At 59.9% G+C, this 115343-nt stretch carries 90 protein-coding genes, 2 tRNA genes and 1 pseudogene (2 of these 93 only partly in view); 36 read left to right on the forward strand and 57 right to left on the reverse strand.

Annotated elements, in window-relative coordinates; genetic code table 11:
* Both SBC1_RS09790 and SBC1_RS09795 read left to right on the forward strand, forming a co-directional pair.
* Positions 1 to 677, forward strand: partial view of a transporter substrate-binding domain-containing protein gene (locus SBC1_RS09790; RefSeq protein WP_165091560.1) — the 3' portion only. Its footprint begins 115 nt before the window's first position; only the last 677 of its 792 coding nucleotides appear in the window; the start codon falls outside the window, past its left edge; its stop codon occupies positions 675 to 677.
* A 100-nt stretch (positions 678 to 777) separates the two neighbouring features.
* Positions 778 to 1437, forward strand: a complete 660-nt coding sequence (locus SBC1_RS09795; protein WP_165091563.1) for an amino acid ABC transporter permease — start codon at positions 778 to 780, stop codon at positions 1435 to 1437.
* 82 nt (positions 1438 to 1519) lie between these two features.
* Here SBC1_RS09795 and lepB read toward each other — a convergent pair whose 3' ends face one another.
* The 6 genes from lepB to SBC1_RS09825 all read right to left on the reverse strand — a co-directional run bounded on the left by lepB (position 1520) and on the right by SBC1_RS09825 (position 10135).
* Complete coding sequence (lepB, locus tag SBC1_RS09800) at positions 1520 to 2227, reverse strand: signal peptidase I (protein WP_165091566.1); 708 nt, start codon at positions 2225 to 2227, stop codon at positions 1520 to 1522.
* A gap of 87 nt (positions 2228 to 2314) precedes the next feature.
* Positions 2315 to 3295, reverse strand: a complete 981-nt coding sequence (locus SBC1_RS09805) for a Gfo/Idh/MocA family protein (RefSeq protein WP_241201916.1) — start codon at positions 3293 to 3295, stop codon at positions 2315 to 2317.
* Between the two features lie 344 nt (positions 3296 to 3639).
* Positions 3640 to 4395, reverse strand: coding sequence for a FadR/GntR family transcriptional regulator (locus SBC1_RS09810; protein WP_165091572.1), 756 nt, complete (start codon positions 4393 to 4395; stop codon positions 3640 to 3642).
* 365 nt (positions 4396 to 4760) lie between these two features.
* The gene (locus SBC1_RS09815) at positions 4761 to 6293 is read right to left on the reverse strand and encodes a mannose-1-phosphate guanylyltransferase/mannose-6-phosphate isomerase (RefSeq protein WP_165093227.1); all 1533 of its coding nucleotides are present in this window, start codon (positions 6291 to 6293) and stop codon (positions 4761 to 4763) included.
* A 218-nt stretch (positions 6294 to 6511) separates the two neighbouring features.
* Positions 6512 to 7972 (reverse strand): flippase, encoded by a 1461-nt coding sequence (locus SBC1_RS09820; protein ID WP_165091575.1) that lies wholly within the window; start codon positions 7970 to 7972, stop codon positions 6512 to 6514.
* A 246-nt stretch (positions 7973 to 8218) separates the two neighbouring features.
* Positions 8219 to 10135 carry an alpha/beta fold hydrolase gene (locus tag SBC1_RS09825; protein ID WP_165091577.1) on the reverse strand — a complete coding sequence of 639 codons (1917 nt, stop codon included), beginning with the start codon at positions 10133 to 10135 and terminating at the stop codon, positions 8219 to 8221.
* Between the two features lie 210 nt (positions 10136 to 10345).
* Between SBC1_RS09825 and SBC1_RS09830 the strand changes: the two genes are divergently transcribed.
* Together SBC1_RS09830 and SBC1_RS09835 are read left to right on the forward strand one after the other, a co-directional pair.
* Positions 10346 to 11305: a glycosyltransferase family 2 protein gene (locus SBC1_RS09830; RefSeq protein WP_165091579.1), complete on the forward strand. Its 960-nt coding sequence runs from the start codon at positions 10346 to 10348 to the stop codon at positions 11303 to 11305.
* Positions 11244 to 12221: a glycosyltransferase family 2 protein gene (locus SBC1_RS09835; RefSeq protein ID WP_165091582.1), complete on the forward strand. Its 978-nt coding sequence runs from the start codon at positions 11244 to 11246 to the stop codon at positions 12219 to 12221. Before SBC1_RS09830 ends, SBC1_RS09835 begins: the two co-directional genes overlap by 62 nt.
* A gap of 143 nt (positions 12222 to 12364) precedes the next feature.
* Here the strand turns inward: SBC1_RS09835 and SBC1_RS09840 are convergent, their stop codons facing one another.
* The 5 genes from SBC1_RS09840 to SBC1_RS09860 form a co-directional block, all read right to left on the reverse strand.
* Complete coding sequence (locus SBC1_RS09840; protein ID WP_165091584.1) at positions 12365 to 13471, reverse strand: glycosyltransferase family 4 protein; 1107 nt, start codon at positions 13469 to 13471, stop codon at positions 12365 to 12367.
* A gap of 69 nt (positions 13472 to 13540) precedes the next feature.
* Positions 13541 to 14662: a glycosyltransferase family 4 protein gene (locus SBC1_RS09845; protein WP_241202101.1), complete on the reverse strand. Its 1122-nt coding sequence runs from the start codon at positions 14660 to 14662 to the stop codon at positions 13541 to 13543.
* A gap of 188 nt (positions 14663 to 14850) precedes the next feature.
* On the reverse strand, positions 14851 to 16044 hold the full coding sequence (locus SBC1_RS09850; protein WP_165091586.1) for a glycosyltransferase family 4 protein: 1194 nt from the start codon (positions 16042 to 16044) through the stop codon (positions 14851 to 14853).
* Positions 16045 to 16133: 89 nt separating this feature from the next.
* Positions 16134 to 17834: an O-antigen ligase family protein gene (locus SBC1_RS09855; protein ID WP_165091589.1), complete on the reverse strand. Its 1701-nt coding sequence runs from the start codon at positions 17832 to 17834 to the stop codon at positions 16134 to 16136.
* A 159-nt stretch (positions 17835 to 17993) separates the two neighbouring features.
* Entirely contained in the window at positions 17994 to 18524 is a 531-nt protein-coding gene (locus SBC1_RS09860) for a GNAT family N-acetyltransferase (RefSeq protein ID WP_165091591.1), read from the reverse strand.
* A 358-nt stretch (positions 18525 to 18882) separates the two neighbouring features.
* Here SBC1_RS09860 and SBC1_RS09865 point away from each other — a divergent pair, with 358 nt between their 5' ends.
* The 8 genes from SBC1_RS09865 to SBC1_RS09900 all read left to right on the forward strand — a co-directional run bounded on the left by SBC1_RS09865 (position 18883) and on the right by SBC1_RS09900 (position 31291).
* A complete protein-coding gene (locus tag SBC1_RS09865; RefSeq protein ID WP_165091594.1) occupies positions 18883 to 19134 on the forward strand; it encodes an acyl carrier protein in 252 nt (83 codons plus the stop codon).
* Positions 19131 to 20429 carry an acyl-CoA dehydrogenase family protein gene (locus SBC1_RS09870; protein ID WP_165091596.1) on the forward strand — a complete coding sequence of 433 codons (1299 nt, stop codon included), beginning with the start codon at positions 19131 to 19133 and terminating at the stop codon, positions 20427 to 20429. Before SBC1_RS09865 ends, SBC1_RS09870 begins: the two co-directional genes overlap by 4 nt.
* A gap of 3 nt (positions 20430 to 20432) precedes the next feature.
* A complete protein-coding gene (locus SBC1_RS09875; RefSeq protein ID WP_165091598.1) occupies positions 20433 to 21473 on the forward strand; it encodes an amino acid--[acyl-carrier-protein] ligase in 1041 nt (346 codons plus the stop codon).
* Positions 21474 to 21547: 74 nt separating this feature from the next.
* Positions 21548 to 22507, forward strand: coding sequence for a DUF1839 family protein (locus SBC1_RS09880; protein ID WP_241202102.1), 960 nt, complete (start codon positions 21548 to 21550; stop codon positions 22505 to 22507).
* A gap of 173 nt (positions 22508 to 22680) precedes the next feature.
* Entirely contained in the window at positions 22681 to 25215 is a 2535-nt protein-coding gene (locus tag SBC1_RS09885) for a glycoside hydrolase family 2 protein (RefSeq protein ID WP_165091602.1), read from the forward strand.
* 572 nt (positions 25216 to 25787) lie between these two features.
* Complete coding sequence (locus SBC1_RS09890; RefSeq protein ID WP_062084044.1) at positions 25788 to 26522, forward strand: Crp/Fnr family transcriptional regulator; 735 nt, start codon at positions 25788 to 25790, stop codon at positions 26520 to 26522.
* A 1025-nt stretch (positions 26523 to 27547) separates the two neighbouring features.
* Positions 27548 to 28858 carry a polysaccharide biosynthesis/export family protein gene (locus SBC1_RS09895; protein ID WP_165091606.1) on the forward strand — a complete coding sequence of 437 codons (1311 nt, stop codon included), beginning with the start codon at positions 27548 to 27550 and terminating at the stop codon, positions 28856 to 28858.
* Between the two features lie 33 nt (positions 28859 to 28891).
* On the forward strand, positions 28892 to 31291 hold the full coding sequence (locus SBC1_RS09900) for a polysaccharide biosynthesis tyrosine autokinase (RefSeq protein WP_165091609.1): 2400 nt from the start codon (positions 28892 to 28894) through the stop codon (positions 31289 to 31291).
* Between the two features lie 1274 nt (positions 31292 to 32565).
* Here SBC1_RS09900 and SBC1_RS09905 read toward each other — a convergent pair.
* Positions 32566 to 33738, reverse strand: a complete 1173-nt coding sequence (locus tag SBC1_RS09905; RefSeq protein WP_165091612.1) for a glycosyltransferase family 4 protein — start codon at positions 33736 to 33738, stop codon at positions 32566 to 32568.
* 202 nt (positions 33739 to 33940) lie between these two features.
* On the opposite strand from SBC1_RS09905, the gene SBC1_RS09910 reads away from it, so the two are divergent.
* Complete coding sequence (locus SBC1_RS09910; protein WP_165091615.1) at positions 33941 to 35287, forward strand: glycosyltransferase family 4 protein; 1347 nt, start codon at positions 33941 to 33943, stop codon at positions 35285 to 35287.
* A 136-nt stretch (positions 35288 to 35423) separates the two neighbouring features.
* Here the strand turns inward: SBC1_RS09910 and SBC1_RS09915 are convergent, their stop codons facing one another.
* The 6 genes from SBC1_RS09915 to rnr all read right to left on the reverse strand — a co-directional run bounded on the left by SBC1_RS09915 (position 35424) and on the right by rnr (position 41382).
* On the reverse strand, positions 35424 to 35660 hold the full coding sequence (locus tag SBC1_RS09915) for a hypothetical protein (protein WP_165091617.1): 237 nt from the start codon (positions 35658 to 35660) through the stop codon (positions 35424 to 35426).
* Positions 35661 to 35982: 322 nt separating this feature from the next.
* Positions 35983 to 36678, reverse strand: a complete 696-nt coding sequence (gene rpiA, locus SBC1_RS09920) for a ribose-5-phosphate isomerase RpiA (RefSeq protein WP_165091620.1) — start codon at positions 36676 to 36678, stop codon at positions 35983 to 35985.
* Positions 36679 to 36766: 88 nt separating this feature from the next.
* Positions 36767 to 37159 carry a SirB2 family protein gene (locus SBC1_RS09925; RefSeq protein WP_165091624.1) on the reverse strand — a complete coding sequence of 131 codons (393 nt, stop codon included), beginning with the start codon at positions 37157 to 37159 and terminating at the stop codon, positions 36767 to 36769.
* 15 nt (positions 37160 to 37174) lie between these two features.
* Positions 37175 to 38005 (reverse strand): N-acetylmuramoyl-L-alanine amidase, encoded by an 831-nt coding sequence (locus SBC1_RS09930; RefSeq protein ID WP_165987586.1) that lies wholly within the window; start codon positions 38003 to 38005, stop codon positions 37175 to 37177.
* Positions 38006 to 38014: 9 nt separating this feature from the next.
* Positions 38015 to 38758 carry a 23S rRNA (guanosine(2251)-2'-O)-methyltransferase RlmB gene (gene rlmB / locus SBC1_RS09935; RefSeq protein WP_165091630.1) on the reverse strand — a complete coding sequence of 248 codons (744 nt, stop codon included), beginning with the start codon at positions 38756 to 38758 and terminating at the stop codon, positions 38015 to 38017.
* A gap of 110 nt (positions 38759 to 38868) precedes the next feature.
* Positions 38869 to 41382 (reverse strand): ribonuclease R, encoded by a 2514-nt coding sequence (gene rnr, locus SBC1_RS09940; RefSeq protein WP_165091639.1) that lies wholly within the window; start codon positions 41380 to 41382, stop codon positions 38869 to 38871.
* Positions 41383 to 41705: 323 nt separating this feature from the next.
* Between rnr and SBC1_RS09945 the strand changes: the two genes are divergently transcribed.
* Positions 41706 to 41790, forward strand: a tRNA-Leu gene (locus SBC1_RS09945).
* A gap of 221 nt (positions 41791 to 42011) precedes the next feature.
* Here the strand turns inward: SBC1_RS09945 and SBC1_RS09950 are convergent.
* The 4 genes from SBC1_RS09950 to SBC1_RS09965 all read right to left on the reverse strand — a co-directional run bounded on the left by SBC1_RS09950 (position 42012) and on the right by SBC1_RS09965 (position 46905).
* Positions 42012 to 42428, reverse strand: a complete 417-nt coding sequence (locus SBC1_RS09950; protein WP_371826724.1) for an H-NS family nucleoid-associated regulatory protein — start codon at positions 42426 to 42428, stop codon at positions 42012 to 42014.
* A gap of 188 nt (positions 42429 to 42616) precedes the next feature.
* On the reverse strand, positions 42617 to 43789 hold the full coding sequence (locus tag SBC1_RS09955; protein WP_165091641.1) for an FAD-binding oxidoreductase: 1173 nt from the start codon (positions 43787 to 43789) through the stop codon (positions 42617 to 42619).
* 220 nt (positions 43790 to 44009) lie between these two features.
* Complete coding sequence (locus SBC1_RS09960) at positions 44010 to 44528, reverse strand: MarR family winged helix-turn-helix transcriptional regulator (RefSeq protein WP_165091644.1); 519 nt, start codon at positions 44526 to 44528, stop codon at positions 44010 to 44012.
* A 337-nt stretch (positions 44529 to 44865) separates the two neighbouring features.
* Entirely contained in the window at positions 44866 to 46905 is a 2040-nt protein-coding gene (locus SBC1_RS09965; RefSeq protein ID WP_165987588.1) for an NADH:flavin oxidoreductase, read from the reverse strand.
* A gap of 270 nt (positions 46906 to 47175) precedes the next feature.
* Here SBC1_RS09965 and SBC1_RS09970 point away from each other — a divergent pair, with 270 nt between their 5' ends.
* The 4 genes from SBC1_RS09970 to SBC1_RS09985 all read left to right on the forward strand — a co-directional run bounded on the left by SBC1_RS09970 (position 47176) and on the right by SBC1_RS09985 (position 49716).
* A complete protein-coding gene (locus SBC1_RS09970) occupies positions 47176 to 47802 on the forward strand; it encodes a TetR/AcrR family transcriptional regulator (protein WP_165091650.1) in 627 nt (208 codons plus the stop codon).
* Positions 47803 to 47899: 97 nt separating this feature from the next.
* Positions 47900 to 47984 (forward strand) — tRNA-Leu (locus tag SBC1_RS09975).
* A gap of 94 nt (positions 47985 to 48078) precedes the next feature.
* On the forward strand, positions 48079 to 48453 hold the full coding sequence (locus SBC1_RS09980) for a hypothetical protein (RefSeq protein ID WP_165091652.1): 375 nt from the start codon (positions 48079 to 48081) through the stop codon (positions 48451 to 48453).
* 354 nt (positions 48454 to 48807) lie between these two features.
* Positions 48808 to 49716 (forward strand): response regulator, encoded by a 909-nt coding sequence (locus SBC1_RS09985; RefSeq protein ID WP_165091654.1) that lies wholly within the window; start codon positions 48808 to 48810, stop codon positions 49714 to 49716.
* Between the two features lie 113 nt (positions 49717 to 49829).
* Here the strand turns inward: SBC1_RS09985 and SBC1_RS09990 are convergent, their stop codons facing one another.
* The gene (locus SBC1_RS09990; protein WP_165091663.1) at positions 49830 to 50771 is read right to left on the reverse strand and encodes a diguanylate cyclase domain-containing protein; all 942 of its coding nucleotides are present in this window, start codon (positions 50769 to 50771) and stop codon (positions 49830 to 49832) included.
* A gap of 1 nt (position 50772) precedes the next feature.
* Positions 50773 to 52950: a response regulator gene (locus SBC1_RS40520; RefSeq protein ID WP_371826752.1), complete on the reverse strand. Its 2178-nt coding sequence runs from the start codon at positions 52948 to 52950 to the stop codon at positions 50773 to 50775.
* On the opposite strand from SBC1_RS40520, the gene SBC1_RS40525 reads away from it, so the two are divergent.
* The gene (locus SBC1_RS40525; protein WP_370469623.1) at positions 52917 to 53042 is read left to right on the forward strand and encodes an RCC1 domain-containing protein; all 126 of its coding nucleotides are present in this window, start codon (positions 52917 to 52919) and stop codon (positions 53040 to 53042) included. The genes SBC1_RS40520 and SBC1_RS40525 overlap by 34 nt on opposite strands.
* A 67-nt stretch (positions 53043 to 53109) precedes the next feature.
* Here the strand turns inward: SBC1_RS40525 and SBC1_RS40530 are convergent.
* Positions 53110 to 54708: pseudogene (locus SBC1_RS40530) on the reverse strand (PAS domain S-box protein); the annotation flags it as partial.
* Positions 54709 to 55066: 358 nt separating this feature from the next.
* On the opposite strand from SBC1_RS40530, the gene SBC1_RS10000 reads away from it, so the two are divergent.
* Entirely contained in the window at positions 55067 to 55747 is a 681-nt protein-coding gene (locus SBC1_RS10000) for a cation diffusion facilitator family transporter (protein WP_165091665.1), read from the forward strand.
* Positions 55748 to 56010: 263 nt separating this feature from the next.
* On the forward strand, positions 56011 to 56397 hold the full coding sequence (locus tag SBC1_RS10005; protein WP_165091668.1) for a nuclear transport factor 2 family protein: 387 nt from the start codon (positions 56011 to 56013) through the stop codon (positions 56395 to 56397).
* A 199-nt stretch (positions 56398 to 56596) separates the two neighbouring features.
* Here the strand turns inward: SBC1_RS10005 and SBC1_RS10015 are convergent, their stop codons facing one another.
* Positions 56597 to 58162, reverse strand: a complete 1566-nt coding sequence (locus SBC1_RS10015) for a methyl-accepting chemotaxis protein (RefSeq protein WP_165091673.1) — start codon at positions 58160 to 58162, stop codon at positions 56597 to 56599.
* 556 nt (positions 58163 to 58718) lie between these two features.
* Here SBC1_RS10015 and SBC1_RS10020 point away from each other — a divergent pair.
* Positions 58719 to 59816: a DNA alkylation repair protein gene (locus SBC1_RS10020; RefSeq protein ID WP_165091675.1), complete on the forward strand. Its 1098-nt coding sequence runs from the start codon at positions 58719 to 58721 to the stop codon at positions 59814 to 59816.
* 3 nt (positions 59817 to 59819) lie between these two features.
* Here the strand turns inward: SBC1_RS10020 and SBC1_RS10025 are convergent, their stop codons facing one another.
* Complete coding sequence (locus SBC1_RS10025; protein WP_165091677.1) at positions 59820 to 60713, reverse strand: LysR family transcriptional regulator; 894 nt, start codon at positions 60711 to 60713, stop codon at positions 59820 to 59822.
* Positions 60714 to 60884: 171 nt separating this feature from the next.
* Between SBC1_RS10025 and SBC1_RS10030 the strand changes: the two genes are divergently transcribed.
* On the forward strand, positions 60885 to 61634 hold the full coding sequence (locus SBC1_RS10030; RefSeq protein WP_165091679.1) for a sulfite exporter TauE/SafE family protein: 750 nt from the start codon (positions 60885 to 60887) through the stop codon (positions 61632 to 61634).
* A 64-nt stretch (positions 61635 to 61698) separates the two neighbouring features.
* Here SBC1_RS10030 and SBC1_RS10035 read toward each other — a convergent pair whose 3' ends face one another.
* Entirely contained in the window at positions 61699 to 61869 is a 171-nt protein-coding gene (locus SBC1_RS10035) for a hypothetical protein (RefSeq protein ID WP_371826725.1), read from the reverse strand.
* 37 nt (positions 61870 to 61906) lie between these two features.
* Complete coding sequence (mdeB, locus tag SBC1_RS10040) at positions 61907 to 64627, reverse strand: alpha-ketoglutarate dehydrogenase (RefSeq protein ID WP_165091685.1); 2721 nt, start codon at positions 64625 to 64627, stop codon at positions 61907 to 61909.
* 151 nt (positions 64628 to 64778) lie between these two features.
* On the opposite strand from mdeB, the gene SBC1_RS10045 reads away from it, so the two are divergent.
* On the forward strand, positions 64779 to 65309 hold the full coding sequence (locus SBC1_RS10045; protein ID WP_165091687.1) for an Lrp/AsnC family transcriptional regulator: 531 nt from the start codon (positions 64779 to 64781) through the stop codon (positions 65307 to 65309).
* A 281-nt stretch (positions 65310 to 65590) separates the two neighbouring features.
* On the opposite strand, the gene SBC1_RS10050 is transcribed toward SBC1_RS10045, so the two are convergent.
* The 9 genes from SBC1_RS10050 to SBC1_RS10090 form a co-directional block, all read right to left on the reverse strand.
* On the reverse strand, positions 65591 to 66829 hold the full coding sequence (locus SBC1_RS10050; RefSeq protein WP_165091691.1) for a hypothetical protein: 1239 nt from the start codon (positions 66827 to 66829) through the stop codon (positions 65591 to 65593).
* 10 nt (positions 66830 to 66839) lie between these two features.
* Entirely contained in the window at positions 66840 to 67088 is a 249-nt protein-coding gene (locus SBC1_RS10055; RefSeq protein ID WP_165091694.1) for a PAAR domain-containing protein, read from the reverse strand.
* Positions 67089 to 67162: 74 nt separating this feature from the next.
* Entirely contained in the window at positions 67163 to 68695 is a 1533-nt protein-coding gene (locus SBC1_RS10060) for a DUF2235 domain-containing protein (protein WP_165091697.1), read from the reverse strand.
* Positions 68696 to 68791: 96 nt separating this feature from the next.
* Positions 68792 to 69277: a DUF3304 domain-containing protein gene (locus SBC1_RS10065; RefSeq protein WP_165091700.1), complete on the reverse strand. Its 486-nt coding sequence runs from the start codon at positions 69275 to 69277 to the stop codon at positions 68792 to 68794.
* Positions 69278 to 69303: 26 nt separating this feature from the next.
* Positions 69304 to 69789 (reverse strand): DUF3304 domain-containing protein, encoded by a 486-nt coding sequence (locus SBC1_RS10070; RefSeq protein WP_165091703.1) that lies wholly within the window; start codon positions 69787 to 69789, stop codon positions 69304 to 69306.
* A gap of 26 nt (positions 69790 to 69815) precedes the next feature.
* Positions 69816 to 70307 carry a DUF3304 domain-containing protein gene (locus SBC1_RS10075; protein WP_165091706.1) on the reverse strand — a complete coding sequence of 164 codons (492 nt, stop codon included), beginning with the start codon at positions 70305 to 70307 and terminating at the stop codon, positions 69816 to 69818.
* Positions 70304 to 71122 carry a DUF4123 domain-containing protein gene (locus SBC1_RS10080; protein ID WP_165091708.1) on the reverse strand — a complete coding sequence of 273 codons (819 nt, stop codon included), beginning with the start codon at positions 71120 to 71122 and terminating at the stop codon, positions 70304 to 70306. Before SBC1_RS10080 ends, SBC1_RS10075 begins: the two co-directional genes overlap by 4 nt.
* Positions 71119 to 73461, reverse strand: a complete 2343-nt coding sequence (locus SBC1_RS10085) for a type VI secretion system Vgr family protein (RefSeq protein WP_165091711.1) — start codon at positions 73459 to 73461, stop codon at positions 71119 to 71121. The genes SBC1_RS10080 and SBC1_RS10085 overlap by 4 nt, the downstream gene beginning before the upstream one ends.
* A 401-nt stretch (positions 73462 to 73862) precedes the next feature.
* The gene (locus SBC1_RS10090) at positions 73863 to 74492 is read right to left on the reverse strand and encodes an MFS transporter (RefSeq protein ID WP_241201918.1); all 630 of its coding nucleotides are present in this window, start codon (positions 74490 to 74492) and stop codon (positions 73863 to 73865) included.
* A gap of 379 nt (positions 74493 to 74871) precedes the next feature.
* Here SBC1_RS10090 and SBC1_RS10095 point away from each other — a divergent pair, with 379 nt between their 5' ends.
* The 9 genes from SBC1_RS10095 (at position 74872) to surE (ending at position 86181) form a co-directional block, all read left to right on the forward strand.
* Positions 74872 to 76098 (forward strand): MFS transporter, encoded by a 1227-nt coding sequence (locus SBC1_RS10095; protein ID WP_165091714.1) that lies wholly within the window; start codon positions 74872 to 74874, stop codon positions 76096 to 76098.
* 229 nt (positions 76099 to 76327) lie between these two features.
* Positions 76328 to 77146 (forward strand): TetR/AcrR family transcriptional regulator, encoded by an 819-nt coding sequence (locus SBC1_RS10100; RefSeq protein WP_370469555.1) that lies wholly within the window; start codon positions 76328 to 76330, stop codon positions 77144 to 77146.
* A gap of 118 nt (positions 77147 to 77264) precedes the next feature.
* On the forward strand, positions 77265 to 79769 hold the full coding sequence (locus tag SBC1_RS10105) for an acyl-CoA dehydrogenase (RefSeq protein ID WP_165091719.1): 2505 nt from the start codon (positions 77265 to 77267) through the stop codon (positions 79767 to 79769).
* 36 nt (positions 79770 to 79805) lie between these two features.
* Positions 79806 to 81236 carry a 3-oxoacyl-ACP reductase gene (locus SBC1_RS10110; RefSeq protein WP_165091722.1) on the forward strand — a complete coding sequence of 477 codons (1431 nt, stop codon included), beginning with the start codon at positions 79806 to 79808 and terminating at the stop codon, positions 81234 to 81236.
* 2 nt (positions 81237 to 81238) lie between these two features.
* Positions 81239 to 82156, forward strand: a complete 918-nt coding sequence (locus SBC1_RS10115; RefSeq protein ID WP_241201919.1) for a MaoC family dehydratase — start codon at positions 81239 to 81241, stop codon at positions 82154 to 82156.
* A 130-nt stretch (positions 82157 to 82286) separates the two neighbouring features.
* Positions 82287 to 83600: an acetyl-CoA C-acetyltransferase gene (locus SBC1_RS10120; protein ID WP_165091724.1), complete on the forward strand. Its 1314-nt coding sequence runs from the start codon at positions 82287 to 82289 to the stop codon at positions 83598 to 83600.
* Between the two features lie 173 nt (positions 83601 to 83773).
* On the forward strand, positions 83774 to 84787 hold the full coding sequence (locus SBC1_RS10125; protein ID WP_206365949.1) for a DUF1571 domain-containing protein: 1014 nt from the start codon (positions 83774 to 83776) through the stop codon (positions 84785 to 84787).
* 176 nt (positions 84788 to 84963) lie between these two features.
* A complete protein-coding gene (locus SBC1_RS10130) occupies positions 84964 to 85203 on the forward strand; it encodes a hypothetical protein (protein ID WP_165091726.1) in 240 nt (79 codons plus the stop codon).
* 186 nt (positions 85204 to 85389) lie between these two features.
* Entirely contained in the window at positions 85390 to 86181 is a 792-nt protein-coding gene (gene surE / locus SBC1_RS10135) for a 5'/3'-nucleotidase SurE (protein WP_165091728.1), read from the forward strand.
* Between the two features lie 71 nt (positions 86182 to 86252).
* Here surE and SBC1_RS10140 read toward each other — a convergent pair whose 3' ends face one another.
* The 13 genes from SBC1_RS10140 to SBC1_RS10200 form a co-directional block, all read right to left on the reverse strand.
* Complete coding sequence (locus SBC1_RS10140) at positions 86253 to 87644, reverse strand: sigma 54-interacting transcriptional regulator (protein ID WP_165091731.1); 1392 nt, start codon at positions 87642 to 87644, stop codon at positions 86253 to 86255.
* A 115-nt stretch (positions 87645 to 87759) separates the two neighbouring features.
* On the reverse strand, positions 87760 to 89487 hold the full coding sequence (locus SBC1_RS10145; protein ID WP_241201920.1) for a TadG family pilus assembly protein: 1728 nt from the start codon (positions 89485 to 89487) through the stop codon (positions 87760 to 87762).
* Between the two features lie 64 nt (positions 89488 to 89551).
* On the reverse strand, positions 89552 to 89941 hold the full coding sequence (locus SBC1_RS10150) for a DUF3613 domain-containing protein (protein WP_241201921.1): 390 nt from the start codon (positions 89939 to 89941) through the stop codon (positions 89552 to 89554).
* Positions 89942 to 89988: 47 nt separating this feature from the next.
* Positions 89989 to 90900: a pilus assembly protein gene (locus tag SBC1_RS10155; RefSeq protein WP_370469556.1), complete on the reverse strand. Its 912-nt coding sequence runs from the start codon at positions 90898 to 90900 to the stop codon at positions 89989 to 89991.
* A gap of 18 nt (positions 90901 to 90918) precedes the next feature.
* A complete protein-coding gene (locus SBC1_RS10160) occupies positions 90919 to 91920 on the reverse strand; it encodes a type II secretion system F family protein (RefSeq protein WP_165091734.1) in 1002 nt (333 codons plus the stop codon).
* Positions 91917 to 92939: a type II secretion system F family protein gene (locus SBC1_RS10165; protein ID WP_165091736.1), complete on the reverse strand. Its 1023-nt coding sequence runs from the start codon at positions 92937 to 92939 to the stop codon at positions 91917 to 91919. Before SBC1_RS10165 ends, SBC1_RS10160 begins: the two co-directional genes overlap by 4 nt.
* On the reverse strand, positions 92932 to 94308 hold the full coding sequence (locus SBC1_RS10170) for a CpaF family protein (protein ID WP_165091738.1): 1377 nt from the start codon (positions 94306 to 94308) through the stop codon (positions 92932 to 92934). Before SBC1_RS10170 ends, SBC1_RS10165 begins: the two co-directional genes overlap by 8 nt.
* A 3-nt stretch (positions 94309 to 94311) precedes the next feature.
* A complete protein-coding gene (locus SBC1_RS10175) occupies positions 94312 to 95715 on the reverse strand; it encodes a fimbrial protein (protein ID WP_165091741.1) in 1404 nt (467 codons plus the stop codon).
* Between the two features lie 129 nt (positions 95716 to 95844).
* Positions 95845 to 97383, reverse strand: coding sequence for a type II and III secretion system protein family protein (locus SBC1_RS10180; RefSeq protein ID WP_165091743.1), 1539 nt, complete (start codon positions 97381 to 97383; stop codon positions 95845 to 95847).
* Positions 97384 to 97499: 116 nt separating this feature from the next.
* Positions 97500 to 98474: a Flp pilus assembly protein CpaB gene (gene cpaB / locus SBC1_RS10185; RefSeq protein WP_165091745.1), complete on the reverse strand. Its 975-nt coding sequence runs from the start codon at positions 98472 to 98474 to the stop codon at positions 97500 to 97502.
* A 33-nt stretch (positions 98475 to 98507) separates the two neighbouring features.
* Positions 98508 to 98927: a TadE/TadG family type IV pilus assembly protein gene (locus SBC1_RS10190; RefSeq protein ID WP_241202104.1), complete on the reverse strand. Its 420-nt coding sequence runs from the start codon at positions 98925 to 98927 to the stop codon at positions 98508 to 98510.
* A 137-nt stretch (positions 98928 to 99064) separates the two neighbouring features.
* Positions 99065 to 99634: a prepilin peptidase gene (locus tag SBC1_RS10195; protein WP_165091750.1), complete on the reverse strand. Its 570-nt coding sequence runs from the start codon at positions 99632 to 99634 to the stop codon at positions 99065 to 99067.
* A 230-nt stretch (positions 99635 to 99864) separates the two neighbouring features.
* The gene (locus SBC1_RS10200; RefSeq protein WP_165091753.1) at positions 99865 to 100026 is read right to left on the reverse strand and encodes a Flp family type IVb pilin; all 162 of its coding nucleotides are present in this window, start codon (positions 100024 to 100026) and stop codon (positions 99865 to 99867) included.
* Between the two features lie 813 nt (positions 100027 to 100839).
* Between SBC1_RS10200 and SBC1_RS10205 the strand changes: the two genes are divergently transcribed.
* The 3 genes from SBC1_RS10205 (at position 100840) to SBC1_RS10215 (ending at position 105488) form a co-directional block, all read left to right on the forward strand.
* The gene (locus SBC1_RS10205; RefSeq protein ID WP_165091755.1) at positions 100840 to 102660 is read left to right on the forward strand and encodes a collagen-like triple helix repeat-containing protein; all 1821 of its coding nucleotides are present in this window, start codon (positions 100840 to 100842) and stop codon (positions 102658 to 102660) included.
* Positions 102661 to 103149: 489 nt separating this feature from the next.
* Positions 103150 to 104853 (forward strand): ShlB/FhaC/HecB family hemolysin secretion/activation protein, encoded by a 1704-nt coding sequence (locus SBC1_RS10210; RefSeq protein ID WP_241201922.1) that lies wholly within the window; start codon positions 103150 to 103152, stop codon positions 104851 to 104853.
* A 161-nt stretch (positions 104854 to 105014) separates the two neighbouring features.
* Entirely contained in the window at positions 105015 to 105488 is a 474-nt protein-coding gene (locus SBC1_RS10215) for a DUF2147 domain-containing protein (protein ID WP_165091759.1), read from the forward strand.
* Positions 105489 to 105616: 128 nt separating this feature from the next.
* Here the strand turns inward: SBC1_RS10215 and SBC1_RS10220 are convergent, their stop codons facing one another.
* From SBC1_RS10220 to typA, 6 genes are all read right to left on the reverse strand, one after another.
* Positions 105617 to 106075 carry a transposase gene (locus SBC1_RS10220; RefSeq protein ID WP_165091762.1) on the reverse strand — a complete coding sequence of 153 codons (459 nt, stop codon included), beginning with the start codon at positions 106073 to 106075 and terminating at the stop codon, positions 105617 to 105619.
* A 166-nt stretch (positions 106076 to 106241) separates the two neighbouring features.
* Entirely contained in the window at positions 106242 to 107339 is a 1098-nt protein-coding gene (zapE, locus tag SBC1_RS10225; protein ID WP_165091765.1) for a cell division protein ZapE, read from the reverse strand.
* 134 nt (positions 107340 to 107473) lie between these two features.
* Positions 107474 to 108904: a dihydrolipoyl dehydrogenase gene (lpdA, locus tag SBC1_RS10230; RefSeq protein WP_165091768.1), complete on the reverse strand. Its 1431-nt coding sequence runs from the start codon at positions 108902 to 108904 to the stop codon at positions 107474 to 107476.
* 104 nt (positions 108905 to 109008) lie between these two features.
* Positions 109009 to 110307 carry a 2-oxoglutarate dehydrogenase complex dihydrolipoyllysine-residue succinyltransferase gene (gene odhB / locus SBC1_RS10235; protein ID WP_165091777.1) on the reverse strand — a complete coding sequence of 433 codons (1299 nt, stop codon included), beginning with the start codon at positions 110305 to 110307 and terminating at the stop codon, positions 109009 to 109011.
* A 226-nt stretch (positions 110308 to 110533) separates the two neighbouring features.
* Positions 110534 to 113392: a 2-oxoglutarate dehydrogenase E1 component gene (locus SBC1_RS10240; RefSeq protein WP_165091781.1), complete on the reverse strand. Its 2859-nt coding sequence runs from the start codon at positions 113390 to 113392 to the stop codon at positions 110534 to 110536.
* A gap of 326 nt (positions 113393 to 113718) precedes the next feature.
* A protein-coding gene (gene typA, locus SBC1_RS10245; protein ID WP_089160941.1) for a translational GTPase TypA crosses the window boundary here: on the reverse strand, positions 113719 to 115343 show its 3' portion. The gene runs 202 nt beyond the window's last position; only the last 1625 of its 1827 coding nucleotides appear in the window; its start codon lies beyond the right edge, outside the window; its stop codon occupies positions 113719 to 113721.

The following is a 115343-nucleotide window of genomic DNA, read 5'->3' on the forward strand; positions in this document are numbered from 1 at the left end:
GCATTGGCCTGGAAGGTACCTTCCCCCCCTTCAACTCGAAAACGCCGCAAGGCGAACTGGTTGGCTTCGACGTGGATATCGCGAAGGCGGTTGCAGCGAAGCTCGGCGTGAAACCGGTGTTCGTGACGACCGAATGGAGCGGGATCATTGCGGGCTTGCAGGCTGACAAGTTCGATGTAATCGTGAACCAGGTCGGCATCACCGATGCCCGCAAGCAGACGCTCGATTTCTCGCCGGCCTACACGTATTCGAACGCGCAACTGATTCAGCGCAAGGACGACACGCGGGACTTCAGGACGCTTGAAGACCTGAAGGGCAAGAAGCTTGGCGTGGGTCTGGGCACGAACTACATGGACATGGCGAAGGCCGTGCCGGGTATCGATGTGAAGACGTATCCGGGCGCGCCTGAGTACTTGCGCGATCTCGCTTCGAACCGTCTGGACGCTGCGTTGAACGACCGCTTGATGCTTGCGTACCTGATGAAAAATTCGCAGTTGCCGCTGCGCACGGGCGCGAATGTGGGCCCGGGCAATCCGTCGGGTATTCCGTTCAAGAAGGGCAATCCGAAGTTCGAGAAAGCCATTGATGACGCGATGACCCAGCTCGAAGCCGATGGTACGTTCACGAAGATCTCGGACAAGTGGTTCGGTATCGACGTGACGAAGCCGGCAAAGTAAACCCAGCACCCTCAAGTGTTCGGCACCAGGGCGGCTTCTTCGGGATGCCGCCCTTTGCATTTGAAGCCCGCCTCCGACGTTACGCCTACTCCATTCCTTCATGTCCACGACATCCCTGCTCGTTCAATCCATACCGGCCCTTGCACAAGGCGCTGTCCTGACGATCAAGTTCGCGGTCTATTCGATGTTCTTCGGCCTGATCGCGGGCACGATACTCGCCATGATGGGCATCAGCCGAAGCCGCACGCTGGTCAGCATCGGGCGCGCTTATGTCAGTGTGATGCGCGGAACGCCGCTGCTGGTGCAGATCTTCGTGATCTATTACGGACTACCGAGTCTCGGCATTTCGCTCGATCCGACGCCGGCTGGGGTGATCGCGTTGTCGGCGAATGTGGCGGCTTATCTTTCCGAAAGCATGCGCGGCGCTATTCTCGGGATTCAGAGCGGGCAATGGCTTGCGGCTTATAGTTTGGGTTTGTCGAGGATGCAGACGCTGCGGTATGTGATCGGTCCTCAGGCACTGCGGATTGCTGTGCCCAGTCTTTCGAATAGCCTCATTAGCCTGATCAAGGATACGTCGCTCGTGTCCGTGATTACGGTTACCGAATTGCTACGGAGTGCGCAGGAAGTTATTGCCGCGACGTATCAGCCTTTGCCGTTGTATCTTGCTGCCGCCGTGGTGTATTGGGTGCTGTGCAGCGTGCTGGAATTCGTGCAGCGGCTGTTTGAACGGAGATTGGCGTTGCCGGGAAGGCATTGAGAGGGGGATCGTTCACACTCGGGAATCTGGCTTGCTCAGGCGGATTGCTAGTCCTGGAAGCTGCAACCGGGCACTCCCTCGCTCAAGACTTGTTCACGGATCCGAGCGTGGCATCCCCATCCAGCCTGGCCCCGAACCTGTCCATCCGCGGCATATGATGCCGATCCGGATCAAGCGAATACGCAACCCTTCGTGCCCGCCCCATCAATTCGTTGCGTGGAAAAAACCCAAAGTACCGCGAGTCCGCGCTGTCGTCGCGGTTATCGCCGAGCATCAGATACTCGCCCTTGGGCACCGTCACGGGGCCAAAGGAACGCCGCGGACTCGGCGCCAGTACCGACAACCTCACGACATGCGTAACATGCCCGAGCTTCTCGTCGAGATACTCGCCAGGCGAAGACGCATCGCCCTCCACTCCCGTAATATCGACCGGCTGATAACCTGCGCGCTTGCCATCGATGTAAAGCACGTTGTCACGCATGGCGACCACATCGCCAGGCACCCCGATCAGCCGCTTGACGATCAACTCATGTGCCGCCGATGAATCCACCGTCACAATGTCCCCACGCTGCGGATCGTGCAGATGCGCGATCGCAACGTGCGTGAACGGGATACGCAGGTCGTACGCCATCTTGTCGACGACAATCCGGTCACCTTCGCGAATGGTGGGCAGCATGGAACCGCTCGGCACCACATTCCAATCGGCGATAGCGCTGCGAAACAGCGCCATCAACACTAGAAACGCAATCAAGTTCCGATTTTCGCGCCAGAGTCGGGGTAACAGTCGCATGGTGGGGAATGCCGGCGGTTGAGGACGACGCAGCTTAACGTCGAAACCTGAAATGACGCTTAAATTACATCGACTGTCAGCCCGCGTTCACTCGGTTTCGAAAGGAAACCGCACGCCGAGGTCGCGGCGAGCGGCATCGGTGATGGAAATCATCTGCATGGATATGGCATGCCGCATGATCGGGCTCTCTGTCGCTCCACCGCGCAGCAGCTCGCAAAAATGCGCGGTCTCGTAGTTCAAGCCGCCACCCTCAAACGGTGCATCCAGCTCGACGGTGCGGCCATCCACATAGCGGATCGTCGCGCGTGCAGGGTTCCACCAGTTCTCGTGGATGGTCACCGTACCGCCAGTCGCAGCCAGCAACGCGTCGCCCTTGCCTTGCAGATCCATGCCGCAGAACAACTGCGCAACACCCCGTTCATGCCTCACATTCAAGCTCGCGAAAGTGTCCACGCCGGTCTGCCCGATGCGGCCGAAAGTCTGCACCTCCAACGGCTCACCCAGCCAGTCCACCGCGAGAAACGCCTCGTAGATACCGATATCGAGCAACGCGCCGCCGCCCATTTCCATCGAGTACGAGGGGTGCGAAAGCGGCACGTTCGCGATTGAGCAACCGGCCCGAACCAAGCCGATCTCGCCGATAGGATCGGCAGCAAGATGGTCGCGCAACTGCCGGTAGAGCGGGTAAAACGGCGGCTTCATTGCTTCCATGAAGAGCAGCTTCGATGAACGCGCCACGTCGATCATCTCCTGCAACGCCCGCGCGTTGACAGCCGCCGGTTTCTCGCAAAGCACGGCGCGGCCCGCCTGGAAAGCACGCAGCGCGTATTGAGGATGGCTGTCCTGCATGGTCGCAATGTACAACGCGTCGATGTTGTCGAGGAGCGCATCGAAGGTCTCATACGCCTCGGTATGAAACTGCTCCGCGAACGCGGTCGTCGACTCGGGGCGCCGCGACCAGACACCGCCAAGCTTTGTGCCCGGCACAAACGCCAGCCCCTGGGCGAACCTGTTCGCAATGTTTCCCGCGCCAACAATGCCCCAACGGATCGTGCTCTGTGCGTTCATCTGTCCCGCTCCCTGCATGCTTGGTGAATAGTCGGCCTAGGCCGGCGATGCGCACATTGTCCACTACGCAAGCGGTCTGCGTGAAGCCCGGACGATGAATGCACGATCACGCGCAACGCATCGCGTTTCAGGTCACAAAGCTCAAGGAAATACGCCGGGAGAGTGTCGTTCGACGCACAGGCCATCACGCGTCGATGTCAGGCAGAAAGATGAAGTGAAACGTTTGCCTAGGCAAAAACCCGAATAGGGCGCTGCGCGCGCCCGGCCACGATGAACGTGACCAGAAACCTCGGGCCAGCTTCGCCACGCCGGAAACATCCCGGACGCGAAGCTTCGAGCGTGTATCAGGCGCCGGCCGATTCAGATTCGCCGACCGGTGGCGACGAACTGTCCTCGCGGCGTTCAAGCGAAAAAGCCCGCCCGACTTCCTCCGCGGTGACATCGATCAGCGTGCTCATCGCCCGCTCCGCCACGGCGGCATCGTGCGCCTCGATCGCTTCCACCACGCGGCGCTGGGCTTCAAGCGTCGCATCGCGCATGGTCGCAATACCCGCCACGATCGGATAAACCGTCACCAGCGCACCCCGCACGATAGCCGTCATCTGCTGGAAGAACTGGTTACCGCTCGCGGCCACAATGCGCGTATGCAGCGCGACGTCAGCGGCCTGGTACTCGGGCTCGCTGCCGTTGAGCGACGCTAGCGCCTCGAACGCATCTCGAATCCCGCTCACTTCGTCCGGCGTTGCACGGGCTGCCGCCAACGCGGCCGCACGCGGCTCGATCAACATTCGAAACTCGATCACGTCGCGCAGGAACGCCTGATCCGGGGTCGCCCGAAAGCGCCAGCTCACCACGTCCTCATCGATCAGCCGCCAGTCGCTCATCGGCCGGATCCGCGTGCCCGTCTTGGGGCGCACATCCAGCATGTGACGCGCGAGCAGCATGCTCAAGGCCTCTCGCATCACGGTTCGACTGACGTCGAACTCCTTCGACAAGACGTCCTGCGGTGGCAGGATCGCACCGTACTTCTGTTCGACGATGCCCGATACGAGCCCGTCCATCACCTTAGCCACCAGTGATCGCTCTTTGTTTTCGTCCATCACCCCTCTCCCCTTGCGCCCTACATTGTGTCCCTGCGCATCCGGCGGGCTTCCCCAAGCTCGCCGAAAGGCCCGCTGCGCGCGGCGTATTCATCAGATCAATAAGATCGATCAGATCAACCAGCAGCTGCGCACCGTGCACGATAAATTGCGTGTTCAATACCGCCAACGCCAGTCGGAATGTCCCTCGCAAGGGTTATCCCTTTGCCTGTGCGTCTTTACGTCATGCGGCACTGCTTCGGCAATCGCTGTATTAAGTACTTCTTGATACTTTTGATTTAAGTGCTTCGTTTAAGTGCTTCCTGATACCCGGTCTTCATGCTCCATGCTCATCACCCGGCAAGTCGCCCTTCCTTCACCGGTCTTCAACCTGCTGCCTTCTTCTCGGTTGCGCGTCCGTATTGATCGTCGAAACGCACGATGTCGTCCTCGCCCAGATATGTCCCCGATTGCACCTCGATCATTTCGAGCGGCGTTTTACCCGGGTTTTCGAGCCTGTGCGTGGTACCGAGAGGAATGAACGTGGACTGGTTTTCGCTCACCAGGAAGGTCTCTTCCCCGCGAGTAACGAGCGCCGTGCCGCGCACGACGATCCAATGTTCCGCGCGATGATGGTGCATCTGCAGCGAGAGCCGCCCACCCGGTTTCACTACAATACGCTTTACCTGAAAACGCTCACCGTGATCGATGGAGTCATAGAAGCCCCAGGGCCGCTGAACCTTGCGATGATCCTGCGCCTCGGCGCCTTTGGCGGCTTTCAGGCGCCCGACCATCGCCTTCACTTCCTGCACACGATCCTTCGATGCCACCAGGATCGCATCCGCGGTTTCCACGACCACTACACCCGTCACACCAACACACGCGACCAGCCGCCCGTCGGAATGCGCGAAGCTGTCAGCGGACCCTTCGAAGATCACGCGGCCGCGAGCAACGTTGCCGTCATCGTCCTTCTTCGACATGTCCCATACGGCGTCCCACGCGCCGACATCGGACCAGCCGGCGGCGAGCGGCACCACGACGCCCGGAAAGCGCGGCTCGAGCGCAATCCGCTCCATGACGGCGAAATCGATTGAATCGGAGGGGCATGCTTCGAACGCGTCGACATCGAGTTGCGTGAAGCCGTCCTGATGCAGACCACGTTCGAACGCGATCAAGCACGCGGCGTGAATAGCCGGCTGGAAGTGCTCGATAGCGGCAAGCCACACGGAGGCCCGGCACACGAAAATGCCGCTGTTCCACCAGTATTCGCCGGACGCCAGATACTGCTCGGCAATTTCCCGCCGCGGCTTTTCGACGAATCGTTCGAGCACCCGCGCTTGAGGGGTGTCATCATCTGCGGTTCCCAGGGCTGCACCGGCCTTGATATAGCCATAGCCTGTTTCGATCTTGTCCGGCACGATGCCAAGCGTAACGAGCGCGCCGCTTACGGCATGTTCGATCGCCTTGGCGATCGTCCGACGGAACGCATTAAGGTCGGACACCGCGTGATCGGCGGGCATGGCCACCATCACCGGGTCGTCGCCGGATCCGGCAGCCACTGCTGCCAACGCGGCGAGCGTAAGCGCCGGCGCAGTATTGCGGGCGCAGGGCTCGAGCACAATGCGAGCTCGACGGCCATTGCGCTCGATCTGCTGGGCAGTCAGCAACTTATGTTCCGTGCCGCAAACCACGATCAGTTCATCGGCGGTCGCGAAGTGCATTGTGTCGTGACCATGCGTTGCCAGATCCAGACCGTCAAGACGGCGCAACGTGGCTTCGAGCAGCGATTCCGCGCCCATAAGCTCGATGAGTTGTTTAGGGAACTGCTGCCGCGATAACGGCCACAATCGCGTGCCGGAGCCGCCGGCGAGAATGACGGGTTGCACGCGAATACTCGCGGTGCCCGTCGCGGCACCCATCTTGGCGGCGCCGGTAAGCGGATAGTGGGACACGTCCACGGTGACTCCTGAAGCGTTGAAGCTGATTGAGGGCCGAACGCGTCTTACAGGTGCGGACGCGTGAAAAACACGCATCGATTGATGCGCTATTTAAGCAGGCAAATCTATTTGGTTGTGTGCGCGTGCGAACGCCCGCACGCTATTCGGTCAATCTGCCGTTCAAGGCACTTTATTCAGCCTCACCCGGCGTTGGGCAGCAATCTTTGCCGGAGACGCGAGACGACTTCGCGCAGTTCGCTCGATTCGCAGAACGACCATGCGATGTTGCCGGCAATCAGCGCAACAGCAATCGTGGCCATCCCGCTAAGTGAATCCATGGAGTCGGCGCACACGGTGGCAATCACCAGGAAAACCAGATGTCCGGCCATGTTCCGCACGATCGGCCGCGGCTTGAGCTTCGAGAAATAAAGGAACGCGGCATAGTCGAAGAACGCTTTTGCAACCACCGCCACGCCTGCGCCCAGCAGGCCGTACCAGCGGATGCTCAGCCATAGCACGAGCGCGAAGACCGGCAAGCCGATCCAGCCGACCCGCGCGACCTGCGCCGGATTGGCCTTGGCCTGGATCAGCACTCCGATAATGCTCGACTGCCCCGCCAGCCACACGCCAATTACAAGGATGCGTCCGACAGGCGCGGACTGAACCGCCATTTCATGACCGAGCCAGATGTTCAGGAACGGCGCCAGCGCGAATAACGCAACCACCACGCATGGCGTGAACGCGCAGTTCAGGAACGCAAGCGCCTGGTGCGAGAGTTCATCGGCGTGATCGCTTGCGGAGGCTGAAAAGCGCGGGAACAGCGTGCGCAACATGGCGCTCGGCAGCAGGTTCATGCGCGTGACGAGGTTTTGCGGCGTGGCGTAATACGCCACGGATTTGGCACCGAGCATGGAACCGATCACCACCCGGTCGAGTGTGGTTGCGATCATGTTTGCGCCAGAGAACAGCAGCAACCAGCGGCCGTAATTGAAGAGTTCGCGAATCAGCGGCCATTCCGGCTTCGAGATGCGCTTGATGCCTATTGCGCGGAACGTGCCGTAGCCAAGCAGCAGGGCCGCCAGGAACCGCGCAATCACCGCTGCCGGCACAACCACCGCCAGCGACGGCGAGATCAGGTACAGCGCCGCCAGCGGCAGCAACTGGAACAGGAACGTGCCGATAGTCTGATTCGTATTGAACAGCGCGAACTTTTCCATGCCGCCAATAGCACCGCTGAACACCCACGAGATGTTGGCAATGGGCACGGCCAGCGCAATCCACGGCAACGCATGCAGCACTTCGGCCTGGAACACCGGTTCGATGGTCGCGATATGCACGACGTACACGTACGCGCCAAACCAGATCAGCACCGCGCCAACAACGCCTGTCGCAAGGTTGAGAAAGAACGCACTCCAGAAGATGCGCTCAATCGTGCCGTCATTGGACTGGCGCGCCTTGGCGATATGGTTTTCGGTCGCCATCGAAATGCCGAGATCGAGCACGCTGAAATAACCGATCAACGCCCACACCAGGTTGATGACGCCGTAGCGTTCGATCCCCATGCCGTGAATGTAGGCGGGTACCGTAGCGAGCGAGACGAACACGGGCAGGATGAGCCCGGCGAAATTGATCGCTATGTTCTTGAGAAGACTTTTTTCCATTGAGCAACGACCGATTACAACAAACTCACACAGGACGAATCAAGGCACCGCGTCACAGCTTTGCGGTGAATGCAGGCACGTTGCAGCGCACAGGCAATGCACGTTCAAGTGCACGCAGCGGGCGCCTGCCCGAAGGTCAGACGAATTAGGTGCCAGAGTAAAGGGGCAGTGCATCAGGGTCTGTACGCAGACGAACGCTTGGCACCCCGGCTTTCGATCGCTTGCCATTCTTTTCATTTTTTCGGTTCATCGTGATTCGATCGCTTTGGCATGCATGTCGGTCCTCATCTCGTCGGGGCGACCGGCACGAGCTGTGAAACGCGGCAGCAATGCACGCAGGCGCGCCCAGCCAAGATCGCCACGCGCGGCTTGCGGCGGCTCTCCCTGCACGAATTGAACGAACGACGCCATCATTTCCTCGCGCGCCGAATACGAAAAGCATGCGTGATCCAGAGAGTCGCGATGAATGGTTTCCACGTTGCGCCACTTGCGCATCCGCTGACCGCCCGCGCCGAAAAACACGGCGAACTCGTCCATGCCCGGATCTCCCGCGCCGTAGACGAAGCGAACCTTCACGTCGCGCTCACCCAGGCCCCGAACCATCGCGCGCACCCGGGAACCCGCCGAATTCACGCCGATTGTCCGTTCACCGAAATACGCTACGCTGGCCTTCAGGCGCGCGCTCAGGTGCCGCGCCAGTTCTTTCACGATCGGAGTGAGGCGCCGCTGACCGCGCAACACGCGCTTCCATTTGCCCGCTGTCTTGAAGGAACGGAGGAAGGTGCTGGTTGCCGTCCTCGGCCGGTTGTCGTTCACCGCAAACGACATGGGATCTTCCGGGAAACCAAACTTGGGCGCGTTCACGAGCACCAGCGAACGAATATGGGGACTGACAGGCGCCGCGTGCAGACAAACGTAAGCGCCCGAGCAGACCGCAAAACAGGAGACGTTATCGAAACCTCGCTCCGCCAGGAACGCGGCGGCGCTCACCACGTCGTCGCAGCCAGCGCGCGAAAACAGCAGGGAGAGCGGGCGTTTGTCGACGGCCGCCGCGCTGTCGCCTAGCGTGCCGACATCGAATCGCAGCGAAGCAAAACCTTGGCGCGCAAGCCGGCGAGCGAGCGTGACGGAGATGCGCGCGTCACCTATCCGATGGGTCGCGCCCGGGTTGACGAACACGACCGAGCGGCGCGACTGAGTGCCCTCTTGCGGCTCGCACAGAATGCCGAACAGCCGGCCGTTGTCGAAGATCACGGGCGTTTCGCGCACGCCATCGGCGATGAGCACCGGGCTTTCGGATGGCTTGCCAGTCGACTTGGCGACCGTCAATTCAGACGGCTCACTTTCGCCCAGCCATTCGACCACGCGTGCAATCGTCTGTCGCGGTGTCTCGGTCACGCCAGATTCCTGCATGAATGCAACGCATTCGTCGAAGGTGTCGAACTGCGCGTCCGCTCCGGCTGCGCTGCAAGCCTCGACGAGTTTCTTCGAGCGTGAGGGATCGTAAGAATCGAGTACGAGCAAGCGTCGCGGCGCTCGTTCGGCCAGTTGTGCGTCGCGTAGCAGATCGAATTTGCTCAGCATCGCAACGCTCGATGCGATCAGGCGATGCCCTACCGCCTCCGCATAGTCGGCATCGGCCGGCGGGGGGGCAACATGAATACCGCCTGTTTCAAGCCAGTTCTGCTGCAGCAGACGCAATTCACGCAAGTATTGCCTGCCCGACAACACGGGGGCGAGCAGCACCAGTTGATCGACTTCTTCCTCGGCCGCTACCAAAGCGGCGAGGGTCGCGCCCAGACGCAAGCCGCAGAGCACCACTTGAGTGACCCCAGTCGATTCTTTCAAATAAGCGATCGCAGAACAAATGCTTCGCAACCACCGCTCGATCTGCTCGCCGTCTTCCGACTCGCCAGCCGAGTCGCCGGTGCCGGCGTAGTCGAAGCGAAGCGTCGGCGCGCCTGAGTCCGCGAGCGCTTCGGCGAACACGCGCCAGCCCTTGTGGACCCACATTGCCTCGCGGCCGAAAGGCTGGCAGAGCACCACGCCGCGCGCAGCGGCTGGCTCACCCTCGTGCAGCCAGCCAAAGCAGTGGTCGAAAATTACAGGCGTCATCTCGAAGTTGCGCCCGGAAAGAGCGTCGTTATTAAGTTGTCTGCGCATTACACTTTCACTACGCTGATGATTCAGTGCGCCTGCACACACAGCACAAGCGCACCCTGATATTTCCGCGATCGCAAGCGCTTTCCCGCTGCCGTTATTCCCTCGATGTTCGATGTCCAACAGACGGCTTTTCCATTGCCGAGTCAAATAAGGGCATCACGCCGCGTAGTGCATGCGCGGCACAGAACAAGAAAACGCCGGGGAAAACACATGGTCATCGCTGTTCACCAACCCAGTCCGTCTGATACTCCGCGCTTCTCGGTATGTATCTGCACGCGTAATCGTCCCGGGGATCTCGCCCGGGCTTTGCGTTCGGTCGAAGCCTCCACGTATCCTGCGCATCAGATCGTGGTGTCGGATGACAGCACCGATACACTCACGCGTGAAATGGTTGCTGCCGACTTTCCGCGCGTTGTATTCCTGGAAGGACCCCGCCGCGGCCTTGGCGCGAATCGCAACTGTGCGCTCGACGCGGTGACCGGCACGCACGTGGCGTTCATCGACGACGACGCCACGCTCAGCACAGACTTCCTGAGTCAGATGGCCGAGTCGCTGCAGCATGGCGGGCAACATCCGGAAAAGCTCATTATTACGGGATACGAACTAAATCGTGGTGAGCGCGTTTATGCGAACGCAACCACGTTTCTCGGTTTCCAGGCGCGGCCCTACCGCATCGGCGACAAACACGACACTGTCGTCATCAACAGCGCCGTCTTCCCCGCGTGGCTCTTCAAGCTGATTCGCTTCGACGAGCATCTGGTCTACGGTTATGACGAAGTCGATATTGTCATGCGCGCCACGCTGCAGGGAAAATGCGCGGTCCGGCTTCTGCCGGATGTGTTCAATTCGCATTTTCCTTCGACGGTGAATCGCGACTACTACGCGGCGTTCGTGGAAGCCTCGCGCATCTACGTGACGCATAAACGCTACCGGTGGTTCGAACGCAACCGCCCGAAAGCCGCCCTGTTCCTGACGCTTGCCGTGGCTCACAACCTGCTGCATAACCTGCGCGCACACGGACCCAAAGGTCTCGCACGCAGCGCGCGCACGGTTTCGCGCGCAATCGCCTACATTCGCCGATACACCCCGGAAGGACTCGCCATACAACATGAAGATCACCGTACTCGTACCCACTTATCGTCGAACCTCGGATCTCGCTCGCTGCCTTGATGCGCTCTCGCGGCAACGGCGCGCACCGGACGAAGTACTGGTGGTGTGTCGCGGCGCCGACGAAGAAACGCAAGCATGGCTCGTGATCGAGAAGTCGCGCGCGCGCCTGCCGTTCGTCAAGGTTGAAGTCGCCCAGGGTGGCCAGGTTGCCGCGTTGAACGCGGGTCTCGACGCTGTCACAGGCGACATCGTGGCGATCACCGACGACGACGCCGCGCCGCGTCCGACTTGGCTCGAACGCATCGAATGCCATTTCGCAAACTCGCCGGACGTGGGCGGCGTTGGCGGGCGCGACTGGGTGCATGAACATGGCGCGACACTCGATGCTGCCGAGCCGGACGTAGGCCGCTGGCAATTCCCGGGGCGTGCGATCGGCAATCATCATCTGGGCGTGGGAGCCGCGCGCGACGTGGATTTCCTCAAGGGCGCGAACATGAGCTATCGCGTGAGCGCGATCAGCGGCAATGCCATTCGCTTCGATACCCGTCTGCGCGGCACCGGTGCGCAGGTCAACAACGACATGGCGTTTGCGTCGGCGGTGCGGCGTGCGGGCTGGCGCCTTGTCTACGATCCGGCCGTGGAAGTCGATCACTATCCGGCACAACGCTTCGACGAAGATGCCCGCGCCGTGCGCGGCAGCCGGAGTTGGGTCGCGATCGAAAACGAGTCGTATAACCTGCATCTGATCGTGCGTGACGAGTATCGCGGTGCGCGCCGGGGCATGGCTTTGCTGTGGCTCACTGCAGTGGGACACGGCGCGTGCCTGGGCTGGGTCAATCTCGCGCGTGCTCGCTTCATCCATCGCGAGGCAACCGCGTTGCAGCGCTGGCGCGCAGCGCGCAGCGGCGCGGCGCTGGCCAAACGTGATCATGCACAGCGGCGGCTGGAAAGCGTGGAACGCGAATTTGCGGGGTGATTGAAACGCGCGGTCGTAGGCGGCGCTCGTTAAAAAAGGCGATCAGGATGACCTGATCGCCTTTTTTAGTTTACGGCAACGGCAAGAAAAAATGCCCAATCAAGCGGTCCAGAACCTGCGACCGCCTGGCGCTGGCAACCCCCTCACGCAGCCGGCGCACGCCGTGTCGACGGCCGGTTCTGCCGTTGTTCACGCTGGGAAATCGCTTGCTCATAGACCGCCAGATGTTCCGTGCATACGCGCTGCACCGAAAAACGCTCCAGATTCAGCTTCGCACGCGCGGCATATTGCGCACGTACGGGCGAATCCATCAGCAACCAGCCGATTTTTGCTGCCAATTGCATCGGTTCCTGGGCCGCCACGAGCACCCCCGCACTGCCATTTTCCAGCATCTCCGGAACGCCTCCCACCTTTGTCGCCACAATCGCACAACCCGCCTCCCGCGCTTCGCTGATCACCAGCGGCCCGGGTGCCTGATGCGCGGCGAACACGAAGACATCAGCTTCGGCCAAATACGCACGGGGATCTGCAACGAACCCCGTGAACCGAACACAGTTCGCAATGCCAAGTTGTTCAGCAAGACTTTCCATCAACCCCCGATCTGGGCCATCTCCAACCAGATAGAGCTGCGCCTCCTGCGTCTGCCGTACATGCGCAAACGCATGGAGCAGATCGGCAATGCCATTGCGCTCGAACATTGCTGCCACGCACACCACGTTTGGATGCTGCAACTGCAATGGCCGCTGCAACTGTCGTCCGGAAAAACGCGGTGAACCGATCGTACCGCTTGTCACCACGCTCAAGCTGTCCGCCAGCACGCCACGTTCAAGCATGGCATCGCCCACCGCGTGGCTCACCACGATCACGCGGTCGCCAACACGCATTAGCGAAGCGCTTTTCTGGATATCGTGATGCACGGTGGTCACCAGGGCGAAACTTCGGCGCATGCTGCCGAAGCGCGAGATCAACGCGCCGGTCATCATGTGCGCGTGGACGACATCGGGATTAAACCGCTCGATCAACCGGCCGAACCCCGCGATCATGGCCGGCACGCGCCACGGCTGGCGCGACTGTTGCAGCAGCGAGTGCGTGACGCCATGGCGTCGCAGCAGCGGCTCGAAGGCGCCCCCCGATGAAGCGACCGCGACGTCGTGTCCGGCGCGCGCCTGCATGCACGCTAGGTCGACCATCGCGTTGACGGTGCCGTTGCCAATGCATTGCGCATGCGTGGCCAGGTGAACGATTTTCATGACTAGGTCTGGTTCGAGGTTGAACGGCGCCTGGGGCGCCGGGGCCCTTCTTTCTCGTTAGTTTTTTATTCAATACGAGTCGATAGCTTCGCGATACACCGCGGCCGTCTGCGCCGCGATCACCGGCAGATCAAAGTGCGAGCGCGCATACGCACGGCACTCAGCTTCGCTGGGGAGCACCCGCTTGCCAAGCAACGCACCGGCGAGCCCTGCTCCCAGCGCCTGAAAGCCGCCCGATTCCAGCACCAGTTCCTGACTCAGCGGAGCGACCGCTTCGGGCAAGCCGCCCACGGGTGTCACGATCACCGGCGTGCCGCTTGCAAGCGACTCGATGGTGGTCAGGCCGAAGCCTTCCAGCGCCGTTGTCGGCACCACCGACACATCAGCGGAGCGATACCAGAGCGGCAGCGCTTCGTCGGCGACAAAGCCCGCGAGCCGTACATGCTGCGCCAAACCCCGATAGTCGATACGCGCCTGCAACGCCGCCATCAACGGCCCCTTGCCGGCGATGGTCAACAACACGTCGGGCACTTGCTGGCGCACGACGAACATGGCGTCGATCAGGTCTTCCAGGCCCATGCGCGAGACGAGGCGGCGCACGCAAAAAAGCATGGGCCGGTCTTGCGGAAGTCCGAGCGCAGTCCGTGCGGCACGCCGGTCGATGTCGGAGCTGAAATGATCGACATCGACACAACCTGGCACGATGCGGATGGTGCGTGCGTTCACGCCGTACTGCTTCTGCAATACATCGGCGAAAGCCTGAGACAACACAATGTGCAGATTGCCACGCCGATACACGTGCCGTTCAACGGCACGCCGTAGCATCACATTCGCATGACCGCGCGCGCCGTGCGCCGATTCATCGCCCCAAGGGCCGTGGAAATGGATCACCTTCGGCACGCGCGAAAACTTGCCGAGCACGGGCGCTGCGTACAACGCGAAATGCGCGGCGACCACGTCGGGCTTACGGGCGTTACGCAGTTCGACAGCGGCACGCCGCAAGCCGATCACACGCTTGGCAATAGGTGCGTCGGGTGCGGCGAACGGCGTCACCACGCCATGTGTCGATGTCCGCACGTTTTCGCTTCCCGCTACGAGGCCTCGCACCATAACGCCCTGAGCGGGCAGTGACTGAATCAATGCACTGACCATGCGGTCGAGGCCACCGGGACGTTCGTCGAACCAGTTCATGCCGATCTGCAGCGAGTCGATGGTCCGCGGCTTTGACGCTGAGTTCGACGCATCCCGCGAAGCATCCTTCCAAGCGTTGCCCGGAGCCTGGTTCAAAGGTTTGTTCGCACCGCTGACCTTATCAGGCGCGCGGTCCGCAGTGGGGCTGGTCGCGCTTGCACGCATGGTCATTGATTTGATGGCAGTAGTCATGTCTTCACCGATACAGTCTCTTGGCGAGCCCGTGCGTTGCGGGGAGCGGCCTTGCGCGTTTTTGCAATGTCTTCGAACAGCGCGAGATAGCGCGCTGCCATGGTCTGCCAGGACAACGTCGCGGCCAGCGTCTGAGCTGCCTGTCCCATTTCTCGGGCACGCAGCGGGTCGGATGCAATCAGCGAGATGGCTTCGGCGAGCTGAGTTTCATTGTCGGGATCATCCAGCACGATGCCGCACTCCTCCGTAACCACTTCCGCACCGCCGGTCGTGTGCACGGTGATCACCGGCAACGCGGAAGCAAGCGCCTCGAGCAGCACAAGGCTCATGGCTTCATAACGCGACGGGAAGACGAACGCATCGGCGCATCGCATCAGCGTCGGCATATCGCGGATCATCCCGACAAAATGCACACGATCCGCCACACCAAGCGCGGCCGCCATTGCCGGATACGGGCTGTTCGCCACCCCTCCGGCCACCGCGAGATGTACGTTGGACGGACACTTCACGAGCGCGCGCAGCACGGTGTCAAGGTTCTTGCGCGCGTTGCGCAGGTCGCCGGCGAACAGCAGCATGAACGGGTCTTCGGGCAACTTGAAACGCTCCCGCTGTGATGTCTGCGACAACTCCGGCGAGAACTCGACGTTATCCACGCCGTTATGGATCACGCGGATTTTGTCGCGTGACATGCCGAGCGATACCAGCTCCGAACTTACTTTCTCCGACACCGGCACCAGCACGCGGGCATGCCTGAACGCCCAGCGTTCGCACCACGCATTGATCCGCGTGAACAACAGTTGATACGCGGCGTACATTCCGCCGGTCAGGCGAAAAGGGTAATAGCCGCTTTTATACCAACCGGTGTGGACGAAGTGGATGGCGTTCACATCGCAATCTGTCCACGCGATGAAACCATTGACCTGCACCACGTCGAACTCGTGACGATGCGCACGAATCCAGGCAGCGGCGCGTAACGCGAACACCTGGTATTGCAGCAAGCGCGTGGGCACCCGGCTCGCGGGCACGCGAACAATGGTGATGCGCGGATGCTGGCTCAACGTTTCGTCGATCTTGGTGCTGAGCAGCGTGACCGAGTGGCCCGCGGCAAGCGCCGCCTGGACGACCTCGTAGTTGACGCGCCCTTGCCCGTCGTTGCGGCCGACGGTATGGGTGACGATAAGTAGATTCATACGGTCCTCGTTGGATACTGAGTGTTCTGTCGTGCTGTCCGCCACGTGGCTGGATCCCGCAGGCTGATTGGACTGATCGACGACGGCGCTCATGTGCGCAGCGTCAGCGTGGACGGCAGCGCAATGTTCTGCTGGGCCACGGTCCCCGTGGCTGCACGGCACGGCGTGAGCGCAGCGTCCGCGGCGGCCCGTTCATCCGGACGAAGGGCTGCGGCGCGCGCCGACTGTTGAATCTCGCGTGCATAACGCCAGCCGGTAACCGGCAACATCACGCCGATGAAAAAGAACATGCCGCCCGAGCCGACCAGCGTATTGACGAACACCATCATGGCCAACACGCCGAATGCTGCTGCCGTGCCGGCCACGGCAAAGCGATCGCTTTTCCTTGCGAAGCTGGCAACAAACGCGCGCAGTATCAGCATCAGCAGCCCTGACGCATAGAGCAGCGTACCGGGCCATCCAAGCACGTACGGCACTTCCATCAGGCCGCTGTCGAAGTCGACATTATTCGACGATCCATCGCCCGAGAGCTTCGAGCCGAGACCGGTCATGCCAAGACCCTGCCCCGCGATATTGGTCGTCATCTCTGAAAGAAAGTGGGCGTAGATCTCGGTGCGAACCTGATAGCTGTAGTCGTTATCGAGCTGGGTCACCGTGGAGAAGCGCGCCATCGCCTTGTCCGAGATTTCGTCGACCATCGCGACCGGCGAACACAGCAGCACGATCACCGCGACACCGCCGACCAGCCGCAAACGGCTACGGCCGTCGAGCATGACGAACAGGTATATGAGCCCGATGGCGAGGCCGCCGACCACGCTGCGCGACATCGTGCCGATCAGCGCCGGCACGGCCAGGCCGCCCGCGAGGAAGGCCATCTTGTTGCGTGCGGCGAGCGTCATCAGCAGGCAGGCCATCATCGCGATGGCGAAGGGGCCTGACGAATTCATCGTGCTGGCGACGCGCATGCCGAACGGCAGCGGCACGCCCTCGGAGACCATGCCGGACTGCAGCAGCCAGAACGCGTCCCAGGGTGGCGGGCTGACGTACTGGAACACGCCGTACGCCGCAATCACGAAGCCGCCGAACACAAAGGTCTTGAGCATCGTGCGGTGATAGTCGGGGTACTGCCGCCACGTCACCATGATGTGAAAGGCGATCAGCACCGGGAACAACCACGAGATCAGCGTATAGGACGCAGCTGCAATTCCGGCGCCCACCATGCCGATCACATAGCCATAGAAGATGCCGAGCACGATCAGCGTGAGCGGGATCGCACGCCGCTGCATCAGGACGCGAAAATGAGTCAGCAGGTTCATGCCGCACAGCGCGGCTGCTATCACCGGCGCCAGCATGATGAGGCTGCGGTCGCTGAATGTGCCGTTGAAGTAGTCGGACAGGCGCCGCACTTCCGGTGTGAGGAAGAACAGCCACACAACGAACGAAAGATAGTGCGCGGGCGAACGTTTGTAGAGAATCGCGGCGACCAGCACGGCGCCCGCCGGATAGAACAGTTCCAGCACACGGCTCTGATGCAGCACGAGCAATAACCCCGTGAGCGCTGCAAATGCGAGCGGCGCGATCATCATGCGGCGCCGCCGGCTCAGCTCTGCGCGTTGCTTCAACTCAGCGGCGTCGGCCGCGAGCTTCGCTGCACGAGCCGCTTTTGCGGCCGGCGACGGCGCAGGTGCGGACGCCATCTTCTCGCGCTGCGCCATCCACGGCGTCTTCCATGTCTCGACGCGCCCGTCCTGCGGCTCGTCTCGCCCATTCGTGATCGAAACACTCGACATTGTTAAACCCTGTGAAGGAGAGGTCGGCGTCGTGTTCGTGCAATGCACGTCACTCGCGTCCTCTGTGTCATTTGGAAACGTCTAATGCCGACGTTAGGCACTTGCAGATACGTATTGCAGGGACTTCAGGTTCTTCTTACTGCTGCGTTCTGAACAACTTCAAACCTCTTCGACCGTATCGACGAAATCAACCTCGTCGGCATACTGGCTCGTCCGGCCGTTATGACGGCTCTTGCGTATCAGCCCGATCAAGCGAACCCCGCGCTCGACAAACGGCCCCTCCTCCTTGCGAAATCCGAATGCTTCGTAAAAGCCGCGCAAGCTCACCGGCGCCAGCAAACGCACACCACGCCCGGGCCACCGTTCGCCCGCTGCTGCAAGGACTCGTGCGATCAGCGCTGCAGCCGTGCCGTCGCCGCGTCGTAGCGGGCTGGTGAGGATCTTGTCCACCACAACCACGTTCGACGCCTCCTGCCCCGTGCTGCCCTCGTGCAAGCGCGCATAGGCCATGACGGGCATCGGCCGCGAGATGTCGTCGACTGCAAACACATGGAGGGACGTTTCATCGCGCCCGTCCGGGTCCAGATGCACATGGGACTGTTCGACAACGAACACAGCGCTTCGCGCCCGCAGGATCAAATACAGCTCCCGTGCGGTGATTTGCTCGAAGTCGAGTGCCTTCCAGTTCATGTGCCGGTCCTGCTCCAGATAAAGCCGAAAACACCGGCTTGTTCGATGTTCATACCTTAAGTCGTTGACCACTTAACTTCCGTGCGGCATCGCACCGACGCAACCCCTTGCTAATCCGTTAAATACGGTCAACCGAACCGCAATCGGCGAATGACGAACTGCCGCGAGAAAGAGCCCGAAACCAAGAGCCTGAAACCCGTTCACACGGGACAAGCCTCCAGGCTTTAAAACAAACGTGCGCCAGGTTGCCGATTGCACGACCAGTCCGGTTCCGGTCCCGCAACCAAGCCGATATCAAGCGGCTGCGGCCGGTCTTAGGTGAAACACCTTTAGTGACGCTTCTTTGGGGGGCTATGACATGAAATCCGCACTGCGCCGCATCCTTACCGAATCCGCCCGGCTCGACGTTCCCGCTGACTCGCTCGCCGATGACGCGGACCTCTACGCCGCCGGCTTGTCGTCGCTTGCGACGGTTCATCTGATGCTCGCCGTTGAAGACGAGTTCGGTATCGAGATCCCTGACCGCATGCTGACGCGTCGCCTGTTTTCGTCGATCGACTCGATCGCCGCCGCGGTGACCGAACTGCAACTGGCGCAGGCCGCAGCATGAACGCCTCGACGGATGTCGCCGTCCTTGCAACAGTGAAGGCCGAAGAAGCCGCCGTCGAGGCAGCACAGATCGTGGAAGGCGTCCGGCAAGCGTCGACCGAGCCACTGTGGCTCGCCGCCACCCGCCGCGTGGCGCAAGTCGCAACGCTTCATGCCGCCGCGGTCGATCGCGACGCGCGTTTTCCGGTAGAAGCCTTCGAGGCAATGCGCCGCGAACGGCTGCTGTCCGCGATGATTCCCACCGCGCTCGGCGGGGCCGGCCTGACGCTTGCCGAAGTGGCGCGCATTTGCGAAACGCTGGCGCGTGCGTGTTCATCGACTGCAATGGTGTATGCAATGCATCAGAGCCAGGTGGCGTGCATCGTCGATCAGGGCAACGCAGTCCCGTGGCAACGCGAGATGATCGCGCGCCTGGTGGACGAGCAATGGCTGCTCGCTTCCGCGACGTCCGAAGAGACCATCGGCGGCAACATGCGCACCAGCGCCTGTGCGGTCGAACTGGTCGATGGCGCGTTCAGGATCGAGAAGCTCGCACCGACCATCTCGTACGGCGAACATGCTGACTGCATCCTCGTCACCGCACGCCGCAGCCCAGAGGCCAGTGCGTCGGACCAGGTGCTGATCGTGGTCCCGCGCGACTCGCTCGTGCTGGAAAAGCGCGGCGGCTGGGACTCGCTCGGCATGCGCGGCACCTGCAGCGAAAGCTTCCGGCTCGTTGCCGAGGGTCGCGCCGAGCAGATCCTGCCCGTGCCGTTTGCTCAGATTGCGGACCAGAGCATGTTGCCGGTTTCGCATACGTTGTGGGCATCGGTCTGGATCGGCATTACTGCCGACGCGGTGAACCGCGCGCACCAGTTCTTCCGTGCCCAGGCGCGCGGCAAGCCGGGTGCATTGCCCCCTTCGGCGGGACGGCTCGCGGACGCAGTTGCTCAGTTACGCATGATGCAGGCGCGCCTCAAGGTTGCACTCGATGCCGCAACGGAAGCCTCGTCGGAGCGCATTGCACGCGATGCCCAGGAAGCCTGCGATTTCGATACGCCGCTTGGCGCCTCGCTGAGTCTCGCCTCCGACATGAACACGCTCAAGCTCAGCATCTCGTCGACTGCGCTGCAGGTCGTGCAAGAAACGCTGATGATCTGCGGCATGGCGGGCTACAAGAACAACACCGATTACAGCGTCGGGCGTCATCTGCGCGATCTTTTCTCAGCACCGCTGATGATCAGCAACGACCGCATCCAACTGAACACGGCGAACCTGCTGCTTGCGCAGCGCACGCCGGCTACGGGGAGAATCTAGGACATGAACACGGTAACGGAACACGCGGCCATCGCAGCCGCCGAAGCACAGCAAGCATCCACCTACAACGCGTCGGACATCACGTTGCGGGATCGTTTGATTGAAGCGGGAATCCTGATCGACACCGGCGAAGATGGCTTGTATGGCCGCAGCCAGGTATTCGAGGACGTGATCGACCGCCTCAACAACGCAATCACGCTGCTGGGCGCAGACCAGGAAGCTGAAGTGCTGCGCTTTCCTCCCGCCATGCGCCGCCATGACTTCGAGGACAGCGAATACCTGAAAAGCTTCCCCGATCTCGCCGGCACGATCCACTCGTTCCAGGGCAATGACCGTGGTCATCATCGGCTGCTGGAAGCGCTCGAAAAGACTGTATCGGTAGGCGAAGAAGAACGCACCGACGAATGGATGGACCAGCAGAAACCCACCCGCCTGGTCCTGACGCCGGCCGCTTGCTATCCGATCTACCCGACCATCGCCAAGCGTGGCGCACTGGCCGAAGACGGTGCGACTGTCGACGTGTTTGCGTATTGTTTCCGCCATGAACCGTCCATTGATCCGGGCCGCATGCAGATGTTCCGGATGCGCGAATACGTGCGCCTCGGCAGCCCGCAGCAGGTCATGGACTTCCGGCAGAAGTGGATCGAGCGTGGCTCGCTGCTTGTGAAAATGCTTGGCCTGCCGTTCGAAATCGATCTCGCCAATGACCCGTTCTTCGGCCGTGGCGGCAAGATCGTGGCCGACAGCCAGCGCGCCCAGCAACTGAAATTCGAACTGCTGATCCCGGTTGCAACGCCCGACCGGCCGACCGCATGCCTGTCGTTCAACTACCACATGGAACACTTCGGCGAGATCTGGAAGATCGCCCAGGCGGACGGTGAACTGGCGCACACCGCATGCGTCGGTTTCGGCATGGAACGCACGACGCTGGCCCTCTTCCGTCATCATGGCCTCGACGTCAAGGCGTGGCCGGCCGACGTGCGTGAGTTCCTCTGGGGCGATACGCAGTCGCGTATCAGCGCCGGACTCGGAGCACTGTCATGACTGCCGTCCATAGCAGCGGCGCCACGGATTCCAGCCGCGAGCGCGGCCGGGTTGTGCAACTGCACCCAGCCCACATGCGCGTGCGCAAGCACCAGTCGCATTCGCTGCATCAGGGCGAACGGGTCTGGGCGGAAACAAATTGCTACGTGGATTTGTGGATCGAGTTGCTGCACGGCTATGGGCTCGATCCGCGCGCAGCGCTTGCCTTTACGGTCACGCAGGACTTCGAAGGCGACCAGTTCACCTTCTTCAAGTTTCCGCTGGAAGACCTCGACAAACTCTACGGCTTGCAGGTCCAGGAACTGGCCATCTACGATTCACTGGAAGACCGTGTGCGCACGCAGACCCAGCGCGGCCATACCGTGCTGGCCGAAGTCGATGCGTTTTACCTGCCCGATACGCGCGCCACGTCATACCGGCACGATCACACGAAGACGACCATCGGCGTGGATTACATCGATCCGCGCTCGCGCCGGCTTGGTTATTTCCACAACACGGGTTACTTCGTGCTGGACGGCGACGACTATGAAGGCGTATTTCGCAGGCTGCCGGAACTCGATGGCCGTCCCGAGATACTGTTTCCGTACGTGGAGTTCTGCAAGCGCGCCCGGCCACCGCTGAGCGGCACGGCGCTGGCGGAAGCATCGGCGGATCTGCTGGTGGCACACTTGCAGCGGCGTCCGGCACGCAATCCGATCACGCAATGGCGGGCGGCTTTTCCCGAGCATCTCGAGACGCTGTTCGAGCGTGGTCCTGAGCACTTCCACCTTTACACCTTCAACCTGATGCGGCAACTCGGCTCGAATTTCGAGTTCCTGTCGAGGTACCTCGTCTGGATGCGCGAGCGTGGTTTCGCGATCCCCGACGAGATGCCGACGGCCGCGCAGCGCATCGCAACCGAGTCGATGGTGATGCAGTTCCGGCTGGTGCGGGCCATTGCTCGTGGCCGGCGGGACCCCTGTCACGAGTGTTTCGATGTGCTGGAACAATCCTACGACAAAATCGTGGAACCGCTTGCCGCGCTGATCCGCTAAGGGTTAGCCGATTGGCGGCCCGCCCCGGCCCGCCCATTCCGGCAGACTTAAAGTTTTGCCGTAGCCAGCCGAAAACAAGGTAGCAGCGACGCGTCCGGGGCCGCGCGCCGGCTACACACTATAAGAGTGGGTCGCCTCGACGCCACGTTACAACGCCATTCGAGGAAACCGCCATGAGCGTCCCGTCGCCCGGCGCCAGTGCTTCGCCGTCAGCCTATTTTCCACACCTGTTGTCCGAGGGCTGGGAGTGTCTCACCACGCGTGCTGGCGCCTATGCCACGCCCGCGGAGCTGAGGGCTGACGAACGGCTCGCCGGATGGCTCGCCGCGCCCGTGCCGGGCACGGTTGCATCGGCGTGGCAAGCGGCCGGCAAGCTTGATCTCGAGAACCCGCCGGCATTCGCTTTTGATGACCACTGGTATCGATTGGTCCTATGCGAAAAAGGGCTGCGCCGGCTGCGCATGCACGGACTTGCAACACTTTCGGAAGTCTGGCTCGACGATACAAAACTACTCGATTCCGATTCAATGTTCGTCGCGCACGATCTCGACCTGCATCTGGATGGCAACGCCACGCTCTACCTCTGCTTTCGTTCACTGAATGCCGCGCTTGGCTCCAAACGCACCCGCGCGCGCTGGCGGCCAAGGCTCGCTCAACCGGCTACGTTGCGCAACGTACGCACAACCCTGCTCGGCCATATGCCCGGCTGGTGCCCGGCGATCCAGGCTGCAGGCCCATGGCGCCCGGTTGAATTGCTCGGGGAATCATCCACGTCGATTGATCATGTGGACCTGCATTCGGGCCTCGATGGCAACGACGGCCTGATTCACCTGACCCTTACGTTTGTCCATCCGCAACATGAACAGACCGCACGACTTGTTTGCAACGATGCATCAATAACGCTGCAATGGCGCGATACGCAAACGCTTGGCGGAACGTTGCGCGTTCCGGATGCGCCGCGCTGGTGGCCGCATACGCATGGCGAACCAACCTTGCATCGCGTGGCGCTTGAACTTGCTGACAACGAAGTGCTCGAGCTTGGGTGCATCGGCTTCAGGGAACTGCGCGTAGATCGCGGCCCGGCGGGCGATGGATTTCAGCTAGTGGTAAACGGCGTGCCCGTTTTTGCGCGCGGCGCATGCTGGACGCACGCGGATCTCGTGTCGCTCAGCGGTTCGCGTGAAGAGGCGCAAACGTTTTTCCAGCTCGCCCGCGACGCCGGCATGAACCTCTTGCGAGTGGGCGGCACGATGCTCTACGAGTCCGATGCGTTCTATGGATTGGCGGATGAATACGGGATTTTGATCTGGCAAGATTTTGCATTTGCGAATTTCGACTATCCGACGGATACGGCCTTCACGGCCAGTGTCCAGCGCGAAGCCGAACAATTCCTGTCACGCACGCGGCGCTTCGCTTCTCTCGGCGTGTTATGCGGCGGCAGCGAAGCCGACCAGCAAGGGGCCATGCTTGGCCTGCCGCCTGAACTGCGCGCGCAAACGTTGTTCACGCGGCAATTGCCATCGATCGTGGCTGAATTGCGGCCCGATGTGCCTTACGTGATGAACTCGCCGAGCGTGCCCGTTGGCGACGCCGAGGCCGCCGAAATCACCGCGTGGCCCTTCGCCACGCGCACGGGCGTGACCCATTACTACGGCGTGGGCGCTTACCAGCGACCGCTCGAAGACGCCCGCCGCGCGAACGTCCGGTTCGCCAGCGAATGCCTGGCGTTCGCCAACGTCCCCGACGATGTCGCGCTCAACACCTTGCCGCTCGCATCGAAGCCGCATGAGCCGCGCTGGAAAGCCGCCGTGCCGCGAGACCCCGGCGCGGGCTGGGACTTTGACGACGTGCGCGAGCACTACCTGCGCACGCTCTACCAAGTCGATCCCGCCCGTCTTCGATACGAGGACCCCGAGCGTTATCTCGACCTGTCGCGCGCGGTTGTGGCTGAGCTCATGAACGAAGTCTTCTCGGAATGGCGTCGCCATGGCTCATCGTGCGCCGGCGGGATCGTGTGGCAGTTGCAGGACCTGCGGCCGGGTGCGGGCTGGGGTGTAATTGATGCCCTGGGAGCGCCCAAAAGCGCCTGGCACGGCCTCGCGCAGGTTTTGCGTCCGGTAGCAACGCTCATCACCGACGAGGGCCTTGACGGCCTCGACGTGCATTTGATCAACGAGACTGCCACGCCCATCGACGCCCGTCTCGAACTCGCGTGCCTTCGTGACGGCGCGACGAAAGTGGCCAGTGCATCGAAAGACGTAACACTCCCGGCACGCAGCACGGAGCGGATTCTGGCCTCTGACCTGCTCGGCCAGTTCTTCGATTTCACCTACGCTTATAGATTCGGTCCACGCGCCCACGATGCCACTGTGATTACCTTGCGCGACAAAGCGAGCGGTGCCGTGTTGTCCGAAGCATTCCACTTCCCCGAACGCGCCTGCACGCAGCGCCACGAGCTCGGACTCGAAGTTCGATTGGAGCAAACCAGCAACGAGAACTGGGAGCTGGTAGTGAGCGCCAAACGTTTGGCACGCTGGGTTCATATTGTCGATCCGCGCTATCGCGCGACGCTCGACTGGTTCCATCTTGCACCCGGCCACGAACGCCGTATCCCGCTGGTTGCTCGCCAACGCAACACTTCTCATCCGCCAGAAGGTGAGGTTCGTGCACTCAACGCAACGTTTTCAATTCATTACCAACGCAGTTAGAAGGCCATGCTGAGCAAGGCGGCATGCATTCCATCGGGCCGTACAAGCGTGTCAAGCGGCGCTGCGAAGCAAATGCGTTCGCTAACGCACCAAGTTGATGGAACAGTTCTGAATCAATTTCAAAACAACCGACGAATGGCGTCTCAACCCGTCAGCGCGCAAGCCCCCGGGGCCGCCTTGCACGTCCGGGAAAAAACTCGAACGGGCCACCAGTAAGGCATTGCGCAGACGAAAGCGTGCGCTGCATCAATCGCATCAATAGCGCCTGTCCACCGACGCCATGTTCAAGAGTGAAACAAAAATATCCATCTGCGGATTTGCGCTCACCGCGCTTGAAGCACGATCCCATGATGGCATTGACATAGCGCATTGCTGGCACGGTCCTCGCTAAATGAGTCTCGCAGCACCGGCACCGTCGAAAAACGAATTTAACAAAACGACAATGCCGGGTTGCTTACGGGGCTGGTCGCGACACGTTTCGATGGATGCCGTCAGATGCATCCACGAAACGAATCGCTGACCGGTAAATAACAAGTAAGGCGCAATGCGCAAAGTTACGAGAGAAGAACATCATGCTGACCCTTCAGTCCGACCTGCACGGCAATCATTTGTTGGGTGCGCTTCCCGCACACGAATGGCAAGCCCTCACGCCGCATCTTGAACTGGTTCAACTTCGCACCGACCAATTGCTGTGTGATTCGGGGCAACGTATTCATCACGTGTATTTCCCCACCACCGCCATCATCTCCCTGCTGCATACGATGGAAGACGGCGGTTCGGTAGAGATCGCAGCAGTCGGACGTGAAGGCATGACAGGCGTGCCGGTACTGACAGGCGGCGAAACCATGCCGACGCGCGTCCAGGTGCAATGCCCGGGCTTCGCTTATCGCATGAGCGCATCCGCCTTGCGTGAACAGTTTGGCCGTTCGGACTTCCTGCGCCGTTTGATGCTGCTGTACATGCAAGCCCTCCTCACGCAAGTTGCGCAAACGGCGGCATGCAATCGCCACCACTCGCTCAACAAGCAACTGTGCCGCTGGCTTCTCATCGAAATCGATCGCACCACGTCGAACCAGTTGCAAGTCACGCAACAGTTGATTGCTGACATGCTCGGCGTGCGTCGTGAAGGTGTCACAGAAGCCGCAGGCAAGCTTCACGATGCCGGCCTGATCCATCACAGCCGTGGTTGCATCAAGGTCCTGGATCGCGAAGGCCTCGAGTCGCGTGCATGCGAATGCTACGGCATCGTCAAGCGTGAATTCGACCGGCTCCTGCCGCGTCTGCATCAGGCTGAAGCGGTTCACTGAACACGGGGCATGGTGCAGGAGTGAAGGGCCATGGCCTTGAGTGTTCGGCGCTTGTATCTTGATGCGACCCTTGGGCGCTATTGGCGAATCGGCCTCGCTGTTCGGAGTGTTTGGATCGGTTGGATGGACCTCAGGATCGGCGGAATTTCCTGTATCGCAGAAGCTCGCGAAACGGATTCGCCGGCTGCAGTTCATCGCGATCCCGACCGAGCGCGTATCCACCCCTTCCTGCAATCGTGATCGTGCGCCTGATGTTGGCGTGGGCGCCGATGACGTTCTCCACATAACCCGGTTTGTTGCGTTCGACTTGCATCGACCGGTACTGGCACGCTCGCATTCGTTGAAGGCGCTTTCATTAATTCTTCTTTCGAGTCGCGCATGCTGAATTGCCGATTATCTGAAAAGCATTTGAATCGAAGAGCCGCGCGCTTGATTAATCTGGCGACGCGCCGCGATAAAGTTTTTGCTTCACGTATTCACGTAATAAGCAAGATGTTCAGGAGTCCCGCGTCAAGTACGTTCCGCGCCCTGTCTCATGCAAAAAGTATTTGTGTGAACTAAGACGCGCAACGTGCGCAAGCGCACTTACCGACCCTGCCAGAAACGCCACGATGTCATATCGAACGGCCAGATGCGCGCCTCGGCCTTGACCTTCATGACAGGCAAGTGCGAGCAGACCGGCGATAAAGGCAACGAGCAGAATTGAAGCAACGCTGTAAAGCAACCTAGTCAATACAGATTTTTTCGAAGGTACGTGGTTCTCCTGCCGCGCGCCTTTCAACCTGTGGTTCTTCCTGTGTGAACACCCGCCCGATAGTCAGGCGGGGAGCGTTAGCTGTTGTCTCGAGTGGTTGCCGCGATGGGTGGACCGGGGAAGAAACCCAGTCGCGAGTAATACCGGGACTGGAGCTGCAAAGGCGCACATGTCATGCACGGGAAGCGCCCTTTACGCGCACTGCGCGGTGACGGGCAGGAGACTTTGCGCCGAAGAGATTCGGCGTATCCGTAACGCGAGGACCACTAATATGAACATCAAACTACTCGTATCACTGCTGGCTGGCGCGACCTTCACAGCATCGCTTACCGGTTGCGCGATTGCGCCCGGACCGTATCTCGATACCGACAGGCTGGACCAGACACCCTCACCGGAAAGCGTCGCCCAGGCGAACGTGAAGTATCACGTCCAGCCGATCGACGTCTCGTACTTCGAGACACATCCGCGCATGAGCGATTCAAAGCTTGAGAGCGTATGTCCGCTGACCTGTCTCACCAGGGACACTCGCAAGCTGTACGCGTATCACATTGGCGTGAATGACCAGGTCAGTGTCACGGTATGGGATCACCCCGAATTCAGCTCGGCCGGCATCTCGGCGAGCACGGGTGCGGCAGGCGTACCGCCGCTGCCCTCGGCAGCACCCGGCGGCACAGCAGCGGGCGGTGCGCCGGTTGGCGCTCCAGGCGCCACGGGTGGCACAAGCGGCCCTGAAGCCGGCGGCGTGACCGTGCGCGTAGCCAACGACGGCACCATTTTCTTTCCGCGCGTAGGCCGTGTACAAGCGGTTGGCAAGACCGCGCAGGAACTGCAGGAAACCTTGACCAAGGGTCTTTCGAAGACCATCCGCAATCCGCAGCTCGACGTGCGCATAACCGGTTTCTATAGCAAGCAGGTCCAGGTCACCGGCGACTTGAAGCAGCCTTCGTCGCAGCCGATCACCGACGTGCCGCTGTCGGTCATCGATGCCATCAACCGCTCAGGCGGAGCGAATCCCGATGCCGACCTGCAGAACGTCGGCATCACGCGCAACGGTCATCGTTACGCAGTCGATGTAGCCGCCCTGCTCGATCGCGGTGACATCCAGCAGAATGTGTTGCTGCAGGATGACGACATCATTGATGTGCCGGATCGCACCAAGAGCCGTGTGTTCCTGTTTGGCGAACTGGCGAAGCCGCAGACCGTGCCGATGAACCGTGGTCATCTGACGCTCGCCGACGCGCTCGCCAATGCAAACAGTATCGACCCCCACTCTGCCGATCCGCGCATGATCTATGTGATCCGTGGCTCGGACCAGCAGTTCGCGAAGGGCGGCATGCTCAAGACGTCCGCCATTACCCCGGCCGATGGAAGCTTGGCGCCGGCTGCGCGGCCGCTTGATCTCAGCGTGTACAAACTGGACATGACGCAGGTGGACGCGCTGATGCTGATGACGCAATTCGACCTGCATCCGCGTGACGTGATCTATGTTCAGGTTGCCAGCGCTGCACGTTTCAACCGCGTGCTCGAGCAGATCGCGCCGACCATCCAGACCCTGTTCTACACCATACAAACCACTCGCTGACACGAGTGTCACTTGTTACGCCTGGAGTGCGACATGAGTACTTATGAAATGCTGGAACATTCACCTGCGCCGGCCAAGGACGAAGAGTTCGTCCTGCGCGATCTGGTGCGGATGATTGTGGACCAGATCTGGTGGGTGCTGGGCATTGCGCTCAGCATCCTGCTGGCCGCCGTTCTGTACGCGAAGATGTCAACGCCCGTCTACTCGGCGGATGCGCTGGTGCAGGTGGAGACACCGAACCCCAACGCACCCAACAGCTCCCAAGCCTCGGTTGCCGCAGCGCTGATGCCGACTGGCGGTTCGCTGCAAGCCGACGCCGAGATCGAGATTATCAAGAGCCGCGCGGTGATCGACCCGGTGGTCGAGCAATTCAAGCTGAACTTCGGCACGTCTTCGAATGTCATGCCTGTGATTGGCCGGTTGACGTCGTTGTTCGCGCATAACGGCCATCCCCTTCCCGCGCTCTTCGGCTTCGATTCATACGCCTGGGGTGGTGAAGAGTTCAAGGTGGATTCGGTGACCGTGCCGACCATCCTGCAGGATCAGCGTCTTACGTTGCGTGCGCTTGGCGAAGGCCGCTTCGAGTTGCTCGACGCAGAGAATCACGAACTGCTCAAAGGTGAGGCTGGAACTGTCGCAACGGGCAACGGCGTCACGCTGATGGTGAGCCAACTGGTTGCGCGTCCGGGCACCGAGTTCTTCGTCACGCGTGCTTCGCAGCTCGAAGCCGTGCAGGCCTTTGGTGCCGGCATGCAGGTCGGAGAGAAAGGTAAGGACACCGGCATTGTGCAGATTTCGTATAGTGGCGCACAACCGATCTTCATTACGGAAGTGGCGAATGCAGTGGCTGCGTCTTATCTCAAGCAGCGTACGGAGCGTGCACAAGAAGAAGCGAACCGCATGCTGACCTTCCTGAACAACGAGCTGCCGCGAGTACGCGACGAATTGCGCGCCAGCGAGACCGCGTTGGCGCAATATCAGACCGCCGCCGGATCATTCCAGCCCACGCAGGAAGCGCAGACGTATCTGTCCGGCGGACTTGACTATGAACGCCAGATCGCCGCGCTGCGGATGCAGCGTGTACAACTACTGCAGCGCTTTACCGATGGTGCCGACGAAGTCCGTGCAATTGATGCGCAGCTCGCCGCGCTCAATGTAGAGAAGTCGCGCTTCGAGAACCAGTTCAAGACGTTGCCGGGGTCCGAGCGTCAGGCTGTGTCGCTGCAACGGGAAGCGAAGGTTAACTCCGAAATCTATGTTGCCCTGCTGAACAAGACCCAGGAATTGTCGATCAGCCGTGCGGGGACGGTGGGCAATGTGCATATCATCGATATGGCGCTTGTACCGTCGCAGCCCGTCAAGCCGAAGGCCGCGTTGATCATTGCCGCGGGCGGCTTGCTTGGGGTGATCGCGGGTGTTGTGTTTGCCTTTGTACGGCGTGCATTTTTTGCGGGTGTGGACGATCCGGATCTGGTTGAACGCCGCTTTAACTTGCCGATCTTCGGCGCCATTCCGTTCAGTGCCGAGCAAGCCCGGCTTGATCGTGTGCGGCTTGATCGTCCGGTTGCACTGCCCTCCGCGAAGGCGACGGCGAATGGCACCAAGCGTTTGGGCACGCAGTCGGTAGGCGATGGATTGGGTTCAACGCTTGGTCTTTCTGCGAAAACGCCCGTGGCAATGGCGCTTCAGAACGCGACCGTTTTGCCGGCTTCACGCAGTGCCACGCAGCCTTTGCTTTCAACGACGCATCCGTTCGATACATCGATTGAAGGACTTCGCGGGCTTAGGGCTACTCTGCAATTTGCGCTTGTCGATGCGCCTAACCGGGTGATTGCCATTACGAGTCCTGCGCCGTCCGATGGCAAGAGTTTCTTGTCTGCCAATCTTGCTGCGTTGCTCGCAGAGTCTGGCAAACGGGTGCTGCTTATCGATGCAGATCTGCGTCGTGGACGGCTGGCTCAATATCTCGGACGGTCTTCGCATGGCGGCCTGACTGAGCTGCTTACCGGGCAGACCGACTTCGAGATGGCTGCTCGTGAGACAGGCGTGCATGGGCTGCACTTCATTGGTTCGGGTGCTCATCCGCCTAACCCGTCAGAGATTCTGACTTCGGCTCGATTTGCTTCGCTGTTGCAGGCTTTTGAGAAGCAGTTTGACCTGGTCATTGTTGATACGCCGCCGTTGCTGGCGGTGCCGGATGCGGCTGTGATTGCGAGTTTGGCTGGGTCTACCGTGCTGGTAATGCGTTCGGGTGCTCACTCCGAAAAGAACATCGCTGATTCGCTGAAGAAGCTTAAGCGGGCTCATGCAAGGGTCGTGGGTGGGGTGTTGAATGCCATGCCGGCCAAGAGCGGTGGACGTAAGGGGACTTATGATTACGCATATGCCTATACGTATTCCAGCGATCCGCTCGCGGCCAACGTCAAGCATTGAAGATTTTTCGGGGGAGATGTTTTGCTTGTTGTGAGATGAGATAGCCAGTTAGGCTACCAGTGTTTTTTGACGCCCGCGCAAGCGGGCGTTTTGATTTGGTTTTTCATTCGCACTGGGTTCTTCGCTTGCACGAGGTTTTTCGCTTGCGCCGGTGGACGGGTTTGGGGTGCCGGCGGTTTCGGGCGTAGGGGTCGGGGTTGGTGCCGGGTTGCCAGGTTCTGGGGTTAGCGGTTGGGATTGGCGCTGGGGTGCTAGGTTCTAGGGTTAGCGGTCGGAGTCAATGCCGGGTTGCTGCTTTCGGCCTTAGTGGTCTGCTTAGGTTAGCTAATTTCTTTATCACTATTAGCCACTGTGCGTGGCGGCACGTCATTTCTTTGTCCAAAGCGACAAAGAAACGAAGCAAAGAAAACGCTTTCAAACCACCCTACCCTAAGTGTCCACAGCGTGCAGTTTCTATTCATAGGTGCCCCAAAAGCACGGTGCTCGCCAGAGCCACAGATGTTTGAACCCCTCCTTCTCGCGAATCCTGACACGAACACGCTTCGCCCCCAACGCTCTCGGGCAAGCACCAGCTCCCGCAGAGATCAGCACGGCATCACGCGTATTTGTTGCTTCATTGCTTAACAAGTCGGTCACGGTCCGCACAGCACAGCACAGCACAGCACAGCACAAAACCTAAGAGGCGCGTTTATTCTAGTAGTTATATTAATCATTTTTAATCTACGAGATTAGGCGGGCCTGCGGGGAATCGGGGGTATTAGGTCCACGAGGGAGATGTATGAAATGCGGGGAGTGAACTGCGCGGGGTGATAACTACGCGATTCGGGTCATTTCATGCAGGGGTTGTACGTGCGTAGCGCGGGATGCCCCTTGGGCAGGTTCAGTCACTGGTGGCGAAGCGTGTGGGTATCTGTGTTCGGAGAAAGAGGGGTTCACACATCCGTGGCTCTGGCGAGCACCGTGCTTTTGGGGCACCCATGAATGGGAACTGCACGCTGTGGACACTTAGGGTAGCGTGGTTTGAAAGCGTTTTCTTTGCTTCGTTTCTTTGTCGCTTTGGACAAAGAAATGACGCGCCGCCACGCGCAGTGGCTAATAGTGATAAAGAGAATATTCAACGCAAGCAGACCACGAACGCCGAAAGCAGCAACCCGGCGTTGACTCCGACCGCTAACTCCGGAACCTAGCAACCCGGCATAGCCCCCCGCGACCACCAAACCAAACACGTCCACCGGCGCGAGCGAAAAACCTGGTGCCAACGAATAACCCCCGCCCTATGCGGCCTTGACATACGCCGTCGGCATAACACTCGTCAGTTCGCTTTCCCGGCTAGCACCGGCCTTGGGCATCGCGCTCAACACCTCAACAATAAACCGGCGACGGAAATCAGCAGCACCAAACCGCTCAGCATTCCTGCGGCACGCAGCAATCGTAAAGGCATGCGAGCAATCCTCGAATCGCTCCACCGCGTCACACAACGACGCCGGTGTCTGAGTCATGAAATGCAAACCCGTCGCCCCTGGCGATCCAAGCGGAACCACCGACTCCAGCGCACCGCCCTTGCCATAAGCAATCACAGGCGTACCACACGCCTGTGCTTCCACTATAGCAATGCCGAAATCCTCTTCCGCGGCATACACGAACGCCTTGGCACGTTGCATATGATCCTTCAAGACCTCAAACGACTGATACCCCAAAATACTCACATTAGGCGTCGCCTTCGAGCGCACCAGATCCATTTGCGGGCCGTCACCAATCACCACCAGCTTGCGATCGGGCATAGAAGCAAACGCCTCCACGATCATATCGATACGCTTGTAAGGCACCATCCGCGAAGCGGTCAAATAGAAGTCGTCCTTCTTGTCGCCCACCTCGAATGCCTGGACATCAACCGGCGGTGCAATGACCGCCGCTTCACGCCTATAGCTCTTCATGATCCGGCGCGCCACGAACTGCGAATTCGCAATCATACGGTCCACGCCGTTAGCCGAGCGCGCGTCCCAGTTACGCAGGTAATGCAGCAACATGCGTGCAGCCCATGACCGCGGTCCACGCTCAAGACGCGCCTCACGCAAATACTGATGTTGCAGATCCCACGCATAACGAATGGGTGAATGCACATAGCTCACATGGGTCTGGTCAGGCCCGACGAGCACACCCTTCGCCACCGCATGCGAACTCGAGAGAACGAGGTCATAGCCCGACAGGTCGAACTGTTCGATAGCGAGCGGCATCAGCGGCAAATACCCCCGATACTTTTTCTTCGCGTAGGGAAGCCCCTGAATAAAAGAGGTCTTCACTGGCTTGTTATGCACAATGGAGCGATCTTCGAGGAAGTCCACCAGACTGAAGATATCTGCCTGCGGAAAGCACGCAATCATCTGCTCCAGCACCTTCTCCGCGCCGCCCGACACCACCAGCCAGTCGTGAACAATAGCCACTTTCATGATGAAACCCGTCTGCCGCAGCCTTTGCTGCCAATGAAGCGAGTTTAGAGATAGTCACTGCGCGCTTTCGTGCGCACGCCCACACACCTTGACCATCGCATTGCGAATAATGAGCGCTGTGTCCGCTTGCCCACGATCGGTACCTTCATCAGCTCAGGGCTTGCCCATCGTTCATTCGACTTTTCGCACCGCCCTGTCATCAATGCCCACAAAATCCGCAGCCAGCTTATCAATTCCATCGACCACGCTGCTGCGTGATAAAGGCCCGGGATCGGCAGGCAACACGCGTGAATCCATTGCGCATCGCGCGGATACGGCCGCCGGGTCGTTATCGAAGACAGAGCCTCGCATCCTCTTCATCGACCAGAGCGGGCAGCTCGGCGGCGCCGAGATTTGCCTGCTGCCGCTCGCCATTCAATGCACCCGGCGCAGCGAAGTCTTGTTGCTATCGGATGGCCCCTTTCGCGAACGGCTCCAGGCTGAAGGCGTGCGGGTGTCGGTGGACACGGACGCACGTATATCGAACATCAAGAAGGACCGCATGCGGTTCGCCGCGCTTGGCGCATTGCCGGGTATCCTGCGCCAGATCCGCTCCATTGCAGCCCGCTCAAAGTCCTTCGATATCGTGTTCCTCAACACACAAAAGGCCTTGATTCTGGGCGCATTGGGCCGGGTACTCCACCGCAAGCCGACGGTCTGGCATGTGCACGACATCGTCTCGCGCGATCACTTCGGCCGCCTGCATCTGCTGCTGATCAAGTGGGCCGTGAAGATCGGCGTCGATCATCTGATCGCTAATTCGCGGGCCTCCGCCGATGCGCTCATCGAACTCACCGGGCTGCCACCAAGCGCGGTGCCCGTCGTTCATAATGGCGTGGACATGGCGCGCTTTCGCGGCGACACAATGCAAGCGGCCATGCCGATGGACCAGCGCCGTGCAGCGCGTGGGCTTCCCACGAACGCCTTTCTTGTCGGCTTGTTCGGCCGCTTCACCGCATGGAAGGGTCAGCATGTAGCGCTAGATGCGATTGCACGCGTGCCACACGCTCATCTTGTTCTTGTCGGCGATGCACTCTTCGGCGAGACCGACTATGCGCAGGGTCTAAGAGCGCAAGCGGAAGCGCTTGGGATTGAGGAGCGTGTGCACTTCGCGGGTTTTCAGCACGACGTAGCGTCATGGATGAACGTCATGGACGTGGTCGTGCATGCGTCCACGCAACCGGAACCGTTCGGCCTGGTGATCATTGAAGCGATGGCCGCAGGCAAACCCGTGATCGCCTCTAACGGAGGCGCGGTGCCGGAAATCCTGAGGGATCGCGAGAACGGGCTGATCGTCGAACCGGGCAATGCACCCAAGCTCGCGGATGCAATCAGCACGCTGCAGCGTGAACCCGAACTGGCAGTGCGTCTCGCTGCCCAGGGTCGTGCTGATGCCGGCCAGCACTTCTCGATCGAACGTTATCTGCGTCAGATGACGCGTGTACTTTTCGACATCGCAGCACCGGCGCCTAAAGCCGATAGCGATGTGAACCTGGCGAAGTATCACTAAATTAACTGCTAATGTTAATGCTAAGGCAGAGACCGAAACAGACTCAAAGGAAAATTGAACCAAACGGTTAAAGATTGAAAAATCCCGATATATGAAATGCCGGGCTTTTCTTCGATAACCTGCTTGCCTGACTGCTTCAACGCTTGCTTAGATTGCGCGGCATGGCGAGTTGGATCTCGTACAGGGCGGCAAGCATGGCGAGGTAAGCGCGTTCACTTTCTGCTTCCTGGACCGACATTCCCTTGCAAGTCTGCGCACCCATGATCATGCCAAGGCACAACGCGTAGTTGCCTGCGAATGCGGTGGGTGATGGCTCTACGTGCTTGAGCCGCGTGTAAGACGCGTCGAGCGTCTTGCGAAGATTGGTTTGCATCGCCGAACTCCCTTAATTGTTAAGACCTTTGACGTCGCGCCCACGCATCAGCGGCTATACAAGCTATTACGCTTTCCAACGCAGACAGAATGTTCGCGGTCGCGCAATTGAGTGGGCTTAGAGCGGGTTGCTCTAGGGACTGGCTTATTTTGACTGACTGCCTGTTCTTCTCGATCGGAGATATCTTACTAAGCGCTTACTTTATAGAAACGGTCTGTTCAGGACATTTGCTTGTGAAGCCGCGAACGGGCCGGATTACTTGAAGAAAAAAAGCGCGGCAGGCCTGAAAACCTCCGCGCTATTTTAGAAGTTACCGCCGACCTTAGCGCGGCGTGTAATCGATCCGTTCCACACCGCCCGGGGTTCCAAGTAAACATACATTCGCGCCGCGCGCCGCGAACAATCCTACCGTCACCACGCCCGGCCACGCATTAAGTTGTGCTTCAAGCGCGAGCGGATCGGTGATCTTCAGCGTCTTCACGTCGATGATCTCGTTACCGTTGTCGGTGATAAACGGCGAACCATCCTGCTTCACCCGCAACACCGGAACACCGCCCAAGGCCGTGATGCGCCGGCCGATTGCCGTGCGTGCCATCGGCACGACTTCAATGGGTAACGGGAACGTACCAAGCACTTCGACGCGCTTGCTTGCGTCCGCGATGCAGACAAACACGTCCGCCACCGACGCCACGATCTTCTCGCGCGTAAGCGCCCCGCCGCCGCCCTTGATCATCGCGCCGTGGGGATCGATTTCGTCGGCGCCGTCCACATACACGGGCAACGATTCGATCTCGTTCAACTCCAGCACCTTGAAACCGTGCGCTTCGAGTCGAGCGGTAGTGGCAAGCGAGCTCGATACCGCCCCGCGATAACGCGACTTCGTGCTGGCGATGGCATCGATAAAACAATTCGCCGTCGTGCCCGTGCCGACGCCGATCACCGCGCCTTCGGGTACGTTGGCGTGGACATAGGCAGCCGCTTCGGCGGCGACCAGTTGCTTCAGTTCGTCTTGGGTCATGGCGGGAGTGACAGCGTAAAAGGGGAAACCTCAATTCTAGCTGAGCGGAGCCATGCGGCGTTTTCGCGGCACTGGCAGCGGCGCCAGCTCAGACGTGCATGAAAAAACCGAGCGGATTATGCGTGCGCGCTACCGACGCAATGAACGCGAACACGACGATTGCCAACAGGCCGAACACCGCTCGCGCGCCTTTCGTGCGAGCGCGTTTTAGCGCGAGCGTACCCAGCACGATATACACGATCAACCCGGCAATCTTCGCCGTCAGCCACGCCGCGTTCGGTCCAAAGCCAATGATTCCCACCAGCCCGATAGCGCTCAACAGCAGCAACGTATCCACGATATGCGGCACGATCTTCACCGCGCGGTTTTGCAACAGTGGGGACTCACGCAGCATCCAGATATAGCGAATGACAAAACCCAGGATGCTGAGCGCCGCGCAGGTCATATGCACGGAGCGCAGCGGCAGATAAAGATCGGACATGGGCGTGAGCAGCCTTTAAGGGAAGTATTTATCGAGCAACGCGGCCGCGATTGCATCTGTTTCTGCATCGGGGTTGCCCGCGTAATCGGTGGGGCGGAAGTGCATCTGGAATGCGGCGATCACCTGGCGCGTCTTGTCGTCGAGCACGCCGTCGGTTGCGACGTCGTAGCCGTATCGCTGGAGTTTCTGCTGCAAGGCAGCCACGTCGACCAGCGACTTGGGATCGCGTCCGGCGAGATGCTGCGCCACCGTGGCGTCATCGGGCCACGCGCCAATACCGTTATCGTAGAGCGTGCGCCAGGGGAATGCGGGGCCCGGATCGGTCTTGCGTTGAGGCGCGATATCGCTATGACCCACCACGCGCGTGGGGGGAATCTTGTAGCGCGTGACTATGTCTTTCGAGAGCTTCACGAGCGCATCGACCTGCGCCGGCGGATACGGTTGCCATGTGCGTCCCCGCGGTGTATCGATAGGACCCACGTTGACGTTTTCAATGCCGATTGACGCGGCGTTCAACTCCGTCGTTCCCTGCCATTCACTTTGGCCCGCATGCCATGCACGCTCCGATTCCGGCACGAGCTGATAGACCACCGGCTCGCCGTTCTCGATGGGTGGATTATCGGGCAAGACGTAGTGCACGCTGACGTCGTCCCCAGTCAGGACTGCGAGCGATCGCGCTTCGTCGCCTCGCGTGTAATGCATGACGAGAAAGCGCACGCGTGAGTCGGCGCTGGTCGCGTGATAACGCGTGTCGGCAATGTAGGTACCGCGATTGATCTCGGTGCTGGAGCATGCTGCGAGCAGCGCGCAACACACACCGCAAATGACGGCGGAGCGAAATCGCATGACGTGTGCTTACTTCTTCAGGGACCGTTGCCGCACCGCTTCGAACAAACAAATCCCGCTCGCCACCGACACATTCAGACTCTCGACGCTACCTGCCATCGGGATCTTCATGATCTCGTCGCAGGTTTCGCCGGTGAGGCGTCGCATGCCCTCGCCTTCCGCGCCGACAACAATCGCCACCGGACCATCGAGCTTCGTCTCATACACGCTCGCGGTCGCTTCGCCCGCCGTGCCGATCACCCACACGCCCGCGTCCTTCAACTCGCGCAACGCGCGCGCCAGATTCGTCACCGTGATGTACGGCACGGTTTCAGCGGCGCCGCTCGCGACCTTCGCGGCGGTTGCGTTCAGCCCGGCCGAACGATCGCGCGGGGCGATCACCGCATGCGCGCCGGCGGCATCGGCGACACGCAAACACGCGCCGAGGTTATGCGGGTCGGTCACGCCATCGAGCACCAACAGCAAGGGCGTGCCGCTCACGCCGTCGAGCAGTTCCGCCAGGTTCTGCGCGAGCGGCATGTCGGTCGCACGCGCGACAACGCCTTGATGGCCGACGTTGCCCGACAGCCCCCACAAGCGCGCTTCGTCGGCGGCGATCAGGCGGATGCCGGCTTCCTTCGCCGTGCGCAGGAAATCGGTCATGCGCCGGTCCTTGCGGGTCGGATCGTAGAGAATTTCCTCGATCGTCGATGCGTCCGCGCGAACCCGTGCGGTCACCGCGTGAAAACCATACAAAACTTTAAGACGTGACATGACTGGACCAGACCGTATTCAAACAAAACAAAATGGAAACGCGGCCCGGTGCATGATGCATCGGGCCGCGCATTTCAAACTGAGGCGCGTCGCCTTCGCTACCGCGCGCCTCAGCGCTTCTTTCGTGGCGGGTGACTCTTGGCCGCTGCCTTCGGCACCGCGCCGCGCTTCTTCGCCACCGCCACGTCCTTGGCGATAGTAGGCGGCAGTGCTGCCGCGGCTGCTTTACCCAAAGCCTGGGCCGCCGCCTTCTTGCCGCCGCGGTCGCGCCGCCGGCTATTCACGCTACTGCCTTCGTCCGACGGGAACGGCCGCACACGCGGTCCCGCGCCCGCACCCACGCCATTCATGGCGGAGTGCTCGACGGCCGGCGCCGAGGTCCGGCCGGCCGGCTTGACGGGTGTATCGCGAACCAACCGGAAGTCGATCTTGCGTGAATCGAGATCGACACGGCTGACCTGCACGCGCACCCGGTCCGACATCCGGTACCGAATGCCCGTGCGTTCGCCGCGCAATTCGTTCTTGACCTCGTCGTACTGGAAGTAGTCGGCGCCAAGTTCGGTGATATGCACCAGCCCTTCGATAAACAGCGAATCCAGTTGCACGAAGATGCCGAACGTTGTCACGCCGTTCACCATGCCGCCGTATTCCTCGCCGAGCTTGTCGCGCATGAAATAGCACTTGAGCCAGGCTTCCACGTCGCGCGACGCTTCGTCCGCGCGGCGTTCATTCGACGAACAATGCAGTCCGAGCTCTTCCCAGATCGCGACGTTGTTGCGCTGACGGCTGCGCGATTCGTCGTCGGATTTCTGCATGGCCCGCGCAGCCTTCGTCAGGCCCGTGCTGAGCGTGACGTCGTGGCCAACCTCGGGCTGATACTTCTTGCCCTGCAAGATCGCGTAGATGGCGCGATGCGTGAGCAAGTCGGGGTATCGGCGAATCGGGCTGGTGAAGTGCGCATACGCTTCGTACGCGAGCCCGAAGTGACCAATGTTTTCCGGACTGTAGACAGCTTGCTGCATGGAGCGCAGCACCATGCTCTGCAGCATCTGCGCGTCCGGCCGGTCGCGAACCATGGCCATGAGAGCGGCGTAGTCGCTTGCATGCGGCTTCTCGCCGCCACCCAGCGACAGCCCCACGCCACGCAGGAACGCACGCAGGTTTTCGAGCTTTTCGGGCGTCGGCCCGGCGTGCACGCGATACAGCCCCGGGTGCTTGTGGCGCTTGAGGAAGTCAGCGGCGCACACGTTCGCGGCCAGCATGCATTCCTCGATCAACCGATGCGCGTCGTTGCGATGCCGCGGCACGATCTGCTCGATCTTGCCCTGGGCATTGCAGACAATGTAGGTCTCGGTTGTATCGAAATCGATCGCGCCACGCTTCTGGCGCGCTGCGTGCAGCGACTTGTAGACACCGTACAGGTTCTGCAATTGCGGCAACAGGTCGGCGCGCTTCGCGGCTTCCGGTCCCTTCGTGTTGGTCAGGACCGCCGCAACTTCCGTATACGTCAAGCGGGCCGCCGAATGCATCACGGCCGGATAGAACTGGTACGCCTTGATCTCGCCGCGCGCGGTGATCACCATGTCGCAGACGAGCACACAACGGTCCACTTGCGGATTCAGCGAACACAGCCCGTTCGATAACTTCTCGGGCAACATTGGAATCACGCGGCGCGGAAAATACACCGATGTGCTGCGGTCGAGCGCATCAACGTCCAGCGCCTCGTTCGGGCGTACGTAATGCGAGACGTCGGCAATCGCGACCAACATACGGAAGCCCGTGCCGCGGCCGACCGTCATGGGCTCGCAATACACGGCGTCGTCGAAGTCGCGGGCATCTTCGCCGTCAATAGTGACGAGCGGCACATCGCGCAAATCCACGCGATGCCGGATATCCACTGGACGCACTTCGTCCGGCAGCTTCGAGGCCTGCTCGAGCGCGCGGTCGCTGAATTCGTGGGGCACGCCGTATTTGCGCACCGCGATCTCGATCTCCATGCCCGGATCGTCAATGTCGCCGATCACTTCCGCCACGCGTCCAAGCGGCTGCGAATGGCGGCTCGGGAAGTCGGTGAGATCCACCGAAACCACCTGCCCCACTTTCGCCTTCTTCGGATTCTGCGTGATCAGGATGTCATGGCCAATGCGCTTGTCTTCGGGCACGAGGATCAACGCGCCGTTCTCGCTGATCAGCCGGCCGATAATGCGTTTATTCGCACGATCCGTGACTTCCACGATATGGCCTTCAGGCCGCCCGCGACGGTCATACCCGACAATGCGCGCGAGCACGCGGTCGTTATGCATGACCTTCTGCATTTCGCCGTTGGGCAGGAACAGGTCGTCCTGGCCGTCGTCGCGAATCAGGAAGCCGAAGCCGTCGCGATGGCCTTGAACGCGGCCGGCAACAAAGTTTGAGGGATGCGTGAGTTGGTAATAGCCGCGTTTGTCGAGACGGACCTGGCCGTCACGCTCCATGGCTCCCAATCGCTTGAAAAATCCTTCGCGCTCCTGGCGCTTGATCGACAGAGCTTCGGCGATGTCGTTCGCGGCGAGCGGAGCCTCGCTCGTGCGCAACACGCCGAGAATTTCTTCGCGGCTCGGAATCGGATACGGATATTTGTTCAAGGGCTTATCGATGATCTCTTCTCGTCTAACTGAATGTCACGGTTAATCGGTTAATTGGGGGTTCCCATCTCGGGATCCCATCCCGGCTTTACTTTCCAGCCCGCCCGGGGCTGGATCGGCGCGTTGCCGGGACGTTGCACTTAACGTTGTTCCGGTTCGTTCACGAATAGTTTGCGAACCATTCTAACACCCGCCAACCGGGCCACATCGGCTCAGAAGCCATATGGGTAATGGCTCGGAGCCTCGTTTCAGTTTCGGTCTCAAAATGCTTGACAGCGCGATATGCCCGGCTATAATTGCGTTCTTTGCTGCACACGCACCTTGCCCAGGTGGCGGAATTGGTAGACGCACATGGTTCAGGTCCATGCGCCGCGAGGCGTGGAGGTTCGAGTCCTCTCTTGGGCACCAAGATTCAAGTTCGGAGCAATCCGAAGAAGTCCGGAAAACCCCGTAAATCCTTGTGATTACGGGGTTTTTTGTTTTCTTGCGCGTTCGGCGTGGTCGAGTATCTGGAGGAGAAACCATATCCGGATTCGCCACGGCAAAGCCGGAACAGATGTTCCGCACTGCCCGCGCGGGGGCAAAGGCCGGCGTCCTTTCGGACGGCTGGGGCCTTTCCCTGAAAAGCGTCACTGACTGCGAAACAAAGACGGCTGGATCAGGAAATCGTCGCGATTCTTGTCTGCGATCCACTGCGGCGCCCGTCCCCGCCCGCTCCACGTCGCCCCGGTGGCCGGATCACGGTACTTTGCGTTCGCGACCGGTGGGACCATACGGGCATGAGCCCGGGTGCCGATCAGCTCCTGCAGGGAGATTTTATATTCCCTCATTTTCGCGACGATCTCGCGCAGCGCGCGATCTGCCTCCTGCTGATGTGCTTGCTCCAATTCCTGTTGAAGCGCTTCGCGCTGCGCCAGTAGTTCCTTCAAACCAGGCATTACCGTTTCCATAATTTTCGAAATAATTGCAGCGAGTTTGACACAGCAAAGGGCCTCACGACCGCCGAATATTAACCGCTGATGCAGGGACTTGATAACGGCGGTCAAGAACCGCGCGTCGCGAGCGGACCAAGCGGTCGTGCCCTCTGTTACGCCTGTTAAGCCTCGGCGAACATCATGTCGCACCGTGCGTGTTTCCTCGGTGAAGCTTGAGCCGCGGAGCGGTCCGTACATCGACGCAATTCCTTAATATCACAAGCTCGGTCGTCACCCGACCCACGCATGATCAGACCGCGCTAAACAACGTTCTTTTCAACGATCGGACGACCCTCGAGCACCCGCTCCCAGCTCAGCGACGACAGGTCGAGTGAGGTGTACTTCCCAGAGAGAATCAACTCGCTCACGCCACGTCCGGTGGCCGGACCCTGCTGGAGCCCATGACCGCTGAAGCCATTTGCGAACACACAATTCTCGGCGTCCGGGTGGTAACCGATAATTGCGTTCTGGTCGAGCACGTTGTACTCGTAGTAGCCGGACCAGCAGTTTTCAACGCGCAGCGCTTCGAATTCCGGAACACGATGAGCAAGCGTCGGCCAGATGACTTCGTCGAAGATGGCGTGGTCGACTTCGTCCAGCGGCAGGTCATCTGGATCATTGTCGGGACTCGGCGACGTACCGCAGATGTACGTCTTCCCCTCGGGACGAAAATAGACCCCGGCCGGGTCGATCAGCAAGGGGCAGTGTTGCAGCCGAGCAGGAGACGACACATTGAAGATGCTCCGGCGTCGCGCAAAAACCGGGATATCGATACCCATCATTTCCGATATCTTGCGCGCCCAGGCACCCGCCGCATTAACCACCGTGTCGCATGCATAGCTCTCTCCATTGCTCGCCACGGCGTGCGTGACACGCCGACCGTCCCGAACCAGTCCGGTCACATCCGCCGCAATGTAGCGCGCGCCCAGCGACTGCGCCTTCTTGCGAAGCGCCTGCACGAGACCGTAGCCATCGAACCACCCTTCTCCGCTCTCGCCAAACCCGCCGGATACGAGGTCCTCGACATTCAACCAGGGGAATTTGGCGCGCAGCGCGTCCCGGCCCATGAGCGTGATGTCCGCTCCAAGCGTCCTTTGCAGCGCATGGTTTTCGCGAAGCGTTGCATCGCCCGCCTGAGTGGCGAGGAAAAGATAGCCGCCTTCGTGAAGATCAATAGCCGGCTTGAAACCTTCTACTTCGAGAATGTCTCCAATACCGCGAAGAAATTCGATGCCGTACAACGACATTTGAATGGAAAGCGGCGTGGAGAATTGCTGCCGGATCGACGCGGCCGAAAGTGCCGACGATGACTTCGCATAGCTCGGGTCACGCTCAATCACGGTCACGTCAACCGTCGGGTCTGAAGCACGCAGAAAATAAGCGATGGAACTACCAATGACCCCGCCGCCAACTATAACGACCTTGGAACTCACGACTCACTCCAAATTGTTGTAACCCGACGCCTCGCGTCCGCGAGCACGTTTCCTTTGCACTTTTCCTCTGCACACTCGCTTTCAACCGAGAGCTGTCTCATCGAGAAAATACGAACGAGCCCTTCACATCAGGATCCAACGCGACTCGCATGGCCGATCTGATCATTCTCTTCGCCTCAATGCGCGAAAGTAGAATCAACTATTCGTGACCGCAGCCACTTCACCATTCATGGCGAAACTGCATCAACTTGTTCAGTACCTGATCAAGCAACGCGCGCTCCGATGCGCTCAACCCGCTCAGCATGGTCGATTGCCGCTCGATAGCGACGGGCACCACACGTTCATAGAGTTTTCGCCCACTTTCGTTCAGGATGAGCGAACTCTCACGTCGATCAAGCGTGTTGATCTTGCGGCGAATCATCTTCCTTTCGCTCAGTCGCGTCACCGCACGGCTGATGCTGTTTTTCGGACGACCTGTCACTTCGCAAATTGTCTTGGCAGCCATCGAGCCGTAGGAACTCAGGCAGCTGAGCACGTTGAACTCGTCACGGCCAACATCGAAGTCACGGGTCATCACTGAAAAGCACGGCTCGGTGTAGTAGTTCGACCAGAGCGTGAAGCGCCAAGCCTCGCTGATCGGTCCGTTCGTGACGACCGCAGCAAACACTTCTTGTGCATTGACGGCGCTATCGGACGCTTTCAATTCTGTTGCCTGCATATCCTCAACCGTACTAGCCATATCTGTTTATCGTCACGATCCATGGTTACGTCCATCCAATATTGAAGGTCCGCAGCTTGCCTGAATTCGTTGAATGCCCAAAGCACGCAAGGGAGCCAGCACCCTTTTTAACTTGCTGCCCGATCACTGGAAATTTCAGATTAGTCCCATGTGGAACCATATGTCAAGATATCAAAAACGCCTATTTTGCGTGGACCGAATAGTTGCGTTTTGAAGCGTTCGCATAAACAATGCAACGCGCTCGCAGGCTTAAAGGCAGCAATACGATAACCACAATCATTAGTTATCCAAATCGCTGTAAATGCCAATGCGGGTTTTGATAAAACCGTCGCCCTTCCTACAGGTCCTTGAGCAGACGAAGCGCGTCGTAGATTGCCGCATGCGTGTTGCGCGCCGACACCGCATCGCCTATACGGAAAAGCTGGAACGCGCCTTCCGGGTTGGATTTGCGTGACTGCTTCGCCCCACCTATCAGATCGTCGTAGTCGAGCGCACCGAGATTGCTCGACAGGGGCTTCAGTTCAAAATACAGATCATCCATCGGAATGGTTCCGTGATTTACCACGACCTGGTCATGACGTTGCTCGTTGCGGATGCCGCCGTAGTCACTGCCTACGACCGCGACAAGCGCGTCATGGTCGCGATGCACCGAAGCGAGCCGATACGTCACAGTGAACTTCACGTCCAGCTTCTGAAGCGATCGCATATAGGGCACGAGATTCATGCTCATTACTTCGGGCGAGAACGAGCGGTCCGGGGTCATGATCTCAACCTTCCCTCCGGCTTGCGCGATCACTTCGGCGGCCTGCAGCGCCGCGTGGTCACCCGCGTCGTCGAAGATCAGGACGTTCAAGCCAGGCTTGACGTCGCCGGAGATGATGTCCCAAGTCGATACAACCAGTTCGTTTCCTTCGCGCAGGACTTCGGTGTGAGGCATTCCCCCGGTTGCCACGATCACCACGTCCGGGTTTTCGGCTTGCACTGTCTCTGACTCGGCCCACGTGTTGAACTTGAACGTCACGCCGAGCCGCTCACATCGGGACATCCGCCAGTCGACTATGCCGATCATCTCCTTGCGCCGCACGTTCTGCGCGGTCAGGCGAATCTGGCCGCCAGGATTGTTCGTGGCCTCGAGCACAACGACCTCATGTCCTCGCTCACCAGCCACGCGGGCTGCCTCCAGTCCCGCCGGTCCTGCCCCGACGATCACCACTTTGCGCCTGGTTGGCGCACGCGCAATGTCGTGCGGCATGGTGGTTTCGCGGCCCGTGGCTGCATTGTGAATACAGTACGCCGCGCCACCTTGATAGATACGGTCGAGGCAATAGTTCGCGCCAACGCACGGTCGAATATCGTCTTCCCGGCGCTCGATGATCTTGCGAACAATATGCGGATCAGTCATGTGCGCGCGCGTCATGCCGACCATGTCGATCTTGCCTGACTCGATCGCATGCCGCGCTGTCGACACATCCTGGATTCGCGCCGCGTGAAAGGTGGGGAACTCGGTCGCCTTGCGAATTTCCCCGGCGAAGTCCAGATGAGGTGCGCTTTTCATGCCCTGAATAGGGATGATGTCGGTCAATCCGGCATCTGTTTCCAGATGCCCACGGATCACGTTGAGGAAATCGACGAGACCACTTTCTTTCAGCTTCATCGATATAGACAGCCCGTCCGCTTTCGTGAGGCCGCCTTCAATAATCTCATCAGCGGTGTATCGGATACCCAGCAGGAAGTCTGGACCAACGCGTTTGCGCATAGCCGTCAGGACGTCGAAGGTGAACTTCATCCGGTTGTCCAGCGAGCCGCCGTATGGCGCATCGAGTGTATTCGTGAGTGGCGACCAGAACTGGTCCATCAAATGTCCGTAGGCTTCCAGCTCGAGCCCGTCAAGACCGGCTGCCTTCATTCGCTCTGCGGCGTCCGCGTAGTCCTTGATGATGCGCTCGATATCCCAATCCTCGAGCTTCTTCGGAAAGGCGCGGTGCGCAGGCTCCCGATTGTGCGAGGGAGACACCGCCGGAAGCCAGTCGCCCTTGTCCCAGCGCGTACGCCGTCCGAGGTGCGTCAACTGGATCATGACCGCTGCGCCGTGATCGTGACATTCATCGGCGAGGTCCTTCATCCAGTGCACGACCTCGTCCTTGTAAGCGAGGACGTTGTTGAACACCGGCGGACTGTCCTTCGATACCGCCGCCGACCCCGCCGTCATCGTGAGCGCGATGCCCGCCTTCGCGCGTTCGACGTGATACGCGCGGTACTGCTCCTTGGGCATGCCGTCCTCCGCATACGCCGGCTCGTGCGACGTGGTCATGATGCGGTTGCGGAACGTCAGATGTTTGATGGTGTAAGGCTGAAGCAGCGGATCGCTTGACGACATGGCGTGGCCTTTGACGATGTTGTTTCGGGGACGCAATGAAGATTATTCACTCTGTACACATGTGTCAAGTATCTCGACTACAATGAACATTATGACTTTACGTTGATCATCGGCACGATCTTGCTGGCGGGAACCACGAATATAAAGAGCGAGATTGGGGGCGAAAGCGCTTTGACCGATACCGGACGACGCGCCAGAATATCGTCGCTTCCGTGATGGACTCTCGCTCTGCGGACCGGCGATCACGGCTGCTTTAAGGAATTTTTACCTATGGATCAACCGACTGCGGATTCGGGACGAGGGTCGTCCGAAGCGTGGCTCGAGGTCGCTTACGAAAGCCTGCGCGACGCCGGCGTCGATTCCGTGCGCATCCTCCCGTTGGCCAAGAAGCTGAATCTGTCGAGAACCAGCTTCTACTGGTTTTTCAAGGACCGCGAGGAGCTGTTGGCCGCGTTGCTGGAACGCTGGCGGGCCAAAAACACGGGCAACTGGGTCAAGCAGACCGAGGCATACGCCGAAACAATCTGCGAGGCAGTTCTGAACGTATTTGATTGCTGGCTCGATGACCGGATCTTCGACTCGCGGTTTGAAGCGGCTATCCGGAGTTGGGCGCTGCAATCGCCTGAAATTGCCGCCGAGATTCAGGTTGCGGACCAACTTCGCATTGCTGCGCTCACTCAATTGTTCGAGCGCTACCAATACGAACCGATCTCCGCCGATGTGCGCGCGAGGGCAATCTACCTGACGCAGATGGGCTACATTTCGATGAAAAGCGAAGAGGAGTTGTCTGTACGCATGATGCGTATCGCTGAGTACGTCGAGGTCTTTACGGGGCAGCGCCCCGAGGACCGCGAACTCGATCGGTTTTTTATGCGGCATCACTATCACGCGACTTGATCGTCGCTGTTTTTCCTCTCCTTTTGATCCATTTCTTACGCGGCCATTGACAGCGTCGAATCGTTCGATAAAATAGCGTTCTTAGCAGTATCGGTTGGCCCAGGTGGCGGAATTGGTAGACGCACATGGTTCAGGTCCATGCGCCGCAAGGTGTGGAGGTTCGAGTCCTCTCTTGGGCACCAACAAGTAGTCAGCAAGACAGTCGGCGTAGTAAAAGAAAGCCCCGTAAAGCCTTGAGCCTGCGGGGTTTTTTGTTTTTGACGTCCGATGCGTTTCATGACAATCCGGCTGCGAACAAGTACACGGAAAGTCATCGAAAATGCGACGCGCAACGTTGGGACAAACCCGGGGCAGCGCAAACAAATCTTCAGCCAGGCCGTTGCGCACGAGCCTTGCGAAAACAATTCTGCATTGGAACTTTGTGCAATTGCAGGAGCGGGGCCGGCGGTCAAGCACTGCCCTCATCTGCTTTACCCTGAATTGCCTGATTTTCCGAAATCCCTGGACCGCTCTCATCGCCGTCCTACTGCTCGGTGGCAGCATGGATACGGCATGCACCCGGTCGCTAACGTCTCTATCGATATTGCCAGTCAGCGCACGGCTTCTGATACGCCAGCACCTTCGGCCGTTACCAACCTTGGGGTTTCCTAACGAAATTTCTCCGTGCACACATTCCCGGGGAATTCAATTCATCAACGCCTGCATCGCTCACCTTTACGGAATATGGGCGTCCAATTTTCAAGCCGACCTCAATTTGACGAGGCCGTGAACGATCGAATCTGAGCGATAACCACGATCGCACGGAATACCGCGTTTCGGAGCATTCGACTTTGGCACTTAACCAACAGATCGTCGGGCACCCTATATTAGAATGGGCAAGGCTCCATCTTAGCGGCCGCTTCAAGCTACGATTTAAGGTGCAATACCCTCGCATTTCTCCCGATCAAGCTGCATCGGAATGCCGCATCATGGCGACGTACATTAAAAATCCCGAGGAAGAACCGAATGTCAGCAAATAGTGCGCGACTTCTTTTAGTAGATGACGATCCGTTGACGATTCGAATCATGAGTCAAATGCTTGACGCGTACCCTGATCAACGGTTCGCCACCTCGGGCGAAGCTGCCATTGCGCTTGCAAAAGATTCGCCCCCTGATCTTATTCTTCTTGATGCCGATATGCCCGGCATGACCGGATTCGACGCATGCGAAGTCCTTAAGGGCGACCCAAATCTGGCACACGTCCCGATCATTTTCGTGACGAGCCATGACGCGCCAGCATTGGAAGTCGATGCGCTGAGACTGGGAGCGGCGGATTACGTTACGAAACCGCTCATCGCAGCGCAACTCAAGGCTCGCGTGCGCGCTCAACTTCGCGTGAGACAGATCGTGAAAGATATTGATCGGGACTGTCGAGAGGGGAAGTTACGAACATGGCCGGCGACTCCGGCAAAGCCTAACCTGCTAATTATCGAAGATGATCTTTCCACCATCCAGCTGATGCGGCGAACGCTGGAGAATACAGGTACCTTACATTTTGCGTCCTCCCGCGAAGAAGCATTGCGGCTGGCGAATAGCTACGCGCCAACCGTCATTCTTCTCAACACGCATACCTCGCAGAACGACGCGTTTGAAATTTGCGCGGCGCTTAAAGCCGAGCCGGCGCTCGAACATGTGCCTGTGGTTTATATCTCACCTGCGGCCGACATCGCCGCTGAACAGCGCGCGCTCGACCTCGGAGCAGCCGATGTCATCGCCAAACCGTTCAAGGCGGCAATCCTGCAAGCCCGTATTCAAAGCATCATTGACACGGTGCGGCGTATCGAAGCGGAAGTTCACGCCATTATTCAATATTGGCAGACGGTGGACGCTCGTTCGCCGCAAGCAATGGCACGCGAACGCAAACATCCCTTATAAGCTTGCATTGGAATCGCGTCATTTAAGCGCGTGTTGTTGTCCGCCGTGAAAACGTTCAGATCACCGTTAATGCCGTTGATCAGTTCGGTGTGCGCGAGTAGCTCGTGCCCGGCTTACGACGTCGTCAACGTACAGACGCGCGCACGGCCCGTGCGCTTCGCTTCATAGAGCTGTTGGTCAGCGGCCTTCAACAATAATTCAGGCGTGACAGAGGGTGTTGGCACCATGGAAGCAACGCCCAAGGAGATGGTCACGACCTGATCAACATCGGAGCCAAGATGCTCCACGTTCAATTCGCTCACGCGCGTTTGCATTCTTTGCGCCATTGCGCTCGCTCCCGCGAGTTCCGTCTTCGGCAAGAGACAGGCAAACTCTTCACCTCCGTACCTGGCCAACTTGTCATACGGCCGTCGAAGCGCATCAAATAGAGCCCTTGCCACCAGCTTCAGGCAGTTGTCACCTGCTTGATGACCATAACGATCGTTATAAAGCTTGAAGTAGTCGATATCGATCAAAATCAGTGAGAGGGGTGCGCTTTCTCTCAGACACTGGCGCCAGTCAGTCTGCACATCCTCGTCAAATTTTCGGCGGTTCGCAACGCCCGTCAGCCCGTCAAGCAACGCGCTTGCTCGCAGCAAATCACCCTGTAGCTTCAGGGTCAGGTGGGTTCGCACGCGCGCGCGCACAATGACCGGGTTGATGGGCTTCGTGATGAAATCGACCGCACCCAATCCCAACGCGATGACTTCATCTGCCTCCTGATTCTGCGAGGTCACGAAGATAATCGGAATGGCGCCTGTCAGCGAGTCGGCCTTGAGACGGCGGCATACCTCATGCCCGTCGATGTCCTCCATCACGACGTCCAGCAGGATGAGATCCGGCAACTCAGCACGACAGATCTGCATGGTTTGCGCGCCGGTCGTTGCCATGAACACGTCGCACTGGTCGCGAAACAGCTCGTACAGAACACGAATGTTCGTGGGCTGATCGTCGGCAATCAGGATCTTGGGACGGCGATTCGCATGAAGTAACCAGCTTTCCAGAATATGCTCCATGTCACGAACGCTCCAGCATGTCGCGCGCGCTGAGCGCCGCGACCGCGAAATCCAATTCCCGTACCTGCATCAGGAACTGATCGAATTGGTCCCGCTGTTCCGAACCCGTGTGAGCAACCAGCGCTTCGGCAAGCGCGACGGCCTGCAAATTCGACGACTCGAGAAACGCCACTATCTCGTTCAGGCGCAGCTTCCATTCCGCCAACGGCAATACAAGGTCGATGAACGGCGCCTCGATTGTGTCATCTTCAAATTCATGCGCCAATGCCGTGACGCTGTCCCGCAGCAAATCTCTTAGATCGGCAACGCCCTCGTCAGTGATGACAACGTTCGTTGCTGACGCATCGGCGTGGCGCAAATCATACTCAAGTTGGCCGGCCCGCGCCGAAAGCGCGCGCGCGCCCACCGTGCCTGCGGTCCCTTTGATCGCATGCAGCACCGAGGCGGCGCCAAGAGGCTCGCCGTGTGCGATTTGCTGGCTAAGCAACATGAGTTGCTTTTCCGTCTGCGACCCAAAGTTATCCAGAACACTATTGATCAGCGCAATATTGCCACCAAACCGCGCGACAATCGAAGCCTTGGTTTCGACCAGCGGTTCCGTTATCACTTCCACTCCGGACGGCGCTTGATAGGGTGCAAACGCGAGCGGGGATTTTCTTCCGTCGATTTGAGCATGCAGCACCGACACCAGCAACTCGACGTCGATTGGTTTCCCGACGTGATCGTTCATCCCGGCATGCAGACACGCTTGTCGATCGGCGTTCGATGCATTCGCCGTCATCGCGATAATGGGTAGCGTGGCGCAGCGAGGGTTCGCGCGAATACGCCGTGTCGCTTCGAATCCGTCGATATCCGGCATCTGGATATCCATCAGAACCGCATCGAACGGAATGCCTGCCGTCGTTGCCCTTCGCACCCCTTCGATCCCGCCTTCGGCGAGTTGTACTTGAGCGCCCTCCGCTCTTAGCACTCCCTCGGCAACCTGACGGTTCAGCGCGTTATCTTCAACCACGAGCAGGTTAAGCCCGGCAAGGCGTGCCGCAGGTCTGGAAGCCAGCTCCTGAAGTTCGGGCGGCCGCGTACCCACAGCGCTCAGCGCGCGCAGTACAACGTCGCTCAGTTGCCTCGGTGTGATCGGTTTGGTCAGGAAGCCCACAAACGGCGCCTCTCCGCTATCGCGGGCCTCAGCCAACACTTCGCGCCCATAGGCGGTGACCATGACGACCACTGGAAGAGGCACGCCGTCTTTCGCGCCGCGAATGAGTTTTGCCGCGTTCAGCCCATCCAGGTCCGGCATGCGCCAATCCATCAAGACCACGTCATAGGGTTGCCCGGCGCGCACCGACTCGCTGATCTTTTTGACTGCGTCGATACCACCGCACACGAAGTCCGCCTGCCATCCGAGCGCCGCGACCGTGCGGACCAGCAGCTCTCCTGCCATCTGGTTATCGTCGGCTACCAGCAAGCGTAAAGGCCGGTCGATGACAGGTGCGGTAACGGGCGTGCTCGCGCCATCGACGCCAAGCGTGATGTCGAACCAGAACCGGCTGCCAACGCCTACTTCGCTTTCAACCTGAAGGTCGCCGCCCATTAATCCGACCAGGCGCTTGCAAATGACTAACCCCAGGCCTGAGCCACCGAAACGGCGTGTGGTCGACGTCTCGGCCTGATTAAAGCCCTCGAAAATACGTCCCGTCTGCTCGCCGCTGATGCCGATGCCGCTATCGGTTACCGCAATTCGTACGCGTACCGTCGCATCCACGCGTTGCAACAACTCGACGCTGACGATGACCTGCCCGGTCAACGTGAATTTGAGTGCGTTGCCGGCCAGATTGATCAGGACTTGTTGCAACCGAAGGCTATCGCCAATCAACGAATTGGGAAGTGCTGAATCCAGGTCGAACAAAACCTCGACGTTTTTGTCGCCCTGATTGCCGGAGAGGACAACGCCCAGATCCTGCATCAAGGGTTCCAGCTCGAACGGATGCACATCGAGCTGCAGCTTGCCCGCGTCGATCTTCGAGTAGTCGAGAATGTCGTTAAGCAGGCCAAGCAACGACTTCGCCGCTGTCTGCGCCTTGCTGACGTAGTCGCGCTGACGCAGATTGAGGTTGCTGAGTTGCACGAGATGCAGCATGCCCAGCACTGCGTTCATGGGGGTGCGGATCTCATGGCTCATGTTCGCGAGGAACGACGACTTCGCAGCGCTCGCCGCGTCAGCTTGCTCCTTCGCCTCGCGCAAACGTAGCTCAAGTTGATGCTGGTCGGTAATGTCGCGGTTAATCCCTGTCATGACGACAGGCGTGCCGTTCGCGTCCCGCTCGACCTGCATCCGCGTCTGAATGTACCGGATCCGCCCGCCCGGAAGCGTGATTCGAAACAACGGTAGCTCGTCGCCATTGCCTTCGATCGCTGCATTGAGCGAATTCATCGTGGCGTCAATGTCCGCCGGATGCACGCGCGTGCGCCAATGATCGAAATTCAAACCGCTGCCGTTCAGCGTCTTAGGCTGTTCGTAGATCTCGAACATGCGCTCGTTCCAGTGGAGCGCGTTGTCCGCCAGGTTCCACGACCAGATTCCAAGCTCTGCTGTTTGGGCTGCTAGTAACACCTGGTCCCGCGCGGCGGCCAGTTCCATGCGCTGTCCGTGCTGTTCCGTGAGATCCGTGATGACGCAGACGAAACAAAGCTCGCCGGCAACGACCATTGGGGCAGTGGAGACGTGCGCCGGAAAGATCGAGCCGTCCTTGCGCAGTCCCGCCAACTCACGGCCGCTGCCGCTTCCTGTCCTGCCCTGTCGCGAAAACTGTGCGACATAGTCGTTGTAGGCATCGACCAGGCTATCGGGAACGAGCGTCCTGACATTACGCCCGACCAGCTCCTGCGATGCGTAGCCGAAGGTATTTTCGCCGGCAGGATTGAGCGAGCTCACGATACCGGCGCTATCGATGGTAATGATCGGGTTGATCGCTGTATCAAGGATTGCACGCGTCATGTCGAGGCTGGCAGCGAGCCTCTCTTCCGCCACAGTCCTTAGCCCGATAAGCCGGATGAGCCTAAAACCAAACAGCGCCAGCGCGATGACCAGGGCGCCGACACCGGCCGAATGCCAAAGCGTATCGGTCCACCAGGCCGCCAATATTTCCTGCTGCGACAAAGCTGCAGCGACAAACAGCGGATAGTCCTGCAAGCTTCGAAAGCTGTTGAGCCGCACAACACCATCTTGTGACGACTTCGTCAGGAAGGTTCCTGATTTCGCCGCCTGGTGGGCATGAAAAAGAACCGTCTCTGATACGTCCGTGCCCTGGAAGCGGCTCTCGAACGGCCTGCGTACGATCATGCGCCCGTTATTGAGTACCAGCGCCGCGGCGCCAGCATGCCCAATATCCAGGCTGTTATAAAACCGCAAGAAGAAATCAATGTCGATGGTCGCTACCACGACGCCGGCGAAACTGCCGTCGGCGTCAACGATTCGCCGCGACACCGGCACAGCCCACTTTCCGGTCGAACGACTGAGCAGCGGCCCGCCAATGCGGGCGCCGCGATCCGCGTGGCTTTGATGATAGATAAAATAATCTCTGTCAGCGTTGTTATAGCTGTGCAGTTTCCCGGGCTCCGAGCTCATGATCAGCTGACCGGTTCGATCAAAAACAAACAAGCCGTTGAGTTGTGGAAGCTCGTTTAACCGGGACGAAAACAATTGGCGAAGCCGTTCCAGGGCGGCCGGGCTGGTGCCGTCGTGTTCAACGCGCTCGTCGATACCCATCAAGGCGGTGTCGGATTCCTTGATCGTGTCGTTCGCGTGCTGCGCCATTGCGCGGGCGAGATTTGCTGTGGCCGACGTCATTTCCTTCAACTGCACCTGTCGGGCGGCCAGACTGCGCCAGATATCCGTGCCCACGAGCAAGGCACAGACCAGGACGATAAATGCAGTCATCCGGAACGTGAGCGAATGCTGTTTTGCCACTATACGACCTCAAAAGATGCAAGCTGTTTCAAGACTGGTACCAGACTTTACGGCAAGAGCGGATGGCACTTGAGAAAATAGCCAAGCCTACTGAATGTAATGGAAGCTTGAACAGCGGCTGGAACGAGTGAACTGCGATGACGCCGAGAGCGTCGCTGCCAAGGGACGGGGCGACATTTCAAGCGCCGCAGCCGTTTCCGCGAGGGTCCAGCCCTGCGCCAGGGACAGCGGCTCCGGCCGGCCCCTCCCCGCAGCATCGGCCCCTGTCATATCTTCGCCACGTAGGGCGGTTACGGTGCTGTACCCACACTAATAATTCCCCTCCACGATGTCGTCGACGTCCGAGCACGGCCGCGAGAAGCACCACGCCGCCTTCAAGGCGGCCCAGGTAAGCGTTCTGCTAAACGCGGCCTTGATGACCATGCAGATCGTCATCGGCTGGCTCGCTTACTCCGACGGTTTGCTGGCCGACGGCGTCCATACGCTGGCTGACCTCGCGGCGGACGGAATGGTGCTGGCGGTCTTGCGCCTCAGCGCCACGGCAGTGCGCCGGAGCGCCAACGACCAGTACGATAGAGTCGAAACCATAGGATCACTACTGATCTCCATCCTCTTGATCGCAACAGGAATGGAAACCCTGTGGAGCAGTCTTGGACACGCGGCCAATGCGGCTAATGCGGCTAATGCTTCCAGCGTTCATGCAAGCGCGCTGGTCGTGGCGGTGTTTGTGATCGTCGCCAAGGAAGCGCTGTTTCGATACATCATGGCCGTCGCTAAGCGCACCCGTTCCACCCTTCTCGTTGCGAGCGCCTGGCATGCGCGCTCGGACGCGATCTCGGCATTAATAGCCGCGGTTGGCATTCTCGGTAGCATGGCCGGCCTGGCGATATCGGATCGTCTGGCCGCTGCGGTCATCGGCATCATGATTGCACGCATAGGCGTGAACCTCGGCTTGAAAGCCGTCAAAGACTCTTTCAGTCGACCCGCCAGCGAAACCGCCGGGCAATAAATTCGCCTTTCACTCTCGTCCACTGCACTCTCTTCATTAGTAGAAGAAGGGTCGACATCTGCTTTTCAATGACGTGTACAGGCAACGAAGCATGACCCTCTTCATGCTCGCCGCTATCATGTCAGTGGGTCCAAGGTCGGGCACGCTGCGGCTATAGACCGCTGCAATGCATCGCTGCAATACTTGTCCCTGACACCCTGCGTACGCGCTCACGATGCAGCGCGTAGCCGAGGTCATTCACCACATACAAGGAATGCCACGAAATGAATGGAAGCGAGTTGAGCGACGTCGAATTCCCCGTGCAAAAACAACTCGAGGCTTATAACGCCCGGGATATAGAAGACTTCATGCAATGGTGGGCCCACGACTGTGAGTACTATGAGTTTCCATCGCGTTTACTTGCTAGCGGCGCAAACGAGATCCGCGAACGGCACGTCGCGCGGTTTAGCGAAGCCAATCTTTCCGGCAAGCTCGTTAAGCGGATATCAGTTGGCAACATGGTGGTGGACCAGGAAGTCGTCACTCGCACCTTTCCGGACGGCCCCGGTGAGATCGATGTCGTCGCTATTTACGAAGTCGAGAATGGGAAAATAGCGAAGGCATGGTTCAAGATGGGCGCGCCAAGATTGCATACCGCCGAGACGCGATGAGCGTTTAGGCTGTAGGCGTGTTCTGGTCTGCTTGCGGGAATCCCTAGCGAACTAATGGAGATCCGGTGCCGCAAAGGCTGTGCGACCATGCCAAATTCCAGTGGCAACGGCCATTGGTACAGCTTTGGGTCAATCTGAACCGACCGCCGCTTTAAACGCCGCTAGGAAGCCGGAAGTCGGGCGCCCCAGCGGCTAGCCCTTAGTACCGCGTTACCCTTCCCTCGTCCGGGATCTTGAACACGGATACCGCAGCCTTCAGGTGACGCGTCTGCTCATGCAGCGACGCAGCCGCCGACGCCGCCTGCTCCACCAGCGCCGCATTCTGTTGCGTCATTTCATCCATCTGCACGACGGCCTGATTGACCTGCTCAATGCCCGTGCTTTGCTCCAGCGACGAAGCGCTGATCTCGGCCATCATCTGCGTGAGGCGCGAGATTGACGTCGATACCTCGCGCATTGCCTGACCTGCACGTCCCGCCAGCGCCGAACCATCGTTCACCTGCAAGACCGATTCACCGATCAGTTCCTTGATCTCCTTGGCCGATTGTGCGCTGCGTTGTGCAAGTCCGCGCACCTCGCTCGCCACGACTGCGAATCCGCGGCCCTGTTCACCCGCACGCGCCGCCTCGACAGCCGCATTCAACGCAAGAATGTTGGTCTGGAACGCGATGCCGTCAATCACCGAGATGATCTCCGCGATCTTGTCCGAACTCCTGGCGATGCTGGTCATCTTCTCGACCACCTGATCGACCACGCCCGTGCCTCGTGATGTTGCCGTCAGCGCGTCGCCTGCAAGGCTGTTCGCGTCGCGCGCATGCTCGGCGTTCTGGCGCACCGTCGCGGTCAACTCCTCCATGCTCGATGCAGTCTCTTCCAGCGATGCAGCCTGATTCTCCGTGCGAGCCGACAGATCCGCGTTGCCGGTGGCGATTTCATCGGCGCCGAGATTGATCGAGTCCGACGACTCGCGCACCGTCTTCACCGTGTGCGCGACGCTCGCCTGCATCGACGCGAGACCGGCGAACAAGCGGCCAATTTCGTTGGTGCCGCGATCGGCAATATGCTCGTCGAGCTTGCCCTCGGCAATCCGTTCGAAGTGACGGCCAGCTTCCTCGAGCGGGGCGACCACGCCGCGGCGCAACGCGACGTGTACGAACACGACACCCGCAACGAGCGCCACGAACATCGCCAGACCAACGCCGCGGAAAAGGCCAAGCCTGGCATCGATGGAATCCAGATACGACTGGCTCGCGGTGTCGCCAAACCGGGCGAAGTTTTGTTGCTCGGCGAGGTAGCGGTCCTGGAACCCTTGGGTCGGCTGATCAAGGAACGCTTGCAGATTATTGGCGTCGAGGTACTGGGTCAGTTCACTGAGCGCGCCGTGATACGCCTGGAATTTTTCCTGCAATGCGGCCGTGCGCGCCCTGTTTTCATCGCCGGTTTTGGGTGCATTGACGAAGGCGGTGAACGACTTGTCCGCTAGCGCCAACTGCTCGCGCGCGTGCTGGACAATGTCGACAGGTTCCGTGCCGCCACGCGCCATGCGGGTACCGGCACGCGACAGGTTGATCCGTGCGTCCATCAGTCGCTGGGTGGTTTCATTGACCTCGTTGACTTGCTTGAGCGCGATGTTCGAGAGGTTACGGACATCGTCGTGAGTAGCGGTCAGCGACCAGAAACCAAGACCTTCCGTGACAACCTGAAAAAGACAGAACACGATCAGAACGACCAGCAGGCCGGTAGAAACACTCGCTTTTTTAAGCATATTGACGACTCTTCGTAACGTTGAATTCGATATGGCCCTTCAACGTGTCTTAGCGTGCCAAGCAATAAGTATCTTTCTGCAGCACCCATCTGCCGCGCCCGTTCGCGAAAGCACGAATGGAGCGGGAGTGTCGTCGGGTGCGGATCGAAAAAACTATTGCAGGGTGGTCGTCGAGTGATCTAAGACAGCGTTGAAACCTAGCGGGCTGGCCTCTTGTTAACGGCGGTATTAACGGATACTTAAGCTGCGAATAAGCCAGCAAAAAAATACCCGGCAGTCTTTGAATTGCTGCTGAACCGGCCCTAAGACGCCACTCCTGACAAGATCTGACAGGGGTAGCAGATACGCTTCTTTTCCGGCAATTGCGAGAGGCACCCTCATGTCGGGCTCTGGCACAGATCATCAACAAGCTCGCCACTGTGCGGCGGTATGATCGAGCGCGCCCAACCTCGCCCTCGATTCGCGCCCTCGATAGATGCAGACGAAGCGAAACACCCGTTGCGGCCTGTAGTACCGCCTGCAAACCCAGCGCAATTCCATCAAGAAAGCGATCACGATGTCGGACACCGAAAACACCGCACTGAAAGAGATTTTCAACGAGCGCCGATTCCGCGATATGGCGCTCGACGTCAAAGCGGTTTATCCCCCCTTCGACACACGGAGTTTCCTCAAGATCTCGCTAGCCGGGCTCGACGAGCTGACGCTGATGCAGCGCCTGCGCCGCATGACGCAGGCGCTGCATGCAACCCTTCCCGCGGACTACCGCCAGGCGCTCGAGGTTCTTCGTGCGCTGGCAATGCGCATCGAAAAGGGATTTTCCACGCTGGTCCTTCCCGACTACGTTGGACAATACGGGCTGGACGACTTCGATGTATCGATGGAAGCGCTCAAGTTCTTCACGGCCTTCGGCTCGTCCGAGTTCGCGGTGCGCGAATTCCTGCGCAAGGATCTGACGCGAGCGCTTGCCATCATGAAAGTATGGTCACGCGATGACAGCGACGCCGTGCGGCGCCTCGCGAGCGAAGGCAGCCGTCCGCGCCTGCCATGGTCTTTCCGGCTCGACGCAATCCTGGCTGATCCTTCGCTGGCGGCACCCATTCTGGAGAACCTTCGCTCGGACGCGAGCCTCTATGTTCGCAAGTCGGTCGCCAATCATCTGAACGATGTGACCAGATCGCATCCTGATTGGGTGCTGGACCGGCTGGCGACGTGGCCAATCGAAAACGCTCACACCGCCTGGATCGCAAAGCGCGCCCTGCGCTCGTTGATCAAGGCCGGTAACGGGCGCGCATTGGCTGTGATCGGCGCGGGTGGCGTGCCCGACGTGAAGATCAGCAAGTTCGCCGTGACACCTCGCCAGATTGCAATAGGCGAGCGTGTGACCTTGTCATTCGATCTTGCGTCCAAGTCTCCGGAAAGTCAGCGGCTTGTGATCGACTACAAAATGCATTACGTGAAGAAGTCGGGTGTGACGGCCGCGAAAGTATTCAAGCTCAAGGAGTTGACACTCGACGGCGGCCAAAAGGTAGCAATAGAACGCACGCAGAACATCAAGGACTTCACCACGCGAATACATTATGCCGGGCGGCACGATGTCGAAATCCTGGTGAACGGGGTATGCCTCGCCAAGGGGTATTTCGATCTGAGTTGCTAACGTTCATGCAGCAGAGGCCGCAACAAGCGCCTCAACCAGCGCGCGCTCCGGTCGTTGCAACGCCTCCATATTGCGAACGCAGATCAGGAGCTGGCGCGTGGCCCAGCGGTCGGTCAACTCCACCGTGTGCACGCCCGGGGTCCCTCGGTACCGCTTCGCGGCGGTTGCCGGGACGATTCCCACACCGGCCCCTTGCTCGACCATGCAGCATATGTTTTCGAAGGTCCGCACCCGCGCGCGAAAATAGAACTGCTGCCCGGCAAATAACGCCTGTTCGCCCAGATACTCTTGCAGTGCACTGCCGGCGCTCAACCCGATGAACTCTTCCTCAACCACGTCCCTGAGCGCGACCCGACGACGCCCGCTGAGCGCATGATCGCGCGCGACGATCAAAACGAGCTTGTCGACGGCGAACAGAAACGTCTGCAACATCCCGTGCTCGAGCGCGTCGGAAACAATGCCTATCTCCGCAGCACCGTTAAGGACCGCCTTGATGGTCTCGGTACTCTGCCGCTCCTTCAAATCGATGTGCACGCCGGGGTTATGCCGAAGAAATCCGCCAAGAGGACGGGGCAGGAATTCCGTGACGGCCGCGGTATTCGCCCATACCCGAACACGCGTTCTGCGAGCCTCCGAGTGCTCCCCCAGTTCACCCTGCATCCGTTCGATCTGGCCGAGTACCAGACGCGCGTGGTGCGCCAATGTGTCCCCTGCCGGCGTGGATTCGACGCCACGACGGCCTCGCTCCAACAGCGGCAGCCCGAGCGCCTCCTCCATGCCGCGCAAACGGGCACTGGCGGACGGCAGGGACATGTTGGCCTGAGCCGCGCCGTGCGTGATGCTGCCGGTTTCGAGGATGAACAGGAAAAGGCGCAGGTCTATCAGATCGAAGCGCATAACCGAAGAAGTTTTGTTGATCAGCCTTAGTTATACCCTAAGGCACAGTACGTATCTTCCGCATTGTGGCCGTTGCGAATCTGGGGAAAATAAGGGCAATTCATTTGCCCGCGAAGTTTGCCTGCGAAGTTTTCCTGCGAAGCAACAATGCCTTCATTAATGCCCTCATCAATGACCTCTCCTGACCTCGTTCGCGTCGCTGCCATTGCGCTGACCTTCCTGATAGCCGGCACTGTCAAAGGCGTCACGGGCATGGGGCTTCCGACCGTGGCGATGGGTGTGCTCGGAACCCTCATGCTGCCAGTCGAAGCGGCTTCCCTGCTGATCCTGCCGTCGTTCGTCACCAACGTCTGGCAGCTTCTGGCAGGTCCACGCCTGGGTGCGCTTGTGAGGCGCTTCTGGCTGATGATGGCGGGCATTGTGATCGGCACGGTAGCCGCGGCTTCGTTCATTGCCGGCAGCGGCGGTGTCTGGGCCGTGACCGGGCTCGGGGCCGCACTGATGCTCTACGCTGCCTCCGGGTTGCTGTCCTGGCACGTCACAGTGCCGCCTCGGCATGAGCAGCGCCTGTCTCCTGTTATTGGCGTGGTGACCGGACTCGTCACTGGCGGAACAGGCGTTTTTGTTGTACCAGCGGTCCCCTATCTTCAAGCGCTCGATCTAAAAAAAGAAGATCTCGTCCAGGCGCTCGGACTATCATTTACGGTATCGACCGTGGCATTGGCGATCGGGCTTGCTCGCGCAAGCGCGTTCACAACCGCCGATCTCACCAGCTCGCTGCTCGCCGTCGTCCCTGCCTTGCTCGGTATGTGGATCGGTCAACGCATACGCGGCCGCATCAGCCCCGCGACCTTTCGGCGCTGGTTCTTTATCTGCATGCTGGCGCTCGGTCTTCAACTGCTGTTGCGGCATTTGATTTAAGCGTTGCGCCGGGGCATGCGCCCGGCGTCGACCATCTGGGAGATCTGACGCGATGCTCTCGCCATTACTTGAAACACTGGGCGCGCTGGCAATACTGGCCAGCCTTGCGATCAACCTTCGCACGCTTCTCGGCCGGCGCCGCTAGCCTTAAGCGAAACATTGCAATGAACGCGCTGACGTTTTCGTAGCCAAGGTCGAGTGCAATGGTCGTGACCGCCGCACCCGATGCAAGCATCGTCAACGCCCGCATCAGACGCGCGCGCTCGGTCCACCTACCGTTGCCAGGGAGCGCCCAATACCGACCCCGCCTTCCCATACTGCTGCGACGCCTTTCGCACTATTGCGATATCGATCTCACCGTCGTCGGCTAGCGCTTTCAGCGCAGCGATCACAATGGATGCGCGATCCACTTCGAAGAACTCGCGCAATGCCTGACGGGTGTCGCTGCGACCGAAGCCGTCGGTGCCAAGCGTCACATAGCGACGCGGCACGTACGCGCGGATCAATTCGGGCACCGCGCGAACATAGTCGGTTGCCGCGATCACCGGGCCGCGCGATGCGCCGAGCATCGTACTCACATACGGTGCAGGTGCCGTCTCGCCGAGCCGTGCAAGCCGTTCAGACGCCATGCCGTCACGCTGCAACTCAGTGAAGCTGGTCACGCTCCATACCGCGGCCTCAATGCCCCATTCGTCGCGCAACATCCGCTGCGCCGCGATGACCTCGCCGAGAATCGCCCCGGCGCCGAGCAACTGCACCCGCGCCGTGGCATCCGGTTTCGTCGCAAGCGGATACATGCCTTTGAGAATGCCCTCGCGCAGCATCTCCAGATTACCGCCAGGCACCGATGGCTGCGCGTAGTTCTCGTTCATCACCGTGACGTAATAGAACACGTCGCGCTGGCGCTCGACCATCTCGCGCATGCCTTCGTCGACGATAGCCGCAACTTCATAGGCAAACGCGGGATCGTACGCGCGACAGTTCGGTATGGTCGATGCCACGAGATGACTGCTGCCATCCTGATGCTGCAACCCTTCACCTCCAAGCGTCGTCTTGCCCGCGGTCGCCCCGATCAGGAAGCCGCGTGCGCGCTGGTCCGCCGCCGCCCAGATGATGTCGCCAATGCGCTGGAAGCCGAACATCGAGTAATAGATGTAGAACGGCAGCATGGGCAGATCGTGAACGCTGTACGACGTCGCCGCGGCGATCCATGACGACATTGCGCCCGCTTCCGAAATGCCCTCTTCGAGAATCTGCCCCTTGGTGTCCTCGCGGTAATACAGCATGGAACCAAGATCTTCCGGCTCGTACAACTGCCCGAGCGGTGAATAGATACCAACTTGCCGGAACATGTTCGCCATGCCGAACGTACGCGCCTCGTCGGCGACCACGGGCACCACGCGGGGGCCAAGCGTTGCGTCCTTCATCAGCGTGCCGAACATGCGCACGATCGCCATGGTGGTCGACATTTCCTTGCCTGCCGCATCGATTGCAAACTGGCCCCAGGTAGTAATCGAAGGGACGATCAGCCCCTTCGACGCCGCTCTCCGCCTTCTGGGCAAATAGCCTCCAAGGCCTGCGCGTCGTGCGTGCAGGTACTGCATCTCCGGACTGTTTTCCGCGGGTTTGTAGAACTTGACTGCTTCGACATCCGCGTCCGAAAGCGGCAGGCGAAAGCGATCGCGAAACGCCTTGAGGTCGTCAAAGCCAAGCTTCTTTTGCTGGTGCGTAGTCATCCTGCCCTGGCCCGATGTTCCCATGCCAAAGCCCTTCATCGTCTTGGCGAGGATGACCGTTGGCTGGCCTCGGTGACTCAGCGCTTTCGCATAAGCCGCATGGAGTTTGCGCACGTCGTGGCCACCGCGACGCAGGCCGTCAATATCCTCGTCGCTGAGATGAGAAGCCAATGCGGCAAGCTCGGGATTCTGGCCGAAGAAACGCTCGCGGTTATAACCGCCGTCGTTCGCCGAGAAGGTCTGGAACTGGCCATCGACCGTATGTGCAAAAGCACGCAGCAACGCGTTCGTCTGGTCGCGTGCAAAGAGTGCGTCCCAGTCCGAACCCCACAAGACCTTGATCACGTTCCAGCCCGCGCCAATGAACTGCGCTTCCAGCTCGTCGATAATCCGGCCGTTGCTGCGCACCGGACCGTCGAGCCGCTGCAGGTTGCAATTGATGACGAACACGAGGTTGTCGAGTTGTTCGCGCGCAGCCAGCGACAACGCGCCGATCGATTCCGGCTCGTCCATCTCGCCATCGCCGAAGAAGCCCCACACCTTGCGGTCCTGCGTCTTTGCAAGGCCGCGGTTTTGCAGGTAACGCATAAAGCGCGCTTGGTAGATCGAGTTGATCGGACCGATACCCATTGAGCCCGTAGGGAACTGCCAGAAATCCGGCATGAGCCACGGGTGCGGATACGAACACAGCCCCGGTCCTGCGATCTCCTGCCGATAGTGCTGCAAATGCTCTTCGCTAAGAAAGCCTTCGAGGAACGCGCGTGCATAAACGCCCGGCGATGAGTGCGGCTGAAAGTACACGAGATCGCCGCCCGTGCCTTCGCCCGCGTCCGGCGCTGCAGCGCGGAAGAAATGGTTGAAGCCCACTTCGAAGAGATCGGCCGCGGAGGCATAGCTCGCAATATGGCCGCCCAGTTCGCCATAAGCCTTGTTAGCGCGCACGACCATGGCAAGCGCATTCCAGCGCAACGCGGCGGCGAGCTTTTCCTCTATCTCCAGATTGCCCGGATAACGCGGCTGCTCCGCCACGGGAATGGTGTTGATATAGGGCGTGACGCGTGCCCTCGACGACTCGATACCCAGCGACAGCGCATGCTCGGCGAGGCGGTCATAAAGGTATTGCGCGCGGTCACGACCGACGTGTTCCGTGACTGCGTCCAGCGCCTCCAGCCATTCGGCGGTTTCCTCCGGATCACTGTCTTCGCGACCTCGGGATATGGAAAGAATTTGATCGGTTCCGCTGGATAAATCAGTCATGGCACGGCTCGGCATTGAATGGGGCATTAGCGTTGCGAATGAATACAGCTTAGCTATTACGCTGCAGAATGTGCTACTGATTAGCTTTTAATCAGGCTCAGGGATAGTGTATTTATTCCGTGCATGTCCACTTTTCCAGAAAATTCGAGCTATGACCACATTGCCTAAACGCCTGGACCGTATCGACATCGGCATCCTGAACCAGTTGCAGCAGAATGCGCGCATCACTAATTCGGAACTGGCGCGGGCGGTGAACCTGTCGCAAACGCCTTGTTTTAACCGCGTGCGCGCGCTCGAAAAACTGGGACTGTTCAAACAGCAGGTCACGTTGCTGAATCCGGAGCCCCTTGGGCTTCGGATCAACGTATTCATTCAGGTCAGTCTGACGAAACAGGATGAAGACGCGCTGCGGCGTTTCGAGGAAGCGATCGGCGAGCGTCCCGAAGTCATGGAGTGTTACCTGATGACCGGCGACGCGGATTATCTGCTGCGCGTCATGATGCCGGACATCCAGTCGCTGCAGCGCTTCATCATTGAACGGCTTACAAAGATCCCGGGCATCTCGAACATCCGTTCAAGCTTCGCGCTCAAGCAGGTGCGGTATAAGACGGCGTTGCCACTGCCATTGGCGGGGTTGACGTTACATGAGCCTGACGAGAACGCGGATACGGAGTGGAGTTAATGGCTTGTGAGCCGTCCCGTTGGCATGGAAAGCGTATCGAATGGCCTTTACGCCGCAGCGAATCCGCTTGCCGCTCGCTAGAGTAACGGGGTCAACCACACAAGGAGTAAAGATGTGCGCTGCAGATATCCTTCCCGATCGCGTCAACGACGGCACGTAGCGGGAGCACCCCAAGCGGCCAAGTGACGAGTCGATACCTGCGCAATTAAACCAGGTATAAAAGACGACAGGCGCTGTGACAGTCCCGACCAGAATTCAATGCGCTGAAAACTCGCTAAACTTCATGCTCCAGAATCTGTCGTGTCTGCCTGCTCCACCGGTTGCACGACGACGAACCGAAGTGTGCTTTCGCGCCATGCAACCAGTTGCGTAGTATTGTTTTGCGTCGCGTGTTCGATCCCCAGCGCGACCGCCAGCCATCCTGCCGCGTTACCGGAATACCCGAGCGTGATATCGAGATCGTGTATTCCGGCGAGGTTTTCCGTTTGCGAAACTCCTATCGAGAGGTCCGACAGGCTATTTACCAACGCGGCTTTATCCATCCTCTCAAGCCCGGTCTGCCACAAATCATTGATCTTGTCGCCCGTCGTGCGTCCCCACTGCAACGCCGTGGAAATTGGAGCATCTGTTGCATCCAAGTCAGCTTCTACCGGGCGATGCAAAAGAGCGACTGGCTCTATATGGCGCCGCTGGGCGAGCGGTGCCCAGCCAAGCAACAGAGCAACCGCGGCTTCAGCGCTGTTCTGAAGAGGTGTCTCGTGCAGTTGCACTGCGACGAACAGGACGAATTTCTCCAGCGCAGGACCGCCCTTGTTGTCGAGCCATTGGTCCAGCGCCATCAAACCCTTATCCGTAGCGACCAACTCCGCTTTTACTGCTCGTAGTTCCGCGTCGTCCCAACACGCCTGCCATGCGTCGACCAGCGCTTGTTGATCGACATCGACCGGCAGTTGCAGACAAACCCCAAACGGTACGTCACGCGGAATAGCCTTAACACTGTCCGAGACCGAGCCGATGAGTTCCCTGAAACAAGCGCAATAGCGTCCGGGATCATCGTCGTCGCCGGCTAACGACAGCGAGGAGAGTGGGAAGACATCACTGCCATTCGGAAATGTGTGGGCTTCCAGCGCTGCTGCCGCCCGATCCAATGTGGATGCTACGTCGCGACTCCCCGCTCCCGTCAGATAGGCATAGCGGACTACTGCAAGTGGATCACTCGCGAATTCCAGAGCGGTCTCCCTGTCCTCTCGCAGGATTTCGTTGTCTGCATTGATGCGCTCGTTTTCCTGCTCGTAGTAGAAGCACCGAAGTCCAAATGCGATAGTGCATACGAGAAAGGGAAATACGAGCAGCCGCACCCAGAACCAAGCGGTTCCGGTCGGCACATTTTCGGGCCACGTGAGCAGCGTGCTGACGACCCCGATGACCATGGATACCACGAGCAAGCACAGCCACACGACAAGCCGCGGCGGTGACGGACGCGGCTCGGGCGACTCTGCGGGAGGAAGAGTTACTGGCATCGGGATCGAGTCAGCGCAAACTGGCAATCAAACGGCAGCCGCACACCGTGCGGTCTCCACGACGCGCTACGTGTACGCCACCATCTGCGATTGTTTTGTCTCCCTCGATGATGACGCTGGATTTGACGTCATGTAGCGGGCGAATTGCTTCGTCGCTTTTTCGGGCGACGAAACGGTTACGGAAGCGCATCGTGGTCGAAGCGCCGACTACGTTGCCACCGTGATCGGTAGCCTCGCCAAACCGGCTCAAATCTATCATCGCAATCTCATTTTTCTAACTGGCCCAAAGGGCCGGGGCTACTGCCAGTGCGCGGAACGATAATGACTATGGAACTAGGCAAGTGCTTCATCTCTTTCTGTCGGCGTTGATCTCTCTGCGAAATCCCAGTTGTTTTCCGGCTCGTAACCGACGTCGCCGAAGTACATCATTCGCCAGTTCTCAAGCTTTGAAAAATCCTTGCCGAAACCTGCGATCGAGTCGTGAACCAGGTAGTCGAAGAAGTCGAGCGCGGTTTGTCTTTCGCTGTCTGAACCGGTAAGCAGCGAGACATCTTCATATGCCATGGAAAGCGTCGCCTCGCGCAGAGTTAGGGTCTTGCCGTTTAGCTTGCGGTCATTTTCCTTTCCCATCGACTTATTAACAGCAAGTCCGTTTTCATTGACCCGCGAAACCTCACGCAATAGGTCAGACGCCTGTTGACCGTTGCCTGCCTGCGTCAACACATCTTTCGCCTGCGGGACACGTCCTTTCGCGGCCTTCCCTCCGGTAAAATTAGCGAGATAACCTCGGGCGACGTAGAGCTGGCGAAGATGATCGGACGTGGCCTTTTCTATCGGCCCACCGGCTTGTGCTTTCCTTTGATAGTTGTCGAAAAGACCCGCTGTTTTGGGGGAGAGGTCAAAAGATGCTTTGGTGTCTACATCCATCCTTTCCAGCGGCTGTAGTGGAACGCCGGCAGCGCGTGCAACTCGATACATATGCAACAGAGGTACCTGACTTAGTTTCTCGTTATCCAGCAGTGCTTTCGTTTGTTCTCCTGGCGCATATCCTCCTCCGACATCCGAGTGAACGCCTGGGTACACAATCTCAGATGTGTTGTTTGGGTAGTGCTTTCCGTCGCGCACTGAATCCAAAGGAAACGAGTCACGCACTTCATGGGCGGCTACATAGTGAATACACTGCTCAACCATCGCGGGAATTTTGAGATTCCCTGCCCAGTCGTAGTGACCGTTTTTTGGCACAAGCCTCAACCCCGCACCAAGAAGAGGAAACACAACGGAAAAAGCACCGAGGATAACCGGGCTATGGTCGATCATCTTGGCACTCGCGGGCAAACCTGCCGATGCGACGGTATCGAACAACCCCATGAAGTAGAGCCGAATCGGATAGCCCTGGTACGTCCACGCTCCGCCTTTCTCGCGACATTCCGAGGCGAGGTGAACCGCAAAGGCTCGCGCGAGCGCTGCGCCTCGGGAAAAACCGAAGAGCGACACACTGATCATCCGGATCGGCTGCTTCGGATTAGTCGCGCGGGCCTTCGCTTTCGCTATTCTTTTGTCGAACTCGGCCCGTGCCCACCGCAGACGTTTTTCGCCACCTGCTCCAAAAGCGCCGCCAGATGTGCTTTCAGTCTTTTCACCAATCTGCTCGAATGCTGTCCCCAATCCGTTGACGTAAATTGGGTGCCTGCCGGTACTGTCGTCGTCATACTCATGTGCAAAGAACAAGCGCGCGACGTTACTCTGTTTTGACTTGGAAGTATCGACGAATCGGTTATTGCCGGTACCGTCAAAAAAGAGAGAAAGCCACAGTGATTGAGAACAGTCCGGTGTACCAGGCTTCTTGGAGGGATCAAGAGATGCCATAGCCTCTGCACGTTGCTGGCGTTCAACTGCTGTCAGGGGACGCAGCCCCGCCGAAGGGGGAGTCTGAATGTTGTCTAGCATAGTCAGGAGGTGTCTTTAGCGAACAAAGGGAAGACGCCGCGCAAGTTTCAATCTTGGCGGCAATGGGCCGTCGGCCCCCGAAATGGCGGCCTCAATGTGGTGGTCAGGGTAAAAGTGAATTTCCAGATAGCTTGGATCGGGAGGAATGGGACCTTTGACCTCGACCCGTGCCTTCACATATTTTCCCGAAGACTCGATCATCCTTCTTGGAGGATAAGATTCGAGAGCACTCATTTTGTATTCGATATCAATCCAGAAGGGCGCCTTTATGTTTCTGCCGAGGACAACGCAGCATGACAATTTTCCACCGCCTGCAGTTGGCGTGCTGAGCTCAACGTTGCTGCCTGCTGCACCGTTCACCGCGAAATCTGCGACTGCTCTATCGGTATAGTTGTATCCCATAATCCCAAGCATATAGGGATCTTTCGCGCAACTCGACAGGATCACGAGAGTTAGTAAACTGATCGACGCAATCAAACCCAAACGGATGTTCTTCTTCACTTTAATGTTAGCTCCCTAGCATCTATTTATCGAACAAAAGGCAAACGCCGATCGAGCTTCAGCCTCGGCGCAGAAGGGCCGTCCTTCCCTGAAATTGCGGCTTCAATATGGTGGTCGGGGTAAAAGTGGATTTCCAAATATCCGGGATCTGGAGGAATAGGGCCCTTGACCTCGACGCGTTCTTTAACGTACTTGCCAGCAGGCTCGATCATTTTTCTTGGCGGATAGGACTCGAGAGCATCCATCTGGTATTCGACATCGACCCAGAACGGCGTTTCGATGCGTCTGTTTATAACGATGCAACACATCGTTCCTCCTCCGCCAGAAGTTGATGTACTGAGAACAACATTGCCGCCCCATTGACGATCCACAGAAAAATCGGCGATCGCTCGATCGGTGTAGTTGTACCCCACAACCCCTAGCGTGTAGGGCTCCTTCTTGCAACCCCACAGGCCCACGATTGTGAGCAAACTAACGACTGCAATCGAACCCAAACGGATATTCTTCTTCACTTTAATGTTAGCTCCCTAGCGTCTATTTATCGAACAAAAGGCAAACGCCGATCGAGCTTGAGCCGCGGCGCAGAAGGCCCGTCCTGCCCTGAAATCGCTACTTCGATGTGCTGATCAGGAAAAAAATGAACTTCCAAATAACTTGGATCTGAAGGGATAGGACCCTTAACCTGGACTTTGGCTTTTATGTACTTGCCGGCCGGTTCAATTAGTTTTCTGGGAGGATAGGACTCGAGCGCGTCCATCTGGTACTCGACATCAATCCAGAAGGGGGCTTTGGTGTTTCTAGCTAGAACAACGCAGCACGACATCTTTCCACCGCCCCCAGTTGGCGTGCTGAGTTCAACGTTGCTACCCGCCGCACCGTTCACTGCGAAATCTGCGATTGCTCGATCGGTGTAGTTGTATCCCATGATCCCAAGCATGTAGGGATCCTTCTCACAACCCGAAAGGCTCCCGATTATGAGCAAACTGATCACTGCAATCGAACTCCACCTGACAGCCATCTTCACGATCATGCCCTCTCCGATCTTTCTTGCGCACTAAGCATCGCTTCTCTTACTCGGTCGGCCAACAACAAGGCGCTGTTGCGTTCGTCTTCTGAAGCCCCCGCGAGCGCCTCTTCGCAGATCCGGTAACGGGTACGTGCGTCAAAAATCGCAAGCAGGTCGTCGTCGGTCAGACTGAGCGAATGCAGAACGGAATCTGCCAGTCCAGCGTCGATAAAAGACACAGCTTGTTGCTCATTGAGTTCGAGCGGCCCGCAATACGAATCGGTTGTCGCGTTATCGCCGGTGATTCTCCGCAGACTCCCGTACCGATCGATGTACCACCACTCATTTACCAAGCACGAGTAAGCACGGCGCTGTTCGACTGAAAGCGTACGATCGAGCACGGCAAGTGAGCGGGTATCGAAGAATTTCATCTGCCATTCGCTGCGGTCATCGCATGTCACGTCGAGGCGCTCACGAAGTCCTGCGACAAGGTCACCAAGTGGTAATTGGGAAAACAGAAAAGAGACACCGCGAAAGTCGTCCACGCAGCAACGTGCAAGCTTGGTCAGCAAGCTCGCTGGCTTCGATGCCCCTGGAGCAATACGAACCAGATAGGGACCATATTGATCACGCCGGTCTTCGGAGTGCGCGTCGAATATCAGCGACAGCCGTTGATCCGCCATGTCTTGCCCGAGCCACTGTCGCAACTCGCGATATAACTGCGGGTACGCAACGCCATAGACCAAGGCACACGTTTGCAGGCCCGGAGTGGCGACCTGGAATTCGTGAATTGCCACGGCCAGCGCTTCAGACTCAAGCTCGATTGTTGTATTTGTCATTTCGTGCCTAGCAGAGCGCCCTGAGAGAATTCGGCGAGCAGGCACGGGACACAGATTGACTTTGGCAGCAGCGGCATTACTGGTTGCATTGAAGCAGGGCCGGGTTTGTCCCATTTGGCACACTTCTCGAGAATGACGCCTGGCGTGCCATTCTCGATGGAATTACCGTTGATGCGGATATACGAGCCGCCCGCGCCGATCCAAACCTCCTTCGCCGCTGACAGGACGAGCCTGCCGTCAGTGCTGGTAATCGTGATGTCCTTTAGCGCAGCCAGTGCCATCTCATCGCTTTGAGCCTGAATCTCCACCTTGCCCTTGGCAGCGAAGAGCTTCATGCCAAGTTTCTGCGCGAACATCGATATCGCATCGCCAGCCGCCACCGTGAACTTCTTCCGTACGCCGATATCCGCTGATCCACCCGCATTAACCGCTAAATTGTCTTGAGTCGCGAGTTGCAGATGCTGACCGCTAGTCAATGCAATGCCGTGAGGAGCAGATAGCAGGATCACGGCCTGCTGAAGCCGATCCAGGCGCTGCTCGAGAAACTGACGTTGCTCATCGACCTCTGCCATATGTGCCTGTGCAGCCTCGGCCGTCTGCGTCAACGCCTGCATCAATGCGAGTGCATCCTCGAGATGCGCTTTCGCGCTGGTCATGTCGAGTTGCTTGCCGTTTGCAGCAGGCTGCGCTTCCGCGGTAACAAGCACGCCCTTTGCACCGCGCACTGCCACGTGCTCGTCACTGCGAAATTCTCCGCCTAGCCCCCTTTCCTTACGCTCACCGTCAACCATATGCCCGAGATTAAGCTGACTAGCCTGAAACGGCGTCGTCAGATGCACGTGCTCGTACCCTTCCCTATCCTCCATCCGCATGGTGTTTCCAGCGGCGGTGATAATAAGATTCCGGGTATGGTTCAGGTTGTTGACAAGATCCAGGTGCAGGCTGTCGTGCATTGCGCCGATAATCACCGGCCGGTTAGGGTCCCCCCCGGTAAAGGTGATCGCGACTTCCGCCCCGTCGATCAACGGGAAGTGGTGCCCGTAGTTATTGCCGCTGTACGGTTTAGCCAGCCGCACCGGTCGGCTCGTACCACCCGGACTCCACTCGTCAAGGTCGAAAGGCAGCTTGATTACATACCAGCCTTCCGGCGTCAAATACGCACGCTTGTAATTCCCGGGCGAGGTAACCCGCGCCGGCAAAATGCCGCTAATGATCGGCTGCGCACTCGAAACCACTGGCGTGCGCCAGACACGGTCTGACGGAATCGCCGAGAACGTATTGGAGTAAGCGTGATCGCGCCCACCGCTTGACTCCACTGACACAATAAAAAATCCATGCGGCGCGTCTTCAGGGTTCTGATCAAGACGCAACACCTCGCCCGCTTCCAGCGCAAACGCGTTGCCCGTGCCTGTATAGGTAATCTGTTGTGCCAGATGTGCCTCATGGCGCATCCGCGCGAGGCGCTGGCCCTCCTCCTGCGTCTCGTAGTGTTCACCCCATTGTGAGTCGACCGCGTTCGTGGTTTTGTGGTCGCGCGCGGTGTTGACCTCGACGAGCAGCGACACGCCTGCCTCGCGATGGTTGTAGTCATTCAGTTGTACCGCCTCGGGCACGCGTTGCGTGTGCCGCTCAAGCGACTTGATGGCCTCGGCGCCCGCGCTTTCCAGCCCGGCGTCGCGCCGAAACGGCACGATGCGTTGGTTGCGTGCATAAGCGTCGAGGTCGTCGCCAAAGATCATGACCTCGCACTCTTTCGTATGCTCGAAGCGAAACCACATGCCCTCTTCGGCCATGATGCGCTGGATGAACGCGATTGTGGTCTCGTGGTATTGCGTCACATACGCGTGACGCTTGTATTGCGCGCGCAGCTTGAACACAAAGTCGACACCCTCGCGAAGCCCGTGGTGCCGGAGAGTCGCGGCAATGATCTCCTGCGCTGACTGCTTCTGGAACAGCCGGCTCTTGAGGCCGCGCCCGAGGTCCGCCACGCGCGGTTTGATCACGAGCTTGTAGCGAGTCTGGTCGGCTGAAGTCTCGAACTGGTCGAACTCCGTGACAATGCCATGGACCGTCAACGCTGCCGGCATCTCGCTGAACTTCTCCGCGTTTTCGCCAAACATCTTGCGCAGATAGTCGGCGTTTGGATCGATGGGATCGGTCGTGAACTTTACGGGCCGGCCCAATACCTGGTCCATCGCGATGTCGCTGATTGGACTTGTCAGCTCAACTTCATAGCGATACAGCTCGCTTACAGCGGAGCGCCCGCTGAACTTGAGCACCGAGAGCTGTGCAGGATGCGGCGCCAGCTTGATCGCATATGCCTGGGACGGCAGAACCATTGATCCCACGAATACCCCCTTTAATTCAGACAACATACGTCGGGGCGCGTAGGAAAGCGTCCCGGGAAATTTTTTTGCGCGGAAAGCGATCCATTTAGCAATCCGAAAATATGGACCGCGGCGCAGTAGGGATTACTGCGGACGGGTGCTCCTTGCGATGCGGCGTCGGTCTTTATCTCATCGGACGGACCCATTAGCCTGCATCGACTAGATGCCAAAATGTTAAAATTCTGAAACCTTAATCCAAAATCTTTTCAGCCCTGTATTAAACATTGCAGTCCTACATTAAGTCAAAGAGTCTCCGACAATCGAATCGTCATAAATTGTCGCAAGAGTTTGCGAAGGCCGCAGAGAAAAATAGGGTCATTGAATTATTGATATTCGGTGACCCTTGGAATTTGCTAACGAAAATGCACCGCGCTGAAAAGGAACGGTACGCGCCATCCCCACGACAGGAAGTCATGCTCCGGCAATAACGATGTCAACAGAGGCGCTCCGGTGGAGAGCAGCGCGCCGCCATAACTCCCTGCATTACTCATGCTCCCATACAGACCACGGCGGTTCACCGGCGCGCTTTCGACCCCGACCACGATTGCCCCGCTCTGTTCACCGCCTATGGCGAAACCCAGCAATACGCGCAACGTGGTCAGAAGAACCGGCGCCCAGATACCGATGGCCGCATACGTAGGTAGACGACCAACCAGCGTGGAGGCAACGCCCGTCACCAGGAAAGTTGTCAGCAACAACGTCTTGCGTCCGATCCGATCGCCAAAGTGCCCACAGTTCAGCACTCCGACACCGCGTACGAAGTACCCACCGCATAGGTACCCAGTGCCGCTATGGTGCCCGCCAAGGGATCGAGATTCGGGAAAAATGTCTTGCTGAACACGAGCGCGGAAGCGGTGCCGTAAAGCAGGAAATCGTACTGTTCGATTGCCGTGCCGAGAAAAGCCGAGATGAAGACATAGGGCTATCGGGCTCGAGGAATAGCGGACGTGGAGACTCGGCGGGTCTTGTGTCAATGCGGCCACTATCAATTTCCCCCAGTCAACGCGCTTGTCCGTAGGTGAACCGATGTCTTGCCCTCAAGTGAAGCAGGTATCAAAGTAGGGATCACGAGGTACAGCGCTCACCTTCACACTGATTTAATACAATAATAATTCAATTAACTTTCATTTTCTTTAATTCATAAGCTTAACCGCAAGCAATCCGATCGCCGCGTTGCACAGAAGACACCAAACCATACCGGGGTTAATACCAGTTTGGTTGATCGTTGCGAGCATCGAATTAAACAGCGGCGTACACTCCAACCTGCCGACACCAGCCGAGCGCCTTATCCGGCGCGGCGCACAGAAGGCCTCGGTCACGTCGTCATGATTAATCAATTACGCGAATGGGGAGATTACGGTAATGAGCTGGACGCGAGAACAAAGAAACGTGACGATTGCGGCCTATTTAGGCTGGACACTCGATGCCTTCGATTTCTTTCTAATGGTTTTCGTATTGAAAGACATCGCCGCGGAATTCAATACGAAGATTCCGGAGGTCGCTCTAGGCATTACCCTGACGCTCGCGATGCGCCCTATTGGAGCGCTGATCTTCGGTCGTCTTGCCGACAAGTACGGCCGGCGGCCGACGCTGATGATCAACATCGCCATCTATTCGCTGCTGGAAATGCTGTCAGGTTTCTCACCGAATCTCTTTACGCTGCTCGTGTTGCGCTCGCTGTTCGGCATTGCAATGGGCGGTGAATGGGGCGTGGGCTCGGCCCTCACCATGGAAACCGTGCCGACCAAGGCGCGCGGCTTTGTATCGGGGCTCTTGCAAGCGGGTTATCCGAGCGGCTATCTGCTGGCTTCTATCGTGTTCGGCGTGGCGTATCAATATGTTGGCTGGCGCGGGATGTTCTTTATCGGCGTGGCTCCTGCGTTACTGGTTTTATATGTGCGCGCACACGTGCCTGAATCGCCGGCATGGAAGGCCATGGAGAAGCGGCCACGGCCTGGCTTGCTGAAGACGCTCAAGCAGAACTGGCAGTTGTCCATCTATGCAATTGTCTTGATGACCGCGTTTAACTTCTTCTCGCATGGCACCCAGGATCTTTATCCGACCTTCCTGCGCGAACAGCATCACTTCGATCCCCACACGGTTGCGCTCATTACCATTGTTCTGAATGTCGGAGCGATCTGCGGCGGCCTGTTCTTCGGGTCCATGTCGGAGAAAATCGGTCGCCGGTGGGCAATTTTTATTGCCGCTTTAATCGCTTTGCCGGTATTGCCGCTCTGGGCGTTCTCGAGTGGCCCGGTCGCTCTGGCCGCCGGAGCGTTTCTGATGCAGATCTCTGTTCAAGGGGCCTGGGGGGTGATCCCGGTACACCTGAACGAGATTTCGCCTGATGAGATTCGCGCCACGTTTCCAGGGCTCATTTATCAGCTGGGCAATTTGCTGGCCTCGGTCAATGCCACCATGCAAGCGTCTATCGCCATCAAGAATGGCAACAACTATGGACTCGCCATGGCGCTGGTCGGCGGCACGGTCGCCGTGGTGATCGCGGGGCTTATTTTCTTTAGCCGCGAACGGCGCGGGATTGACATGACAGAGTCCGCCAAGCATGTCGGAGTTGCGGGCTCGGTTTAAGGATTTTGATTCGATGGGGACGCGCTTGCGTCCCCATTTTTCCACTCGATTCGTATCTGTTTTTCTCCCGTCCTCTCGCACGATCGTTCTCTTTCTAGAGAGCACGCTCCATAAAATGGCTTGTCGATATCGCCAAAGCTTTTTATCTTGATTAGAACGCCCGTTTTAATCAAAGGCTTTAATCGACAATTCCACAAGGCGGACCGCCGCAACGGTCCCGGAGATGCCAGTGCCTACCCGCTCCACGCTCACAGCATCCAGTCGCGCGTCATCACGCCCGTCCGGCGATACCAAGACCCGCTTGCTCGACGCCGCCGAAGCGCTCTTCATTGACGCCGGTTACGAAGCCATGTCGATGCGGCTCATCACCGCTCGCGCCGATGCAAACCTGGCCGCCGTGAACTATCACTTCGGCGGCAAGGACGCGCTGATCCACGCAATGCTCACCCGTCGCCTCGACGGCCTAAACCAGAACCGCCTCGCCTTGCTTGAACGCTTTCAGTCCTCGCTGGGTTCGCAACTCACCTGCGAGCACATCCTCGGCGCAATGTTTATCCCGGCGCTTGAGCAATCCCGCTGCATCGAGAAAAGCGGCCCTGCTTTGCTGCGCCTCCTCGGCCGCGCCTACACCGATCCGTCGCCGTTCATTCGCGATTTCCTGCGCGGCATCTATGCGGACGTTGCCGAGGGATTCTTCCGCGCGTTTCAAACTGTCCTGCCGCATTTGCCTCGCGAAGAACTTGGCTGGCGGCTGCACTTTTGCATCGGCTCTCTTAGCGGCATTCTTGCCGGGGCTGAGACAAGTAGCCTGATCGCGGATTTCACGCAGGGCCAGCGTCTGGAGGACTCGCAACTGATCGGTCGTCTCGCACTCGTCATGGTGGCCGCGCTCAAGGCTCCGCTGTCTCCGCCGAACGGCGCGTGCCAGTTCGCCTCCATGTTCGCCGAGCGCGAACCGGTCCCGAATAGCGCAACGGCCCTCACGGCGGCCCCTTTGAGCGCGAGTCCGTTTGCGCACGATGACGCGTCCCAACATGCCACCGCCTGAAGAGAGGACGCACGACGCACGCGCCGGGTATGTAATGTGCTAAACAATAAGCTGCCGATGCACACCGCCTCCATGCCGTTCCAGCGCACACTATCGAACAACATCGGGAGAGGTCGTCATGACAGCCAGCTTCGTGGTCGCACTGTTTATCGTGAGCGGCGCTTTGCTGTATATGCAAGCGCCCGCCGTTGCCTGGCTCGCATGGGTAGTGATCTGGGTGGCTATGGGCTGGTTCGCAGGGGTGACGGGTCCGGTCGTCACGGCGCTCCTTGCGACTGTCTTCGTACTGCCCGCGCTCGTGCTTGCTATCAAGCCGGTGCGCCGTGCGCTGCTGACCAAATCCATCTTCGAGGTGTTCCGCAAGATCCTGCCGGAGATGTCGCCGACCGAACGCGATGCGATAGAAGCGGGTACGGTCTGGTGGGATGCAGCGTTGTTCTCAGGCCGCCCGAAATGGGACACGCTGCTCGCACTCGGCGCGCCGGTGCTCACGGCAGAAGAGCGCGCGTTCATCGACACGGAATGTACGCAACTTTGCGATCTCGCCAACGACTGGGAAACGACGGCGGTCTGGCAAGACTTGTCGCCGCAAACGTGGCAATTCATCAAGTCGAAGGGCTTCCTCGGCATGATCATTCCGAAGCAGTACGGCGGCAAACAATTCTCCGCCTACGCGCATTCGCAAGTGATCATGAAACTCGCCACGCGCTGCTCTGCCGCAGCTGTTTCAGTGATGGTGCCCAACTCGCTCGGCCCCGCGGAATTGCTGATGCACTACGGCACCGAAGCACAGAAGAACTACTATCTGCCGCGCCTCGCTCGTGGCGATGAAATCCCCTGCTTCGCGCTGACCAGCCCCTACGCGGGATCGGACGCGGCGGCGATTCCCGACGTGGGCATCGTGTGCAAAGGGTTGCATGAGGGCCGCGAAACGCTTGGCTTTCGCGTGACTTGGGAGAAACGCTACATCACGCTTGGGCCGATAGCCACAGTGCTAGGCCTCGCGTTTCGCGCGCTCGATCCCGACCATCTTCTAGGCGCCGCCGATGAAGCCGGCATCACTTGCGCGCTCATTCCAACTACGCATCCGGGCGTGAATATCGGGCGCCGTCACTGGCCGCTGAATGCGGTGTTCCAGAACGGACCGAACTGGGGCAAGGATGTATTCATCCCACTCGAGTGGGTGATCGGCGGACGCGAACAAGTGGGCAACGGTTGGCGCATGCTGATGGAATGCCTTGCAGCGGGACGCGCCATTTCTTTGCCATCATCGAACGTGGGCATGGCGAAGCTGGCCGTGCGCGGCACCGGTGCGTACTCCGCCGTGCGGCGGCAGTTCCGTACCGCGATCGGCAAGTTTGAAGGCGTGCAGGAAGCACTCGGGCGCATGGGCGGCAACCTGTATGTGATGGACGCGGCACGCCGGTTGTCGGCGCAAGGCGTTGATCTTGGCGAGAAACCGTCGGTGATTTCCGCGATCGCGAAATATCACATCACCGAACGCGCACGCAACGTGATCAACGACGGCATGGACGTAGTCGCGGGCAAGGGCATTTGCATGGGGCCATCGAATTTCCTCGCCCGCGCTTATCAACAAGTGCCAATCTCGATCACGGTGGAAGGCGCGAACATCCTCACGCGTTGCCTCATTATCTTTGGACAGGGCGCGATCCGCTGTCATCCGTACGTGCTGAAAGAGATGACCGCTACCCGCAATGCCGACCGCGCCAAAGGCCTGCGCGATTTTGACAGCGCCTTCTTCGGTCACGCGAATTTCACGGCATCGAATGCGGTGCGCAGCTTCGTGTTCGCGTTGGGCGGCAGCGTGCTGATCCCCAAACCCACCCGCGCTGATGCGCGTCTTGTGCCCTACTATCGCGCGGCCACTCGCTTCGCCACGGCATTCGCACTGCTCGCGGATGTATCGATGTTCGCACTCGGAGGCGAATTGAAGCGGCGCGAACGCCTCTCGGCGAGACTCGGCGATATCCTCTCGCAGCTCTACCTGATCTCGGCCACGCTCAAGCGCTTCGAAGACGATGGCCGCCCTGAAGCGGATCTTCCGCTCGTGCGCTGGGGGGTTGAAGATGCGCTGCATCAAGCGCAAACGGCCTTCGAAGGCGTACTCTCAAACTATCCGAAGCCGCTCGCCGCAGGCTTTGTGCGCACGCTCGCGTTTCCTTTCGGCATGCCTCATCGCGTGCCGGGGGATGCGCTGGGAAGCGCTATCGCCGAGTTGATGACCACCCCCGGCGACGCCCGCGAACGTCTGATTGCGGACTCGTACGCTCCGCCCGCGCATATCGATCCGCTCGGTTACGGCGAGTTGATGTTCGCGCTGAGTCCGCGTTATGCCGCAATCGAGCACAAGCTGCGCGACGCGGTCAAGGCCAAGCAGATTCCGCCGATGCCGCAAAGCCTGCCCGAACTCGACGCATGGGCTGCGGCCTGCGAAACGCGCGGTTTGATCGATGCGACCGAACGTCAGGTACTCTCCGACTACGCGCGTTACGGCGTGGAAGTCGTCAAGGTCGATGACTTCGACGCGGATTTCGGTATGCTCGATGCGTTGAAGAAACGCCAGGAAGCACTGGCGAACGAGCCCGAGGAAATCCATGCGTGATCCTTCTCACAAGCGCTAGACCGTTTTCAGGCAGGCATGAAAGATCGCTATCTCGACTTCGTCAATTCCCCCTTCGGCGCGAGCGTCGCGCGTTCCATCGGCTTGCCTCAGCCGGAGGTATTGCGGCGGCACGCGCAAGGACGCGCGGAATTCGGTGGTATAGCAGCGATCGGAGCGGGGCCGTCGCCCACGCTGTTCGAGCCGCTCATTACGCTGCTGACCACCCTCCGCATGACGAGCGTGGCCCACGAAAGTGCGCTCGGCTGGTTGCCCGTCGCGGCAAGACACGGCGCCATGAGTGGACGCTTCGAGCCGCGCGCGCCGGGCGCGCCGTCGAACGACCGCGTGCAGGCGCTGATCTTCGATGCCACGGGTATTAGCGACAGCACGCAACTGCATGCACTTTACGGCTTCTTCCACGACGCTATCCGCTCGGTGGCGAAGAGCGGCCGTATCGTGGTCCTTGGACTGCCGCCGCAATCCTGCAAGTCACCACGTGCCTGGACCGCGCAACGGGCGCTGGAAGGCATGACGCGTTCGCTCGGCAAGGAAGCGCGCGGCGGCATTTCTTCGAATCTGGTCCAGGCGGAACCGGGCGCCGATATTGAAGGGGCGCTGCGCTTTCTGCTCTCGCCGCGCTCGGCGTATGTATCGGGGCAAGTCGTGCATATTGACGCCACGCCGGTCACTCCACCCGTCGACTGGAACCAGCCGCTCGCGGGCAAACGTGCGCTCGTCACGGGCGCGGCACGCGGGATTGGGGCGGCGATCGCTCAGGTGCTGGCCGATCGCGGCGCGCACGTGATCGGGCTCGATGTCCCTCAAGCACAGGACGCGCTCGACCAGACCATGCTCGCGCTGGAAGATGCGTGGCCGTCGCAAGGGGCGCACACGGCGCTCGTCGCAGACATCGCCGCGCCCGACGCGCCCAAGACCATCGCGGCTGCGCTGCTGGCGATGGGCGAGATCGATATCGTCGTGCACAACGCCGGCATCACCCGCGACAAGACCATCGCGAAGATGACAGAAGCCGCGTGGGACAGCGTGATCGACGTGAACCTTTCGGCGCAGGAACGCATAGACGACTTGCTGCTCGATCAAAACGTGCTGCATGCGGGCGGCCGGATCATAGGGGTATCGTCGATCAGCGGCATTGCCGGCAATCTCGGCCAGACCAATTACGCGACATCGAAGGCTGGCGTGATCGGCCGCGTGCAAAGCATGGTGGAACCGCTGCGCGCACGCGGCATCACAATCAACGCGGTGGCTCCAGGGTTCATCGAAACGCAGATGACCGCCCGGATTCCGCTGGGACTTCGCGAAGCCGGACGGCGCATGAATTCGATGAGCCAGGGCGGTCAGCCCGTGGACGTTGCAGAGACGATCGCGTGGCTCGCCAGTCCCGCGTCCGCCGGCATCACCGGCAATGTGGTGCGCGTGTGCGGACAAAGCTTGATCGGAGCATGACCATGGGCATGCCGCTTCCATCAAGTTCGCCGTCAAGCTCGCAACGCATGCGCACGGTGATCCTTGAGTCCCTGCCACCCCCCGTGAAACTCTATGGCCGCGCGCTGCAGGGCATTTTCAAACGCCCGGAGAGGGTTGCCGAACTGCCGCCGCTGCGCCTCGTGCGTCCAGGCGTGGCGCTCGATCCCGAACAGATCGGCCGCTATGCGCGCGTATGTGGTTTCATTCCGGAGCAAGGCGTGCCGGTCACCTTCCCTCACGTGATGGCGTTCCCGCTGCACCTGATGTTGCTCACCGACCCCGCGTTTCCATGGCCCGCGATGGGTCTCGTACATGTATCCAACAGCGTGCGCTTGCGGCGCACGCTGCACTCGGGACAGTCATTACGCATTGAAGTAGAAAGCGGCGCGCTGGTGGCTCACGACAGGGGGCAAGCGTTCACGCTGCATACGCGCATCTATCGCGGCGGTGAGGCGGTCTGGGATGCGGACAGTGTGTATCTGAAGAGAGGCGTCGCGGGTCGGGGTCATGCTTCAGTCCCCCAAGCCGATCACACGTCGCCCATGCTAGTTCGTGAAGCACGCTGGCAGCTTCCTGCACAACTCGGCCGTGACTACGCAAAAGCGTCCGGTGACTTCAACCCTATCCACCTGCATGCCCTTTCGGCGAAAGCGTTCGGCTTTCCACGTGCCATCGCTCATGGCATGTGGACGCTCGGGCGCACGCTCGCGGCGTTGCAACCGTCGAAGCAACTCGACGCCGCTCATGTGCAGGGCGACTTCAAGTCGCCCATTTTCCTGCCTGCCGAAACCACGTTGTGGACCGCGGCTTCATCGCCGACGGAACGCGACTTTGAAGTGCGCGATCTGGCGGGTGAGCGATTGCATCTGCGCGGCCGCTTCGAATGGGAATTGCCATGATTCGGGCTCGCTCCATGGACGAATTCTTCGATGCAGTCGCCTCATACAAAATCATACGGTGTCCTCAATCACCCGCGCCGGCTGCAACCTATCTTGACGCACCTGCCGTGTCCCTCGACGAGACCTCATCATGACTGTGAGCGCCCTTCCCGCCGTACGTCGCGTGGCGATCCTCGGCAGCAACCGGATTCCGTTCGCGCGCTCCAACACGGCGTACGCGACGGCATCGAATCAGGACATGCTGACGTTCGCGCTGCAAGGCCTTATCGACCGATACGACCTGCACGGGCTGCGACTCGGTGAAGTCGCGGCGGGGGCCGTGATCAAGCATTCACGCGACTTCAATCTTACGCGCGAGGCGTTGCTCTCCACCACCCTCGCCCGGGAAACGCCCGCCTACGACGTGAGCCAGGCGTGCGGAACGGGCCTCGAGACCGCGATACTGGTCGCGAACAAGATCGCGCTCGGACAGATCGATGCGGGCATTGCGGGAGGCGTGGATACGACATCCGACGCGCCTATTGGCGTGAACGAGCGCATGCGCAAGATCCTGCTCGAAGCGAACCGCGGCAAGTCCACGGCACAGCGCATGAGCGCGCTGGCGAAGCTGCGGCCCGGCATGTTGATCAAACCCACGCTGCCGCGTAACAGCGAACCCCGTACCGGCCTTTCAATGGGCGAACATTGCGAGTTGATGGCCAAGCGCTGGAAGATATCGCGCGAGGCGCAGGACGAGCTTGCGCTTGACAGTCATCGAAAGCTGGCGGCCGCGTACGAGCGTGGTTTTTTCAACGACCTGATGACACCGTACAAAGGCCTTTCACGCGACAACATCCTGCGGCCGGACCTCACGGTCGAGCGGCTCGCTGCGCTGAAACCCGTCTTCGACCGCGACGCCGGGACGCTCACGGCCGGCAATTCCACGCCGCTCACTGATGGCGCGTCGGCGGTGTTGCTGGCGTCCGAAGAATGGGCCGCCGCACGCAACCTGCCCGTGCTCGCTTATCTCACGCTCTCGGCAACCGCAGCCGTCGATTTCTTCGACAAGAAAGAAGGTCTCCTGATGGCGCCTGCTTATGCCGTGCCGCGTTTGCTCGAACGCGCGGGACTGGCGCTGCCCGACTTCGATTTCTACGAGATCCATGAAGCATTCGCGGCGCAGGTGCTGTGCACGCTCGCGGCGTGGGAGGATGAAGAATGCTGCCGGACGCAACTCGGGCTGGGCGGCCCGTTTGGGTCGATCGAGCGCAGCCGCATGAACGTCAATGGCGGGTCGCTGGCGACGGGTCACCCGTTCGCGGCGACTGGAGGACGGATTGTGGGGACGCTCGCCAAAATGCTGTCGATGCTGGCACTGGCGCCCGGCGACGCGCGCACGCGCCGTGGACTCATCTCCATCTGCGCGGCGGGCGGGCAAGGGGTGGTCGCTATTCTCGAGCGTTGATGCCGGCTGGCGGGTTAATCAGGTTTTGTCGACGCAGCGCCTGAAGAAGATAAAGCGCAACGCCCCGGAATTTCCGGTCTCTCCGATCCGTTCTAAGACAAGGAAAGGATTTTGCCGTGAACTGCGCGACGCATACGCAGCCAAAGCAGAATGAACGGGCCACGGAGAACTTCATGCATCGAGCACGACAGCGCCGCCAAAACCGCAAGCTGATCCGGGCAAGCGCCTGGGTCCCGAGTCTGCTGGCTGCCATCGCCCTGTCAGCCCTGTCAGCCCTGTCAGCCCTTTCCATGCCCGCCAGCGCGCAGGAGGCGGCCAGCACGGCCACGGCGGCCTTGCCTACGTCCGCTGCCACCTCTGCAGCCGGCCCGGCGCTCTCCGCCGGCGCAACGAGCGCACCGCCGAAGACGCCAGCGGCACAGGTCGGCAAGCTCCCGCTTGATGGCCAGGTCCGCTGGTTGAGCCACGCCGCGCTGAGCGGCATGCTCGCCAACATGAGCGATGCGGCGCTCGTGTCGCTGTTCAGATCGCTGGATCCGCTTGCGCTGCCGCGCTACCTGAAGGACGGTCCGAACGGTTATCCGTCGTATGAATTCACCATGCTGCGGCGTGAGCGTATCCATGGCAGATGGCCGGATCAGGCCGATCACATGCTGGTGCGCATAACACGCGATCCGCTGCGAGTCTACGCAAGATGGCTGCCCGACGGCGCGCACGCGGGACAGGAAATTCTCTACGACGAAACCGCGCGCCCCAATGAAATGTACGGCCATCTGGGCGGCCTGCTCAAGGTGATAGCGCTCTGGACGTCACTCAACGGCGCCCTTGCACACTCTCAATCGCGGCATTCCATCCGCGATCTCGGTACCGAGTACATCACGCAGCAGTTCCTGGCCGAAGGCAAGAAATTCGCGGACGCCGGGATCACGCGCGCCAACGACATCGAAGTAAAAACGATTGAAGGTGCCCGCGTGGTCGCCTTCACTTACGAAACCCCTTCCGGGCAGCCCGAGTTCTATGCAAAGAAGGAAATTCTCGGGCTGGACCTGAGGCGGCCGTATTTCCGGACGGCGGAATCCTTCGACAACAACGGCAAGATCTTCGAAAGCATCGTGTTCCAGAACATCGTGCCGAAGACGTTCGACAACACCGCTTTCAACCCCAGGAACCCGGCTTACAATTTTTAGCCGCGCACCGGATTGCCGTCATGGCGGGCGCATGCGTGGCTTTTGGTCTGTTTTAAGTTTCGCCTAAGACTTGACCGGTACCCTGCCCCAACTTCTTCGAAACTTCCCGCACCGCTGCGTGGTGCGATCGACGCGCTGCACGACATAAAGACAAGCATTAACGAAAGGAGTTCGTCATGAACCTCCGCGACGCAACGGCTCCAGTGCGGGCCATCAAACGATTACTCAGTCACCACGAGATCGCCACGCTGCTGTTGCTGCTGCACGCGCCGATCGACGTGATGGCCGCGCCTCCCGACGTTGCCTCGCTGAGCGAATACGGCTACGTGGAGATGGTGTCGCCCACGCCGGGCGAGGCCAAGTTCCGCCTGACCGACGACGGCAATGCAGTGCTGCGCGGGCTCGGTATCAAGTAAATTCGAAGTAGATTCGAAGTAAAGCCGGCCAGGACGCTTTTCACAAACGCGTCAATTGTCGTGGCCCGTTCATGCGGCCTGTTCATGCGGCCTCTTCATGCGGCATCTTTACGCTGCGACCCGGCATCGCGATCTCTGGAATAATCGATTGAGTGACGCTTTCCCTCAATCCAAAGGAGATTTGCAATGCCTGCTTCAGTGCCCGCTCCCCGGCCCAGACTTGCACGCGTACTGCTGACCAACGACGATGGTATCGACGCCCCTGGCCTCGCCGTGCTCGAAGCGGTAGCGGCCGAACTCGCGGACGAAGTGTGGATCGTCGCCCCGGAGCACGACCAAAGCGGCACGTCGCATTCCATCAGCCTGCATTCGCCGCTGCGCGTGAGCGAGCATGGCAAGCGTCGCTTCGGCGTGCTCGGCACCCCGGGTGATTGCGTGGTGATGGCCGTGCGGCATCTGATGCAGGAGGCGCCACCCACGCTGGTGCTGTCGGGCATCAACCGCGGGGGCAACCTGGGCGTGGAAACCATGTTCTCCGGCACGGTTGGCGCAGCCATGACGGGCTTGCTGCTCGGCTTGCCCTCCATTGCATTGAGCCAGACCTTCAGTGACCGCGACAACGTGCGCTGGGATACCGCGCGCGAACTCGCGCCGGGCGTGATCCGCTCGCTGCTCGCTATCGAGCACGATGCGCCGACCTGCTTCAACGTGAATTTTCCGGATATAGACGCCGCTTTGGCCGGTCCGCTCACACCGACTCGCCAGGGCGTGGGACTGGTGGAAGGTATCGACGTCCTGCCACAAATCGATCCGCGTGGCCTGCAATATCACTGGCTGCGTTTCCAGCGCGGTCCGCGCGAGAATGCGGCCGACAGCGAGACAGCCGTGGTCGCATCGGGACGCGTGTCGGTGACGCCGCTGCAATTCGAACGCACCGACGAACGCGCGTTCGCTGCATTGACGGCGGCTCTGACGTAAGAGACGGACAAACGGCGAGCTTTGGCTTCTCCGCTGCCTGTTTGCGAATGTTTGCGAATGTTCGAGAAGTCTCAACCCACTACGCGCGTTTCAGGTTCTTCGTCGAAGATCTGGAACTTGCGCATTTTTTCCCAAAGCACCTTGCGGCTGATGCCCAGGTGACTCGCGGTATCCTGCCGCCGCCAGCCATTCGCCTCCAGCGCGGTCAGCACGCGGTTGCGCTCATTCATGTCCCATTTGCTGCGGTCAACAATCACTTCAGCGCTCAGCTCAGGCGGCACCGGCTGCGAGGTGCGGGCAAGCGCGAGCAGGCGCTGCAGTCGCGCGGTGTCCCACGATCCAACTTGCCGCACGGTCACGCCTATGCGCTCCGCCAGATTGCGCAGCTCGCGGACGTTGCCGGGGAAATAACTCTCGGCGACAGCATCGGCCAGCCAGTACGGCAACTCGGGCAAGGTCGCGAGTTTTTCCTGCCCCACTACCTGCGCGATGAACGACTTGAACAACGCAATCTTGTCGAGCGCCCCGCGTTCCTCCAGCGACGGAATCTTCAACTCGATCACCGCCAGCCGATAGTAAAGATCCGCGCGGAAGTCACCGTCCTTCACCCGTTGCGGCAGGCTCTTGTGAGTCGCGGCGACCAGCCGGAAATCCACCTTGACCGGCGTGGCGGAACCAATCCGCGTGACCGCACTGTCCTCCAGTACCCGCAACAACTTGACCTGCTGATAAAGCGGCATATCGCCGATTTCATCGAGGAACAGCGTGCCGCCATCGGCCTGCTCGAAATAGCCTTTGTGCGCGATCACGGCGCCGGTGAACGAGCCTTTCGCGTGACCGAAGAACAGCGATTCGAACAAACCGTCGGGGATCGCGCCGCAATTGACCGGCACGAACGGTCCCTCGGAATACCGCTTGTGCTGTTCGTGCAGCATCTGCGCAATGCGCTCCTTGCCCACGCCGGTTTCGCCATGCACGAGCACACTGGTGTCGCAATCAGCAAAGGTCTGCACTTCGTGCAGCAATGCCTGCATGCACTCCGCATTCGCGATCAGGGCGCTCGATTCTTGAACTTGCTCGCCATGCGCGCGTAGTTGCTGGGCAAGCTTCGCCACCATGCGGCGCAACTCGGCGCCCGTGAAATCGAGCGGCAGAATATGGGAATAGTCAGTGGGGAAAACGCTCGTGTCACGCTCACGCGGCGCGGCGCCCACCCAGATCACCGGCATGCCGCGATGCGCTTCCCAATCGCGCAATGCAAATGCGCCCGTGTCAATCACGCTCACGCTCACAATCGCGATTGCCTGGCGCTGGGCGTCCTGGCTCGCGGCAATCGACATGCCGTCGGCACGGATCACATCGACTTCGAAACTCGACATGCAGCGCACCACCTGCTCGACGATATCCGCCTTGCCTTCCCACACGTAAATATCGAGGTCATCGATTTTTGTCGCTGGTCTCATTGATCAAGTCTCATGGCTTCTATCTGTTGGCTTCGCAGCCCGTTGCGTGTGTTCATCGCTTGGGCGTTGGTTACGTTATTAACGGCACCGGCGGCCCGTGAGTTCAATCATCCGTTCAATACTGAAGCTGTGACTGACCACAGGTCAGAGATAAATCGTGGATCGTGCTTACGCCGATCTGCACGCCCAGGAGTTGCAGGACCGGGACAAGGACCGAATCAAGTGCACCCAGTACGGGCGTCAGCAAATTAACGAGCGTGCTCAGCGTCGCGCTAACCAAGCCGGGGATCAGCAACTGAATCACCGCATTCAGAATCGGCACGGGCGTATTCACTACCAACCCGCCTTGCGAGATCGCCGTGGAAAGATTGGCCAACGCGTAGCTGATTACGTGGCCCGCACGGTTCGAGTTCACCGTTTGATAATCGTCAGTATTCCCTACGATGCCATCGAATATCAGCGTGGAGGTGCTGTCCGGCGGAACAACGGCCGTTATCGGCGCTTTCACCGAGATGGTGAGAAGGGGAATTCCCGGAGTCAGGATGTTGGGTACGGAAACCAGCGTGGCGGGCTGCGAACAATTGAACGCCGCCGACGCGGACATGTTCGAAGGCGGATTGCCCACGCACACGTTGGCAAGCCCCGGTTGCACGCCGACAACGCTGTTGCTCGCCGCTGCCGTCGTGGCGCATTGAGTGGACTGGAGCCAGGCGGTTCCGGGCGTGACCTCAAGTGATATCGGCAAAGTCAGCAAGGGCGTCGAACCCAGACCCGAAAACGAACCTGGCACGGCCCCCAGGCTCAAGCCGAGATAAGCGCGCACTTGCGATGACGTCGCGACGGTCCGCCATGCGCCCGCCGGCGTCTGCCCAGCCTCGCCTATCGCCAGCACGGGCGGCTGGATCACTTGCACCTGCAATGTCGCCGTTGCCACGCCAAGGTTCAGTCCCGTCGACACATTCACCGCTGACTTTCCTGCCTGTGCGATGTCGGCCGCGACGAACAGCGCGTCCAGTGGGCTGATAGTTGCAGTGAGCGCAGACTGGGTATCGGCGAGTCCGACTTGCAGGAGGCCCGGTGTACCGTTCGCCGCGCCTATGGCGAACATCTGTGAGCCAGGAATATTCGCGCTCACGACGGCCTGCAGCGCCCCAACCGCCGCCGATAAATTCGCGTTCGCAACCTGAGTGGTCTGCAACGCGGTGAGCATCAGATTGGCAAGTTGCGCAGCGGTGACGTTCATCGCAAGCAATTGGTTCACCGTACCCACACCCGCTGCCGTCACGAGGTCGCCAATCTGGATGCGCGATTGCGCAAGACCTGCGTAACCTAGCGCCGATATCTGCGCCGTGTTGATATTCGTACCGAGCATGGCGTTCAACAGGCTGGTAATAACCGTCGGGTTGACGAGTGCAGTCGTCGTGCCAATGGTGAACGCCCCCACGTTGACCGCTTGTGCCAGCCCCGTCGCGCTGACTACGCGTCCAGCGCCCAGGAAGAAATAAGGCACTTGCTTCGACACCGTCACCTGCACTGCGTTACTCGGCGTAGCGTTCGCCGAGTAGTAGCTGGGACCTGCATAGAGCGTCGGGTCCCAGCGCCCGCACGTCGTGGCAATGGAGTTGCCTGACGCCGATGCATTGAAGCCATTCGCGCCCGCACTGCCGAGCGCAGTGGTGGGTGCACGGGAGCAGGCGTTGTCGACGACCTGCGCGCCTGCGTTCGCCGCCATGTCCGCCACGCTCTGCAACACGCGCCGCTGATAAAACACATTGCCCACATCGATAGCGGCAAGCGCCGCGACCGCTACCAGCAGCCAGAACGCCGCCAATACGCTCGCCACGCCGCGCTGCCGTTTGCGGCCGCGCGGCCCAGCTCTTCCTGGTGATGTCGGCAGGCGCATCATGTCAGTTCAACGCTCCACCGCCTAACGCGCCGCCGACTGTACCCACAGACGAATCCAGATGTTCCGGAATCGGATGGTCGAAGGACTTCAGATAACGCGCATACGCGGCACTCGCTTCCGCGCCCAGCATTGGCAGTGCGGGTGCCGCCAATTGACCGCTTCGCTGCAACGCGAGCATGCAGTGGGCGGCATCGCCGATCTGCATGACTGGTTGCAAAACAGGCTGCATGACTTGCGTGTCCGCATCCGGCTGCCCTACCTGAACCGCTGGCACTTCCCCTGCTTGCTCCTCGGGCTGCGCCGTCAGACGCGTCTGCGTCTGCGCCGACGAACTGGTGGCAATGGCCATCAAGCCCACCGCGGCAATCAATCCCGCACTCTGACTTATCACTCTGGCCCACCCTTGCCTCGTCCGATACTCATTCATAGTTCGTCTCTTCACCGTGCAACCAGTTGCGATTGATTGGCCGACATCGCGGCGGGTTGATCGTATGTCTGCGTCAGCGGCAATTGTGCGTTGAGTAGCGATTCGACCGTCTGCGGCGCGCGGGCCATAGGAACGCGTGCTTGTTCGGTTGTCACCGCCGCAACCTCGGCCGCTCGCGCGCGCATGGCTTGTGTCGAGGCCGCCGCGATGCGCTGCGCATCCGCGTGAATCGCCCGCTGCACTTCCGGCGAAAATTTCTGCTGCGCGACCAGCCCTTGCGCCGCGGCAGACTGCCCTTCGGCTAGCAGGAATAACGCGACATTGCTCAGGATCTTCGGATTGTCCTGCGCCAACTCCGCCGCTTTCATCAGCGGTACGCGAGCGCCCGCCACATCGCCGAGACGCAAGCGCGCGTAACCCAGATCAGATAGCGTGAGAGCGTCGGTTGGCTGCAAGTGCGTGGCAGCATCAAATTCTTCGGATGCCTTATCAAATTTTCCTGCTGCGCCGGCCAGCAAACCGAGACCGCGATGTCCGCGCGCTGCCAGTGGCGTGTTCAGCAATTTTGTATATGCATCGGCGCTGCCCTGGGCCTGGCCGGTCTGGCGCAAGGCGTCGGCGCGCAGCAGAATTGTGTCGGGCGTCGAGCCATACTGCTTCTCGTACGCGTCAATGTGCGCAAGCGACGCATAGAACAAACCCTGCGACTGCATCCGGTCGATCAGCGCGAGATACATGCCGGGTGTGTCGGGTGCGTCCTGTTTCTGCTGCGACGGCTGAAGCGCGGCCTCGCGCTCCGCCTGTATGCCGACCCCATAACCGCTTTCCATCTTCGACGCGCAGCCACCCAGGCCCGCGAAAACGGTATAGGCAAGCATCAGGACAACAGCGGGCAGGCGGTTCTCCATTCCGATCGTTTTCATGGCTTATCTCTTGAAAGTCTATCTATGCATCGTGGACAGCGAATGGGCCACGGCGATAAACCCTGGTCCGGCTGTCATGATCAACAGCGCGGGCAGCAAGGTCACCACCATCACGCCGGTCATCTTTACGGTCAATGCGCCGATCCGTTCACGCAACGTCGCGCGACGCGACTCGCGCAACCGGTCGCCGAACTGGCGCAACGGTTCCTGTACCGCGCCACCGTGCTTGTCTACTTGCACGACGAGTCGAATAACCGCATTCAGGTCGTCGCTTTCGTAGCTCGTCGCGAGCCGGCTCAGCGACTGCTCACGTGTACGTCCGGTGGTGAACTGACGGTGGGCCAGCGCGAGTTCCTGCGAGAGCACCGGCAGCACGGTCGCGAAGTCGTTGATCATCACTTGCAGGCTCTGATCGAGCGACAGCCCGACGCCCTGCAGCAAACGCAGCAAGTCGACGAACATCGGCAACTCGTTGGCTACCGAGCGTTGACGCGCTTTGGCGCGGCGTCGCACGAACCACTTCGGCAACATGAACCCGAGACCGAACGCGCCGATCAGCCACATGGCGAGTCGCGGCTCTCCATTGAACCGGACAAGCGCAAGCAGCGGCAGCAGCGCGGCACAACCAAGCCGCGCCGCGAAGAGACGCGCGCGCGCGTTGGCATTGAGGAAACCGCATCGATCCAGCAACCGCCGGTCTTCAGGCGCGACCACAATTGCACCGAACGGCGTATCCAGCCAACTCACTGCCACACGGACGAGCGCATCGGCGAGGCGCGACAGGCTGCCACCTTTGGCCCTTCCTGGCCGCGCCTCGCCAGCGTCCATCGTCTGCCGCGTCTCCTTACCCGCTGCAATCGCGCGCGCAGCCGAACTGGCCGCACGTTGATCGAGCGCGTGGTCGAGCGTGCGCGCGCCGCGCTGCATGCGCGCGAGGCCCGTGAACGCGAGCACGCCAAGCAAAGCACAGCCCAGCGCGGCAGCGAACAAGGCGAGAGCGAACACGGTGTGAGCGGTCATGACCAATCCTTCAGGCGCGCCATCCGGTACAGCAGGAAAGCGCCGAACGCTTGCAGCCCCAACGCCATGTACACGAGCCGCCGGCCAAAGGGATCGGACCACATCGACTGGAAGTACGACGGGTTGGAGATCAGCACGAAGCCACCCACCAGCGCCGGCAATAGCCCGAGCACCCAGGCGGACAAACGCGTCTCGGTAGACAGCGCGATCAGTTCGCGCTCGGCCTGTTCGAGATCGCGCATCAGCGCCGCCATGCGGTCGAGCATTACGTCGGAGCGCCCGCCGTATTTCACCGAGATGCGCAGCACCGAACCAACCAATTCCAGCTCGCGCACGCGATACACCGAGGCCACGTGCTTCAGCGCCACCTCTATGTCGACGCCCGAGCGCAACATCCGCGAGACTCGGTCGAGGCAGTCGCGCAAGGGCGCGTCGGCGGTTGTCAGTGCGGACTGGAACGCGGCCGGCACGCTGTTGCCAATAGTGATCAGCCGCACGATGCCATCGAGGAATACGGGCAACTGGCGCGAGATCCGCTGATAGCGTTTTTGTGCACGCCATGAGAGAAAAGCAAACGCGCAGAGCATCCCGAAGACGATGCAACCCAGCGCAACCATCCAATGCGTACGCATACCGACCCAGCACGCTCCCGGCAAAATCATCGCACCCGTGCTCAACAGAAAGGTGCGCCCACTGGCAATGCCCGCGCGACTCATCAGATTGCCAAAGCCATAAGCCGTGCGTGCCAGCAGATGGCGCACATTCTCGCGAACGCCGTGCCGCGCGGCACTCGGTGACAGTGTGGCGAGAGTCGCAGAGCGAGTGCGCTGGCTGTTCTGAGAGGGCGACGTGCCCGGCATTTCAACCGGTGTTGCACCCTGTACTGACGCCACGCGCCGGTCAACAAAACGATCTGTCAGCGCGCGTTCCCGGTTGTCCTGGGCGCTCTTCCACAGCAACAGCCCGCCGGCCGCGCATAGCAGCGCCACGACCAGGACGAGACCGATACCGCTAGACATTGAAGCCTCCTCCAGAGCGGCCGAAACCGCCGCTACCACCGCCTCGTCCGAAGGTGTCGTTGAAGCTGTCCGCGCCTCTGTCGTTGCCGAGGGACTGGCGGTACTTGGCAAGCTTCGGCGAGCTGGGATGAATGCCGAGCGAAACCCAGTTATCCTGCTCCTCGCCGCCTTCCATGATCGGCTCGTACCGGTACAACTCCTGTGTCGCGACAATGTTGTCCGAGAGTCCCGTCACTTCCGTCACCGACAAAATCCGCCGCCGCCCATTGGACAATCGCCCTATCTGCACAATGAAGTCGATGGCGTTCGCAATCTGCCGCCGCAAGCTGGACTCCGTGCCCTGGAAGCCGGCAAACCCTGCCAGCATCTCAAGCCGGTAAAGACACTCTCGTGCCGAGCTCGCGTGGACAGTGCCCATCGAACCGTCGTGGCCGGTGTTCATGGCCTGCAGCATTTCCAGGACTTCACCGCCGCGTACTTCACCCACGATGATCCTGTCAGGACGCATCCGCAGCGTATTGCGCAAGAGGTCACGTATGGACACCACGCCCGCGCCGTCAAACCCGCCCGGACGGCTTTCCAGCCGCACCACGTGCGGATGATTGAGCGAGAGTTCAGCGGTGTCTTCTATCGTCACTACACGCTCTTGCTTCGGAATAAAAAACGCAAGCGCGTTGAGCAGCGACGTCTTGCCCGAACTCGTCCCGCCCGACACCAGCACGTTGCAGCGCGCAGCGACCGCGGCGTCGAGCAACCCGCAGATCTCCTGATCGAAGGTACCGTTCGCGAGCAGGTCGTCGGGCCGCAGCGGGTCACGACGGAACTTTCGTATCGATACCACCGGCCCGTCGAGCGACAGCGGCTCGATCACCACGTTCACCCGGCCGCCATCGGGCAGACGGGCGTCGACCATGGGATTGGATTCGTCCAGCCGCCGCCCGATTGGGGCGAGGATGCGCCGCACGATCCGCAGCAAATGCCCGTTGTCTGCGAAGCGCACCGGGATCTTCAGAAGCATGCCGTGGCGTGAGACGTAGACGTCGTCGAAGCCGTTGATGAGGATGTCCTCCACGGAGGGATCCGCGAGCAGATCCTCGATCGGCCCGAAGCCCGCCAACTCCTTCGTCAGGGCCTGTGCGACCAGCCGCACTTCGCTCTCGTTTAGCGGAATGCGCCGCATCCGGACGAAGCCGTCGATCTCCAGGTCGACGAACTGCTGGATCGCCTGGCGCGACCAGCGTCCAAACTCGGCGCCCAGCTCTTCAATCCGCGTAAGCAAATGCTCGTGCGCCGCGTTCTTGATGTCCTGGAACTCTTGCGTATGCGCGAACGAAGTGGCGTCGTCGGCGAACTCGATGTCTTTTGCCATCGTCTATGACCGCTTGGTGAAAGTGGGAAAGAGCCGCTTGAAGAGTTGTTTTGAGCCGCTCGACACGCCGGCGGAATCCGCCGTCTTCTGCTTTGGTGCATTGGAGTCCATACCGTCTGTCAACGGCCCGGATGTGGACGTGATGCTCTCGGCCGCAGCCAGCTTATGACCGCCGAGCCACGCGACGAGCGGGTCCAACGCGCGGACATAAGCATCGCGTTCAGCGATATCCGCCAGGAGGCGCCCATGGTTCACCGCGCGTCCAAGCGCCTGTGCACGTGCGGGCAGTATCGCGAGCAACGGTAGCCCAAGGCGCTCCGCGATTTGTTCGGCGCCAAATTGCAGCGTCGGGTCGAACTTGTTCACGACCAGATGCAACTTCTGCCGCGCATCGGCAGCCTCGCGGTCGTGGGGCGAGCGTGCATCGACATCGACAACACGCAGACCTTCCAGCAACTCCATGGCGGACACCACTGACGCCACGTTCGGATCGCAGACCAGCCACACGTTGTCGGCCGCGCGTACCATTTGCGCGACGAACTCAAGGTTCGGGAAACCGCCGAGATCAACGATCTGGTGATCGAAGAAAGTCCGCAGACGGTTCACCAGATTCACCGCCGACGCATACGACACCTCGCGCATCGCCGTGAGATCCGGTGGCAACGTGGTCACCGCCAGGCCGCTGGGGTGGCGCCCGAAGGCCGTATGAACAAAGGTCTGATCGAAGCGGCGCAGGTTGCGCACGGCATCGACGAAATTGAATTCGCTTTGTGTGTCGAGCAGCACTGAACTGTCTGCTGCGGGGATACCCAGGTCGAGCAGAGCGGAGGTCTTCAATGCCGCCGAGCCACGTTTCTGTAACCTTACCGCCAGATTCGCAGCCAGCGTGCTCACGCCCATGCCGACGCGCGCACCCAGCAGCACCGTAATGTGCCCGTGGCGGTTGGCGACCTGTTCCGTCTTCGCTGACCGGCCGACGTGCTCGATCAATTGTTTCGTTATCCGAAGTGCTTCGCCGAGCTCACCTTCAACATCGATAAAATCGCGCACGCCGGCGCGCAATGCCGCAATCGCGCTGGCCGACTGCTGCAGGGAACCGAGTGCAACGATCGCCAAGCCGGGAAACGCATCGTGCACCGCGCTCGCCATGGCCGTCGCGCTTGCGATGCTGGCTTCGGGCACTTCAAGCGGCGCACGGGCGAAGTCGATGAACACCATCGTGGCGCCCAGCGTCGATATCTTCGGCATCAGCGCAACAGCGTCGAACGGCACATGCTCAAGCTCGCCCAGTGTGCCCAGCGCGCGAGCGAGCCAGGCCCGGCGTCCCGCATCCGAGCAGACGCACAGGAACCGGACGCCCGGCGCGCGCGCTTCTACGTCAGTCAAAGGTAAAACTCTTGCGTTCATCGCCGCTTTCTCCTGCCGCACCGGCGCGGGAACCGCTGCCAGCACACCTCGCCGCACTCGCCGTTCCATACGGGCTTGCACGCGTCTTCACCACCTGCCTGTCTCCCTCTCTGTCAACATTTACGTCTGTCATTTCGAGAACCCCGGCGCCGCGTCACCCGATGCAACCCCGCCCATGAACGAGCGCCACACAGGGCCGTCGCGCTGCTCGGATTGCTCGCCGGGCGTCGTGGGAAGCACTGCGCCCTTTGCGATCGGCGAGACCAGGTGCGGTGTCACGATGATCACCAGTTCGCGATCGTTCTGCGTGTACTGCAAGGTCTTGAAGAACGAGCCGATGATCGGCAGATCACCGAGCAGCGGTACCTTGTCGACGTTCGACGCCGTCTCGCGGTCGATAAGGCCGCCGATCACGAAGCTCTCGCCGTCACCGAGTTCAACCGTGGTATCCGCGCGCCGCGTGGTGATGGCAGGCACCGAAATGCCGTTGATGGTCAGCGCGTGCGTGAAGTCGAGCTGGCTTGCTTCCGGCGCGACCTTTAGCGCAATCCGTCGCGGCCCCAGCACCGTCGGTGTGACCGTCAAGCCGATGCCGTAAGGCTTGTAGACAATGCTGATCGTTCCGAGCGACTGCGGCACCGGCACCGGGATCTCCCCGCCAGCGAGAAAGCTCGCACTCTGCCCCGATAAAGCGACGAGCGTCGGCTCGGCCAGCACGCGCGCCAGATTGTTCGACTCGAGCAGGCTGAGGTTCGCGAAAATACCGCGAGTGCCGAGGTTCACCATCAGGTTGAACGCGCTGCTGATAGGCGACACGGACGTGACCTGCAAATTGGGAGTCGCGCCGCCCGTGTACGACGTCAGCGACGAAGGCGAGAAGGTGCCGAATGCGAACGCATTGTTCTGCCTGAAGAGATTGAAACCCGCTTCCTTTAGCACGGCCTTGCTGAACTCGACCACCTTCACATCGACCTGCACGACCGGACTTGTTGCTACCGTGGAGGCATCGAGGACGTCACCGTCCTTCGCTCCGCCCCCCCTGCTGCTGCCGGTCGCAGACGAGTCGGGGGCGTTTCCGCTCGGCCCTCCCGAATCCTTGCCGGCCGATGCTGACGACCCATTGGGCGACGCATCGGACGAAACTGCGGTTCGCGCGACCGATTCCCTCGCGACGGCCAATGCGCGCTGATGTGATTCCATGCTCGCGGCAGACCCGGTGACCACCGCTGTCCGGCCAAGCACGCTCACCGCGGGCGTATCGCTGCCGAGCAACTCATGGGCGGCCAGCGTGGTGACGTTGATGGTGTAGGTCTGCGGCGCGCTCTGACGTCGCTCCCAGATCATCATCTCCGTGCGTCCTGCGCTTTTTCCGACCACCAACAAACCCCCGCTCGCGCCGCCGCTGCTCTTGAGCCAGAGCACATCCGCGACCGCGGGGTCTCCCACGGCTACGCGCTGCAACGTGCGTCCCATCGCGATCTGCTTCTGCGCCCCCACGACGATGTCGATGACCCGCGACGCTGCGGAGTCGGTCGCGCCTGCTCCAGGTCTGGCAGCGTTCGCACCGGCGAACGGAGGCGCCGCCCACGTGCATACCAGCGCGGCGAGCAATAACCGACGCGCGCCAGAGACGCTGCGTCCTCGATAGAAACCCTTGGCTTTCGTCATTTTTATATATCGACTGCGTACTGCGTTGTCGCCATACGGCGGCATTGCCCCGAACTTTCTTTTGATGTTGGCTGCTACTCGTCCTTCTCCATTTCTTTACGGCACGGTCATCACTTTCAGTACGCCACTTTTTCCCTACGAGCACCCCGAATCAGCTCAAGATCATTCGACACCGTCTGGACACGCGGTGCACGTGCCGCAGGCGCGGCAGGCAACGGCGGCATGGCGGGCGGGCGCGCCGGGCGCTCGCCATGGACACCCGCCAGCGCCTCCAGCGACAGACCGGCAGCTGCACGCGACGCACCTTCATTCGGTATCCTTATCGACATAAGTAGTGGTGCCATGGCAAGCGGTTCGGCTGTGTCCGTATCGGCGGGATTGCGCAGCGCCAGCACCAGACGGCCCGCGCCTTCGGCGAGCGTGAGTGCGTCGATATCCGCAGTGCGCACGGCGAGCACCGCCGTACGCGCACCCGCACTGCGCGGGGCATTGGCCGCGTTGGCCGCGTTAGCCGCGTTGGCCGCAGCGTCGACTGCGTCCGACGTGCCGGGAAGGGTCGCATCGCCGAAACTGAGCACACGTACCCTTGATAACAACAGGCGCGCTTGCGTCGCGTCCACCTCCGCCTCCGTCCCCGGGCCGGCGGGCATATCGCGCTTGAGCATGAAAAATACATCGACGAAATTGCCGGGCCGCACCCGGTTGCCCACGGCATTGCCCTCGTCCACCCGCACTGCGACAGCTCTTTCGCCAGGCGCGATCGCGTCGGCGAGTCCGGTAGTGAGGTTGGCCGCGGAGAGCGGCGTATTTGCGGCAATCGCAACGAGCGGCACGCGCCCGACAAGCCCGGTGGCATCGGCGAACTCGCCGGCTCCACGCGATGGCACCATCCGCAAGCTCATGGCATCGGCGTCGATCGGTTTGCCGGCAGGTAGGTCGCGTGTAGCGACGACCACCGGAAAACTTGCCTGACCCTGCACGATTTGCGGTACCGGCGCGGGAGGACGACGTGAGATCGACCACGCAAAAATGCCAAGCAGCACGGCAAGTACGATCAAGGAGACAGCAAGGATGCGAGTAATGTTAGCCATGATCGTCTTGGTCGTTTCAGGCGTGAACAACGCTTAAAACAGGTTCTCCGGGTTCAGTTGCACCATCGCACTTGCAGTGAGACTTGCTGGCACCGGCAGCCCGATCAAAGGCAGTGAAGGCACCAGCGGCCGGCTTGCGTAGTTGTAGTTGAGGGCGACGCTCACGCATTGCATCGTGGCGTCAAAGCTGCACGCAGCATACGTCGCAGTGCACGGAGCGCTGCCCGCGAGCCAGTTCACGAGACCTGTCGCCGTGGCGCAAGCCGCGCTCGCGCGCAGCGCGAGCGCGCTGGCTGCGCTGGTCGCGCCTGGCTGGTAACGCAGCGCCGCACGTGCCCCCTCCGATGCAGCCAACGTGAGCGATTGCTGCGCGACGAAGACCATGCTGTAGGTGACGATCGCGTAGAACACGAGGAAGAAAAGCGGAAACACAATGGCGAATTCCACCGCCATGGTGCCGCGCTGCGCCCGGCGTCGAGCGTTGAGCGGCTTGGTATGGGCGAGCAAATGTGCGGCTAAATGTGCGGCTAAATGTGCGTGATCGCGCGGGCAGGCGTCGGGCGAGGCGGGTCGCGCGGAGTCGGGTCGGGTCATCGGGCAGTCTCGAAGACATGCAGCGTCAGGCTTCCTATTGCGGACACGGCGAGCAACGCGGCGTACGGTGTGGCTCGGCGGCCTCCGACAATGAAGGTGTATCCAGGTGGTCGTTCGGCACCGGTTCCGGTGAGCGCGTGAGGAACGTTCACATAACCACCGGTACTTGTTAAGGACTCCAATGGACTTGCGGCAATCTTGCGCTGCCCCCCAATCGCCACCGACGCCAGCAAATACAGCGCGTGAATGCCAGCGGCAATACTGGCCACGATCCATAGCGCAGGTAACGCGTGAAAGCCGCACCATGCGCCGAGCGTGGCGAACACCTTGACGTCGGCGGCGCCCATCAGGCCAATCAGGTAGAACGGCAACAGCGCAAGGAGCCCGGCCAGGAAACCGAGTGCAGCATCACGTAACTCGATGTGAAATGACGAATGACCACTTGCGGCAAGCACGCAAGCCACCGCCAGTCCCGCAATAACGAGCCAATTGGGAATGCGGCGCAGCCGGCAATCGAATAAGACGACCGCAAGTGCCCAGCTAACGAATAGCGCGGCGTTAATCATGATATGAACTCGCTTCAGCCAGGCAAACTGATCCCGCCGACCGCTCGTTAAAGCAATCGGGTAGAAAAGCCCGGCGTCACGACTGCGCGCATCAAACCCACTACGTGTTGCCGCATTAATGCGACAACACGTAGTGATCCAGCTATATCGGCGAATAGGCCGGCTTAGGCGGTTAATTGCTAGCGAGAAGAACGTGACGCCTGATGCCAGGCGGCGCGAAGCCCGTTCCGCTAGAGCGCGGTCACAATATTCGTGAACACGGTCTGAAGCTTCGTGACAACGTCACCTACCGATACCGCGAGCGCAACCGCGATAAGGCCGGCAATAATCGCGTATTCAATGGCTGTGACACCGCGTTCGTCGTGGACGAAGCCCTTGATGAAATTAGACATGATGCTTCCCTCGGATATTTTTTAATGGCTATGTGGCAAACGATCCGGCATTTTTTCTGGGTCGCCGCCCACGGGTTCTCTCTTTCCCGTGGACTTGGCTCCGCATGCCTGGATGCGCGTCGTTGCGCGCGATTTTATTTGCCGCTTCTCTCAGGTTCTAGATGTGTAATCGATGGTGCCTCCATCAGTCAGGATGATAAATGATGCATCCCTGAAACGATTTATAGCTGAACGCTATCTTGAAATCAACGGGTAACGCGCAATAAATTCATTGATTGTTACGCTGGATCGGTAAGGTTTGTGTCACAACATCAGTTTGTACTCAAGTGCTTACCCGCATTTGTCAATTTTTGTCGCACCAATCAATCGATCGGCCGACTAACCATCCAGTTAACGGACGCTCTCTCATTAACCATACGCATCATTCGGCGGACTCAACGACGGCACCCGATTAGAAATCATTCGCACTGCCGCCAAATGAATTCCTGGCAATGCACGTGAGAGACAATCGGCGTGATTGCGCATGACCATTTGCGCATCAGGAGTCGAGTGCGAAGCCGGATGCGTTACGCGTTACGGAGTGAGACGTAACGCCCTTATCCGCACGTTACGTTACGTGATGCCTCAGCGTGGCTTCGCTCCATTTCCACCAGACCTTCATACCTCCGGCAAAGCCATGCCAGGCCTTATTCCGTCTGGTTAGGCCGTTGTGCATGCAAACCGTTCGTGCTCCTCCGTACAAAATGGCACGCGTCCTGCAATAAGACGATGGCAGTTCGAAAAGCAAAAAACTAAATACCATCCGAGGGCGTTATGAAGACCAGTCACATCCAAAGTGGCGCATTGCGCGTCACCTTTCTCGCTGCAGCTATCGCAACCATGCTAACCCTTGGCGCCTGCGGCGGTTCGGGCTCAACCAGCAAACAATTGGGCAGTTCGGGATCCGGAGGGATACCGACCGTCGGCGGTACAGGCGGCGGCACGGGCGGCGCCGGTGACGGCAGCGGCGCCGGCGGGAGCACCACGGCCGGCGGCGGAACGGGCTCGGGGGGAACAGGCTCAAGTGGAACCGGCGACGGAACGGTCGCAGGCGGCGGCACGGGCGGCGGCACAGGCAGTGGCACGTCGGTCACGACTCCGGTTGCAGCTGTAGCGGGCGAAGCGGGCAATGTTGTTTCGGCAGTGGGCAATGCAGTGGCGAGTGTGGGCACGGTCGTCGGCAACGCGAACATTCCCGGCGTGAGCCCCGGCACGACACAGGCGGCTGGCGGTGTCGTCTCGCACCTCGGCGACGCAGTCGATGCCTTAGGTAACGGCGTCTCGCAAGGGCTCGGCCAGATTGGTTCGAGCGCCAACCCCGTGGGCACGACGCTCGCCAGCACCGGCAACGTGGTTCAACAAGCGGGCGCGACCGTCAGCAGTGCTGGCGATCTCGTAAGCAGCGTTGGCAGCGGCGCGCTCTCCCCGCTTGCTCCGGTGACAACGCCGTTGGGCGGCGTGGTAGGCACCCTCGGCAACGCCGTCGCGCAAGTCGGCGGTGCGCTCGGCACGACGCTTTCCACCGGCGCAGTCAGCCAGATCACGCAGCAGGCCAGCACGGCGATCACACCGATCACAGCGTTGGCTGGCTCGCTCACGCAGACCGTCGGTTCCGCAACCGGCCTCGGGGCACCCGCCGACAATCTCCTCGCCATGCTCGGCGGCGTATTGAAGTCGACGGGCAGCACGGTGGCATCAACCGGCAACAATCCGCTCGCAACCGGTCTCGGCGGCGTTGTGTCGGCTACCGGAAGCACGCTCGCGTCAGCCGGCGGTCTTGTGAACGGCACACCGGGCACCAACCCCCTCTCGCCCGTCACAGGAATTCTCTCGGGCCTGACGGGCGGCACGGGTGGGACAGGCGGAGCGAGTGGCCCCCTCGCTCCCGTCACGGGCCTGGTGAGTGGCTTGACGGGTGGTTTGACAGGCATCGGCGGCGCCGGCGACTCAGGTGGTGCACTCGCGCCGGCCAAGGACCTGGTCGGCGGCGTGACGAGCACGGTCGCAAGCCTTGGAGCCGTACCGGGTGCAGCCGGTCCGTTGGCTCCCATAGCAAGCCTGGTCAGCGGCTTGACCGGTGCCGCAGGCGGTGCCGGTTCAACATCGGGTGCAGGCCCCACTGCTCCCATCGCGAGCCTTCTCGGCAATTTGACGAACACGGTTGGCGCGGTCGCCACCGGCGCGACGACACCTGTAGCCAGCATAGTAGGCGCCACCACGGGTGCGCTGACCAACGCGACATCAGGTGGTTCGGCAGGATCGGCGGGCAATCCACTGGCACCGGTGACGAGCCTTGTGGGTGGCTTGACGGGCGCGACGGCAGGCACGGGTACGGGCACAGGTACGGGTGCAGCGAACCCGGTTGGCGGGCTGCTCGCGTCGGTAACCGGAGCAGGCATAGGAGCAAGCGTAGGCGCGGGGACCACGACGACGAAAACGCCGTCGAGCGGTGCGACGACGACCACTACCGGCGTAGGCGTTGGGGTGGGCCTCTCGAGCACCACAGGCAACGGTGCGGGCAGCAGCTCGCCGGGCAACCCGCTGGGCGGCGTGACATCGCTGCTGGGCGGCCTGCTCGGTGCGCATAACAAGTGATATAGACGCTGCCGCAACGCTTGGGCCTCGGGGCTTTCGCCTGGAGCGATTTCCCCGAGGCCACCGGGTCCGTGAACCGGACCGCCCCAGGTCCCGGCTCACGGTTTGAAGCATCCTTTCGTTACGTCCCCGCGACGCGGAGGTAAGGGTCCACTAACCCCTCAATGATCCCTTTCAATGTCTGGTAACACCTCGTCCTCCCCGGCGCCGCCCTCGGCGCCGGTTTCGCATCCGGCCGGATATCGTTTTGATACAAAACCAAGACAAGTGAAAACAGCAAGGACAACATATCAAAATATGAATCAACGCAAGTAGATTGAAACAACAACGAATAAAGCCAAAGGTTATGGCCACGAAGAGCCGTAATACAGAGATATGCAGCAGAAGCAGCACCCAGCATCAAACGATGACGAACGCAGCAGGACCTCGGGTCATGTCGATCTGTCTTCCTCCGCAGTTCGCACGAAAAAAGCTAACGAGGGCCGTACCGTGAAGATCAAAGAATGGCAATGGACGCTGCTGTTTGCGGCGGTGGCGACGCATGCCGCCCAAGCGCAGACGAGCGGACAGGTCGGGCGACCCGTGCTCGCGGGCAACCCGCTGGACGCGTTGCCGCAAGTGAACGCACCGCAAAAACCGCCGGCGGTTACCATCTATGTCCAGCCGCCAACTCCGCACATCCAGGAATTGCTTGCGCGTCATCTGACGCCGCAAAAGATCGAGGTGGAAGGCGTAAAAACCATTCCCTTCGATGAAGTCGCACAACGCTTCACCCCGCTCGTGGGCAAGGACGTCACCGTCGGCGAACTGATGGAAACGGCGAACGGCGTGAGCGCGCTCTACAAGGAACGGGGTTACGCGCTCTCCTTCGCCTTCGTGCCCGCGCAGACCTTCGAAAATGGAGTGGTCCGCATCACGGTGGTCGAAGGTTACGTAGCCAATATCAAGATCAAGGGCGATCCCGGCGCCGCCGAAAAACGCATTCGCGCGATCTCTGAGCGGATTCGCGCCGACCGGCCGCTGCGGCAAGAAACCTTCGAGCGTTACGTCAATGTGCTTGGCCTCACGCCCGGCGTGAAGATCGCGGCGACCGTTGCGCCGCCGCAGACCACCAACGGCGCGACCACGCTCGACCTGAACGTCGAGCGCAAGCCGTTCAATATCGCGACCGGAATCGACATGAATCATCCCGGCGTGCGGGGCATTGTCACCGCGACGGAAAACGGCCTGGTTGGTCAAGGCGAGACGCTGGGAGTCTCCGCACTGCTGCCGAAGGGCCGCGACGATCAAACCTATTTCGACGTCAATGGCTCGTTGCCAATAGGCACCGACGGCTTCATCGCCAAGGTCGATGCATCGCACTACTATGGAAATCCTGCCGATAACCCCGGCCTCCCCTCCTACGTCGAGCGCACCGTCATCAACGACAAAGCCGGCTTGTCCGCGTCGTATCCGTTCGTGTTGAGCAACACACGCAGCCTGATTGGCACAGTGGGCGCATATGCATCTCACGACGAGGACCGCTACAAGAACACCATCACGGGCGCACAACTTGGCCAGCGTTCGCAGGTGCGTGTGACGACGTTGCAACTCGACTACACCGGTGTGGATACGGGAACGGTCCGGCGTGCGAGCCTGAACGTGGCGAAAGCGTTCGATGTGCTTGGGGCGTCGAAGTCGGCTGACACCAACATTCCCGGGGTAGTCACGACCAACCCGGCGTCACTCACGTTCGTGCGCACGGGCGCTACGGTTTCGCAGACCGATGAATGGCCGTTCAAGATTGGCACCTCGATTGCAGCAACCGGTCAGTACAGCGCGGACTCCCTGCCAACATCGGAGAAGATCGCGTTTGGCGGACAGCGCTTTGCGCTCGGTTACGAGCCGGGAGAAGCATCGGGCGATTCGGGCTGGGCCGCGTCGGCGGAAATCAACCGGCCGTTTGCGATAGGACTGGCGTTCATGAAGACCTTCACACCCTACGTTTCCGTCGATAACGCCCACACGTATCTTCACGCCGCCGGTGCGAAACCGAGCCGCCTCGCATCCATCGGTGTGGGCTTTCGGATCTCCGATGCCAAGTACTACAGCCTGGATTTATCGCTGGCGAAACCGGTTGGCGATGCCCCGGTGGAAGGGAACGGCTCGCGGAGCCCGCGCGTCAACGCGACCTTCTCCTACCAATTCAATTGACATGGAACAGACCACAAGCGACCGACTTGCCCAACTAGAGGGTTAGTACAAAACGCTCTCCATGCTTTGTCGTATTCTGTCCGGCACGCGGCGCCCGCGAGGCCGGCAATAATGACAACATGGTCACACTATCAAGAGACGTTTTACCTCAAGGAGGAAGCATGACGGGATTTACCCAACGCGCGCATCGGCATGTCGGACGCATCCTGCTTGCCGGCGCACTACTCGCCTCGGCCGCGACCAGCATGGCGCAGGCGGCATCGCCTACGGGACTGTGGCAAACCATCGACGACAAGACCGGTCAGCCCAAGGCGCTCGTGCAAATTGTCCAGGATGGCGACGGCACGCTCACCGGCAAGATCCTCACCGGACTCGGCAGCAATGACGATCCGAACCGTCGCTGCACGGCCTGCACGGATTCACGCAAGGATCAGTTGATGAAAGGCATGACCATCATCAACGGCATGAAAGCCGATGGCGACACGTGGGACGGCGGCCAGATCCTCGACCCCGAGAACGGCAAGCTATACAAATGCAAGATGCACCTGGACGACGGCGGACAGAAACTCGTGGTACGTGGATATATTGGCTTTTCGCTGCTCGGACGTTCGCAAACCTGGATTCGGCAGCAGTAAGAACGCTGCGTCCAAAAGCCCCGAGTGCGTGACGCAAAAGAAAACCCGGCTGGACACTCAAGGTCTCCAGCCGGGTTTTTGTATTCGAGCGAGCTTTTCCTGATTTTTGCCCGCTCTTCTCCAGATCGTCAAGCCGCGTGACGCACACCGCCGCGCACGTATTCAACCGGGCCAGCCGGCGTAAGCGGAACCTGCGGCAGGAGCACTGGCCGCGCGTCGCCATGCATTTCGATAGCAACCGCATGACCGCCAAGTCCCTCGGGCAACTCTGTTGGCACTCGCATGCGCGAGGTCATCAACGAGTACAAACCTTCACTCGCCCCGCCGAACAATTGCTGCATTACACGCGCGAGCACACCGGAGTCATGCCATGCCTTGAAGCGCCGGTGACATGTCTGATACGACGGGTATTTGCGCGGCAATGTTGACCATGAAGCACCGCTGTACATGACCCACAGCACGCCGTTGAGTACCGCGCGGGTGTTGGCGAGCGGCCGCCCGCGCAACTCGGAACGAGGCCGCAACTCGGGCAGCAAAGGCGCCACCATTTGCCATTCTTCGTCGGACATATCGCGGTAAGGCTTCATGGTTTTCTCCAATCACAAGTAAGTGATTAGAAGATACCGATCGCTCCGACACCCCGGTATCAGACATGTCCGAATCTTGAAATACGGTTGAGAGCCTTACGGCAGTAAGCTCGCAGCGAAATTATGAGTCTCGCATTGTCAACTCGGCCGTTCGGCCAACGCTGCTTCAGGTCAGCGAGGTATCCACCAGCCGGCGCTCCGACTCCAGATATTCCTTTGACTGCATCTCCGTGATCCGCGACACCGTGCGCGCAAACTCGTTGGCCATCGGCCCTTCCACATACAGCTCTTCAGCGGGCACCTCTGCCGACATCAGCAGCTTCACCTTGTGGTCATAGAACACGTCGATCAGCCACGTAAAACGACGCGCCTCCGATGCATTGCGCGGCGACATCTTCGGTACTTCGGAGAGAATCACCGCATGGAATCGGCTCGCCAGTTCCAGGTAATCGTTCTGCGAACGCGGGCCGCCGCAGAGCGTGGCGAAGTCGAACCAGACCACGCCGTCGGCTTTGCGCAGTGCCTTGAGTTCGCGCTTCTCGATCCGCAGAATCGGGCTTTCGTCCGGCACCGCGGCAAGCTTCGCGAAGTCGGCACGCAGCGCTTTGTCGGCGGCGGCGCCTAGCGGCGTGTGATACGCAGTTACCTGCGACAAAGTACGCTTACGATAATCCGTGCCAGCATCGACATTGATCACGTCCAGCTTCGACTTGATCAGCTCAATGGCAGGCAGCAGCCGGTCGCGATGCAAACCATCGGGATACAACAAATCAGGGTCGTAGTTGGACGTCATCACGAACTGCACGCCGGCGCCAAACAACCGGTCGAGCAACCGGTAAAGAATCATGGCGTCAGCAATATCCGAGATATGGAACTCGTCGAAACAGATCAACCGGTAACGCTTCGCCACGCGTCGCGCGAGTTCATCGAGCGGATCGGCCATGCCCTTCAGCTCTTCCAGCTCGCGATGCACCTCGCGCATGAACTCATGGAAATGCAGGCGTGTCTTGCGCTGCACCGGCACGACCGCGAAGAAGCTGTCCATCAGGAAGCTCTTGCCGCGCCCCACCCCACCCCACATATAGACGCCACGCGGTAACTCCGGGTGCACAATCAGCTTCTTGAACGCATTCGAGCGGCGCGCCTTGTAAGCGACCCACTCGTCGTAGCAACGCTGCAAGCGTTCGACCGCCGCCAGCTGCGCTGCGTCCGACTGATAACCCCGCGTCTGCAGTTCGTTTTCGTAGTATTCGTTGACGTTCATGGTGCGAGAGTCTGGGTGCCCTGATAAGCCAGATGAGCTAAAGACGCTAAAGAAGCTAAAGGCCGTCGATAAAACAAAGGCGAGCGGGAAAACTCCCGCCCGCCTTCGTCTTGCTGCTCAAAACAATGCTGCAGTTACATATTGAGCGCGCGCTTGTCGACGGCGAGCGCAGCTTCGCGCATCACTTCGGACAACGACGGGTGCGGATGGCAGATCCGGCCAATATCTTCCGATGCCGCCTTGAACTCCATCGCCACCACGGCTTCGGCAATCAGGTCCGACGCGTTCGCCGCAATGATGTGACAACCGAGCAGTTCGTCGGTCTTCGCGTCCGCGATCATCTTCACGAAACCGTCTGCCTTGCCAATGCCCAGCGCGCGGCCGTTCGCCATCATCGGGAACTGGCCGGTCTTGATCTCGCGGCCTTCAGCCTTCAACTGCTGCTCCGTCTTGCCGACCCACGCAATTTCCGGTTCGGTGTAGATCACCCACGGAATGCAGTTGTAGTCGATATGCGGCTTCTGACCATCGATAATCTCGGCCACCAGCACACCTTCGTCTTCTGCCTTGTGCGCGAGCATCGGGCCACGCACCACGTCGCCGATCGCGTACACGTTCGGCACGCTGGTCGCGCAGTGGTCATTCACAGGAACAAAACCGCGTTCGTCCGTCTTCAGGCCGATGGCTTCCAGACCAAGGTTGTCCGTGTTCGGCACGCGGCCGATCGACACGATCAAGCGGTCCGCGTCCAGCGTCTGCGCGTTGCCGTCCTTGTCCGTGTAGGCCACCGAGACGCTCGAATCCGTCGTCTTCACTTCGCCGATCTTCACGCCGAGGTGAATGTCGAGACCTTGCTTCTTGAATTGCTTCGCGGCTTCTTTCGCCAACGAGTCATCGCACGCGCCGAGGAACGCGGGCAACGCTTCGAGCACCGTCACGTCCGCGCCCAAACGACGCCACACCGAACCCAGTTCCAGCCCGATCACGCCGGCGCCGATCACGGCGAGCTTCTTCGGCACGGCGTCGAACGACAGCGCACCTTCATTGTCCGCCACAATCTTGTTGTCGACCGGAATGCCCGGCAGATGCCGCGCCTTCGATCCCGTCGCGATGATCACGTTCTTCGCCGTCACCGTTTCGGCTTCTGCTTCGCCGCTCACTTCGATCTGCACGCCGGCGTCCGTCTTGCCGGTGAACTTGCCATGACCCTTCAGCCACGTGATCTTGTTCTTGCGGAACAGGAACTCGATCCCCTTCGTCATCTTCTCGACAATGCCTTCCTTGCGGGCAAGCATCTTCGTGAGATCGAGCTTTACATCGCCCACGTTGATACCGTGGTCGCCGAGGTGATGCAAAACGTTTTCAAATTCTTCCGACGAAGCCAGCAGCGCCTTCGACGGAATGCAGCCCACGTTAAGACACGTGCCGCCGAGCTTCAGGTTACCGGCCGGGTTCTTCCAGCTTTCAATACACGCAACCGATTTGCCGAGTTGCGCTGCACGAATTGCCGCGATGTAACCGCCAGGGCCTGCACCAATCACGACGACATCAAATTCTTTGGACATGACTATCCTTCTCTTGTTGGATACATGGCGCGTCCGGGTCTACCAAACGCGCCATGACTTCCAAATAACGTTCTACTGCCAGATTTAAAGGGCCAACGCAGGGCTTACAAGTCCAGCAGCAAGCGAGCCGGATCTTCCAGCGCATCCTTCATCGCGACAAGCGACAACACGGCTTCGCGGCCGTCGATGATCCGGTGGTCGTACGACAGCGCCAGATAGTTCATCGGACGGATCACGATCTGGCCGTTCTCGACCACCGCGCGTTCCTTCGTAGCGTGCACACCAAGAATGGCCGACTGCGGCGGGTTGATAATCGGCGTGGACAACATGGAACCGAACACACCGCCGTTCGAAATCGAGAACGTACCGCCGGTCATTTCTTCGATCGACAGCTTGCCGTCGCGTGCTTTCACGCCGTATTCAGCAATCTTCTTCTCGATGTCGGCCAGGCTCAATTGATCCGCATTGCGAACGATCGGCACCACGAGACCACGCGGCGAACCGACGGCAATACCGATATCGAAGTAACCGTGATAGACAATGTCGTTACCGTCAATCGATGCGTTCACCAGCGGGTACTTCTTCAGTGCATGGACGGCAGCCTTTACGAAGAAAGACATGAAGCCAAGCTTCACGCCATGTTCCTTCTCGAACTTGTCCTTGTACTTGTTGCGCAGGTCCATCACCGGCGCCATGTTCACTTCGTTGAACGTGGTCAGGATGGCGTTGGTTTGCTGCGACTCAAGCAGACGCTCGGCAATACGCGCGCGCAGACGCGACATTGGAACGCGTTGTTCCGGACGATCCTTCAGCCATTGATCAGCACCCGGCGCCTTCACGTCCGGCAGGGACGGACGTGCGGCCTTGGCAGGAGCAGGAGCCTTGGCAGCAGGCGCGGAAACCGAAGCGGACACCGCCGGCGCGCCTTGCGTGGCAGCCAGCGCGTCGCCCTTCGTGACACGGCCATCGCGGCCCGAGCCCGAAATCTGGTCGCTCGAGACATTCTTCTCAGCCAGGATCTTGGCGGCGGAGGGAGATGCAGAGGTGTTCGAAGCGGCAGCCGTTGCGGGTGCGGCTTCCTGTTGCGGTTGCGCAGCAGCCAATGCGGGTTGCACTTCGGCGGCGCCTGCGGCGGCGGCAACCGGTGCTGCACCGGCCTTTGCTTCCGTGTCGATCGTCGCGATCAATTCTTCGGCCGTCACTATATCGCCGTCATGCTTGATCACTTGCGCCAGCACGCCTGCAGCCGGTGCCGGCACTTCCAGCACGACCTTATCCGTTTCGACTTCGACGAGAATTTCGTCGATGGCAATTGCTTCGCCCGGCTTCTTCTTCCACGTCAGCAAAGTGCCTTCGGACACGGACTCAGAGAGCTGGGGAACCTTGACTTCTACGATAGACATTATGTTTTTTCCTGAATGTATCTGGGTACAACGTCAATTCTTAAGAGAGTTCGACGCCGTCAATTCTTGGGTGACCAGAGCGTGTAAATGCAGCGCGCGTCTAACGGGTCTTACCAATCGCGAGCGCTGCTTGTGCATTCCACGTTCAAAATCGAAACTCGAATCACAGGACAGCGCATGAAAAACCGGGGAGGCGCCAACAGCGGCACTCCCCGGTCACAGCCGTTTATTTCGAGATCGTCTGCGCGCCCTTCAACCGGCCAAACGCGCCTTCGATCAGCGCCTTCAGCTGCTCGTAGTGTTTCGCGTAATAGCCGACTGCCGGGGATGCCGATGCCGGACGGCCGCTGTAGGCCAGCTTCTGTCCTTCACGCATGCCTTCACGCAGATGATGCTCGACGTAGAACCAGGCGCCCTGGTTCTGCGGCTCGTCCTGTACCCAGACCACTTCGTTCGCGTTTTCGTATTTCTTGATTTCCGCGTCGAACTGCTTGTGGGCGAACGGATACAACTGCTCGATACGGATGATCGCGACGTCGTTCGCCTTCGCTTCACGGCGATGCGCGATGAGGTCGTAATAAACGCGACCCGAACACACGATCACACGCTTGACCTTCTTCGACTCAACCGTGCCATCCACTTCGCCGATGATCGGCTGGAACGAACCCTTCGCCAGTTCCGAAAGATCCGACACCGCTTCTTTGTGACGAAGCAGCGACTTCGGCGTAGCGACAATCAGAGGCTTCCTGAACAAACGGATCATCTGACGGCGCAACAGATGGAAAATCTGCGCCGGCGTGGTCGGCTGGACCACTTGCATGTTGTGGTCAGCACAAAGTTGCAGGAACCGTTCGATACGTGCCGACGAGTGCTCCGGACCTTGGCCTTCATAACCGTGCGGCAGCAGCATGGTGAGACCCGAAACACGGCCCCACTTCACTTCGCCCGACGAGATGAACTGGTCGATCACGACTTGCGCGCCGTTCACGAAGTCACCGAATTGCGCTTCCCACGCAACCAGCGTGTTCGGTTCTGCGGTCGAATAGCCGTACTCGAAGCCAAGCACCGCTTCTTCCGACAACACTGAGTCGATCACGGTGAACTTCGCCTGACCTTCAGCAATGTTCTGCAGCGGAATGTACGTGCCGTCGTTCCAGCGCTCGCGGTTCTGATCGTGCAGCACGGCGTGACGGTGCGTGAACGTGCCACGGCCCGAATCCTGGCCCGTGAGACGCACCGCATAACCCGACGCCACCAGCGACGCGTATGCCAGATGCTCGCCCATGCCCCAGTCGAGCTTCGCTTCGCCCCGGCCCATTGCGCGACGATCGTTGATCACGCGCTCGACGAGCGGATGCACCTTGAAGTTATCGGGAACCGTGGTGATACGGTCGGCGAGACGCTTCAGTTCGGCCAAAGGAACGGCTGTGTCAGCGGCATCGGTCCATTTGCGGTTCAGGAACGGAACCCAGTCCACCGCGTACTTGCTCTTGTAGTTCGAGAGCACCGGGTCGACCGTGTGATGACCATCGTCCATTGCCTGGCGGTACGCCTTCACGTAACCATCAGCGTCTTCAGCCGTGAGCACGCCTTGCTGCACCAGCTTTTCAGCATACAGCGCGCGCGTACCCGGATGCTTCGCAATCGTCTTGTACATCAGCGGCTGCGTGACCGCCGGCGTGTCCTGCTCGTTGTGACCCAACTTGCGGAAACAGATGATGTCGACAACCACGTCCTTGTGGAACTGCATGCGGAAGTCGATAGCCAGCTGCGTGCACAGCACGACCGCTTCCGGATCGTCGCCGTTCACGTGCAGCACTGGCGCTTCGATCATCTTCGCCACGTCCGAGCAATACAGCGTCGAGCGCGCATCACGCGGGTCGGACGTTGTAAAGCCGATCTGGTTGTTGATGACGATATGCAGCGTGCCGTGCGTGCCGTAACCACGCGTTTGCGCGAGGTTCAGCGTTTCCATGACCACGCCCTGACCGGCAAACGCCGCGTCGCCGTGAATCTGGACCGGCAGCACTTGGAGGCCATCGACGTCGCCGCGACGATCCATACGTGCCTTCGCCGACCCTTCGACCACCGGGTTCACGATTTCAAGGTGCGACGGGTTGAACGCGAGCGACAAATGCACCGGGCCGCCGTCGGTTGAAACGTCCGACGAGAAACCCTTGTGATACTTCACGTCACCGGCCGGCAGGTCATCGACGTGCTTGCCTTCGAATTCGGCGAACAGGTCAGCCGGCATCTTGCCCAGCGTGTTCACTAGAACGTTCAGACGTCCGCGGTGAGCCATGCCGATGATGATTTCCTGCACGCCGGCCGCACCAGCGTGGCGCACGACTTCGTCCATTGACGCGATGAAGCTTTCGCCGCCTTCCAGCGAGAAGCGCTTCTGGCCAACGTACTTCGTGTGCAGAAAACGCTCAAGCCCTTCGGCTGCCGTCAGGCGCTGAAGAACGTGCTTTTTCTTGTCGGGGGAGAAATTCGGGGTGGAGCGGATCGATTCGAGCTTTTCTTTCCACCAGCGCTTCTGTTCCGGATCGCTGATGTACATGAACTCGGCGCCGATCGTGCCGCAGTACGTGTCACGCAATGCCTTCACGATCTCGCGCAGCGATGCCTGTTCGAAACCGAAATACAGGTTCTGTGCATGGAACATCTGATCCATGTCGGCTTCGGTGAAGTCGTAGAACGCGGGTTCGAGCTCAGGAATGGCCGGGCGCTCGCGGCGCTTCAGCGGATCGAGGTTGGCCCACTGGGAGCCGAGGAAACGGTAGGCTCCAATCAGCGACTGGACGTAGACCTGCTTGCGCGCGGTTGCCAGATCACCACTGCTTTCGCGCGGCACGAAGCCGTTCGATTTCGCGCGTTGCGCGAACGATTCGACGATCGGGCCATGGGCCACGTCGTTGTGATTCGTCCCATCCGATGCAGGCACGTTCTGCAACGCATCGAAATAGGTACGCCAGGTCTCGGGCACTGACGCGGGATTATCGAGATATGCCTCGTACTGTTCTTCCACATACGGGGCATTACCGCCGAACAAATAGGAGTTCAGCTGGGAATTCTTCATCATTTTTACGCTCACCTTTCTTCGAGTTTCTCGAGAAATAGCGGGTTACTCAACCTTCCGCAACACGGCCTGACCGTTTAGCGGATTGCGCGAATCAAGTCTGCTTGGAAGGACCTAAAACTGGCAATACTTTCTCTAGCATAGCACAGATCAATACGTCGACGCGCTGATGGTCGCAGCCGGGATGCTTATCCAGCGGGCTTTCGGGGACCTTTCGCGAATAAGGGACGCATCTGATTCAACGCTAATGGGACGCTTTGTTGCAATAAAAAAGCCGCCCGAAGGCGGCTTTCTCGAACGTCAATTCGTCACGCAAATACTCGCGCAAATCAGTCCACTGCGCCCTTACGGCTGGCGCTGCGACGCTCGTGTTCCTTCAGGTAACGCTTACGCAGACGGATGGATTGCGGCGTAACTTCGACCAGTTCGTCGTCGTCGATAAATTCAACCGCGTATTCCAGCGACATCTGGATCGGCGGCACGAGGCGCACCGCTTCGTCCGTTCCCGACGAACGCACGTTGGTCAACTGCTTGCCCTTGATCGGGTTCACGACCAAATCGTTGTCGCGGCTGTGAATACCGATGATCATGCCTTCGTACAATGCGTCGCCCGGCGACACGAACATGCGGCCGCGATCCTGCAGCTTCCACAATGCGTACGCAACAGCCGCGCCGTCGTCCTGCGAAATCAGCACGCCGTTACGACGTTCGCCGACTCCGCCTTCCTTCACCGGCTGATACGAATCAAACGTGTGGCTCATCAGGCCCGTGCCGCGCGTGAGCGTCAGGAATTCCGACTGGAAGCCGATCAGGCCGCGCGCCGAAATACGATACTCAAGACGCGTACGGCCGCGGCCGTCCGACGCCATATCGAGCATTTCGCCCTTACGACGACCCAGTTCTTCCATTACGCCGCCCTGGTTTGCATCTTCCATGTCGACGGTCAGGTTTTCGTACGGCTCGTGCTTCACGCCGTCGACTTCCGTCATCACCACGCGCGGACGCGACACGGCGAGTTCGTAGCCTTCACGACGCATGTTTTCCACAAGAATGGTCAGGTGCAGTTCGCCACGGCCCATCACTTCGAACGTGGTTTCGTCGCCGGTTTCATTCACGCGCAACGCGACGTTGTGGTTCAGTTCCTTGAACAGGCGGTCGCGGATCTGACGGCTTGTGACGAACTTGCCTTCGCGACCAGCCAGCGGCGACGAGTTCACCAGGAAGTTCATGGTCAGCGTGGGTTCGTCCACGGTGATCATGGGCAATGCTTCCGGGGTATCCACGGCGCAAATGGTCACGCCAATGCCAATTTCTTCAATACCGTTGATCAGCACGATGTCGCCGGCTTCGGCTTCTTCGACCTGCACGCGCTCGAGGCCCTTGAACGACAGAACCTGATTGATCTTGCGGTTCAGGATCGCGCCGTCAGGACCCGTACGCACGGCAACAGCCATGCCCGGCTTGATACGGCCACGCGTGATCCGGCCAATACCGATACGGCCAACATACGACGAAAAGTCGAGCGACGTGATCTGCAACTGCAACGGCGCTTCCGGATCGGCCGGGCGAACCGGGACGTGTTCCAGCACGGCGTCGAACAGCGGACGCATGTCGCCTTCACGCACGTCCGGGTTCAGCCCGGCATAACCGTTCAGGCCCGATGCGTAGACGATCGGGAAATCAAGTTGTTCTTCGGTGGCGCCCAGCTTGTCGAACAGGTCGAACGTCTGGTTGATCACCCAGTCGATACGCGCGCCCGGCCGGTCGACCTTGTTGATCACCACGATAGGCTTGAGGCCGAGCGCCAACGCTTTCTTCGTCACGAAGCGCGTTTGCGGCATCGGGCCTTCAACGGCGTCCACCAGCAGCAGCACCGAGTCAACCATCGACAGCACGCGCTCCACTTCTCCGCCGAAGTCGGCGTGTCCGGGGGTGTCGACGATGTTGATGTGCG

The organism is Caballeronia sp. SBC1, assembly GCF_011493005.1.
Lineage (GTDB): Bacteria > Pseudomonadota > Gammaproteobacteria > Burkholderiales > Burkholderiaceae > Caballeronia.

Bases quoted from the DNA above. Each gene is read 5' to 3' on its own strand.
- SBC1_RS09900 (WP_165091609.1), top strand. From the start codon at position 28,892: ATGAGTACTTATGAAATGCTGGAACATTCACCTGCGCCGGCCAAGGAC.
- SBC1_RS09895 (WP_165091606.1), top strand. From the start codon at position 27,548: ATGAACATCAAACTACTCGTATCACTGCTGGCTGGCGCGACCTTCACA.
- SBC1_RS10165 (WP_165091736.1), bottom strand. From the start codon at position 92,939: ATGTCTAGCGGTATCGGTCTCGTCCTGGTCGTGGCGCTGCTATGCGCG.
- SBC1_RS10050 (WP_165091691.1), bottom strand. From the start codon at position 66,829: ATGCCAGTAACTCTTCCTCCCGCAGAGTCGCCCGAGCCGCGTCCGTCA.
- SBC1_RS09850 (WP_165091586.1), bottom strand. From the start codon at position 16,044: ATGAATCTACTTATCGTCACCCATACCGTCGGCCGCAACGACGGGCAA.
- rpiA (WP_165091620.1), bottom strand. From the start codon at position 36,678: ATGACCCAAGACGAACTGAAGCAACTGGTCGCCGCCGAAGCGGCTGCC.
- SBC1_RS10015 (WP_165091673.1), bottom strand. From the start codon at position 58,162: ATGCTTAAAAAAGCGAGTGTTTCTACCGGCCTGCTGGTCGTTCTGATC.
- SBC1_RS09870 (WP_165091596.1), top strand. From the start codon at position 19,131: ATGAACGCCTCGACGGATGTCGCCGTCCTTGCAACAGTGAAGGCCGAA.
- SBC1_RS10220 (WP_165091762.1), bottom strand. From the start codon at position 106,075: ATGAAGCCTTACCGCGATATGTCCGACGAAGAATGGCAAATGGTGGCG.
- mdeB (WP_165091685.1), bottom strand. From the start codon at position 64,627: ATGACTGATTTATCCAGCGGAACCGATCAAATTCTTTCCATATCCCGA.
- SBC1_RS09875 (WP_165091598.1), top strand. From the start codon at position 20,433: ATGAACACGGTAACGGAACACGCGGCCATCGCAGCCGCCGAAGCACAG.
- SBC1_RS09980 (WP_165091652.1), top strand. From the start codon at position 48,079: ATGACAATCCGGCTGCGAACAAGTACACGGAAAGTCATCGAAAATGCG.
- SBC1_RS09930 (WP_165987586.1), bottom strand. From the start codon at position 38,005: ATGCGATTTCGCTCCGCCGTCATTTGCGGTGTGTGTTGCGCGCTGCTC.
- SBC1_RS10000 (WP_165091665.1), top strand. From the start codon at position 55,067: ATGTCGTCGACGTCCGAGCACGGCCGCGAGAAGCACCACGCCGCCTTC.
- SBC1_RS09820 (WP_165091575.1), bottom strand. From the start codon at position 7,972: ATGGAAAAAAGTCTTCTCAAGAACATAGCGATCAATTTCGCCGGGCTC.
- lepB (WP_165091566.1), bottom strand. From the start codon at position 2,227: ATGCGACTGTTACCCCGACTCTGGCGCGAAAATCGGAACTTGATTGCG.
- SBC1_RS09885 (WP_165091602.1), top strand. From the start codon at position 22,681: ATGAGCGTCCCGTCGCCCGGCGCCAGTGCTTCGCCGTCAGCCTATTTT.
- SBC1_RS09825 (WP_165091577.1), bottom strand. From the start codon at position 10,135: ATGCGCAGACAACTTAATAACGACGCTCTTTCCGGGCGCAACTTCGAG.
- SBC1_RS10125 (WP_206365949.1), top strand. From the start codon at position 83,774: ATGCATCGAGCACGACAGCGCCGCCAAAACCGCAAGCTGATCCGGGCA.
- cpaB (WP_165091745.1), bottom strand. From the start codon at position 98,474: ATGGCTAACATTACTCGCATCCTTGCTGTCTCCTTGATCGTACTTGCC.
- SBC1_RS09970 (WP_165091650.1), top strand. From the start codon at position 47,176: ATGGATCAACCGACTGCGGATTCGGGACGAGGGTCGTCCGAAGCGTGG.
- SBC1_RS09890 (WP_062084044.1), top strand. From the start codon at position 25,788: ATGCTGACCCTTCAGTCCGACCTGCACGGCAATCATTTGTTGGGTGCG.
- SBC1_RS10175 (WP_165091741.1), bottom strand. From the start codon at position 95,715: ATGAACGCAAGAGTTTTACCTTTGACTGACGTAGAAGCGCGCGCGCCG.
- SBC1_RS10240 (WP_165091781.1), bottom strand. From the start codon at position 113,392: ATGATGAAGAATTCCCAGCTGAACTCCTATTTGTTCGGCGGTAATGCC.
- SBC1_RS10215 (WP_165091759.1), top strand. From the start codon at position 105,015: ATGACGGGATTTACCCAACGCGCGCATCGGCATGTCGGACGCATCCTG.
- SBC1_RS10105 (WP_165091719.1), top strand. From the start codon at position 77,265: ATGACAGCCAGCTTCGTGGTCGCACTGTTTATCGTGAGCGGCGCTTTG.
- SBC1_RS10170 (WP_165091738.1), bottom strand. From the start codon at position 94,308: ATGGCAAAAGACATCGAGTTCGCCGACGACGCCACTTCGTTCGCGCAT.
- lpdA (WP_165091768.1), bottom strand. From the start codon at position 108,904: ATGTCCAAAGAATTTGATGTCGTCGTGATTGGTGCAGGCCCTGGCGGT.
- SBC1_RS10055 (WP_165091694.1), bottom strand. From the start codon at position 67,088: ATGATAGATTTGAGCCGGTTTGGCGAGGCTACCGATCACGGTGGCAAC.
- rlmB (WP_165091630.1), bottom strand. From the start codon at position 38,758: ATGTCACGTCTTAAAGTTTTGTATGGTTTTCACGCGGTGACCGCACGG.
- SBC1_RS10030 (WP_165091679.1), top strand. From the start codon at position 60,885: ATGACCTCTCCTGACCTCGTTCGCGTCGCTGCCATTGCGCTGACCTTC.
- SBC1_RS10045 (WP_165091687.1), top strand. From the start codon at position 64,779: ATGACCACATTGCCTAAACGCCTGGACCGTATCGACATCGGCATCCTG.
- SBC1_RS10195 (WP_165091750.1), bottom strand. From the start codon at position 99,634: ATGATTAACGCCGCGCTATTCGTTAGCTGGGCACTTGCGGTCGTCTTA.
- SBC1_RS10080 (WP_165091708.1), bottom strand. From the start codon at position 71,122: ATGACAAATACAACAATCGAGCTTGAGTCTGAAGCGCTGGCCGTGGCA.
- odhB (WP_165091777.1), bottom strand. From the start codon at position 110,307: ATGTCTATCGTAGAAGTCAAGGTTCCCCAGCTCTCTGAGTCCGTGTCC.
- SBC1_RS09805 (WP_241201916.1), bottom strand. From the start codon at position 3,295: ATGAACGCACAGAGCACGATCCGTTGGGGCATTGTTGGCGCGGGAAAC.
- SBC1_RS10205 (WP_165091755.1), top strand. From the start codon at position 100,840: ATGAAGACCAGTCACATCCAAAGTGGCGCATTGCGCGTCACCTTTCTC.
- SBC1_RS09830 (WP_165091579.1), top strand. From the start codon at position 10,346: ATGGTCATCGCTGTTCACCAACCCAGTCCGTCTGATACTCCGCGCTTC.
- SBC1_RS10095 (WP_165091714.1), top strand. From the start codon at position 74,872: ATGAGCTGGACGCGAGAACAAAGAAACGTGACGATTGCGGCCTATTTA.
- SBC1_RS10115 (WP_241201919.1), top strand. From the start codon at position 81,239: ATGGGCATGCCGCTTCCATCAAGTTCGCCGTCAAGCTCGCAACGCATG.
- SBC1_RS09960 (WP_165091644.1), bottom strand. From the start codon at position 44,528: ATGGCTAGTACGGTTGAGGATATGCAGGCAACAGAATTGAAAGCGTCC.
- SBC1_RS10025 (WP_165091677.1), bottom strand. From the start codon at position 60,713: ATGCGCTTCGATCTGATAGACCTGCGCCTTTTCCTGTTCATCCTCGAA.
- SBC1_RS40520 (WP_371826752.1), bottom strand. From the start codon at position 52,950: ATGAGCCATGAGATCCGCACCCCCATGAACGCAGTGCTGGGCATGCTG.
- SBC1_RS10005 (WP_165091668.1), top strand. From the start codon at position 56,011: ATGAATGGAAGCGAGTTGAGCGACGTCGAATTCCCCGTGCAAAAACAA.
- SBC1_RS09845 (WP_241202101.1), bottom strand. From the start codon at position 14,662: ATGAACTGGTTCGACGAACGTCCCGGTGGCCTCGACCGCATGGTCAGT.
- SBC1_RS09865 (WP_165091594.1), top strand. From the start codon at position 18,883: ATGAAATCCGCACTGCGCCGCATCCTTACCGAATCCGCCCGGCTCGAC.
- SBC1_RS09910 (WP_165091615.1), top strand. From the start codon at position 33,941: ATGCCCACAAAATCCGCAGCCAGCTTATCAATTCCATCGACCACGCTG.
- SBC1_RS09835 (WP_165091582.1), top strand. From the start codon at position 11,244: ATGAAGATCACCGTACTCGTACCCACTTATCGTCGAACCTCGGATCTC.
- SBC1_RS10085 (WP_165091711.1), bottom strand. From the start codon at position 73,461: ATGGTTCTGCCGTCCCAGGCATATGCGATCAAGCTGGCGCCGCATCCT.
- SBC1_RS09815 (WP_165093227.1), bottom strand. From the start codon at position 6,293: ATGGGTGCCGCGACGGGCACCGCGAGTATTCGCGTGCAACCCGTCATT.
- SBC1_RS10075 (WP_165091706.1), bottom strand. From the start codon at position 70,307: ATGATCGTGAAGATGGCTGTCAGGTGGAGTTCGATTGCAGTGATCAGT.
- surE (WP_165091728.1), top strand. From the start codon at position 85,390: ATGCCTGCTTCAGTGCCCGCTCCCCGGCCCAGACTTGCACGCGTACTG.
- SBC1_RS10035 (WP_371826725.1), bottom strand. From the start codon at position 61,869: ATGCTTGCATCGGGTGCGGCGGTCACGACCATTGCACTCGACCTTGGC.
- SBC1_RS10130 (WP_165091726.1), top strand. From the start codon at position 84,964: ATGAACCTCCGCGACGCAACGGCTCCAGTGCGGGCCATCAAACGATTA.
- SBC1_RS09990 (WP_165091663.1), bottom strand. From the start codon at position 50,771: ATGGAGCATATTCTGGAAAGCTGGTTACTTCATGCGAATCGCCGTCCC.
- SBC1_RS10140 (WP_165091731.1), bottom strand. From the start codon at position 87,644: ATGAGACCAGCGACAAAAATCGATGACCTCGATATTTACGTGTGGGAA.
- SBC1_RS10190 (WP_241202104.1), bottom strand. From the start codon at position 98,927: ATGGCGGTGGAATTCGCCATTGTGTTTCCGCTTTTCTTCCTCGTGTTC.
- SBC1_RS09915 (WP_165091617.1), bottom strand. From the start codon at position 35,660: ATGCAAACCAATCTTCGCAAGACGCTCGACGCGTCTTACACGCGGCTC.
- SBC1_RS09795 (WP_165091563.1), top strand. From the start codon at position 778: ATGTCCACGACATCCCTGCTCGTTCAATCCATACCGGCCCTTGCACAA.
- SBC1_RS10060 (WP_165091697.1), bottom strand. From the start codon at position 68,695: ATGGCATCTCTTGATCCCTCCAAGAAGCCTGGTACACCGGACTGTTCT.
- SBC1_RS10110 (WP_165091722.1), top strand. From the start codon at position 79,806: ATGAAAGATCGCTATCTCGACTTCGTCAATTCCCCCTTCGGCGCGAGC.
- zapE (WP_165091765.1), bottom strand. From the start codon at position 107,339: ATGAACGTCAACGAATACTACGAAAACGAACTGCAGACGCGGGGTTAT.
- SBC1_RS09855 (WP_165091589.1), bottom strand. From the start codon at position 17,834: ATGTCGAGTGTTTCGATCACGAATGGGCGAGACGAGCCGCAGGACGGG.
- SBC1_RS10120 (WP_165091724.1), top strand. From the start codon at position 82,287: ATGACTGTGAGCGCCCTTCCCGCCGTACGTCGCGTGGCGATCCTCGGC.
- SBC1_RS09905 (WP_165091612.1), bottom strand. From the start codon at position 33,738: ATGAAAGTGGCTATTGTTCACGACTGGCTGGTGGTGTCGGGCGGCGCG.
- SBC1_RS10020 (WP_165091675.1), top strand. From the start codon at position 58,719: ATGTCGGACACCGAAAACACCGCACTGAAAGAGATTTTCAACGAGCGC.
- SBC1_RS09880 (WP_241202102.1), top strand. From the start codon at position 21,548: ATGCGCGTGCGCAAGCACCAGTCGCATTCGCTGCATCAGGGCGAACGG.
- SBC1_RS09810 (WP_165091572.1), bottom strand. From the start codon at position 4,395: ATGGACGAAAACAAAGAGCGATCACTGGTGGCTAAGGTGATGGACGGG.
- SBC1_RS10180 (WP_165091743.1), bottom strand. From the start codon at position 97,383: ATGACGAAAGCCAAGGGTTTCTATCGAGGACGCAGCGTCTCTGGCGCG.
- SBC1_RS10155 (WP_370469556.1), bottom strand. From the start codon at position 90,900: ATGAAAACGATCGGAATGGAGAACCGCCTGCCCGCTGTTGTCCTGATG.
- SBC1_RS10200 (WP_165091753.1), bottom strand. From the start codon at position 100,026: ATGTCTAATTTCATCAAGGGCTTCGTCCACGACGAACGCGGTGTCACA.
- SBC1_RS09925 (WP_165091624.1), bottom strand. From the start codon at position 37,159: ATGTCCGATCTTTATCTGCCGCTGCGCTCCGTGCATATGACCTGCGCG.
- SBC1_RS09965 (WP_165987588.1), bottom strand. From the start codon at position 46,905: ATGTCGTCAAGCGATCCGCTGCTTCAGCCTTACACCATCAAACATCTG.
- SBC1_RS09840 (WP_165091584.1), bottom strand. From the start codon at position 13,471: ATGAAAATCGTTCACCTGGCCACGCATGCGCAATGCATTGGCAACGGC.
- SBC1_RS10160 (WP_165091734.1), bottom strand. From the start codon at position 91,920: ATGACCGCTCACACCGTGTTCGCTCTCGCCTTGTTCGCTGCCGCGCTG.
- SBC1_RS09985 (WP_165091654.1), top strand. From the start codon at position 48,808: ATGTCAGCAAATAGTGCGCGACTTCTTTTAGTAGATGACGATCCGTTG.
- SBC1_RS09860 (WP_165091591.1), bottom strand. From the start codon at position 18,524: ATGAACTGGAAGGCACTCGACTTCGAGCAAATCACCGCACGGGAGCTG.